Source organism: Streptomyces sp. B21-105 (assembly GCF_036898465.1).
Taxonomy (GTDB): Bacteria; Actinomycetota; Actinomycetes; order Streptomycetales; family Streptomycetaceae; genus Streptomyces.
On sequence record NZ_JARUMJ010000001.1, the window covers coordinates 2,808,660 to 2,924,002 of the forward strand.

The following is a 115,343-nucleotide window of genomic DNA, read 5'->3' on the forward strand; positions in this document are numbered from 1 at the left end:
CCGCGCGAAGGGCCGCTCGGCGCCCGGCTGCTGCGCGTGATGCACCGGTTCTTCGACTTCGTCGACGCGCACGGTCCCGGCTTCTCGGCCCTGATGCGCGGCGGTCCGGCGGTCGGCTCCTCGACCACGAACGCACTCGTCGACTCCGTCCGCCAGATCGCCTACGAACAGATCCTGTCGCATCTGGGCGTGGCCGATCCGCCGCCGCGGCTGGAACTGGTCGTCCGCTCCTGGATCTCGCTCGCCGAGTCGACCGCACTGATCTGGCTGGACGGTCGGCGCATTCCGCGCGAGGAGCTGGAGGTCCAGCTCGTCCACGACTTCGCGGCGCTCACCGCCGTCAGCGCCGCCTTCGACGACGAGCTGCGCACGCTGCTGCGGCCCGTGCTGGGCGGCGAGCCGGCCGACGGCCCGTTCGGCGACCTGACCGCCCGGCTCACCGCCCTCGCCTCCTGAGGCGTCCAGGACACCCGGGCCACCCCGGGCGCTTCGGGGCCCGGACCCGGGCGTCAGCTCTCGTACTTGCGGTACGACGGGTCGAGGTCGCGCACCTCGGCGGAGGCGTGCAGCACGAAGCCGCCGTCCGCCACATGCGCCCGCAGCAGTTCCAGCACGGCCTCGGTCAGCTTCGTCTTCGTTTCGTCGGTGCGGCCGGCGAGCAGCCCCAGCGTGACGTGCACGACGGCGTGCCCCCGCTCCTCGGGGTCGTCGTAGCCGAACGCGGTGAACTCGGCCGGCCGGAACAGGGTCTTGCAGGCCTCCGGCTTGGCCGCCGCGATCTCGACCACCGAGGTGTGCAGGGCCCGGGCGAAGCCGACCCGGTCGAAGGCCGGGGCCATGGTGCTCGAGTAGTCGACGGTGATCTGCGGCATGGGCACTCCTGTTCTGGGTCCAGGGTCTCGGGATCACCCTAGCCTCAGGGGCCCTGCCCGGCCGCGGTGTCTCATCGCGGCCGGGCGGAGCTGCTCACGTCGTCCTGGTGAACACCGCCACGGTCCGGGCCGGGACGGTGAACGTGCCGGACGCCTTGTCGAAGCGGGAGGTCCGTACGGTGGCGTCCGCGCCCGCCGCCTGCACCGGGTGCAGCCGGTATCCCGCGCCGGCGAGCGCGCCGACGGTCTGCCGCTGCACGGTGGGCGTCGCGTTGAAGACGACGACCAGGTCACCGAGCTCCATGGTGATCACTCCGGGCGTCTGCTGGACTCCGGACAGCGGGAAGGACAGGTGTGCCTGCACCTGGGCGGCCGTCCCGAGGGAGAACGCCTTCTCCGTGGTGCGGATCCGCAGCAGGTCCCGGTAGGCGGCAGAGGCCGCCGTGATCTGCGGGCAGCCCACCTCGACCGAGGTCAACAGGGGCTTGGCGTAGGGCCACTTGGACGCGTTGTCGGCGGCCGGTGGCAGTCCGCCGCCGAAGCCGTTGCCGGCCGCGCAGTCCCAGTGGATCGCGTTGAACCAGTCGCCGCTGTCGAAGGAGTTGCGGTCCAGGGACTTCGAGCGCAGCAGGTCGGTGCCGGCCTGGGACAGCGCCGGGCCCTGGGAGAGTGCGGCGGTCGCCATGGCGAGGACCTGCATACGGGAGCGGTCGGCGGCGGAGGTGCCGGCCGGCAGCTTGTAGGCGAGGGCGTCGAACAGCGACTCGTTGTCGTGGGCGTCGGCGTAGGCGAGGGCGTCGCCGGGTGCGTCGGCGTAGCCGGCCGGGGCCCCGCTGTAGTCGACCTCGGCGCCGGTGACCTCCTTGCCGTCGGCGTCGTGGAAGCGGTACGCGGCAAGGTTTCCGGACAGTCCGACCTTGATGAGGTCCTGGTAGTGCAGCAGTCGCGTCCGCTGCTCGGCGGAGGTGCCGTTGGACTGGGAGGAGTTGGGGTCGGTGTAGAGACCGGAGGCGAAGCCCTGCACGCCGGGGTCCTCGTCGAACGGCCCGCCGCCGCGCACGGCGTCCCGGGCACGGTCGGAGAACGTTGCGACACCGGTTCCCGCCATGTTCCGCTGCGTGGCCTGTACGAAGCGGGCGTCGTCGGCGACCTCGCCGAAGTTCCAGCCCTCGCCGTAGAGGATGATCTTCTTGCCGTCGACGCCGTCCTTGGCGGGGGTCAGCGCGTCCAGCGCCTTGCGCACGGCGAGGATGTTGGCCTTCGGGTGGTGTCCCATGAGGTCGAAGCGGAAGCCGTCGACCTTGTACTCCCTGGCCCAGGTGACGACCGAGTCGACGACCAGCTTGCCCATCATGGCGTTCTCGGTCGCCGTGTTGGCGCAGCAGGTGCTGTTCGCGATCGAGCCGTCGGCGAGCAGCCGCTGGTAGTAGCCGGGCACGATCCGGTCGAGGACGCTGGTGCGGGCCTGTCCGCTCGCCGCCGTGTGGTTGTAGACGACGTCCATGACGACCCGCAGGCCGTCCTCGTTGAGCGCCTTCACCATCCTGCGGAACTCGACGGTCCGGGCCGTCCCGTCCGGGTCGGTGGCGTAGGAGCCCTCGGGGACGGTGTAGTGGTACGGGTCGTACCCCCAGTTGTAGGCGTCCTTGGCGGCCACGGCGGAAACGCATTCCTGCTGTTTCTCGGAGGCCGCCGGGTAGGAGGCGAGATCGCAGGCGGGGGCGGCCTGGTCGGCCTTCTTCTCGGCGACGGTGGCGATGTCGAAGACGGGCAGCAGATGGACGTACGACGTGCCCGCCGCCGCCAGCTCCCGCAGGTGCTTCGAGCCGTCGCTGCCACGGTCGGTGAAGGCCAGGTAGCCGCCCCGGTCCCGCGCGGGGACGGTGGTGTCCGCGACGGAGAAGTCCCGGACGTGCAGCTCCTGGATCTGGGCGTCCTTGAGCGGGACGGCCTTCGGCTTGGCGAGCGTCGACCAGCCGCCCGGGGCCAGCGACCGGTCGTCGAGGTCGACGACGAGACTGCGCTCGGAGTCGGTGGTGAGGGCGACCGAGTAGGGGTCGGTGACCTTGTTGACGACGACCTTGCCGGCGCCGGGCGCCCACACGGTCACGGCGTACCGGTAGGGCTTGTTCTTCCACGACGCGGGGCCGGTCACGGACCAGACGCCGGTCGCGTCGTCGCGCTTCATCCGCACGGTGGAGCCGTCGAGCTCCAGGGACACCTGCCGGGCGGTCGGGGCCCAGACGGCCAGCGTGGGACGGCCGTTGCGGAAGGTCGGCCCGAGCCGGGCGGCGGTGGCCCCGGCGTACAGGTCGTCCAGCGCGCCGGCGATCTGTACGCCCGTCGCCGACAGCACCGCCCCGTTCACGGCTCTTTGCGAGGCCACGACCTGGCCGGTCAGCGCCTCGCGCACGCGGCCGCGGTCCCGCGGGTCGACGGACCAGGCGGGGTAGGCGGCGAGGTGCGGGAACTTCGCCTTCTGGGCGTCGGTGAGAGCGGTCTTCGTCAGCCGGAGCCACTTGGCCGCGCCGGTCAGTGTGCCGTCCGCGACGGCGATCGCGCCCTTGTCGCTGTACAGCAGCTGGGTGGAGGCGGCGGCCGGCGAGCCGTTCCAGGCGACCGTGTTCCGGTCGATCCAGACCGCCTTGGAGGTGGTGAGGTCGAGCGCGGCGGCCGATCCCGCGGGCTGCGGGAGCAGGTACGTCTCCTGGCCGTTCAGCAGCCACACCTCGTGGCCGCTGTCCGTCAGGTTCAGCGACTGGTCAAAGGGCAGGTCCTTCTCGTCGCCCTTGTGCAGGATGTAGCTGAGGCCGGTGGCGTTCGCGGCGAGCGGCACCTCGAATACCGCGCCGTAGGCGTCGGTCCGCGCGGGCTTCAGCGGGCTCGACCACTCGGTGGGGTTCGCGGCCCCCGTCCAGGTGTGCAGACCCCAGCCGTCGTAGTTCCCGTCGGCGCGGTGGTAGTGCAGGACGGCCTTGGTGGTGTCCGGTGCCGGATAGGCGGGCCGCTCCGTGCGGACGTCCGCCGAGCCCTGCTCGATCCAGACCTCGCCGGTCGCGGTGACGTCGATCGTGCGGTCTGCGGAGACGTCCTTGTCGCCGTCCTTGTCGATGACGAGGAAGCCGACGCTCGAGGCGCCCGGCTTGAGCTTGACGTAGGCGAAGGCGCCGTAGGCGTCCCGTCCGGTGAAGGGGTGGCTGCCGGGCCAGGTGGTCGCCTCGCCGTCGGCCAGGTCGCCCCAGGCGTACAGGCCCCAGTCGGCGTAGTCGCCGTCGGTGCGCTTGTAGTGGACGACCGCGTAGTCACGGGAAGACCCGGTGGGCGGCTCCTCGGCGGGCGGGGCGCCGGTGACGCTCGTCGCCGTCGCGCTCGCGGTGCGGCCCGCGGAGTCGATCACGACGGCCTTGTAGCGCAGGGCGGTGCCGGCCGGCACGTCCTCGCCGATGGTCTGCGTGACCTTGTAGGGGGCGTGGTCGGCGGAGCCGAGGGTCCGCCAGCCGCCGTTGCCGGTCTGGGCGGCGAAGACGACCCGGTCGAGCCGTCCGCCCGCGACGTCGGCGCTCAGCTCGACGGTGCCGGTGGCGCCCGCGGCGGGGGCGTGCAGGGAGAGCGTCGGCCTGGCCGCGGGGGTGTGCGGCTTGCGGGCGGCCTGGAACACGACGGCCGAACCTGCGGGAACGGTTACGGTGATTTTCCCGTCGGCGCCGGCGGTGACCGTGCTGCCGGTGCCGTAGATCCCGCGGAACGCGGTGTTCGCGGAACCGGTGGCGAACGTTGCTTCCTCGGCGGTGCCGGCGTTGTTGAAGGCGACCACGTACTCGGTCGTGTCCTTGCCGAGGCCGTTGCGGGAGAAGGCGTAGACGCCGGGGCCGTCGGCCGCGTACCGCTCGCTCTGGACGCCGTCCGCGAGGGCCGGGTGGGCCTTGCGGAGCTTCGACAGGGCGGCGATCCGGCGGTACAGCGGCGCGCGGGTGTCGTAGGCGTCGCTCGCGTGGGTGCGGTCGGTGCCGATCTCGTCGTCGTCGAGGTAGTCGGCGGTGCGGGAGGCGAACATCGTCTGGCGGGCGTCCTTGTCGCCGCCGGCGCCGGTGAAGCCCTGTTCGTCGCCGTAGTAGACGACCGGGTTGCCTCGGCTGAGGAACATCAGCTCGTTGGCGAGCCCGTCCTTGGCGAGCAGTTCGGCGTCGGTCGCCTTCGGGTCGTCCTGGTGCAGGAAGTACCCGATGCGGCCCATGTCGTGGTTGCCGAGGAAGGTGACCTGCTCGTACGCGTTGGCCTTGTCGGTCGTGTACTTGTAGTCGTCGCCGAACACGGCCGCGAGCTTCTTCGCGCTGCCGCCCTGGGAGACGTACTGGCGGGCCGCCTCCTGGAAGGGGAAGTCGAGCGTCGCGTCGAGGCGGCCCCGGGTGACGTACGGGGAGGTGACCGACGTGTCGGCGGAGTAGACCTCGCCGAACATGAAGAAGTCGTCACGGCCCTGCTTCTTCGCGTAGGCGTCCAGGGCCGTCGCCCACCGGGTCCAGAACTCCATGTTCACGTGCTTGACGGTGTCGATCCGGAAGCCGTCGATGTCGAAGTCGCGCACCCACCGCTGGTAGATCTTCTCCATCCCGGCGACGACCTCAGGCCGTTCGGTCCACAGGTCGTCCAGTCCGGAGAAGTCGCCGTACGTCGTCGACTCGCCGGCGTAGGTGGAGTCGCCGCGGTTGTGATACATCGCCGGGTCGTTGAGCCAGGACGGGACCTTGGAGTTCTTCTTCGCGGCGGGGACCGTCGGGGTCCGCGGGAAGGAGGCGGCGTCCACCGCCGGGAACATCGCGCCGCCGGCCGCGTGGTCGGCGTCGTCGAACGGTTGGCCGTCCTTCGTCAGGTACGGGAACGCGCCCTTGGAGAGGTAGTCGTAGGACTTCTCCCGGTAGTCGACGACGTCGGCGGTGTGGTTGGTGATGACGTCGAAGAAGACCTTCATGCCCTTGGCGTGGGCCTTGTCGACGAGGGTCCCGAGGTCCTTGTTGCTGCCGAAGTGCGGGTCGACCTGGGTGAAGTCGGTGATCCAGTACCCGTGGTAGCCGGCCGAGGCGTCCTTGCCCGTCCCCTGCACCGGCTGGTTCTTGAAGATCGGGGCCATCCAGATCGCGGTGGTGCCGAGGCCCTTGATGTAGTCGAGGCGCCGGGTCAGGCCCTGGAGGTCGCCGCCCTGGTAGAAGCCCTTGTCGGTGGGGTCGTAGCCGGTGCTCAGGCGTGAACCGGTCAGTCCGCCCCGGTCGTTGGCGGTGCTGCCGTTGGCGAAACGGTCCGGCATGACGAAGTAGAACTGCTCACGGGTGTCGTCGTGCCGGGCGGGCTCGGCGGCGAGCCTGGCGTCGGAGGGCGGCGCGGGCGGGCTGTCGGCTCGCGCGGCGAGCGGCTGGACCAGTGCGGCGGCCAGGGCTGCCACGGCGACGGCGGCCACCCGTCCGGCGTGGGCGGTGCGGCGCGTGCGGGGCGCGGGCCATCTCGGTATCACAGGCGGGAACTCCTTGCGGCTGCGGCTCTGTCGGGTCCGACCCCTGCGCCCGGGACGGCTGCGTCATCCGGGCGTCCGCGCGACCGTATCGCCGACGCAAGCTTTACAGCAAGGGTCATGAAAGACTGGGAAAGAACTTTCACGACCCTTGCTCCCAACGGCTCCCTCAGCAGGTGGATTTGCCCGCGTGGAGCGCCAGCGCCGTGTTGGCGCCCAGCGTCGCGGTGAACTGCCCGGAGGAGTTCACGGTGACGGTCGTGTTGCTCTGGATGTCGCAGTAGGAGCCCGCGGACAGCCCGGTCTGGAAGGTCCGGCTCAGCGAGCCGCTCTCGTGGTTGACGACCACGTACCCCTTCGCGCCGCGGCCGAAGGCGATGGCGTCGCCGCCGTTGTCCCACCAGTTGCCGACCGGCTCGCCGCGCGTGGCGTTGCGGAAGGCCACCATGCGGACGATCTCCGGCCAGGCGTGCTGGCACTTCCAGCCGTCCTGCCAACAGGCGTTGACGGCACCGCCGCCCGGCGGTCCCGCGTCCGCGTTCGACCACTCGTAGCCGGAGTTCACGTCCGGCGCCCCGTACGGGTACGCGAGCATGAAGACGTTGGCGAGGGTGTAGTTCGCGCCGTCCTGGTAGCTGAGGGTCGACCCGTTGCGCTCGGTGTCGTGGTTGTCGACGAAGACGCCGGCGACCGAGCTGTTCAGGTAGCCCCAGCCCTCCCCGTAGTTCTTCAGGTAGGCGAGGTTCTCGTTGCGGAAGACCCGCTTGAGGTCGTAGGCGTAGCGGAACTCCTGGACGTCCCCGTTGCCGGTGTACTCGACGGGCCGGACGGCCTCTGAGCTGCCGTAAATGACCTCCTGCTTCCAGTACACGCCCGGGTTCGTCAGCCGCGACTTGATGTTCGCCAGGTCGGCCGTGTCGATGTGCTTGGCCGCGTCGATGCGGAAGCCGTCGACGCCCAGGGCGAGCAGGTCGTTCAGGTACCCGGCGACGGTCTTGCGGACGTACTCCTCGCCGGTGTCGAGGTCGGCGAGCCCGACGAGTTCGCAGTGCTGGACGTTCCAGCGGTCGGTGTAGTCGCTGACCCGGGAGGTGCAGTCGTCGAAGTCGTACGAGGAGTACAGGCCGGGGTAGTCGTACTTCGTGTACGACGAGCCGCCGGTCCCGGTGCCGCCGCCGGCCGCCATGTGGTTGACGACGGCGTCGACGACGACCTTCACACCGGCCGCGTGACAGGTGTTCACCATGTTCCGGAACGCCGTGCGGTCGCCGAGCCGGCCCGCGATCTTGTAGCTGACGGGCTGGTACGACGTCCACCACTGCGCGCCCTGTATGTGCTCGGCAGGCGGGGAGACCTGCACATAGCCGTAACCGGCCGGACCGAGGGTGTTCGTGCACTCCTTGGCGACGGAGGCGAAGTTCCACTCGAACAGGACGGCGGTGACGTCCTTGACGCCGGGCGGGGCGGCGGACACGGCCGTGGGGGCCATGACGACGGCTGCGGCGGCCAGAGCGAGGGCGCCCGAAAGGGGTCTGCTGCTTGCCATGTGGGGGTTCCTTCTCCATTGAAGGTTCTTGCTGCAATCTTTCAGAAACCTTGCAGTGGCGTGATGTTAATGGTTCGTTGGCTGAAAGAACAGGGAGTCGGAGAAGGCATCGTGAACACGAAAGGTCCGCCGCTCCCCCGAGAGCGGCGGACCTCGTAGTGGGGGGTCCGGCGTCAGGCCGTCGTGAACCAGACCGTGGTGTCCGCCGGCAGCTTCGCCTCGCCGCTGTCCGTCTCGGTCACCTCACCGCTCGCGAGCAGCACCCGCCCGTACGCCGGGGTCGCCACCGACTCCCCCGAGGTGTTCGCCACGCACACGAACTCCCCGCGACGGAAGGCCAGTACGCCCTCCGGAGCCTTCAGCCACTCCACCGAGTCACCGGCGCCCAGGTCGGGCTGGGCGCGGCGGACCGCGAGGGCGGTGCGGTACAGCTCCAGCGTGGAGTCCGGCACGCCGTCCTGCGCCTCGACGCTCAACTCGCCCCAGTGCGGCGGCTGGGGCAGCCAGCTGCCGCCGGTGCCGAAGCCGTACGACGAGCCCTCGCGGGTCCACGGGATCGGGACGCGACAGCCGTCGCGGAAGCCGTCCTGGCCCGCGCCGCGGAAGTACGCAGGGTCCTGGCGCACCTCGTCGGGCAGGTCGACGACGTCCGGCAGGCCGAGCTCCTCGCCCTGGTAGACGTACGCCGAGCCGGGCAGCGCCAGCATCAGCAGCGTCGCCGCGCGGGCGCGGCGCAGGCCGAGCGCGCGGTCGCCGGCCGTGCGGATCTGGGTGCCGAGGCCGGGCGGGTTGGCGAAGCGGGTGGCGTGCCGGGTGACGTCGTGGTTGGACAGCACCCAGGTGGCGGGCGCGCCGACCGGACGCATCGCGTCCAGGGTGCGGTCGACGACCTCGCGCAGCTCCTTCGCGTCCCACGCGGTGCTCAGGTACTGGAAGTTGAACGCCTGGTGGAGTTCGTCGGGGCGGACGTAGTTCGCGGTGCGCTCGACGGTCGGGGTCCAGGCCTCGGCGACGAAGATGCGCCCGCCCGTCTCCCGGCCCCGCCCTTCTGCGGATGGCCCTTCGGGCCCCTTCCCTTCTCCCGAGTACTCGTCGAGGATGCGCCGCCACTGGCGGTAGATGTCGTGGACGCCGTCCTGGTCGAAGAACGGCATGACATCGTTGCCCAGCAGCTTGAGCTGTTCGTGGGAGCCGAGGTCGGGCAGGCCGGGCGCCTTGACCAGGCCGTGGGCGACGTCGATGCGGAAGCCGTCGACGCCCATGTCCAGCCAGAAGCGCAGGATCGAGCGGAACTCGTCGCCGACCGCCGGGTGTTCCCAGTTGAAGTCGGGCTGCTCGGGGGCGAAGAGGTGCAGGTACCACTCGCCGGCTGTGCCGTCCGGCTCGGTCACCCGCGTCCAGGCGGGGCCGCCGAAGATGGACTCCCAGTCGTTGGGCGGGAGTTCGCCGCCCGCGCCCTTGCCGGGGCGGAAGTGGTAGCGGTCGCGCAGCGGCGAGCGGGGGCCGTCCGCCAGTGCGCGCTTGAACCACTCGTGCTGGTCGGAGGAGTGGTTGGGGACCAGGTCGACGATGATCCGCAGGCCCAGTTCCCGGGCGTCGCGGATGAGCGCGTCGGCGTCGAGCAGGTTGCCGAACATCGGGTCGACGGCACGGTAGTCGGCGACGTCGTAGCCGGCGTCGGCCTGCGGCGAGGCGTAGAAGGGGCTGAGCCACACGGCGTCCACACCGAGGTCGCGCAGGTAGGGGAGGCGGGAGCGTACGCCTTCCAGGTCGCCCATGCCGTCGCCGTCGCTGTCGGCGAAGCTGCGCGGGTACACCTGGTAGATCACCGCGTCCCGCCACCAGTCGCGGCGCTGGGCGACGGTGGCGACGGCCGAGGTGGGGGCGGGGGCCGGGGCTGTGGGGGCCGGGGCTGCGGGGGGCTGCTGGCTCATGGCGTCCTTGGTACGTAACGGAGTCATCGGATCAGGGGTCTGTGGAGGGGGGTGACGAGGCGGCCGCGGTCACAGCGGGGTCGGATGGTGACCGCGGCCGCCCCGGGATTTTCGGGGGCCCGCGTCGGCGGGTCGACGTCACCGCGGTTCGACGGCGCCCTGAAGGCGCCCTCACGGCGGGGCGTCACCCCTTCGTGCCGCCCGCGGTGAGGCCGGTCACCAGGTTCTTCTGCACGAGGTAGAAGAACGCGGCGGCCGGTATCGCGATCAGCACCGCGGTGGCGGCCATCAGGTTGCGCTGGGCGTCGTGTTCGCTGACGAAGGACTGCAACCCGACGGCAAGCGTGTACTTGTCGTCGCTCAGCATGAACGTCGAGGCGAACGCGACCTCGCTGAACGCGGTGAGGAAGTTGTAGAAGGCGGCTACCGCGAGACCGGGCTTGGCGAGCGGCAGGATCAGCCGGAAGAAGGTGCCGAACGGGGTGAGCCCGTCCACGCGTCCCGCCTCGTCGATCTCGAAGGGGATGGTGTCGAAGTACCCCTTGAGCAGCCAGGCGCTGTACGGAATGACCGTCGTGCAGTAGACGAGGATCAGGCCGAGGTAGTTGTCGATGAGCTGCAGGTCCGAGAGGATCTGGTACATCGGCACCATCAGTACGGCGACCGGGAACATCTGGGTGACCAGCAGCACCCACATGAACTTCTTGTAGCCGGGGAAGCGCATGCGGGACACGGCGTAGCCGGTGGTGGCGGCGATGAGCACGCCGATGGCGGTCGTGCCGAGCGTGACGATCAGCGAGCTCTTCAACCAGTTGAAGAACTCGGTGTGTTCGACGACGAACGTGTAGTTCGCGAACGTCATCTTGTCCCAGATGCCGCCCGGGTGAAGGTAGTCGTCCTTGTCCGGGCCGAGGGACAGATAGACCAGCCAGGCGATCGGGAAGAGCGCGATCAGGCTCGCGACGATCAGGACGCCGTGCGAGGCGAGGGAGCCGACGAGGCTGTTCTCACCGCGCCGCCGGGCCCGGCGCGGGGCCTTCGCGGGTCGCCGGCCGTCCGCCGCGGCGGAGGTCTCGACTGTGGTGCTGCTCATGGGAACTCCTGCCTCAGATCGCGAGCTGCTGCTCGTTGCGGTTCAGCCAGCGGCGGTAGAACGAGGTGAAGACGATCAGGATGGCCAGCAGCAGGATGCCGTACGCGGCCGACTGGGCGAAGTCACGCGGCTGCTGCCCGAAGCCGAGGTAGTAGGCCCAGGTGACGAGGATCTGCGCGTCGGGGGCGGTCTTGCCGAACAGCAGGAAGATCACGGCGAACTGGTTGAACGTCCAGATGACGCCCAGCAGGACGACGGTGGAGCTGACCGATCTCAGTCCCGGCAGGGTGACGTACCGGAAGCGCTGCCAGGCGCTCGCGCCGTCCATCTCGGCGGCCTCGTAGAGCGAGGCGTCGATCGCCTGCAGGCCGCCGAGCAGCGAGATCATCATGAACGGCACACCGCACCAGGTGTTCACCGTGATCGCGGCGAACCGCTGCCAGAAGGTGTCCTCGAGCCACAGCGGCGTCGGCAGGTGCAGGAAGTCGAGCGCGGAGTTGATGATGCCGCCGTCGGCGAGCATGAACCGCCAGCCGAACACGGTGACGAAGGTGGGCACCGCCCACGGCAGCACCAGGATCAGCCGGTACAGGGTGCGCCCGCGCAGTTTCTGGTTGAGCAGGAGCGCGAGGCCGAGTCCGATGCCGTAGTGCAGGGCGACACAGGCCGCCGTCCACACGATCGTCCAGAGGAAGTGCGACCAGAAGCGGTCGTAGGCCGTCGGGCCCCACAGGATGTCGGCGTAGTTGTCGAGGCCGATGAACTTGTAGGTGGCGTCGATGTGGTTGACGCCGATGGTGCGGGCCGTGTTGAGGCTGTTGGCGTCGGTCAGCGTCAGGTAGAGGCCGTACGCCAGGGGGTACAGCACGAGGACGCCGAGGACGATCGCCACCGGGGCGATCATCGCGTACGCGTACCAGTGCTTCTGGTAGCCGCGCCTGAGGCGGCCGGCCGGCCCGGGCCCCGGCTCACGGTCACCGCGGCGCTTGCCGGTCGCGCGGTCGATGGCGACTGTCATGGTTCGACACCTTCTGGATCTTCACGCTGGATCGTCGACGGGGGGGCTGCGGCCCGGAGCCCGGAGCTCACAGGCCGGTGGCCGCCGGATCTCTCCCCTCCATGATGTGGAAGATCCGGCGGCCGCTCGGGCTCACTTGCTGAAGTCGGGCACCAGCTTGGCGATGGCGAGCTCAGCGTTGCCCAGTCCCTTGTCGAGGGTCTCCTTGCCACCCGCGATCTTGGGCAGTTCGGTGTCCAGAGGACCCCACAGCGAGCTGTACTCCGGCAGCGCCGGGCGCGGCTGGGCGGCGGCCAGCACCGTCTGGTAGCCGGCGATGCCCGGGTCGGCCTTGACGGCGGCGGTGTAGGCGTCGTCGCGGGTGGGCAGCGTGGAGTTCTTCTGCGCGATGGTCGCCTGGGACGCGGCGGACGTCATGAAGTTGACGAACTTCAGCGCCGCGGCCTGGTGGGCCTTGTCGGAGCCGGCGTAGACCGAGAGGTTGTGGCCGCCGGTCGGGGCGCCCGCCTTGCCGGTGGAACCGGCCGGGACGGTGGCGATGCCGAGGTTGGCCTTGTCCTTGAAGGCGCTGCCCTTGTAGAAGTTCGTGATCTCCCAGGGGCCCTGGATGATCGCGGCGACCTTGCCGTTGACGAACGCGTCCTGGATGTGGGCGTAGGCGTCGGCGGTGGTGTCGGCCTTGTGCAGGCCCTTGCCGTCGAAGAGGCCTAGCCAGGTGCCGTACGCCTTCTTCGCGGCCGCCGAGTTCACGGTGATCTTCTTGGCGTCGGCGTCGACGGTGTCGGTGCCCTCGCCGTAGAGGAACGACTGCGCGTAGTAGGCCTGGGTGGAGCCCCAGTAGCCGTCGACGCCGGTCTTGGCCTTGACGGTGGCGGCGGCCGTCTTCAGCTCGTCCCAGCTCTTGGGGGCCGCGGTGATGCCGGCCTTCGCGAAGAGCTCCTTGTTGTAGACCAACGCGAGCGTGTCCGTGACCAGCGGGACGCCGTACGTCTTGCCCTCGTACTTGGCCTGCTCGAGCAGGTTGGACTTGAACTTCGACTGGTCCTTGAGGGCGTCCGTGCCGTCCAGCGGCAGGAAGTAGCCCTTCTTGGCGAAGGCGGGGGTCCAGCCGACCTCGGAGCGCAGGATGTCCGGGGCGCCGGACGCGCCGGCGGCCGTGTCGAACTTGTTCTGCGCCTGGTCGAAGGGCACGTTGACGTACTTGACCTTGACGTCCTTGTTGGCCGCCTCGAACTGCTTGACCAGGGCCTGGTACGTCGGCGCCTCATTGGTGGCGTTGGAGGTGTCCCACCAGGTGATGGTGACCGGCCCGGACGAGTCGTCGCTGCCGCTGTCGTCTCCGCCGCAGGCCGTCGCCGCGAGGGCGAGGGACGCCACCAGCGCGGTGGCCGCTATGCCACGCCGCATGAGTTTCTCCTTGAGGGTGAGAGCCCGTATAGCTGCGGGAAGCGGTCCCGTCCGCTGTTCCCGCCGGCTCCGACGCGCCGTTGCCGCCGTCGAGCGACGTGAACGTAACAGCCCTGCAAGCGACACGAAAGGCCTTGCAGCAAAAAAGTGCAAGAACCCTCCGAAGTTATCCGCGCGTGACCCTGACGTGACCTCCGCTCGACCGCTGTGAGACCGTTGTTGTCGCGGTTGAACGGCCTCACAGCGGGGCACGCGACCACTGTGCAAGACTCTGCAAGCTCTTGCCATCACTTTCATGAGGGAGCACGATGACGCAGCAGGCCGGAGCGGGCCGTCCGACAGGTCGCCCGCGGCGCCCGATCGGTGTGCAAGTCGGCACCCGACCGGTACAGTCCACCCCTGTGACCACACGGCTTGCCGACATCGCTGCGCAGGCGGGGGTGAGCGAAGCGACCGTCAGCCGCGTTCTCAACGGCAAGCCCGGTGTCGCCGCCACCACCCGCCAGTCCGTGCTCGCCGCGCTGGACGTCCTGGGCTACGAGCGCCCGGTCCGGTTGCGCCAGCGCAGCGCGGGGCTCGTCGGCCTGATCACGCCGGAGCTCGAGAACCCCATATTCCCGGCCCTGGCCCAGGTCATCGGACAGGCGCTGACCCGCCAGGGCTACACCCCCGTTCTCGCCACCCAGACCCCTGGCGGCTCCACGGAGGACGAGCTGACCGAGATGCTGGTCGACCGCGGCGTCGCCGGCATCATCTACGTCTCCGGACTGCACGCGGACACCACGGCCGACATGCAGCGCTACGAGCAGCTGCGCGCGCAGGGCGTGCCCTTCGTCCTGGTCGACGGCTTCTCCCCGAAGGTCCAGGCCCCGTTCATCTCGCCCGACGACCGGGCGGCGATGACCCTGGCGGTGACCCATCTCGTCTCCCTCGGGCACACCCGGGTGGGGCTGGCCCTCGGCCCCAAGCGCTTCGTGCCGGTCCAGCGCAAGATCGAGGGGTTCGTGCGCGCCATGCAGGAGCAGCTGGCGCTGAGCCCGGACACCATCGAGACCGAGCTGGTCCAGCACTCCCTGTACACCCTGGAGGGTGGCCAGGCAGCGACCAACGCCCTGATCGACCGGGGTTGCACGGCGATCGTCTGCGCCAGCGACATGATGGCGCTGGGCGCGATACGGGCGGCCAGGCAGCGCGGTCTCGCGGTCCCCCGGGACGTCTCGGTGGTCGGCTTCGACGACTCCCCGCTGATCGCCTTCACCGACCCGCCCCTGACGACCGTGCGCAAGCCGGTCCCGGCGATGGGCCAGGCCGCCGTCCGCACACTCCTGGAAGAGATCGGCGGGACGCCTGCGCCGCACAGCGAGTTCGTGTTCATGCCGGAGCTGGTGGTGCGGGGCTCCACCGCCTCGGCACCCGGGGACCGCGCCCGTCTGTAGCCGGACGCGAGGGGACCGTGCCCGTGCGTAGCCGCACGGCCGGGGACCGCGATCGCCCGTGGCTGTACGCCACCCGCGACTGCCCCCTAGCTGCACGCCGCCCGCGGACCGCGCGCTTGTCCGCAGGGCGGAGACGCCGACCCGCGCTCCCGTAGTCCCACGCCGGGAGGAAGCGAGGAGGGCCTGCCGCCGTAAGGGGTGCAAAACGAACCCGACCGCGGGATGATCGGACAAAGAGGTCTTTTCTGGCACACTTTGGGTCCATGGGTGAATCGACTGTGACGCCGCTGGAAGGCCGCGACCAGGCCCTTCCGCAGGCCGTCACGGCCGGGACCCGGCGCCGCCTCGCACGCCTCCGCAGCCCCCGCCGGCCGCGCCTCTGGTTCGAGATCCTTCTCGTCGCCGTGAGTTACTGGGTGTACTCCCTCGTGCGCAACGCGGTCCCGGAACAGCGTTCCGAAGCGTTGCGCAACACCGACTGGATCTGGCGGGCCGAGCACATGTTCGGCATGGCCGTGGAGGAGTCGGTCAACCACGCGGTGAACTCGGTGACCTGGCTCATCGTGAGCATGAACTACTACTACGCGACGCTGCACTTCATCGTCACGCTGGTCGTCCTGGTGTGGCTCTACCGCAGTCACCCGGGCCGCTACGCGGCGGCCCGCCTCGTTCTGTTCGCGACCACGGCGGTGGCCCTGGTCGGCTACTACCTGTACCCGCTGGCGCCCCCACGCCTGATGCCTCGCGGCGGGTTCATCGACACGGTGATGGTCCACCAGACGTGGGGCTCGATGGCGTCCGGCGACCTCAAACACATGTCGAACCAGTACGCGGCCATGCCGTCCATGCACATCGGCTGGTCCCTGTGGTGCGGCGTGACCGTGTTCGCCCTGGCCCGGCTCCCCTGGGTGCGCGTCCTCGGCCTGCTCTACCCGATGGCGACCCTGGTGGTCATCGTCGCCACCGCCAACCACTTCTGGCTGGACGCCGTCGGCGGCCTCCTCTGCCTCGTCTTCGGCTTCACCGTGTCCCGCCTCTGGTACGGCGCCCTGCCGTACGCCCTGCCGAGAACCGTCCCGGACACACGGCGGGACGACGAAGCCGACGAAGCCGCGCGACGACGCCGCCGCCGGCGCAGCCACAAGGCCCCGGCAGGCTCCAGCCCCCTAGGAACCCCGGACGACTCCGTCGCCGTCCCGACGCCGGGCGGGCCGGACGGTGTACGAAGACCGGGCGGGTCTCCGGACGGGCGGGCAGCGATCCGCACGGACGGCCGCACCGGCGGCTGAGCCGACCCGCGCGCCGTGCCACCCCGGTCACCCCGGTCGCCCTGGTCGCCCACGGAACCACGCAGCCCGCACAGGCGGGGCCGCACCCGTGCCAAACGCTCCCGGACGCGCCCGGGGTCGCTCGCCTGCGGCCCACCGGTCCGGGCGGGGACGGTTCCGTTGGGTGCGGCAGCCGCGGTGTCCGGACAAGCCTGCCGTCGGCCGACGACCGCGCCGGGCGACGCATCACGCCTGGCTCAGGGCGACGCATCACGCCCGGCGCGGGGCGACGGGCGACACCAGCGTGCGCCGGGTGCCAGACACCGTGAGGAGCATCGGCGGGACGACGGGCGGTGCCTCCCGCAAGGGCATGCGAGCGGTGGCGCCGGTGCGGCGTGAGCGAGGGTGGTGCCTGCCCACTCGTCCCGCGGCCGGCCGGCCCCCCACCCGGGTGGCAAAGGAGGCCGGGCCTCCCATCAGCGGCCCCGGACGCGGGCCCGCGCCACGGTGTCGACGCGGGGGGCGCACGCCTCGAGGGCCGCTGGGTCCGGTCCTAGCCCGCGTAGAACAGTTCGTCCACGACGGCCCGGGCCCGGCGGGCGGTGCGCCGGTAGTCGTCGAGCATGTCACCGACACGTCCGGGGCCGTAGCCGAGGTAGCGGCCCACCGCGACCAGTTCGCGCGGGTCGGAGGGGAAGGTGTCGCCGGCCCGGCCCCGCACCAGCATCACCGCGTTGCGCACCCGCGTGGCCAGCACCCACGCCTCGTCCAGCGTCGCCGCTTCGTCCTGCGGGATGAGGCCGGCGTCGCGTGCGGCGGTGAGCGCCGCCCGGGTGCGGGTGGTCCGCAGCCCCGGGTGCGTCGCGCCGTGCCGCATCTGGATCAGCTGCACGGTCCACTCGACGTCGGACAGGCCGCCCGGGCCGAGCTTGGTGTGCAGCTTGGGATCGGCGCCCCGGGGCAGCCGCTCCGACTCCATCCGGGCCTTCAGCCGCCGGATCTCCCGTACGGCCTCCTCGGTGAGCCCGCCCGCCGGATACCGCAGCGGGTCGGCGAGTTCGAGGAACCTGCGCCCCAACTCCTCGTGCCCAGCGACGACTTCGGCGCGCAGCAACGCCTGTGACTCCCACACCAGCGACCACCGCCGATAGTAGGCCGCGTATGACTTCAACGTGCGCACGAGCGGCCCGGACTTGCCCTCCGGGCGCAGGTCAGCGTCGACGAGCAGCGGCGGGTCGGCGCTGGGGATCTGCAGCAGCCGGCGCATCTCGGAGACGACCTTGTTGGCGGCCTGTCCGGCCTCCCGCTCGTCGACGCCGTCCCGGGGCTCGTGGACGAAGAGGACGTCCGCGTCGGAGCCGTAGCCCAGTTCATGGCCGCCGAAGCGCCCCATGCCGATGACGGCGAAGCGGGTGGGGAGCGTGTCGCCCCAGCCCTCGCGGACGACGGCGCGCAGGGTGCCGGACAGGGTGGCGGCGGTGAGGTCGGACACGGCGCCGCCGACCAGGTCCACCAGAGCGCCCTGATCGGCCTCGACGGGCTGCGCCTCGGTGCCGTAGGAGCCGACGATGTCCGCGGCGGCGGTGCGGAACAGCTCGCGCCTGCGGACCCCGCGCGCGGCGGCGACCGCCTGCACGGCCCCGTCGGCCCGCCGCACCGCGGCGAGGATCTCCTGCTCCAGCAGGGCGCGCCCGCGCGGCTCGAGACCGCCTCCGTCGCCGTCGCCGAGCAGCGCCACCGCCTCCGGTGCGCGCATCAGCAGGTCGGGGGCGAGCCGCCCGGCGGACAGCACGCGGGCCAGGTTCTCCGCGGCGGCCCCCTCGTCCCTCAACAGCCGCAGGTACCAAGGGGTCTTGCCCAGGGCGTCGGACACCTTGCGGAAGTTGAGCAGCCCGGCGTCCGGGTCGGCGGAGTCGGCGAACCACCCCAACAGGACGGGCAGCAGGGTGCGTTGGATGGCGGCCTTGCGGGTGACGCCGGAGGCCAGCGCCTCCAGGTGGCGCAGCGCGGCGGCCGGATCGGCGTAACCGAGGGCGACGAGCCGTTCGCGGGCCGCCTCCGCGCTCAACCGGGTCTCGCCCGGGGCGAGTTGGGCCACCGCGTCGAGCAGAGGCCGGTAGAACAGCTTCTCGTGCAGCCGCCGTACGACGGACGCGTGCCGCTTCCACTCCCGGCCGAGTTCGGCGACCGGGTCGGCGCGCAGGCCGAGGGAGCGGCCGAGCCGGCGCAGGTCGGTCTCGTCCTCGGGGACGAGATGGGTGCGCCGCAGCCGGTAGAGCTGGATGCGGTGCTCCATGGAGCGCAGGAAGCGGTAGGCGGCGTCGAGCTGCACCGCGTCGGCGCGTCCGACGTAGCCGCCGGTGGCGAGCGCCTGCAGGGCGTCGAGCGTGGTGCCGCTGCGCAGCGAGCCGTCGGCGCGCCCGTGCACCAGTTGCAGCAGCTGGACGGCGAACTCGACGTCCCGCAGTCCGCCGGGCCCGAGTTTGAGTTCGCGCTCGACCTCGGCGACCGGGATGTTCTCGACGACCCTGCGCCGCATGTTCTGCACGTCGACGACGAAGTTCTCCCGCTCGGCGGCCTTCCACACCATCGGCTCGAGGGCGGCGACGTAGTCGGCGCCGAGCTCCAGGTCCCCGGCGACCGGCCGCGCCTTCAGCAGGGCCTGGAACTCCCAGGTCTTGGCCCACCGCTGGTAGTAGGCGAGATGGCTGCTGAGGCTGCGCACCAGCGGGCCGTTGCGCCCCTCGGGCCGCAGGTTGGCGTCGACGGGCCAGATGGACCCTTCCACGGTGGTCTCGGAGCAGATCCGCATCATGTGCGAGGCGAGTTTCGTGGCGGCCCGCAGCGCCTTGGCCTCGTCGGCGCCGTCGACGGCCTCGCCCACGAAGATGACGTCCACGTCGGACACATAGTTCAGCTCGTGTCCGCCGCACTTGCCCATCGCGATCACGGCGAGCCGGCACAGCGCGGCGTCGTCGGGGGCGGCGGCGCGGGCCAGGCCGAGGGCGGCCCGCAGGGTGGCGGTGGCGAGGTCGGCGAGCTCGGCGGCCGTCTCGGCGACGTCGGTCGTCCCGCACACGTCGCGGGCCGCGATGGACAGCAGGCAGCGCCGGTAGGAGACGCGCAGCGACACCGGGTCGCCGGCGTCGGCGAGTCCGCGCTCGAACTCCTCCACGCCGGGGTGCAGGTCCCGGGGCTCGTAGGTGACCAGCGCCTCCCAGTCCCGCGGGTGCCGGGCCAGGTGGTCGGCGAGGGCGGCGGACGCCCCCAGCACCCCCAGCAGCCGGTCCCGCAGGGGTTTGGCGGCGATCAGGGTGTCGAGCAGTTCGCGTCTGGCGGCGGGCCCGGACTGGGCCTCCACCAGCCCGACGAGACCGTGCAGCGCGAGGTCGGGGTCTGCCGTTGCGGCCAGCGCCTCCAGCAGAAAGGGGTCGTTGCGCACCGGGGACAGCTCGGGCCCGTCCAGCAGCCGCTCGGCGGCGGAGGGGTCGGTGAAGCCGTGCCGCAACAGCCGAGTGAAGGTGCTGCTTCTGCGCCCCGGCGCCATCATCGAAGCCCTCCTCGTGCGATCAAGGTCGTCCGCAGTCGAGCGTATCTCTCGCCCCACGGTGGCGCTCCGGCCCGGTTTCCGGTTCTGTGTGCAAAGGCGTGCCGCAAACCGCCTGCGGGCGCCGCACATCGGGACGACAAGGGAGTCACCCATGGACATGACCCTCGAAGTGATCCTGCTGCCGGTGTCGGACGTGGACCGGGCCAAGGAGTTCTACCGCGACAAGGTGGGCTTCCACGTCGATCTCGACGGCGAGGTGATGGAGGGCGTGCGGATCGTGCAGCTCACCCCGCCCGGCTCCGGCTGTTCGATCGCGCTGGTGGACGGCCTCCAGGTCCCGACGGGCACCCCGCAGCCGGGCACGTACCACGGCATGCAGCTGTGCGTGACAGACGCGAAGGCGGCGTACGAGGAGCTGACCGCCCGGGGCTTGGACGTCACCGAGCCGCAGCAGTTCGCCCCGCAGGACGGCGCCACTTTCATGTACTTCAAGGACCCCGACGGCAACGGCTGGGCGATCCAGGAATACCGCCGCCGTGAGACGGAGCCGCTGCACCAGGTGCTGGCGAAACTGGCCGCGCGGTAGGACCGCCGACCACGCCGACGGCCCCGGGACCTTGCGGGGCCGCCCGGTGGTGCGACAAGGGCCGACGGTCCGCGACCGTCGGCCCCACGTGTCGTCACGGCGGGAAACCCGCCCTGACCTGGGCTTACAGCACCGGCAGGTTCTTGCGCAGCTCGAAGGCGGTGACCTCGGAGCGGTACTCCTCCCACTCCTGGCGCTTGTTGCGCAGGAAGAAGTCGAAGACGTGCTCGCCCAGGGTTTCGGCGACGAGGTCGCTGCGGTCCATCAGGGTCAGGGCCTCGCCGAGGTTCTGCGGGAGCGGCTCGATGCCCATGGCGCGACGCTCGGCGTCCGACAGCGCCCAGACGTCGTCCTCGGCGCCCGGCGGGAGCTCGTAACCCTCCTCGACGCCCTTGAGGCCCGCGGCGAGCAGCATGGCGTAGGCCAGGTACGGGTTGGCGCCGGTGTCGAGGGAGCGGACCTCGATGCGCGCGGAGCCGGTCTTGCCGGGCTTGTACATCGGCACCCGCACCAGGGCGGAGCGGTTGTTGTGCCCCCAGCAGATGTAGGACGGCGCCTCGCCGCCCGCGCCGGCGGTGCGCTCGGAGCCGCCCCAGATGCGCTTGTAGGAGTTGACCCACTGGTTGGTGACGGCGGCGGTCTCGGCGGCGTGCTTCAGCAGGCCCGCGATGAAGGACCGGCCGACCTTGGACAGCTGGTACTCCGCGCCGGACTCGTAGAACGCGTTGCGGTCGCCCTCGAAGAGGGAGAGGTGGGTGTGCATGCCGGAGCCGGGGTGCTCGCTGAACGGCTTGGGCATGAAGGTGGCCTGGACGCCCTGCTCCAGCGCGACCTGCTTCATCACCAGGCGGAACGTCATGATGTTGTCGGCCGTGGAGAGCGCGTCGGCGTAGCGCAGGTCGATCTCCTGCTGGCCGGGGGCGCCCTCGTGGTGGGAGAACTCGACCGAGATGCCCATCGACTCGAGCATGGTGATCGCCTGGCGGCGGAAGTCCATGCCGATGTTGTGCGGGGTGTGGTCGAAGTAGCCGGAGTTGTCGGCCGGGGTGGGCCGGGAGCCGTCGGTCGGCTTGTCCTTCAGCAGGAAGAACTCGATCTCCGGGTGGGTGTAGAAGGTGAAGCCCAGGTCGGAGGCGCGGGCGAGGGCCCGCTTGAGGACGTAGCGCGGGTCGGCGAAGGACGGGGAGCCGTCCGGCATGAGGATGTCGCAGAACATGCGGGCGGTGCCGGGGGCCTCCGCGCGCCAGGGCAGGACCTGGAAGGTGGACGGGTCCGGCTTGGCGATCATGTCGGACTCGTAGACCCGGGCGAAGCCCTCGATCGCGGAGCCGTCGAAGCCGATGCCCTCGTCGAAGGCCTGCTCGAGCTCGGCGGGGGCCACGGCGACGGACTTGAGGAAGCCCAGGACGTCCGTGAACCACAGCCGTACGAACCGGATGTCGCGCTCCTCCAACGTCCGGAGCACGAACTCCTGCTGCTTGTCCATCTTCCGCTTCCCCATCCTTGCTGGTCAGGCCGCCTGCCTCCGGTCCCGTGGAGCGGCGGTCGGGCACCTGAGCATCAGACCACATCCCCGTTTCGGGCGCGTTGCCGACCATGATCGCCTTGGCGACCCGGCCATGAACGCCTCGTGTCCGGCGGATGTCCTGCTCTGCCGCCCATCTTGCCTGCTCGGACCGGCATCCGTAATGCCCGACCCCCTCCGTCCACCTCCCCGCTTAATTTGCATGTCAAATACAACTTTAACCACAATGCCGAACGGCCGTACGGGCGAGCCCTGTGACCCCGTGACCGTGACCCCGTGTATCCCGTGTACCCGTTCCCGTGACCCCGATACCCCCTTTACCCCATGGCCCGCGAGCCGAGGAGCCCTGATGCCGTCCGAACGGTGCGGGCGCAACTGATCGAGAAGGGGGTCGCCCCGACGGACGTGCACTACGAGGTGTTCGGCCCCGACCTGTGGCCGGCGACGGCGAGCTGACGCGTCGGCGCGGTCGGATCAGGCGGGTCCTGCGAGTCAGGAGGGGCACGAGGCTCGGGAGGGGCACGAGGGTCAGGCGGGTCGGGCCCGCCCTGGGATTCCCAGCAGCAGCGGGCCCGTCGGTTCCGTCACGAGGTCCGCGAGGGTGAGCGGGTCCAGCGAGCGGTAGAACGCCTCCTGGGCCCGGCGCAGAGCGCCTCGCAGGCTGCAGGCCGAACTCAGGGGGCAGGGGGTGGCTCCGCCCTCGCAGTCGACGACGTCGCCGTCCCCCTCGAAGGCGCGGACGACGGCGCCCACCGACGCCGCGCGGCCGGGTCCGGTGAGGGCGAGGCCGCCGCCCCGGCCTCGCCGGGCGTCGAGCAGCCCCATGTGCTGGAGCCCGGCGACGACCTTCGCCGCGTGGGTGTAGGGGACCTCCATCGCCGCGGCCACCTCCCGGGTCGTGGGAGTGACCTCCGGGTTCTCGCCCGTGACCGCGAGCCGCATCAGGACGCGCAGTGCCAGGTCGGTGGATCGCAACAGCCGCATGAGACGAAGCGTAGATAATACGCATCTCGGGTTCAAATTATCTCGGGTCCCACGGATCCCTCGGGTCCCGGCTGTGACCGTCTACGACAATCCCGCGCGCCGGATTACGATCAGCGGACCCCGTTCGTCAGTTCCCCCTTTCCCCAGAAGGACAGGCCTCATGGGTTCCGCCAACACCACCGGCAGTGCGGCGCGCAAGGCGCGCATAGAGCAGATGCGGCGGGCCGAACAGGCTCGTGAGCGGCGAGGCCGCGTCCTCGTGATCGGGGGCAGCGTCATCGCCGTCGTCGCACTCGTCGCCGGCGGCGTGTTCGTCGTGAAGTCGCAGTCCGGTGACGACGCCTCCACCGCCGCCGACTCCAAGGCCTCCGGGAACTTCGTCACCGGCGCGGACGGGGTGAAGACGTGGAAGGGGAAGCTGGGGCGCACGCATGTCGCCAAGACGGTGAAGTACCCGACCGAGCCGCCCGTCGGCGGCGACCACAACCAGGTCTGGATGAACTGCGACGGCGACGTCTACACGAAGGCGCTGAACAACATGAACGCCGTGCACTCGCTCGAGCACGGCGCGGTCTGGGTGACGTACAACAGCAAGGCGAGCAAGGCCGACGTCGACGCCCTCGCCGCCAAGGTCAAGAAGACGCCCTACACCCTGATGAGCCCGGACGACGCCCAGGCCGACCCGATCATGCTCACCGCGTGGGGCCACCAGCGCACGGTGACGGGTGCGAGCGACCCGAACGTGGACACGTTCCTCGCCAAGTTCGTGCAGGGCGAGCAGACGCCCGAACCGGGCGCGGCGTGCACGGGCGGTCTGCCGCAGTGAGGTACGCGGGAGTGGCCGTCGCCGTGGCCGGGGTGCTCGTCGCCGCGGGAGCGGTCACCTACTCGGTGGCCGAGGACGGCGGGGCGGCCGCCGACGTCCCGGTCGCCGACTCCGCCGACGCCGGGTTCGCCCGGGACATGGCGGTGCACCACCAGCAGGCCGTCGAGATGTCGTACATCGTGCGCGACCGGACGACCGACGAGGAGGTGCGGCGGCTCGCCTACGACATCGCGCAGACCCAGGCCAACCAGCGCGGCATGCTGATCGGCTGGCTGGATCTGTGGGGGCTGCCGAAGGTGTCGTCCGACCCGCCCATGACCTGGACGGGCATGCGCGGCATGAGCGGCGGCGAGGACGGCGCACTCATGGTCGGCATGGCCACCGACGCCGAGATGAAGCGGCTCGGCACGCTCAACGGCAAGCAGGCCGAGATCTTCTACCTCCAGCTGATGACCGCCCATCACAAGGGCGGCGTCCACATGGCCGAGAGCTGCGTCGCCAAGTGCACGGTCGGCGTGGAGAAGCGGCTGGCGCAGGGCATGGTCGAGGCGCAGCAGTCGGAGATCGATCTCATGGCGGGCATGCTGAAGGCACGCGGGGCCAAGCCGTGACCGGACGGCGGCGGCCGGGCCGCGGCGGAGGCTGTGCGCCGGCCGCCGCCGGGCCGACACCCCGGCCGCCCCGACGGCCCCGCGTATCTTTCGGCCGGGCCGCCTCCGCATAGCCCTCCTGGGCCCGGCCCCCTGCGCCCGCCTCGGCCTGCCCACTGACCCTCCCGGGCTCTCCCGGGCTCTCCCGGCCCAACTCATAGGGTTTTCCCTCGACTTCGAGGACGTATCCGTCAAACCGTGCCAGAAAGCAGTCACTTGGACGCTTCTTGGTCTTCGCATTCCCCTGGCATGACGGGTTCGTCGCCAGAGTGGCCCGCACGTCGAGTGATCCACTCGCGTCGAACCACAACCAGGGGGTCCCATGAGATCCAATCGCGCCACGCTGCGCGCCGGAGCGAGCCTGGCAGCGACCCTGCCCGTGATCGTCGGCACGCTGGCGCTCGGCATACCCGCGGCGCACGCCGCGGACGTCCCGGCCCGTGACACGCTGACCGGGACCAGGCCCGCGTGGGCCACGGCCAAGGCGGACAAGGGCTCGACCTCGGACAGCGCCCCGGTCTCCGCGCGGGTCTACCTCGCGGGACGCGACGCGGCCGGCCTCGGCCAGTACGCGAAGGCGGTCTCCGACCCGAACTCCGCGGCCTACGGCAAGTACCTCTCCGCCGCGCAGGCGAAGGCCCGTTACGGCGCGACCGCGGCCCAGGTGGCCGCCGTCAAGTCGTGGCTGGCGGCGGCCGGTCTGAAGGTGACCGGCACGACCGAGCACTACGTCTCCGTCAGCGGTGACGTGGCCGCCGCCGAGAAGGCGTTCGGCACCCAGCTGCACAACTACGCCAAGGGCTCGAAGACCTACCGGGCACCGGCCAAGGCGGCCACCGTCCCGGACAGCCTCGACGGCGCCGTCCTGACCGTCACCGGCCTGGACAACGCCCCGCACAAGGCGACCCACAGCGACCAGCTGCCGGGTCCCGGCGCCGTGTTCAAGAACGCCGGACCGTTCTCCTCGTACTACGGTTCGAACATCGCGACCACGCTGCCGAAGGCGTACGGCAAGTCGATCCCCTACGCCGTCCAGGGTTACACCGGCAAGCAGCTGCGTGCGGCCTACGGTGCGGGCTCGTACACCGGCAAGGGCGTGCGCGTCGCGATCACCGACGCCTTCGCCTCGCCGACGATCGCCTACGACGCGGCCACGTACGCGAAGAAGCACGGCGACGCCGCCTGGAAGACCGGCCAGCTGAGCCAGGTGCTGCCGAAGGACTACACCCACACCGGCGCCGACGAGTGCGACGCCTCGGGCTGGTACGGCGAGGAGACCCTCGACGTCGAGGCCGTGCACGCGGTCGCGCCTGCCGCGAACGTCACGTACGTGGGGGCCGCGTCCTGCATGGACGACGATCTGCTCGACTCTCTCAGCAAGATCGTCGACAACCACCTGGCCGACATCGTCTCCAACTCCTGGGGCGACATCGAGGCCAACCAGACGCCGGACCTGGCAGCCGCCTACGACCAGGTCTTCCAGTTCGGCGCGGTCGAGGGCATCGGCTTCTACTTCTCCTCCGGCGACAACGGCGACGAGGTCGCCAACACCGGCACCAAGCAGGTCGACACCCCGGCCAACTCGGCGTGGGTGACGGCGGTCGGCGGCACCTCGCTGGCGGTCGGCAAGGGTGACAAGTACCTGTGGGAGACCGGCTGGGGCACCGAGAAGGCCTCGCTGTCCGCGGACGGCAAGAGCTGGACGGGCTTCCCCGGCGCGTACACCTCGGGCGCGGGCGGCGGCACCAGCAAGACGGTCGCCGAGCCGTACTACCAGAAGGGCGTCGTCCCGAACGCGCTCGCCACGGCCAACAACGCCGCCGGCAACCGCGTCGTCCCGGACATCGCGGCGATCGCCGACCCGAACACCGGCTTCAAGGTCGGCCAGACCCAGACCTTCCCGGACGGGTCCGAGCAGTACAGCGAGTACCGCATCGGCGGCACCTCGCTGGCCGCGCCGGTCATCGCGGCCGTGCAGGCACTGGCCCAGGAGGCGCGCGGCGGCAGGGCGATCGGTTTCGCCAACCCGTCGATCTACTCCAAGTACGGCACGAAGGTCTACCACGACGTGACCGACAACCCCACGGGGTCCGGACTCGCCGTGGCGCGCGTCGACTTCGCCAACAGCGTCGACGCCACCGGCGGCCTGCTGACCTCGGTCCGCAGCCTCGGCAAGGACAGCTCGCTGTCCGCGGTGAAGGGCTACGACGACGTCACCGGCGTGGGCACGCCCGCGAACGGTTACGTCGACTCGTACCGCCGACGCTGAGCAGTGTGCAGCTGAGCAGTGCGTGCGGCTGAGCAGTGCGTGACGTCGGGCTGAGCTCTTCGTGACGTGAAGGGGGCGTGGGGTGAACGACACCCCACGCCCCCCATCGCGTCGCTCTGACGATTACACTGTTCCCGTGCCTCAACTTCGTCTCGCCCTGAACCAGATCGACTCGCGTGTCGGCGACCTCGCCGGCAACACCGAAACGATCCTCCGCTGGACCCGGCACTCCGCCGAGCAGGGAGCGCATCTCGTGGCGTTCCCGGAGATGGCGCTGACCGGGTATCCCGTCGAGGACCTCGCCCTGCGCTCCTCCTTCGTCGAGGCCTCCCGCGCCGCGCTGCGGCAGCTCGCCGTGCGCCTCGCCGACGAGGGCTTCGGCGGGCTGCCGGTCGTCGTCGGCTACCTAGACCGGTCGGAGAACGACCAGCCGAGGTTCGGCCGTCCGGCCGGCTCCCCGCGCAACGCCGCGGCGGTGCTGCACGGCGGCGAGGTGGTGCTGTCGTTCGCCAAGCACCACCTGCCCAACTACGGCGTCTTCGACGAGTTCCGCTACTTCGTGCCGGGCGACACCATGCCGGTGCTGCGCGTGCACGGCGTCGACGTGGCGCTCGCGATCTGCGAGGACCTCTGGCAGGACGGCGGCCGGGTCCCCGCGGCGCGCTCCGCCGGGGCCGGTCTGCTGCTCTCCGTCAACGCCTCGCCCTACGAGCGCGACAAGGACGACACCCGCCTGGAGCTGGTGCGCAAGCGGGCGCAGGAGGCCGGCTGCACCACCGCCTACCTCGCGATGATCGGCGGCCAGGACGAGCTCGTCTTCGACGGCGACTCGATCGTCGTCGACAAGGACGGCGAGGTCGTCGCGCGGGCCCCGCAGTTCTCCGAGGGCTGCGTGGTCCTGGACCTCGACCTGCCCGCGGCCTCCCCCGACGCGCCGACGGGCGTCGTGGACGACGGTCTGCGCATCGACCGCGTGGTGCTGTCCGAGGAGCCGCTGCCGCGTTACGAGCCCGAGCTGAGCGGCGGCTACGCGGAGCGACTGGACGACGCCGAGGAGGTCTACTCGGCGCTGGTCGTGGGCCTGCGGGCGTACGTCGCGAAGAACGGCTTCCGCTCGGTGCTCATCGGCCTGTCCGGCGGGATCGACTCGGCGCTCGTCGCGGCGATCGCCTGTGACGCGGTGGGCGCGCAGAACGTGTACGGCGTGTCGATGCCGTCCAAGTACTCCTCCGACCACTCCAAGGGCGACGCGGCCGAGCTGGCCCGGCGCACCGGGCTGAACTTCCGCACGGTGCCGATCGAGCCGATGTTCGACGCCTACATGGGCTCGCTGGGACTGACGGGCCTGGCCGAGGAGAACCTCCAGTCGCGCCTGCGCGGAACCATGCTGATGGCCGTCTCCAACCAGGAGGGCCACATCGTCCTCGCCCCCGGCAACAAGTCGGAGCTGGCGGTCGGCTACTCCACCCTGTACGGCGACTCGGTCGGCGCGTACGGCCCCATCAAGGACGTCTACAAGACGTGGATCTTCCGGCTCGCCGAGTGGCGCAACCGCGCCGCGGCCGAGCGGGGCCAGACCCCGCCGATCCCTGAGAACTCGATCACCAAGCCGCCGAGCGCCGAGCTGCGCCCCGGCCAGGTGGACACGGACTCGCTCCCGGACTACCCCGTCCTGGACGCGATCCTCGAGATGTACGTGGACCGGGACCAGGGCGCGGACGCGATCGTCGCCGCCGGATACGACCCCGCGCTGGTCGCCAAGACCCTGCGCATGGTCGACACGGCCGAGTACAAGCGCCGCCAGTACCCGCCGGGCGCGAAGATCTCAGCGAAGGGCTTCGGCAAGGACCGCCGCCTCCCCATCACGAACAGCTGGCGCGAGTCGCTGTAACCGGCCCTTCGCCCACTCCCCCCACCCCACCTGCGGCGACCTCTCGGCCGGCCGAGAGGTCGCCCTCCCCCGCCCATGGGGTGGGCCCGCCTCCGAGCGGAGGGGGTGGCCCACCGGAGGGAACGAAGCGAAAAGGGGGACGGGCTGTGCTCGGCTCAGAGCTTCACGACGACCACGCGGTCGGCGCACAGCTTGCGCATGTCGTCCTCGTCGGACGTGAACACGGTGACCAGGCCCGGCTGCCGCAGTGCGACGGCAGCGAGGGCCGCGTCGATGGCGTACTTGTGGCCGTGCAGGCCCGCCTCCTCGAGAAGGCCGGTCGCCTCCTGGGCGATCTCCTCGGTCACCGGCTCGACACGGATCAGGGAGAGCGCCCATTGCCAGGCCGGGAGGCGGCGCTTCGGCTCGTATGCCTCGATGAGCGTCATCGACGTGGTCATGACGCGGGTTCCGGACGCTTTGGCCACCTTGAGACGCCTCTTCATGTCGGCCTCTCCTCGGACCATCCGGGAGAGGCCCTCGCTGTCGAGCAGGTAGACCACCTCGCCCGTCACGCTGCCTCCCGGGGCCGCTCAGGCACGTCCTCGGCGGCGGCCCCTCCGGCGCGGGCGAGCTCGGCGTGCTTGCGCTCGATCTCCCGGCGCTCGGCTTCCGCCAGGGCCAGCTCCTCCTCGGTGACGGGGCCGTATTCGGCCTCCAGCCAGTCGACGAGTTCCCCCAAGCGATCCTGCTCCCGCTGGCGCTCTATGGCGTGTGTGACATAGCGGCTGAAGCCGCCGGGGCCATGCGATCGTGCTGCCGCTGCCGGGCCCTGCGAGGGGCGAGGGCGGCATCCGCCGGACCCTCGGTCCGACCGTCGTGCGGGCCGGGGGTTCGCGTGCGTCGTCGACGCCGCGCCTGCGCGCGCCGTCGGCGCCGGCGTCAGTGGTGCGCTGCCGCCTCCGCCCGCTGCGGGACGTGGGTGGCGACGATCCGGTCGCGGGCGGTCGGGGGCGTGGTCGCTCGGCGGCGGTCCACCGCGTAGGCCACCGACGCCACCCCCAGCCCCAGCACCGCCAGGGCCGCCCCCGCGATCGCCGGGGAGGTCACGCCGTAGCCGGCTGCGAGGGTCAGGCCGCCGATCCAGGCGCCGCCCGCGTTGGCCATGTTGAACGCGGCCTGGTTGGCGGAGGAGGCCAGCGACGGGCCCGTGCTCGCCCGCTCCATGACCATCAGGTTGAGCGGGGAGCCCGCCACGAACGCGGCGACGCCCAGCAGGACCACGGCCAGCGCGCCGCCCCAGGCCGTCGTCATCAGGAGCGGGAACAGAGCCAGGACGACGGCCAGCGAGGCGAGTCCGGCGAACAGCGTGGTCCGCATCGCGTGGTCGGCGAGGCGGCCGCCCAGCAGGTTGCCGATGGTGGCGCCGACGCCGAACAGCGCCAGCAGCAGCGTCACGCTGGAGCCGGCGTACCCGGCGGAGTCCGTCAGCATGGGCGTGATGTAGCTGTAGGCGGAGAAGAGGGCGCCGAAGCCGGCCACCGTGGTGCCGAGCGCCAGCCACACCGGCAGTGAGCGCAGCGCGGACAGTTCGCGGCGCAGGCCGACGGCGGGCGCGTGGGCGCGGTCGTGCGGGATCAGCAGGGCCAGGGCGGCGATCGCCGCCAGGCCGATCACGCTGACGCCGAGGAAGGCCGCCCGCCAGCCGAGGTGCTGGCCCACGAGGGTGGCGGCGGGGACGCCCGCGATGTTGGCGACGGTCAGGCCGAGGAACATCAGCGACACCGAGCGGGCCTTTCGCTCCGGCGCGACCAGGGTGGTGGCCACCACCGCGCCGACGCCGAAGAAGGCGCCGTGCGGCAGACCGCTGAGGAAGCGGGCGGCCAGCAGCCAGCCGTTGTCCGGGGCCAGCGCGGAGAGCGCGTTGCCCGCGACGAACAGGACCATCAGGGAGATCAGGACCGTGCGGCGGGACATCCGCGCGGTCGCCGCGGCGAGCAGCGGCGCGCCGATGACGACTCCGAGCGCGTACGCGGAGACGAGGTGGCCGGCCGCCGGAATGGAGATGTGCAGGTCGCCCGCGACGTCGGGCAGCAGGCCCATCATCACGAACTCGGTGGTGCCGATGCCGAAAGCACCTACGGCCAGGGCTAGCAGGGCCAGAGGCATGCAGGACTTGCCTTTCGAAGGAGAACGGTTCCGTTCATCATACGTTTCGTATGTTCAACTACGGAACAAAGCCTCCCCGGCCCGGTATTCCGGCGGGCGACGCCCCGGTTACGGTGTGGTGACCTTCACACGCGCCGCCACCGGCAGATGGTCACTGCCCGTCTGCGGCAGCGTCCACGAGGTGACCGGCTCCACGTCCCTCACCATGATCTGGTCGATCCGCGCCATCGGGAACGACGCCGGCCAGCTGAACCCGAAGCCGCTGCCCGCCGCGCCCTGCGTGGAGCGCATCTGGGAGGTCACGGCGTTCAGCGAACGGTCGTTCATGGTGCCGTTGAGGTCGCCGAGCAGGATCACCCGGGTCAGCCGCTCGTCGGCGATCGCCTCGCCCAGCGCGTCCGCGCTCTTGTCGCGCTGCCGGGCGGTGAACCCGGCCTGCAACTTGACCCGCACCGAGGGCAGATGGGCCACATAGACGGCGACCTCGCCCTCCCGCGTGGCGACGGTGGCCCGCATGGCGCGCGTCCAGCCCAGTTTGATGTCCACGGCCCGCACACCGCTCAGCGGGTACTTGCTCCACAGCCCGACCGTGCCCTGCACCGAGTGGTACGGGTAGGTCGCCGCCAGCGTCTTCTCGTACACCGGGACGGCCGAGGCGGTCAGCTCCTCCAGGGCGATCACGTCCGCACCGGAGGCGACCACGTCCCGGGCGGTGCCGGCCGGGTCGGGGTTGTCGGCGTTGACGTTGTGCGTGGCCACGGTGAGATCCCCGCCGCCGCCGGTCCGGTCGACGAGCAGCCCGCCGAACAGGTTCGTCCACACCACGACCGACAGGAGGACGGCGATCAGCGCGGTCGCCGACCTGCGCACCACCGCGAGCACCAACAGCACCGGCACGAACACGCCGATCCAGGGCAGGAACGTCTCCGTGAGGCTGCCGAGGTTGCCGAACCGGTTGGGGATGTGCGAGTGCACCAGCATCACCAGGGAGAGCGCCAGCGCCAGGCCCGCGACGACCAGACCGCGTCGCCAGATGCGCGGGTCTCCGCGCCATCCCGTGGTCAGCCGGCCGAGCAGACGTCCGATCAGGCGCCGGAGCCGGACTCCCCGAGGCTCGTGTCCCGAGTCTCCGTTGCCGTCCGTCTCCGTCATGTACGCCTGCTGCGCCATACCGTCGCCTCACTGCCTGCCGTGCACCGTCCGTCCCCGGGTACGACCCTAGGGGATGTTCGGCTTGGATCTCGCCGCCATGTGACGGCCGTACGGGAAGGAGGACGAAGGGCGCGGCGGCACGGGTTCCGGCGATGGCGGGCGCGGCCCGGTCTGTGACGGAACGCTCACATCGGGGTTACCCGCCAGGAGAGCTGACGGGGCGTAGGCCGGCCAGCAGCGAGTCGACGATGCGCTCCGCGAGGTCCTCGGGCAGATCGACGTCGGGATGCAGGACGGCACGCACGAGCATGGGGCCGACGAACATGTCGTTGACGAGTTCGAGGTCGAGGTCGGTGCGGAGTTCGCCGTTCTCCTGCCCCCGGCGCAGGACTTCGACGCCCTGCCTGCGCCGGGGTGCTATCACCGTGTTGTGGTACTCCGTCCAGATCTGCGGGCTGCTCTTCATCTGGGCGTGGACGTTGTGCAGGATCGCCGAGGAGCGGCTGGCGAGTCCGCGCCGGCGCAGGGCCTCCAGCAGCACCACCAGGTCGTCGCGCATGGAGGTGCCGGGGAGTTCGGGGTCGTCGGGCTCGGCGGTCCGCAGCACGTCCATGAACAGCGCCTCCTTGCCGCTCCAGCGCCGGTAGATGGTGGCCTTGCCGACGCCGGCGGTGCGCGCGATGCGCTCGATGGACATCTCGGCGAGCGAGACGCCGTCCTCCAGCAGCTTCATCGTGACCTCGATGATGGTCCGTTCCAGGGCCTCGTTCCGGGGCCGCCCCCGGACGGGCTGCTCGACGGCTGTGCTGTCGGCGGGGCTCACGTCCACTTTTCCTTTCGTCGCACTGGGGGAGATTGTCGCCCACGGGGCGGGCGGGGGGCGGCGACCGTCCGCCGCACCCGCCCGCCCGCGGGCCACTACGACGTGGTGCGGGCCGGCTCCTCCTCCTCGGCTTCGGCGGGCGCGCCCTTCGGGCGGCCCGGCAGGAACGCGGCGACGACGGCCGCGCCCACGAGCGCCACTGAGGCCCCGCACAGGGCGGTGACGTGCATGGCGTGCAGGAAGGCGTCGTCGGCGGGGCCGACCAGCTCCCTGCCCCGGTCGCCGAGGCGCGCGGCGACCCCCAGCGTGGCCTCGATCGACTCGCCCGCCGTGTGGCGCAGCCCCTCCGGCACCGCGCCCAGGCTGCCTTCGATCCCGTCGCGGTACGACGCCGACAGCACCGAGCCGAGGACGGCGATGCCGAGCGCGCCGCCGACCTGGCGGAAGGTGTTGCTCAGCGCGGAGGCCGAGCCGGCCTTCTCGCGGGGCAGGGCCTGCATGATGACCACGCTGGTCGGGGTCATGATGTGGGCCATTCCGGCGCCCATGCAGAAGAAGACGACCTCCAGCACCCAGATCGGGGTGTCCGCCTCCAGCAGGGCGAACGCCGCCAGTGTCGCGGTGAGCAGGAGCATGGCCGCCGTGGTCGTGGCCCTGACCCCTATGCGGTCCACGACGAGCCGGGCGCGCGGCGCGAAGATCAGCTGGGCGGCGGCCAGCGGCAGCAGCAGCAGGCCGGTCTGCAGCGGCGTGTAGCCGCGCACGCTCTGGGTGTAGAAGACCGAGAAGAACGTCACGCCCATCAGCGCGAAGAAGACGAGCGCGATGACGGAGATCGCGGCCGAGAACACCTTGTTCCGGAAGTACCCGACGTCGACGGAGGGATGGTCGCTGCGCTTCTCGAACACCACGAACGCGGCGAGGACCGCCAGTCCGGACCCTATGGTCACGAGCACGGTCGGGTCGGTGAAGTCGGCCAGTTCGCCGCCCTTGATGATGCCGTAGACGAGCAGGACGAGGCCGACGACCGACAGGGCGACGCCGACGGGGTCGAGGCGGCCGGGGTTCGGGTCGCGGGACTCGGGCACCAGCCACAGCATCAGCCCGAACGCGAGCAGCACGATGGGCACGTTGATGAGGAACACCGAGCCCCACCAGAAGTGCGCGAGGAGCAGACCGCCGGTGATCGGCCCGATCGCGATGGCGAGCCCGACGCCGCCCGCCCAGATGCCGATCGCCTTGGGCTGCTCGTCGCGCTCGAAGACGTTCATCAGGACGGCGAGGGTGGCGGGCATCACGAAGGCGGCGCCGAGGGCCATCAGCGCGCGGAAGGCGATGAGCTGGGCGGGCGTGCCCGACTCGGCCGCGAGCGCGGAGCCGATGCCGAACACGGCGAGCCCGCCGAGCAGGACCTTCTTGCGGCCGACGCGGTCGCCGAGGAGTCCCGCGGAGAACAGCAGTCCCGCGAAGACGAGCGTGTAGGCGTTGATCGCCCACTCCAGCTCGCTCTGGGTGGCGCCGAGGCCGGTCGGGGCGGGCGTCGAGATCGTCTTGATCGCGACGTTCAGGATCGAGTTGTCGAGCACCACGATCAGCAGGCTCAGCATCAGGACGCCGAGAATCGCCCAACGACGCCGGTGCACCGCTTCCGGTATCCGCGGAGCGGCGGGGACGGCAGGAGTAGTCATGGCGACGAGCATAGGCGTTTCCGATACGGAACCGTCTCGTATCGGAAAGATGGAGCGTGTTTCTTACTGAGGCTTTACCCACAGGGGGCGCTCTGGCTCTCGCCCGGGCGAAGTGCCACCATGGGCAGTGGTCCGGGGACGCCGTGAGGGCGCCTCGAGATGACGTTAGGAGCCGTTGCCATGACGCAGCTCTCGGCTGCCCGGAATGCCCCGCAGAAGCCCACCGACGGCAGCAACGCGCTGTACGGGGGCAAGGGCACCCGCCGTATCACCGTGCGCGACATCGCCCTCGCCAAGGAGCGCGGCGAGAAGTGGCCCATGCTGACCGCGTACGACGCGATGACCGCGTCCGTCTTCGACGAGGCCGGGATCCCGGTGATGCTCGTCGGCGACTCGGCGGGCAACTGCCACCTCGGGTACGAGACGACCGTTCCCGTCACCCTCGACGAGATGACCATGCTGTCCGCGGCGGTCGTGCGGGGCACCTCCCGCGCGCTGATCGTCGGCGACCTGCCCTTCGGCTCCTACCAGGAGGGTCCGGTGCAGGCGCTGCGCTCGGCGACGCGCCTGGTGAAGGAGGCCGGGGTCGGGGCCGTGAAGCTGGAGGGCGGCGAGCGCTCGCACCGCCAGATCGAGCTCCTCGTCGAGTCCGGCATCCCGGTCATGGCGCACATCGGCCTGACCCCGCAGTCCGTGAACGCGATGGGTTACCGCGTGCAGGGGCGCGGCGAGGAGGCGGCCCAGCAGCTGCTGCGGGACGCCAAGGCCGTGCAGGACGCGGGCGCGTTCGCGGTGGTGCTGGAACTGGTCCCTGCGGAGCTGGCGTCCGAGGTCACACGAGTGCTGCACATCCCGACCGTGGGCATCGGCGCCGGCCCGGAGACGGACGCCCAGGTGCTGGTGTGGACCGACATGCTCGGGCTGACCGGGGGCCGGGTGCCGAAGTTCGTCAAGCAGTACGCGAACCTGCGTGAGGTCATGGGCGGCGCGGCGAAGGCGTTCGCCGAGGACGTCGTCGGCGGAACGTTCCCGCAGGACGAGCACAGCGTCCACTGAGCCGGCCGCGTCGGCAGGGCGGGCGGGCTCCGACAGGGCGGGTGCCGGCCTGATCGGGGTGGCAGTCCCACGGACCCGTCCGCGCGGCCGGGTCCGCTGGCCGGGTCCGCAGGTCCGGTCCGCTGGCCGGGTCCGCAGGTCCGGTCCGCTGGCCGGGTCCGCAGGTCCGATCCGCTGGCCGGGTCCGCAGGTCCGGTCCGCTGGCCGGGTCCGCAGGTCCGATCCGCTGGCCGGGTCCGCAGGTCCGATCCGCTGGCCGGGTCCGCAGGTCCGATCCGCTGGCCGGGTCCGCAGGTCCGATCCGCTGGCCGGGTCCGCAGGTCCGATCCGCTGGCCGGGTCGGCAGGGCGAGGCTGGCCGTCGGCGCACGGCGGCCGGGGCAGTGGGCGCGCGCTGTGGGTTGGGCGGTGCCGGCCGTGCGCCGGCCCGGTGTCGGCGGACCGTCGGAGTTCCCGTCTCACTTCCCGTCGGAGGTCTGTCGGACGTCTGTCGGAGTTCCGTCGGTGGTCTGCCGGAGCCGGTGGGACGCTGTCGGCGCCGTGTCGGGGGTCTGTCGGCGACCGTTGACATGGTTCTGGCATGACGCGAATCGACAACAACCCCAGCGACGCGGGCAGCGCCGTGACCGTCCGGGGGCTGGTCAAGCACTACGGCGCGACCAAGGCGCTGGACGGCGTCGACCTGGACGTGCGCGAGGGCACCGTGATGGGGGTCCTCGGGCCGAACGGCGCCGGGAAGACCACCCTCGTCCGTATCCTGTCCACCCTGCTGGCCGCCGACCGCGGCCGGGCGACCGTCGCCGGCTACGACGTCGCGGCCCAGCCCCGGCAGCTGCGCCGGGTGATCGGCCTCACCGGTCAGTACGCCTCCGTCGACGAGAAGCTCCCCGGGTGGGAGAACCTGTACCTCATCGGCCGGCTGCTCGACCTGCCCCGCAAGGACGCCCGGGCCCGCGCCGACGAGCTGCTGGAGCGCTTCTCCCTCACCGAGGCCGCCAGGCGGCCCGTGGCCACCTACTCCGGCGGCATGCGGCGGCGGCTCGACCTCGCCGCGTCGATGATCGGACGGCCGAGCGTGCTGTTCCTCGACGAGCCCACCACGGGGCTGGACCCCCGCACCCGCAACGAGGTGTGGACCGAGGTCAAGTCCATGGTCGGGGACGGCGTGACCGTCCTGCTGACCACCCAGTACATGGAGGAAGCCGAGCAGCTCGCCTCCGAGCTGACCGTCGTCGACCGGGGCAAGGTCATCGCGGGCGGCGGCATCGACGAGCTGAAGGCCCGGGTCGGCGGCCGCACCCTGCGGATCCGGCCCGCCGACCCGCTCCAGCTGCGACCGCTGGCGAGCCGGCTCGACGAGCTCGGCATCACCGGCCTCGCCGCCACCGTCGTGGACGCCGAACGCGGTTCGGTCCTGGTGCCGGTGCTGAGCGACGAACAGCTGACCGCCGTCATCGGCGCGGTCAGCGCCCGCGGCATCACCCTCGCCTCCCTCACCACCGAACTGCCCAGCCTGGACGAGGTGTTCCTCTCCCTCACCGGCCACCGCGCCGGCTCCTCCCTCATCGACGCCACGCCCACCGAGACCCGCGAGGAGGTCGCCGTATGAGCGCGGCCACGATCGACTTCAGCACGGCCGCCGACAAGCGCATCCCGCTGCGCAGCCACCTGCGGCACACCGGCGCGCTCATCCGCCGCAACCTGCTGTGGATCCGGCAGGACCCGGAGTCGATGTTCGACGCCGTCCTCTTCCCGGTGATCTTCACGCTGCTCTTCGTGTACGTCTTCGGCGGCTCCATCGGGCAGTCGCTGGGCGGCGGTCAGGAGGCGTACGTGCAGTACGTCATTCCCGGGCTGCTGGCCATGATGGGGATGAACATGGCGCAGGGCGTGGGCACCGGCTTCAACACGGACTTCAACTCCGGTGTCATGGACCGCTTCCGGTCGCTGCCCATCGGGCGGGGCTCGGTGCTCTTCGCCAAGATCGTCGTGGAGCTGATGCGCATGCTGGTCGCGTGCGCGATCCTCATGGTGGTGGCCGTCCTGGTGGGCTTCGACATCACCCACTGGCCCGGTCTCTTCGCCGCCGTCGGGCTGGCCACGGTGTTCGGCTCGGCCCTGATGTGGGTGTTCCTCACGCTCGGCGTGATCATGAAGAACGCGCAGTCCGTGCAGGCGATGGGCTTCCTGGTGCTGATGCCGCTGCAGTTCGGCTCGTCGATCTTCGCGCCGACCCGGTCGATGCCGGGCTGGCTGCAGAACTTCACCGCCTACAACCCGCTGTCCGCGCTCGCCGACGCGGCGCGCGGGCTCATGGTGGGCGGTCCGGTCGCGCACGGCCTGTGGGTGACGCTCGCCTGGTCGGCGGGGCTCACCGCGGTGATGGCGCCGGTCGCGATCCACAAGTTCCGCACCAAGACCTGAGCCGCGGGCGGCCCGGGGTGGCCCGGACTCGTCACACCAGGGCGGTGGCCTCCTCGTAGGAGAGGCCGCCGCCCTCGGCGTACGCCCGCTCGAAACGTTCGTCGCCGAGCACGGCGCGGGTGCGGCTCAGGGCGAGTTCACGGGCCTCGCGCTCCAGGCGCGGCGGGACGTGGCGCGGCGGCAGCAGGGCGGCGGCGGCCCCGAGGCAGCGGGCGCCGGCGTCCGCGCCTGCGTCCGCGCCGGGTTCCGCGCCGCCGTCCAGGCCGCTGAGGGCGGTCGCGGCGATGCACAGGTAGAAGGAGCGCAGGTGCGGGGCGACGGCCTGGGACACCGGATCGGTCGCCCGGCCGAGGGCGGACCTGATCACGGGCAGCGCCTGCTCGTACTGCCCGTCGACCACCTCCAGCCAGGCCTCCGCGCCCAGGATGAACGCGTCGAAGACCGCGAAGTGCCCGAAGGTGAAGCATTCGCGGAGCCGCCGGAGTTGTTCGCGCCCCTCGGTGATGCGCCCGACCGAGCCGAGCCAGCCGGCCAGGAAGAGGTGGGCCGCGGGAACTGCCTCGTTGCCGCCGTGCGCCGGCCCGTCGATCACCTCGCGCAGCAGGCGCTCACCCTGCTCCTCGTCGCCCGCCTCCAGCAGCACGCTGCCCAGCCTGGCGCCGAGGACCGCCGACTGGGCGCGGGCGCCGAGCTGTTCGGCGTGCGTCCTGGCGCCCACGTAGTCGTCGGCGGCGCGGCGGTAGTCGCCCAGCCGCTCATGGGCCTCCGCGCGCGCGGACAGGGCTTCCGCGGCGCCCCACACGTCGCCGAGACGGCGGAAGATCTCCAGGGCCTCGTCCGCGTCGCGGAAGGCGTTGCCGGCCCAGTCGGCCCGGTTGGCGAGAATGTTGGCGCGCATCTGCAGGCAGGACGCGAGCTCCCACTCGTAACCGGGCGTCCGGCGGCAGGTGTCCACGTTGGCGTCGACGATGGTGCGCATGCGGCCCGTGTCACCGGTCAGCACCACGGCGAAGAACCAGAGCAGGCCGGGCGCGCGGCAGGTCTGCGGGAGACCGGGCTCGTAGGCCTGCGCGATCAGGGCCAGTTTGCGCTGTGCCGCCGGGGTCTGCCAGAGATCCAACTGGTTCTCCATGCAGGCGAGATGGGCCAGATGGACGCCGCGCCGGGCCTCCAGGAGGGTCTCGCCGGTGAGCGGCGGCGGGGAGTCGGTGCAGGGCTTCCACACCGGGGCGGCCCGGCGCAGGGGCTCGGCGAAGGGGTCGGGACCAAGGGCCATGACCTCGGCGCACCAGACTCCGGCCTCGAGGCGCAGGTCCCGCATCTGCCAGTACCAGACGAGGGACAGCGTCAGGCTGAGCGCCTCCTGCTCGTCGCGGGCGTCGACCGCGCGGCGCAGCGCGGTGCGCAGGTTCTCGTACTCCAGCTGGATGCGTTCGGCGGCCTCGCGCTGACCGGGGCCGCGCAGCAACGGCTCGTTGGCGCGGGCGAGTTCGCGGTAGTACGTCAGATGCGCGCGCTCGGCGGCGGCCCGTCCGCCCGACTCGTCCAGCCGCTCGGCCGCGTACTCGGCGACCGTCTCGAGCAGCCGGTAGCGCATGTCCCCGCCCGGCGTCGGGGCGGCGACGACGAGGGACTTGTCGACCAGCGAGGCGAGGGTGTCGAGGGGGTCACGGGGCGTGCGGAGCGCGTGGGGGTCGCGGGGGGCGTGCGGGGCGCGGGACGGCCGGCCCGCGCGGGCGTCCCGCACGTCGCCGCGGCCGCCGTCCTCCTCGGCACCGCCCGCCTCGCCGCCCACGGCTGTGGCTCCGTCGCCACCGGGAGTGGCGCCGCACACGGCCTCCACGGCGGCGAGGTCGCAGCCGCGCGCGAAGACCGACAGCCGGGCCAGGACGTCGCGTTCGTCCTCGTCGAGCAGGTCCCAGGACCAGTCGACGACGGCCCGCAGGGTCTGCTGACGCGGCAGCACCGTGCGGCTGCCGGAGGTGAGGAGGCGGAAGCGGTCGTCGAGCCGGTCGGCGACCTGGCGTGGCGTCAGCATGCGCAACCGGGCGGCGGCCAGCTCGAGGGCGAGGGGCAGACCGTCCAGACGCCGGCAGATCTCGGCGCAGGCCTCGGGGTCGTCCTCGGTGCGAAAGCCCGGCCGGGCGGCCGCGCCCCGGTCGGCGAGCAGCCGCAGGGCGACCGGCTCGGGCAGCGGATCCAGCGGCCGCAGCCTCTCGCCGGGCACGCCGAGCGGCTCACGGCTGGTGGCCAGCACCGTCACCCGCGGGCAGCGCGCCAGCAGTTCCTCGACGAGCCTGGCGGCCGCCTCCACCACGTGCTCGCAGTTGTCGAGCACGATCAGCATGCGGCGCCGGGCGCAGTGCTCGACCAGGCGCTCCACGGGGTCGCCATGGCGTTCGGCGGCGGCCCGCAGTTCCTCGGCGCCGGCGCCGTACAGCACGGTCTCGCGGGCTCCCACGGCGGTGAGGACGGCCTGCGGCACGGCGTCCGGGTCGGCGACGGGCGCGAGTTCGGCCAGCCACACGCCGTCGCTCGCGATGTCCCGTACGGTTTCGGCGGCCTCCTGCGACAACCGTGTCTTGCCGGCACCCCCGGGCCCGAGCAGGGTGACGAGCCGCGCGCCGGCCAGGTCCTCCCGGATGGCCGCGATGTCGTCCTCCCGGCCGACGAAGGAGGTGAGCCGGGCCCGAAGATTGCCGGGCCGCGCGGGCGGGACGACGGACCCGGCGGCGGCCGGACCCGGCGACTGCGGGGTGAGTGACTCTGCGCGCGAGGACCGCGGCTCAGGGGCAGGCGACTTCGCGTGCGGGATCCGCGGGGTGAGTGACTCCGCGTGCGGGGACCGCGGACCGGGGTCGAGCAACTCCGCGTGGAGTGCGCGGAGTTCGGGGCCGGGGTCGGCGCCGAGCCGGTCGGCCAGCAGTCGGCGCACCTCGTCGTAGGCGACCAGCGCCTGGGCGGTGCGGCCCGCGTCGCGCAGGGCGCGCAGGCGCAGGGCCTGGAGGGGCTCGTCCAGGGGGTGCGCGTCGCACAGGACGGTGAGTTCGGGCACCGACTGCCCGGCCTGGCCCTGGGCGAGCGCGGCGGTGTGGCGGGCGCGCAGCGCGTCGAGCCGGCGGGCCTCCCAGCGGGCGGCCTCGGCGGTCCGGTCGGGCAGGTCGGCGAGGGCTGGACCCTGCCAGAGGGCGAGCGCGTCGTCCAGGAGGACGGCCGCCTTGGCCGGGTCGCCGTCGGCGAGGGCGCGGACGCCGTCGGCGGTCAGCCGCTCGAAACGGTGCAGGTCGACGTCGTCAGGGGCGGCGGCCAGCCGGTAGCCGCCCTCGGCGGAGTCGATCGCGTGCGCCCCGAGGGCCCGGCGCAGCCGGCCGACCAGCGCCTGCAGCGCGCCCGGCGCGTCGGCGGGCGGGTCACCCGCCCACACCTCCTCCACCAGCAGCCCCGCGGGAAAGCTGCGGCCGGCCCGCAGGGCCAGCACGGTGAGCAGCGCGCGCAGCCGCGCTCCGCCGACGGCGACGGAACTTCCGTCCGGACGGAGTGCCTGGGTGGTGCCGAGGATGCGATAGCGCACGGGGTTCATTCTCTCCGGTGGGATCGTGGTCGGTCACGGGGTTCCGTCGGGGTGGCGCGAGCGGCCGCCGCGCGGCAGGGCGGCCGCACCGGAACCGAAGGCGTGGACGGGACGTTTCTCCTGTACGCCACGTCCGGGTACGGTCGGGCAGTTCCACCCGCGCGTGCCGGACGCGCGAACCGATCCAGGGGGCTCCATGACCACCGCCACCTCCCGCCGCAGCGAGCGGCGGGTCAGTCCCGTCTTCCTGGGGATCCTGGCCGTCACCGCGGTCACGGGCTGGGCCACCTGGACCGGGTTCGCCGAGCTGCCGGGCCTGGCGGTGTTCCTGTTCGTGACGGCGGCGTGGATCGTGTCGCTGTGTCTGCACGAGTACGCGCACGCCCGTACCGCTCTGCACAGCGGGGACATCTCGGTCGGCGCGAAGGGGTACCTGACGCTCAACCCGCTGAAGTACACGCACGCCCTGCTCAGCATCGTGCTGCCGGTCATCTTCGTGATCATGGGCGGGATCGGTCTGCCGGGCGGCGCCGTCTTCATCGAGCGCGGGCGGATCCGCGGGCGGTGGCGGCACAGCCTGATCTCGGCGGCGGGTCCGCTGACCAACGTGCTGTTCGCGGTGGTGTGCACGGCGCCCTTCTGGCTGGACGCGCTGGACGGGGTGCCGGCCGACTTCCGGTACGCGCTCGGTTTCCTCGCCCTGCTCCAGGTCACGGCGGCGATCCTGAACTTCCTGCCGGTGCCGGGGCTGGACGGCTACGGGGTGATCGAGCCCTGGCTGTCGTACAACGTGAAGCGGCAGGTGGAGCCGTTCGCGCCGTTCGGGCTGCTGTTCGTGTTCGCGCTGCTGTGGGTGCCGGCGGTGAACGGCGTGTTCTTCGACATGATCGACGCGGTGCTGCGCGCCCTCGGGATCAGCGACTTCGACACATACTGCGGTCAGTCGCTGTACCGCTTCTGGCAGGGCACGAACGACTACTGCGCGGTCAGCCCGTGACGTCGGCGCCAGCCGGCCGGCGGACCTTGTCGCGCTTCATGTAATACCAGGTCATGTTGGACGACAGGCCCGCGAGCAGCACCCAGACGATGCCCAGGAAGCTGCCCTGGACGAAGGAGACGACCGCCGCGGCCACCGCGAGCACACAGACGACGAGGCTGTAGAGGGCGAGTCGCCGGGCCGTTCGGGACGGGGGAAGGGGGGACATGGTGCGGTTCTCCTGTCGAAGGGACACGGCTCGGGGGCGCGGCTCGGGGGACACGGCTGGACGGGCTCCGACCAGTGTCCCCCATGCGCTCAGACGTCCGTGACGCGCAGCCCGGCGTGGGCCTTGTAGCGGCGGTTGACCGAGATCAGGTTGGCGACCAGGGACTCCACCTGGTGGGCATTGCGCAGCCGGCCGGCGAAGACGCCGCGCATGCCGGGGATGCGGCCGGCCAGCGCCTGCACGATCTCCACGTCGGCCCGCTCCTCGCCGAGGACCATCACGTCGGTGTCGATCTCGTCGATCTCCGGGTCCTGGAGCAGGACGGCCGACAGGTGGTGGAAGGCGGCGGCGACCCGGGAGTCGGGCAGCAGGGCGGCGGCCTGCTCGGCGGCGCTGCCCTCCTCCGGCTTGAGCGCGTAGGCGCCCTTCTTGTCGAAGCCGAGCGGGTTGACGCAGTCGACGACGAGCTTGCCGGCCAGTTCCTCGCGCAGGGAGTCCAGGGTCTTGCCGTGGCCGTCCCACGGGACGGCGACGATCACGATGTCGCTGCGGCGCGCGGTCTCGGCGTTGTCGGCGCCCTCGACGCCGTGGCCGAGTTCCTCGGCGGCGGCCAGGGCGCGGTCGGCGGCACGCGAGCCGATGATCACCTTCTGGCCGGCCTTGGCGAGCCGGTAGGCGAGGCCCTTGCCCTGCGGCCCGGTGCCGCCGAGCACGCCGACGACCAGTCCGGAGACGTCTGGGAGGTCCCACGGGTCCTTCGCGGGCGCCTTCGCCGGCGCGCCCGCGGAGGCGTTTCGTGCACTGTCGGTAGAGGTCATGGGCCGACTTTACGTGGGGGCGTGCGGCGGTCTTCCCCACGTCGGGTGAATGGGGGGCGATCGCCGGGCGGCGGCGGCCGGACTGCGACAGCATGCGGCGGCATGGACGCCGTACGGGTCGCGTTGCTGCGTGAGGTGCTCGCCGGGACCGAGTGGCTGGGGGCCACCCGGCGGTTCGCGGCGGTGCTGCGGGGGTCGGTGGTGTCGCACGGGGGCGGGCTGCTGTTGGTCGGCTCGGCGCGGTACGAGCCCTGGCATCTGGCGGCGCATCTGGTCGACGAGGCCGCGTGGTCGGGCACTCGGGAACTGGCGCCGACGCTGGTGCGGCATCACCCTCGCCCGACGGACCCGGCGCACCTGGCGGTCGGCCTGGGCCGGATCGAGGCGGCGCGGCGCGGCGAGACGCTGCTGGTGGCGACGCCGGCGGGGGACGCGCCGCTGTTGGAGCGGGTGTCGGACGCCCGGCGGGCCGGCGTCACGATCCTGGCGCTCGGTGTCGGCAAGGGCGTCGGCGTCGGCGAGGCGGAGCTGACGGCCCTGGCGCACGAGACGCTGGCCGTCCCGGACGGCTCCGCGCTGGACCTGGACACAGTGCAGCACCTGGTGAGCGCGGCGGCCGGCGAGACGCTGCCCCCGACCCGGGGACGCCGGCGGTTCCGGGACCGTCTCTCCCACCTCGCCGAACGCCTGACAGCCCCACCCCCACCCGCCTGGTGACCACCCCGACCCGCAGGGGCGGGGACGGGCGGGGGTGACCCAAGGGCCCGGCCCGGCGGCAAGGTCGGCCCGGCGGCAGGGGCGGCCCGGCGGCAGGGGCGGCCGATGGCAGGGGCAACCGGTGGCGTCGTAGGGGAAAGGCAGTTGCCGCTCTCTCCCGAGACGGCCGAGCATGGCCCCTCGTGACCGACGACGACACCCCGGCCGCTCCCGCTCCCCCGCCCTCCGGTCTGCGTGCGCTGCTCCCCGATCTCGCCCCCTGGCGGGCCTCCCGGGATTTCCGGCGGCTGTGGGTCTCGGGGACGATCTCCGGGTTCGGGACCTTCCTCACGTTTGTGGCGCTGCCGGTGCAGGTGAAGGAGCTGACCGGGTCGGCCGCCGCGGTCGGCGCGATCGGGGCCGTGGAGCTGGTGCCGCTCGTGGTGTCCGGGCTGTAGAGCGGACGAACGAGCACGCGGTGCGGCTGCGCGCGCAACGCGCCGCCGCGCCCTCGTCGGCGCTGGACGGCTGATCAGCCGCCGTCCGGCGCTCCGCCCTTGGGGGCGTCGTGCCACTTGGGGTCGTTCTCCCATTCGAGGTTGCGCTCGCGGGCTGTCTCCATCGCGTGCTCGGCCTCCCCGCGGGTTGCGTAGGGGCCGAAGCGGTCCTTGCCCGGGCAGTCGGGGCCCTCTTCGACCTTCTTGTGCTCCAGGCAGTAGTACCACTCGCCCGGCTTGCCTGCGGTCCGCTTCTTGAACAGGGGCATGACGGCTCCTCTCGCCATCGTCATGTTCCCCCATGGCCGCTCGTTAGACTCACTGGCATGTCTGGCCAGTCACTGCTCGTCCCAGGCGAGCTGTCCCCCACCCGTTCCGTGCCCGGAAACATCCGCCGGCCCGAGTACGTCGGCAAGCCCGCGCCGACGCCGTACACCGGGCCGGAGGTGCAGACGCCGGAGACGATCGAGGCGATGCGCCGGGCCGGCCGGATCGCCGCGCGGGCGATGGAGGAGGCGGCGAAGCTGATCTCCCCGGGCGTCACCACCGACGAGCTGGACAGGGTCGCGCACGAGTACATGTGCGATCACGGCGCCTACCCGTCGACGCTCGGCTACCGCGGCTTCCCGAAGTCCCTGTGCACGAGCGTGAACGAGGTGATCTGCCACGGCATCCCGGACTCGACGGTCCTGCGCGACGGCGACATCGTCAACCTGGACGTGACGGCGTACATCGGCGGGGTGCACGGCGACAACAACGCCACGTACCTGGTGGGGGACGTGGACGAGGAGTCGCGGCTGCTGGTGGAGCGGACCCGGGAGTCGCTGGAGCGGGCGATCAAGGCGGTCAGGCCCGGCCGGCAGATCAACATCATCGGGCGGGTCATCGAGTCGTACGCGAAGCGGTTCGGGTACGGGGTGGTCCGCGACTTCACCGGCCACGGCATCAACTCGTCGTTCCACTCCGGGCTGATCGTCCCGCACTACGACAGTCCGCACGCGACGACCGTCATCCAGTCCGGGATGACGTTCACGATCGAGCCGATGCTGACGCTGGGCACCCACGAGTACGACATGTGGGACGACGGCTGGACCGTCGTGACCAAGGACCGCAGGCGGACGGCTCAGTTCGAGCACACGCTCGTCGTGACGGACAGCGGCGCGGAGATCCTGACGCTGCCGTAGTCGGACGCCGGGTGGCGGACGCCGGACGCCGTACACGAACGGGCCCTCTCGCTTCTCTGCGAGGGGGCCCGTTCGTCGCACCAGGTCGGGGCGTTCAGGTCAGGACGTTCAGGTCAGGGCGTTCAGGTCGGTCGGGTCGGAAGCGGTCGCAGTGCTTGCTCAACGCTCGAGGAAGACCCGCCCGCCGATCTCCACCCAGCCGTACGGCTGCGGGGCCGTGAGGATCTGGGAGCCCGCGCCCTGGGTGATGTTCAGGGCCCGGCCGAGGCGTTCGGTGAGCAGCAGCGCCGCGGCGCCCGTCGCCTCGTCCTCCTCGATGCCGTCGTCCCGGCCGGGAAAGCCGCGGGCGCGGATCCGGCCGGCCGGCTCGTCCTCCCAGGCCCACGCGTAGATCCACTCGCCCTTCGGCGGCACGGGCAGGTCGTCGACCTCGGCGGCGGTGGCGTACTGGCGCAGGGTGCGCGGCGGGGCCCACTCGGCGCGGGCCTCGATCCAGGTGAACTCCCCGTCCTGGCGGGCGCCGACGAGTCCAGCGGGGGTGACGAGCTCGGGCACGTCGAGCAGCCAGCCGGCGCCCACGCACGGGTGGCCCGCGAAGGGCAGCCGCAGGGTGGGCGTGTAGATGTCGATGACGCCGCGCTCGGGGTCGTCGACGAACACGGTCTCGCTGAAGCCGAGTTTGGCCGCGAGCTCCTGACGGTCCTCGCGCTCGGGCAGCACCGAGCCTTCGCGCACCACGCCCAGTTCGTTGCCGTAGCCGCCGTTCGGCGCGCAGAAGACGCGGAGCACGTCGTAATCAGTCACCGGTGAATTGAAGCACTGCCGGGGGCGGCGTACGGCGATCCCGGCGGCCGGGAAAACGGAATCCTTGAATCTTCTTTGACCTTTCCTTGACGTCCGTTTTGGCACTCCGTGATCCACTCGTGCTCTTACAGCGTCTATGAGAGCTGAATCACGGCCCGGACGGGTATCACGCAGGTAAGCCTTGGATAAGTTAGGCGAGCCTCACCAATCCGTGTGAGCCCTGTCACGTGATTTTCCAGCCACCGCCGGGAGCCCGAATGCAAGCCGCCCGACTCTCCGTCGTCACCGCCGTCGCCGTGGTGACGGCCCTGACCGCCGTCACGGCCTGCACCTCGAAAAGCGGGGACGACGACGGCGAGCGGGTCATCGCGGTGACCGCCACCGACTCCGAGTGCGAGACCTCCAAGAAGGAGATCTCCGCCGGCCACGTCGAGCTCGCCATCGAGAACAAGGGCTCCAAGGTCACCGAGGTCTACATCCTCTTCCCGGACGACCGGGTGGTCAGCGAGCGCGAGAACATCGGCCCCGGCACCAAGCAGCGGGTCACCGCCGAGGTGAAGGCCGGCACCTACGAGATCGCCTGCAAGCCGGGCATGAAGGGCGACGGCATCCGCCAGGCCCTCAAGGTCTCCGGCGGCGGTTCCACCGCCAAGCGCGACCCCCGCCTGGACAAGGCCGTGGCCGCCTACCGCGCCTACGCGCAGGCCCAGGCCGACGAGACGCTTCCCAAGGTCGCCACCTTCGTCGCGGCGGTCAAGGCCGGGGACCTCGAGGCTGCGAAGAAGGCCTACGCGCCCTCCCGCATCGGCTGGGAGCGCACCGAGCCGGTCGCGGAGTCCTTCGGCGACATCGACCCGAAGGTCGACGTCCGCGCCGACGGCCTCGAGGCCGGCCAGAAGTGGACCGGCTGGCACCGGCTGGAGAAGGCGATCTGGCAGGACAAGAAGATCGGCGCCGAGGAGAAGACCCTCGCCGACCAACTGGTCACCGACCTGACCGACTGGCAGAAGCGGGTCGGCAAGGCCGAGATCACCCCGACCTCCATGGCCAACGGCGCCAAGGAGCTCCTCGACGAGGTCGCCACCGGCAAGGTCACCGGCGAGGAGGAGCGCTACTCGCACACCGACCTCGTCGACTTCAAGGCCAACGTCGAGGGCGCGCAGCAGTCGTACGAGCTGCTGAAGCCGGTCGCCCAGGAGAACGACCCGGCCCTGGTCACCGAGCTGGACAAGCAGTTCGCCGCGCTGAACGCGCTGCTGGACGCCTACCGGCCGAACGCCACGTCCTACGAGTTCACCGCGTACGACAAGGTCGGCGCCGCCGACCGCAAGAAGCTGTCGGACGGGGTCAACGCGCTCGCGGAGCCGCTGTCCAAGCTCGCCGCCGCCGTCGCCGTCGTCAAGTAACCGAACAGCATCCGAGGGGCCAGGAGACATGACGGAGCCGGACATGACGAAGTCGGACGTGACCGAGTCGGACGTGACGGAGTCGGACGTCCAGGGCGCCGGCCCGTCGCGGCGGTCGCTGATCGGCTGGGGCGGGGCCGGGCTCGCGCTCGGCGCCGCCGCGGCGGGCGGCGCGGTCGCGATGACCCGCACCGGCGACGACGTCGCCCCGGTGGCCGCCGATACGGGCGCCGCGGTCGACTTCCACGGCGCGTACCAGGCGGGCATCGCCACGCCCGTGCAGGACCGGCTGCACTTCGCCGCGTTCGACGTGACGACCAAGGACCGCGCCGAGTTCGTCCAGCTGCTGAAGGACTGGACCGAGGCGGCGCGCCGGATGACGGCCGGGAAGGCGGTCGGCGAGGGCGCGTTCGGCGGCCTCCCCGAGGCGCCGCCGGACGACACCGGTGAGGCGCTGGGTCTCAAGCCGTCCCGGCTGACCCTGACGGTCGGCTTCGGCCCCTCCCTGTTCACGAAGTTCGACCTCGCCGCCCGGCGGCCGGACGCCCTCGTCGACCTGCCCGCCTTCGCCGGCGACGCGCTCGACGCGGCGCGCTCCAACGGCGACCTGTGCGTCCAGGCCTGCGCGGACGATCCGCAGGTCGCCGTGCACGCGATCCGCAACCTGGCCCGGATCGGCATGGGCAAGGTCGTCATCCGCTGGTCCCAGCTCGGCTTCGGCAAGACCTCCTCCACCACGCCGGAGGCGCAGACCCCGCGCAACCTGATGGGCTTCAAGGACGGCACCCGCAACATCGCGGGCACCGAGACCGACCGGCTGAAGAAGTTCGTGTGGGTCGGCGAGAAGGACGGTCCCGACTGGATGACGGGCGGCTCCTACCTCGTGGCCCGGCGCATCCGGATGCACATCGAGACCTGGGACCGCACCTCGCTGCAGGAGCAGGAGGACATCTTCGGCCGGGACAAGGGCGAAGGCGCTCCGGTGGGCAAGGCGAAGGAGCACGACGAGCCGTTCCTGAAGGCGATGAAGCCCGACGCGCACGTGCGGCTCGCGCACCCCGACTCCAACCAGGGGGCGACGATCCTGCGCCGCGGCTACTCCTTCACCGACGGCACCGACGGGCTGGGCCGGCTGGAGGCGGGCCTGTTCTTCCTCGCCTACATGCGCGACGTGGGCAACGGCTTCGTGCGCATCCAGCGGCACCTGGCCACCGACGCCCTCAACGAGTACATCCAGCACGTGGGTTCGGCCGTCTTCGCCGTCCCGCCGGGCGTCCGCGACAAGGACGACTGGTGGGGCCGCACGCTGTTCTCCAAGGAGGCGTAGCCCGTGTTCTCCAACTACCTGATCGGACTGCGCGAAGGCCTGGAGGCCAGCCTCGTCGTCTGCATCCTCATCGCCTACCTGGTGAAGACCGAGCGCCGCGACGCGCTGAAGCCGGTGTGGGCGGGCGTCGGCGTCGCCGTGGTCATCGCGCTGGCCTTCGGCTGCGTCCTCGAATTCGGCTCGCAGGAGCTGACGTTCAAGGCGCAGGAGGCGCTCGGCGGTTCCCTGTCGATCGTCGCGGTCGCACTGGTGACGTGGATGGTGTTCTGGATGCGGCGCACCGCCCGGCACCTGAAGGCGGAGCTGCACGGCAAGCTGGACGCGGCGCTCGCCATGGGCACCGGCGCGCTGGTGGCCACCGCGTTCCTCGCGGTCGGCCGGGAGGGCCTGGAGACGGCCCTGTTCGTGTGGACGTCCGTGCACGCGGCCGGCGACGGCACCCCGCGCCCGCTGATCGGCGCGGCGCTGGGCCTCGCGACGGCCGTCCTGCTGGGCTGGCTGTTCTACCGCGGAGCGCTGCGGATCAACCTGGCGAGGTTCTTCACCTGGACGGGCGGCATGCTCGTCGTGGTGGCCGCCGGCGTCCTCGCGTACGGCGTCCACGACCTCCAGGAGGCCGACTGGGTCCCGGGGCTGACGGAGAAAGCCTTCGACGTCAGCGACACGATCCCGCCCGACAGCTGGTACGGGACGCTGCTGAAGGGCGTGTTCAACTTCCAGCCCGATCCGACGGTCGTCCAGGTCACGGTGTGGCTCCTGTACCTGATCCCGACGCTCGCCCTGTTCCTCGCCCCGGTAGGGTTCGCCTCCGGGAAGGGGAAGGTGAAGTCAGCTGATGAGCAGCGAACGCAGCCTGACGAGCGGAGCTCCGAGCAGGCGCAGGCCCCGAAGGCGTGACCGGTACGCGCTGATCGCGGCCTCACTCACCGCCGTCTCGCTCCTGGCGAGCGGCTGCGTGGTGGTCCACGGGGAGCGCGAGGTGCTCCCGGGCGCCACGGCGAAGGAGGCCGCGAAGGCGGTCGAACGGTTCACGGACGCGTACAACAAGGCTGACGCCGCGTACGACGCCTCCCTGGACGCCGAGTACACCACCGGGGCCCTCGGGGCCATCGACGCGGCGCGGTTGAAGGCGGGACGCGTCAACAACCCGGGCGGCAACCCGGATCACAAGCCGCTGGTGCTGTCCGACGTGTCGTACACGATCCCCGAGAAGGCCGGCTGGCCGCGCTGGTTCGTCGCCGACGCGAAGGGCAACAAGGGCGGTGGCGCGCGCTGGCTGCTGGTGTTCACCCGCGACGCGCTGTCGCAGCCGTGGCAGGCGACGTACCTGACGCTGGTGGCGCCGGGCTCGCTGCCGAAGTTCGAGAAGGACGAGGACGGTTGGGCGCAGGCGGTGCCGGCCGACACCACCCGGCTGGCGCTGGCGCCCGAGGACCTGAGCCAGGACTACACCGAGTACCTGCAGACCGGCGGGGGCGCGTTCGCGGACGGCCCGTACACCAGCGCGCTGCGCGCCACCCGCGCCAAGAACACCAGCCGGCCGGGGCTCGCGACGCAGTACATCGACGAGCAGCTCACCGAGGGCGACTACGCGCCGCTGGCGCTGCGCACCGCGGACGGCGGGGCGCTGGTGTTCTTCACCACGCACCACTACGTGAAGCAGACGGCCGCGCAGGGCGCCGCCGTGCCCACCCCGAACAAGAGCGTGCAGGCGCTGACGACGGGGGAGATCAAGCAGTCGCTGACGATGGAGTTCGTCGCAGGCGAGGTCGCGCTGGCCCCTGCGAAGGGCTCCGCCGGAGGGAAGGTGTCGCTGCTCAGCCGGCTCGAGGGGCTGACGACGGCGAAGGGCGAGTGACGCCCCGCGGCGGCGTGGACGGCGGGACCAGGGACGGCCGGGTCGGGGCTCCCCATCGGTGACGGGCCGGGGGCCGGAGGCGGGGGCACGGAGACCGGGGGCGGGGCCCGAGAGCCCGGTCACTCAGCGGTGCAGGGGCCAGGCGGCGGCGCTGTGGTCCGGGGTTTCGCCGACGTGGCGGGCGCACGCGTCGGTGAGGATCTCCAGGAGCGTCAGCGGGTCGGGCAGCGGGTGTTCGGGGCCGCGCAGCCAGTGCACGCTCTGGCCGTCGTCGCCGGGCAGCCGGGCGGGCGGCACGAGGACGTAGGAGCCCCGGCAGTGCCAGCGCAGGCCGGGGTGCTCGTCCATGGTCTCGGGGTGGCAGTCCAGCTCACAGGGCCACCACTCGTCCTCGTCCTCGGGGGTGCCGCGGGTGAGGGTGAAGAAGAGCAGCCGCCCGTCGTCACTGACGGCGACCGGGCCGACGTCGACGCCGGCGTCCAGCAGCCGCTCGAGGGCCGCCCGGCCGGCTTCCAGGGGCACGTCGAGGACGTCGTGCGTCATACCGGTGGCGGTGATGAAGTTGGCCTGCGGCTGATGGCGGGCCCAGCGCTCGATCTGGGCGCGGTCGGTGGTGGACTGCGTCTGCCAGGCGAACGACACCGGGTGCCGGGCGGGGGTCGGACAGCCGACCCGGTCGCAGGAGCAGCCGTAGCCGGGGGCCGGGTACGCGGCGGGTGCAAGCGGGAGACCCGCTCCGGCGGCGGCCAGCAGCAGGACCTCACGGCCGTCTTCGCCCAGGGGCTCCGCCGGGCCGCTCGCGCGCAGCCACTCGGAGAGTTTGCCCCACAGGCCGGACCGGCCGCCGATCTCCGCGCTCATCTGTCCCCTCGCCTCGCTGTGGTGCGGACAGCATGCCTCATGGTCCCACCATCCTGTGCATCGGGGGTCCGGAGCCGTGAATCGGGTCAGGTGGGACGGGTGTGATCAGAGTGGCCCATGTGGTGCTCGGTCGCGGTCACCGTGGAGCGAGTCCGTGCAGGGCGTAGTCGACGAGGGTGTCGGTGTACTCGTAGGAGATCGGGCCGGTGTACTGCAGCCAGCGCTGGGCGAGTGGCGAGACGAAGAACTCGAGGGCGATGCGCAGGTCGAGGTCGGCGCGGACCTGTCCGGCCTCCTGGGCGGCGCGCAGCCGGTCCACGTAGAGCTGGAGGGACGGCTCCAGGAGCTTCGCCGTGAACTCGCGGCCGACCTGCTCGTCGACCACGCCCTCGGCGGCCAGGGCACGGGACGGCGCCTCGAACCTGGGGTCCGTGAGCTGGTCGACGGTGGCCCGCAGCACGGCCTTGAGGTCTGCGGCGAGGTCGCCGGTGTCGGGGATGGCGTACGGCTCGTGCTCCGCCGCCCCCGCTTCCCGCGCCGCCTGCTCCCCGAGGTCGAGGAAGGCCTCCAGCAGGACGTCGGCCTTCGATCCCCACCAGCGGTAGATGGTCTGCTTGCCGACGCCGGCCCGGGCCGCGATGCCCTCGATGGTCGTCTTCGGATAGCCGACCTCCACGACGAGGGCGAGGGCGGCGTCGTAGATCGCGCGCCGTGAGCGTTCGCTGCGGCGGGAGGTGTCGGGGGCCGGCTTTCCGGACTGGGTGACCATGCTCCGACGGTACCAAGCGGGTGAGACGGTCCGTCTCGGGAGCGGGGAGCGGCCGGGCGGGCTCGGGTGCGGCCGGGCGGGCTCGGGTGCGGTCAGGCGTCCTCGCCGGGGTAGCGCACCCCGATCCGCTCCCGGACGGCGTCCAGGGTGCGCATGACGGCGAGGCTGCCGTCGAGCGGGACGAGCGGGGACTCGGTCTCGCCGGCCCGCAGGGCACGCATGACCTCGCGGGCCTCGTGCCGGAACGTGGTGCGGGGCCCGTCTGCCGGGTCCCCGGCGAACTCCTCGGGGTCGTGCCCGGCCCGGTGCAGGACGATCCGGTCGGGGTGGAAGAAGCCGGCCGGGATGTCGATGCGGCCGCGCGAGCCGGTGACCGAGGCGGTGGTGCCGGTGCCGCCGGAGACGGAGCAGTGCAGTGCGGCGAGCGCGCCGGAGTCCCAGGACAGGGCCAGCGCCGTCTGGAGGTCGACGCCCTCGGCGGACAGGACCGCCTGGGCGGCGATGCCCGACGGCTCGCCGAGCAGCAGGTGGGCGAAGGAGACCGGATAGACGCCGAGGTCGAGGAGGGCGCCGCCGCCCTGGGCGGGGTCGCGCAGCCGGTGCGAGGGCGGGAAGGGCCCCTCGAGGCCGAAGTCGGCCTGCACGGTGCGGACGTCGCCTATCGCGCCGTCGTCCACGAGGGCCTTGAGGCGGCGGATGACCGGGTTGCAGTACATCCACATGGCCTCCATGAGGAAGCGGCCGCCCGACCTGGCAAGCCCCACGAGTTCCTCGGCCTCGCGCACGTTCAGCGTGAACGCCTTCTCGCACAGCACGTTCCGCCCGGCCTCCAGGCAGAGTCCGGCGGCGACGCGGTGGGCGGCGTGCGGGGTGGCGACGTAGACGACGTCGATGTCCTCGTCGGCGGCGAGCGCGGCCCAGTCGCCGTAGGCGCGGGGTATGCCGAACCGGTCGGCGAACGCCTTCGCGGAGGCCTCGGTGCGTGAGGCGACGGCCACGACCTCGGCGTCGGGCAGGTCGATCAGGTCCGCGGTGAACGCGGCGGCGATCCCGCCGGTCGCCAGGATTCCCCACCGCACCGTGTCCGTCGTCATACCGTGCCCCGCCCTCGTCCCGTCCCAGCAGTGTGTTCGAGCTGAGAGCATAGGTGGCCGAGACGTCGGAGAGGGAGGGGCGACCGCATGCCGGAGGGTGGGGCCGTGGACCCGGCGGCGCCGGAAGCGGTCGTGACGCAGTCAGTGCTGCCGTCGGTGCGGGAGCGGCGCCGGACCGGACTGCTCGTCACCCTCGTGCTGGGCGGGCTGACGGCCACTCCCCCGCTGTCGATGGACATGTACCTCCCGGCGCTGCCCGAGGTCACCCGCTCGCTGCACGCGCCCGCGGCGACCGTGCAGCTCACGCTGACCGCGTGCCTGGCCGGCATGGCGCTCGGGCAGCTGGTGGTGGGGCCGATGAGCGACCGGTGGGGGCGCCGGCGTCCGCTGCTCGCCGGGCTCGCGGTGTACGTCGTGGCGACCGTGCTGTGCGCGCTGGCGCCGACGGTGGAGGCGCTGGTCGCCTTCCGGCTGGTGCAGGGGCTCGCGGGCGCGGCCGGGATCGTGATCGCGCGGGCCGTGGTGCGTGACCTGTACGACGGCGTGGCGATGGCCCGCTTCTTCTCCACCCTGATGCTGATCTCCGGGGTCGCCCCGGTGGTGGCGCCTCTGATCGGCGCGCAGATCCTGCGCGGCACCGACTGGCGGGGCGTGTTCGTGCTGCTCGCGGCGGTGGGGCTGCTGCTGGCCGCGCTGGTGTGGGCCAGGCTGCCGGAGACGCTGCCCGTCGCCGAGCGGCAGGAGGGCGGGGTCGGCGAGGCGCTGCGCTCGATGCGCCGGCTGCTGTCCGACGCGCCCTTCACGGGATATCTGCTCACCGGCGGCTTCGCCTTCGCCGCGCTGTTCGCGTACATCTCCGCCTCGCCGTTCGTGGTCCAGGAGATCTACGGCGCCTCCCCGCAGACGTTCGGTCTGCTGTTCGGCGTGAACTCGGTCGGGCTGGTGCTGATCGGCCAGGTCAACGGCAAGGTGCTGGTGGGCCGGGTGCGGCTGGACCGGGTGCTGGCCGTCGGGCTGGCGACGGTGACGCTGGCCGCGGCCGCGCTGCTGCTCATGACGACCGGTGTGTTCGGCGAGGTGGGGCTGACGCCGGTGGCCGTCGCGCTGTTCGTGCTGATGTCCGCGATGGGCGTCACCCTGCCCAACGCGCAGACCCTCGCCCTGCTGCGCGTGCGGCACTCCGCCGGTTCCGCCTCGGCGCTGCTGGGCACGTCGTCCTTCCTCATCGGCGCGATCGCGTCCCCGCTCGTCGGTGTCGCCGGCGAGCGCACCGCCGTCCCGATGGCGGTCGTCCAGCTGACGGCCGTACTGGTGGCGTCGGCCTGTTTCGTGGCGCTGTGCCGTCCCTGGCGTACGAGAGCGGGAGACTCGAGGACGGCGGATTCGAGAACGGCGGATTCGAGAGCGGGAGAAGAGAGCTGAGCACGCCGAGACTGCGCGTCGACACACCGGAACGGGCCGGGCTCGACCCCGAGGAGACGCGGCTGCTCGTCCGCGACGTCGTGGACCTCACCGCCGGGGACCACCCGTGGGCGGCGGGCGCGGTGGTGGTCGCCGGGCGCGGCCCGGTGATCGCGGTGCGGGAGGCGGCGGGCTGGGCGGTGCGGTACTCGGCGTACGATCCGGCGGCCGACGCGGGCGTGGAACTGCCCGCCGGGGAGCGGGTGCCGATGGCCGTGGACACGCCCTTCGACCTGGCCTCCCTCACCAAGCTGTTCACGTCGGTGGCGGCAGTGCAGCAGATCGAGCGCGGCACGCTCGGCATCGACGCGCTCGTCGGCGCCTACCTGCCGGACTTCCGCGGGGCCGCCGAGCACGGCGTCACCGTCCGCCAACTCCTCACCCACACCTCCGGGCTGCGCCCCGAGCTGCCCCTGTACGACTGCGCCGACGTCGGGGAGCGGATGGCGCTGCTCCGCGCGGAGGCGCCGTCCGGCGAACCGGGCCGATACCTGTACTCCGACCTGAACATGCTGCTGCTCCAGCAACTCCTGGAGCGGCTGACCGGCCGCACGCTCGACGTCCTCGTGCACGAGGGGATCACCCGTCCGCTGGGAATGACGGCGACCGGTTTCGGCCCCTGCCCCGGCGCGGCGGCCACCGAGGACCAGCGCCGGCCGTGGGCCCGGGCGGACCGGGGCATGCTGCGGGGCGAGGTGCACGACGAGAACACGTGGGCGCTGGGCGGGGTCGCCGGTCACGCGGGCCTGTTCTCCACCGGCGACGACCTTGCGGTGTTCTGCCGGACCCTGCTGGCGGGCGGCTCGTACGGCACCGCCCGCATCATCGGCCCCGACTTCGTGGAGCTGCTGCTGACGCCCCCGGGACTGGGGTTCGCGGTGGACCAGCCGTGGTTCATGGGCGAGCTGGCGGGCGAGGGCGCAGCCGGGCACACCGGGTTCACGGGAACGTCGCTGGTGCTGGACCCGGCGACGGACACCTTCGTGGTCCTGCTGGCCAACACGGTCCACCCGGTACGCCGGACACCGGACAGCACGCCGCGGGCGCTGGCGGGGACGCGGCTGGCGATGGCGGTGCGGTAAAGGGCTGCTGGTGCGATAAGGGGCTGGTGGTCGGGGGCGGTCCGGGGAACCTGAGAAAATCGCCGGGTGAACGTCTCCGTACCCGCCGCCGACACCCTCCGCACCGCGCTCGCGGAGCTTCTCGACGGGCTGCCGCCCCGGCAGGCCGCGCAGGCAGTCGACCGGCTCATCGCCAGCTACCGGGGGGCCACCCCCACCGACGCGCCCATCCTGCGCGACCGCGCGGACGTGGCGGCCTACGCCGCGTACCGGATGCCGGCGACCTTCGAGGCGGTGTCCTCGGCGCTGGAGGCGTTCGCGGACGCGGTCCCGCGGTGGACGCCGGGCAGCCATGTGGACGTCGGCGGCGGCACCGGCGCCGCGACCTGGGCGGTGAGCGCGGTCTGGGAGGGCACGCGCCCGGTGACCGTCCTCGACTGGGCGGAGCCCGCGCTGGCCCTCGGCCGGGAGATCGCCGCCGCGAACCCGGCGCTGGCGGACGCCCGTTGGCAGCGCGCCCGGATCGGCTCGGCGCTCGCGCTGGACCCGGCGGACCTGGTCACCGTCTCCTACGTCCTCAACGAGCTGCCCGCCGCCGACCGGGCCACCCTCGTGGACGCCGCCGCGTCGGCCGCGCAGGCCGTCGTGATCGTCGAACCGGGCACCCCCGACGGCTACGCCCGCGTGATCGAGGCCCGTGACCGGCTGATCGGCGCCGGTTTCCGGGTGGCCGCCCCCTGCCCGCACAGCGCGGCCTGCCCGATCGTCCCCGGCACCGACTGGTGCCACTTCTCGGCCCGGGTCAGCCGCTCCTCCCTGCACCGCCAGGTCAAGGGCGGCTCCCTCCCCTACGAGGACGAGAAGTTCGCCTACGTCGCCGCCGCCCGCTTCCCGGTCACTCCCGCCCCCTCCCGCGTCGTCCGCCGCCCCCAGATCCGCAAGGGCCAGGTCCTCCTCGACCTGTGCGAGCCCGACGAGCAGCTGAGCCGCACCACGGTGACGAAGAAACACGGCGACCTCTACAAGGCGGCCCGCGACGCGGACTGGGGTGACACCTGGCCCCCGGCCCCGCCCGGCGACTGAGTCCGCCCCGAAGTCCTGGTCCCCCGCTCGAGGAAGGACCCCGTTCTCAGCCTCTCGTAGGCGGGTTCGGCTCTCGCCATCCAGGCGTCCACGTCGGCCGCCATCGAGGGGAACTTCTCCTTGAGAGGTTCCGCCAGCTCGCGGATCTCCTCCCACGAATCGGCCAGATACGTCTCGCTCTCCAAGCCGATCGCGACGGCCGCCCGGAACGGATCGTCCGACCGTAGCCACCGTCTCCCCACCTCGATGATCTGCGCCACGTCAGCGGCGTCGATGATCCACGACATGGAGAGCAGCTGCTCGGAGACGAACCCGGGGGTCACGTTCGCAGCCCGGTGCTCGACAAGGAAGTCCATGACGTCCTCGACCTTCACGGTCACCACCTCCGCTAGACGCGCCACTCATAAGGGTTCGGATCGGATCGATGGCCCGGCCGGCTGAACGCACCAGTTGTCGTGGACGTTCAGCGTGCCCCGGTCGCGGTCGGTCTGCGTCGTGCCCGGGGTGGGGGTGAAGCGCCAGTTCTGCGCCTCTGACGCGTTGCAGGCATACAGCTGGATCGCCGTCGCGGTGGCCGGAACACCGCTCCTGAGGTCCAGGCACTTGTCGGCGAGGCCCACGTACGGGGTCTTGCCGCCGGTGCCCTGGCCGGTGATCCGGTCGACCTTACCGTCGTAGGTCCAGGACAGCGACTGCTTGTCGCCGTTCTCGACGGAGGTGACGGTCTTGGTCTCGCCGGTGAGCTCGTACAGACGCTCCGCCTCCGCCTTGACCTGTGCGCCGGCCGGCGTGGTGTAGGTCTTCGACACCTTGGTCAGCGTGTGCGGCTGGGTGCTGTCGGCCTTGCCGTAGGCGTAGGTGGTCGTGGCGTCCTTGACGGCGGCGCCGGTGAGGTCCTTCTCGGTGAGCTTCTTGCGGTTGCCGAGCAGGTCGTACTCGTACTCCTGCCAGTAGCCGGAGTTGTCCTTGCCGGCGGCCACGTTGAGCGTGCCGTCGCTGTTCTTCGGGCCGGTGCAGGCGCTCTGGTCCTTGGAGGTCCAGGCCGACTTCAGCTGACCCAGCGGGTCATAGGTGAAGCACTGCCGCTCCTCGATGCCGAGGGAGCCCTCCTTGACGGAGGTGACGTTGCCCGACGGGTCGTAGGTGTACGACCGGTCGGAGACCAGCCAGGGGTTGTTCGGGTTCTGGCCGACCAGGGAGGTGTCCCCGGGCTTCTCCCGGAAGACCGACTGCTGCTTGAGCTCGCCGCTGGACTCGTCGAACGTGTTCTGCGTCCACACCCGGTAGGGCTGGGCGCCGAGCGTGGAGCGCAGCACCTGGCCGTAGGGGTCGTAGACCGTCTCCGAGCCGTACCAGTCCTTGCCGGGTGCGGAGATCCGCAAGGGCCAGGTCCCTCCTCGACCTGTGCGAGACGGAGGAGCGGCTCAGCCGAACGACGGTGACGAAGCGGCACGGGGACTTCTACAAGGCAGCGCGGGACGCGGACTGGGGAACGCCTGGCCGCCGGAGGGCCTGTGAGTCCGGAGCCGGCCTGCGCCTGAGCTCGCCAAACACCCGAGGGGCCTCACCAGAATCGATTCCGGTGAGGCCCCTCGGTCATTCATGTGACCCGCGAAGGACGGGCTGGCAGGCAGGAACCCCGCCCGACCTTCTCAGCTATTCGGCCCGGGCACGCACGAGGGCTTCGGTGACGGTGCGCAGGGCCGCCTTCAGCCTCTCCCGCTCGTCGCGCACCTGGTCGACCTTCTTCCCGGACGCCTGGTAGGCGGTCTCGAACGCGACCCAAGCCTCGTAGGCCACGAGCAGCCCCTCGGAAGCGGCCCGCCCTCGCTCGAACTGCTGCTGGAACCCCAGGGGAGGGTCATGACTCCCGATCCACAGTTCGAGCCGGGCATGCTCGGCCATGTACTGCGCGGCGAGTTCGACCACGTCGTTTCCGACGATGTTGCTGCCGATCACCCGCACACCGAGGTTGAGGGCCGGCGACGCCGTCGGTGCGCGCAGAGGCTCGGGCACCTTGCTGGACGGCGGCTGCTCTTTCAGCCAGTCCCATTCACCTGCCATTACAACCTCCTCCGCGGAAAGTCCGTTTCCAGGAGCCAGCTTGCGATTTCCATCGAGGTCGAAACGGGCATTTCGTAGCCGCCGGCCCTGAGGACCCTCGCGCAGAAGGTCACACAGTTGTTCGTGTCCCTGTCATGCGGCCCGAGGTTGCTGTCGTCCAGGAAGTAGTTCTGCGCCTGCTGCGCGCGCCTTGCGTTCGGCAGGGGCACTCGAACGACGTCGGTGCCGGGAGCGTGAGCAGCATCCCGCAGACCGACGATGGAGTCCTGTCCGACTTGAGAACCCGCCTCTTTGTGAATCGTCGTGCCGTTGTGCGTCACCGCGATCGAGGCGTGCCCTTGTTCCCTGTCCAGGTAAACATCCGCGTAGCCCGCGTCGTCACCGGTCGGGCAGGAGTCGTTGTGGACGAGGAGCGAGGTGGCAGCCGCCAGCACGTGGTACGTGTGCTACGCGGCACCCCTCTACCTGCGTTTATGCAGGTCAAGCGCGGTATGCTGATCCGGTGAAGTGCGTGGGTGTCCGCGGTTGTGCGGGGTTGTTGCCGTCAGCTACTGCCGTCAGGCAATTCAGCCCAGGTACGGCTTCTCACGGTGCTCCAGGAAGTGCTGGAGCCTGAGCCGTTGGGTGTGGTGCATCGGCAACTGTTTGATCTCTTCGGGCGGCACGAACCGGAGCTCGGTGGACTCGTCGGAGATCTCCAGCCGGCCGCCGGTGATGCGGGCGGTGAAGCAGACGTTGAACTGGCGGCGGACCTCGCCGTCGGTGTAGGCGATGATGTGTTTCGGGTCGGTGTAGGTGCCGACCAGGCCGGTGATCTCAACGTCGAGGCCGGTCTCTTCCTTGACCTCGCGGATGGCCGTGCCGGGTAGAGAGTCTGTGAGGTCCATGCCTCCGCCGGGCAGTGCCCACAGGTCGTTGTCGCGGCGGCGCTGGAGGAGGATGCGCCCGTGGTCGTCGGTGACGACGGCGGATGCGGCGACGACCATGCTGTTCGGCTCAGGCGCGTTGGGGTCGCCGTAGTACTCGGTGCGGGCCACGGTCAGCCTTCCTCTCGTACGGGGGTTGCCGTCGCCCACACGGTGTTGAAGCTCTCGGCGTAGGTGTCGAACATGCCGCTCTCCTCGTGTCGGCGAAGATGCCACACGGGGGCGGCGTAGGCGTTGACGCCCCAGACGTGGGCGTTGACGAGTTGCTGGTCGTCGGCTCGGTAGAGGGAGTTGTACAGCGTGGTGCCGTGGGTACGGACTTCGATGCCCGGGGAGGCGGCGAGGGGTCTGTAGTGCATGAGCGCGAGGCGGCAGCGGGATTCGATGCCGTGGCCGAACCGCTCCTCCTGGCCGCGGGCTTGGACGTTGTCGCTGTCGGCGTCCCCGATCGCGATGCGGACGGTGCAGCCTTCGGCGACGCGTTCGGTGAGGAGTTTGTTCAGCCGCGGGTACGCCTCGTGGAGGAAGACGGCCGCGTAGACAAGGATGTCGATCCGTTCCCGGGCCTGGGCCATCAGGTCGGTGAACGCCGAGACGGGAAGGTCGGCCCGCTGTTCGTAGAGCGCGACCAGTTCGGGGCTGATGGCGCGGGCGGGACGGGCCTGGCGGAGCGCCGGCCAGAGTGCGTGCACGTCTTCTCCCAGGGCCTTGGCCGCCTGGAGGGCGGAGGCACGACGTGGGATACGCCCGAGGTTCACCCAGCGCTCGACCGACTTGGGGTCAACCTCGACCTCGTGGGCGAGGGCAGCGTATGTCCAGCCTCCGGCTGCCATGACGGCTCGTAGTCTCTCGTTCGGCACGAGTCTCCCCCTTGGTCTCGGGCCGGCACCAGGGACGTTCTACATACGGTGGGACGTCCCGGAGTGGGGTTGCTTCGGCGGGAGTGTCGCAGGTCTCGGTGAGGTGGACCTTGTAGCCCATCCAGAACAGGTCTTCGCCCTTGGCCGCCCAGCGGGCATCGGGGTCGTAGGGCGAGGCCAGGCGGAGTTGGCCGGGCGGGACACCCTCGTCGTCGGCGTCCCGCTTCTTGATCACCTCCCGTCCCCGGGTGTCGGTGTGCAGGTAGTAGGTCTGCACGAGAATCTGCCGCAGGAGCCGCACAGACTCGATCTCCTGGATCCACCCCGGGGCGTCCGGGGCCCATGCCGCCCGGCACAACGCCAGGGCATCCTGGCCGAAGACCTGCGCGAGCCGGTCGCGTTTCGTCTGCGAGGACGGCATGCGCCAGCCGTCCACCCTCGGCCCGTAACGGTGGGCGAACTCGGCCACATCGACCTGTCCGGCCAGCCAGGCCGGTGCCGCGACCGCAAGAGCCTCCAGCGCTGCCCGCACGCTCTCCCCGGCAAGCTCCAGACGGTTCAAGTCCCGCACCGCGCTGATCACATGGGTGGAATCCGTGCGCTGCTTGCCCCCGGCGGCCACCAGGCCCTCGTCCTTGCAGTGCTCCAGGAGCCGGTCGAAGACCACCCGTTCCATGCCGTGCCCGGCCAGCCGGGTGCGGAACCGGCTCAGCACGCTCGCGTCGAAACCCGTGTCCGTCAGCTCGGCCCCGAGCGCGTACTTCCAGTCGATCCAAACCCAACCTGAGCGCCTTGACGAAAGACATAGAGGCACCCCCCCGACGCCGCCAGTCTGCTACCGGGCCTCCTGGCAGCTACCCGGACCGGAGGGTGGAGGCGAGGTGGACGAGCTGACCGGAGGCGTTCCGCTTGAGCTCCTGGGCGGCCGAGCCGTTGCACTTCTGCACTTGGACCGCGGACCCGGCCGCATTGGCGGCGGGCTGCACGCACCACTTGTCGTGGACGTTCAGCGTGCCCCGGTCCCGGTCGGTCTGCGTCGCGCCCGGAGTGGGAGTGAAGCACCAGTCAAGGGCTACCCCCTACACGACCCCGGTCAACGAGACACTCACGGCACCGCACCGGCGCCCCGCTCCGAGGATGGAGTAGGGGCGCCGGTGCGTTACGTGACCACCCGCCGAACCTCCCGCCGACCACGCAACAGACAAGGCCGGTTTTCTCGTCCGGCCTGAACACGAGGGCAGGACCATCGACAGACCCCGAGTCAGAGGGCCGCGAACTCGACGAACGCGGTCCACGCCGTGGGTTGTACGGCCAGTGCGGCGCGGGCCGTGTCCTTCGAGTCGCGGACGTGGACCGCGCCGGGGCGGGCGGCGACCTCGACGCATTCGCCCCCTTCCTCGCTGCTGTAGCTGCTCTTGCGCCACGTCGACTGGTCTATGTGCGGCTGATGTGCGTGCGCGTTCATGGCTCTCCCAGCAACTTCTCTACGTACGCCAATGATTCACGAGGAGTCAGGGCCTGCGCCCGGATGATCCCGTACTTGACCTCCAGCGCACGGACGCGGTCCCGCTCAGTCTGCAAGCGGCTCACGTTCTGTACCTCGGCGTACGCGATCCTCCGCCCTTCCTTCGTTTCGATCAAGGTGAAGGGACCGGCCATGCCCGCGTTCTCCTCACGGGCGAGCGGCATCACCTGGATCTCAACGTTCCGCCGCTGGCCCATCAGCAGGATGTGCTCAAGTTGGCCACGCAGGACGCCTCGGCCTCCGATGGGACGCCTCAACACTGCCTCATCCATGACGAAGCTGGCGAGCGGCGCATCACGGCTGGACAAGATCTCCTGTCGGGCCAGGCGTGCACCCACTCGCTGTTCGATAAGTTCGTCATCCATGGGCGGGCGCATCATCATGAAAATGGCCCGCGCGTACTCCTCCGTCTGCAAGAGTCCGGGCACCGCTTGGTTCGCGTACACATGCAGTTCGACGGCCTCGGCCTCCAACCGTGCCGCGTCCCGGAAGAACGCCGGATACTGAGCCCGAGCCACCTCCTCCTTGCTCGCACTCAATACCCCACCCGCCTCCAGAACTTCATCGGCCTGGTCGATGAACTTCGGCGGCGGGATGCGTCTCCCCTGCTCGAACGAAGCGATCGTCGACGCCGAGTAGCCGGTCAGCGAACCGAGACTCGCCCGGTCCATCCCCGCCCGGTCCCGGAACAGCTTCAACTGCCGCCCGAACACGCACAGCATGCCCGTCCCGACCTCGTACTCCGGCTGATGAACCTCGTCGTCCACGCCGCAGCTCCTCTCGTACGACCGCCCAGTCAGCCAACTCGCAGGCTCGGGAAGCGGTCACGCCCAACAGCAGGTACAAGCGCACGGCCCGCGTGTACAGCCCGTACCCGTCAGCGCGTCGCTCCTGGTCAACGCTACGTAGAGAACGCAACCGTTAACCCTATGAAGTCAGCAACTCCCCCGAACGGGCATATGCCACAACTCCGCGTACTCGAACACGAGTTCACCATGCGCTTCACCTCAACCCCACGCGGTGCCCGCCTCGCCCGCCGGCTCGTCTCGCACCGCCTAAACGACTGGGGTCAGCCCTACGCAACCCCGGTCAACGAGACGCTCACCCTCATCACGGCGGAGCTCACCGCCAACGCCGTACGCCACGGCCACCTCCCCGGCCGGGACTTCCACCTCCACCTCACCCTGGCCCAGGACATCCTCCGCCGTCGGCTGGCATGTCGCAGTCGACCGTCTCGCGGATCTGGCGGGCGTTCGGCCTCAAACCGCACATCGTGGAGACCTGGAAGCTGTCGACCGACCCGCAGTTCGTGACCAAGGTCCGCGACGTGGTGGGCATCTACCTGTCGCCGCCGGAGAACGCCCTGGTCCTGGCGGTGGACGAGAAGTCGCAGATCCAGGCCCTGGACCGGACCCAGCCGGTGCTGCCGCCCGCGCCGACCACGCCGGCGAAGATGACGCACGACTACGTCCGGCACGGCACGACCAGCCTGTTCGCCGCCATGGACATCGCCTCCGGCTCGGTCATAGCTCAGCACTACCGCCGCCACCGCCACCAGGAGTTCCTCCGCTTCCTGAAGGTCATCGACGCCGCCGTGCCCAAACACCTCGAACTCCACCTGGTCCTGGACAACTACACCACCCACAAGACCGAGCCGGTCAAGAAGTGGCTGCTCCGACACCCCCGCTTCCATCTGCACTTCACCCCCACCTCGGCGTCCTGGCTCAACCTCGTCGAGCGCTGGTTCGCCGAGCTGACCTGCCGCAAACTCCGCCGCTCGGCCCACCGCAGCGTCGGACGGAAGATCAATTGTGACTCGATCGGCTCGTCCCCGTCGGGATCCAGGGTGAACCCGACTTCTTCCATGTCCGGAAAAATCTCACGCCAAAGAGCGTTGCGCTTGTCCGGTCACGGGGACGTTTGACCTCGATTCTTCACTGGCGGTGTGACGCCGGTCGGCTCGGCGACTTGCCCGTAATATCCCCTGCCGTTCGAGGATGGGCCGTCGCGTGACGCTGCGGGGCGTCGGGTTCCACGGGCCCGAGGGTGCTGCGGGTTCCCTCCTCTCCGGTGTCGTTGGGGCGGGGCCGGTCGTCAGGTGTCGGCCGGGAGGCCGGTTGCGTGTCGCCAGGCGGTGGCGAACGCGGGTGCCCAGGGCCAGGTGCGGTCGAGGTGCAGGGTGCGCCGGCGGGCGTGGGTGGTGAGGCGGGCGGGCAGGTGATAGAGCTTCGTCCGGATTGTCTCCGGTTCGGCGGCGGCGAGTTCGGGTTCGTCGTGCAGGAGGAGGAGTCGGGTCCAGGCGTCGAGGTCGGCGGCGAGGGTGGCGGCCAGCATCCAGGCGGCGTTGAGCTGGAAGGACTTGGAGGGCAGTAGCCCGAGCCCGACTCTCTTGATCGCTTTGATGCGGTCCTCGACCTCGGCGTGATCACGGTAGAGAGCGTCGACGAACCACACCTGTCCGGAGCCTGGGACCCCGGAAAGCCCCTGGTGGGTGGGGATGTTCGTGGCGACGATCTGGTAGCGCCAGCCGGTGCGCTGCTCGAACGCGGTCAGCTTCTTCAGGTCGCGGCGCGAGGGTTTGACCCGGCGCACGATCAGCCGTGTCCCCTCGGGCCAGCCGGTCAGGTCGCGGACCCCGGTCAGCTCGGCGACCTGGTAGGTGACCTTCTCCCCGTCCGGGCCCTTGATCTCGTGGACCTCGCCGTCCTGGCGCAGCGCGTCACTCCACACGTCCGCGGGCAGCAGTGCGATCGCTCTCTCGTCGGCGGTGTTGATGGCCCAGCCGGTGATCCAGCGCACCCGGCGGCGGCTGGTGGTCAGCGCCTGCAGATGCTCAAGGAGGCCATGACTGAAGGCCGCGCCGTCGATCCGGATCAGCAGCTTCGACCACAGCGGCAGCGGGAGCTGGTGCAGGGCTGCCGCGAGGACGCTCTTGTGGTCGGCGATGTCGTTGGCCGCGGCGTTGCCCGGCCGCAGCAGCATCGTCACGCATTCGCGGGTGTTGGCCAGCCAGGCTCCCAGCGGGTGATGCCCGTAGCTGCCCTTGAACGTGCCGGCCGCGCCGTCCTTCTTGCTGGTGCAGGTCACGAGGGTGGCGTCGAGATCGAGGACGTACCAGTTGGTGAGCTTGCGCCCGCATACCGAGATCCAGGGAAACCCGCCGGGGCGCAGGGCGAGCAGCGTCCACACCCCACGCCGTATCACGGCACGGACGCGCTCCACCCGGGCTGCGACCGGGCCGTCGATGGCTTCCAGCGTGCGCCACAGGGTGCTGTCCGAGACCGGACAGGGGAACAACGGCCGCCAGTGATGCTGCAGTTGCTCGGCCTGCAGGATGTTCCTCGCGCCGAGGACGATCGCGCAAGCCAGCTGGACAAGGGCCATCCCGCGATCCCGCCACCCCGGCCCGACGCCCTGCGGCAGCGCGGCGGTCAGGGCCCGGGTCAGCCCGACGCGGTCCGCTATCCGGCGCAGCAGCACCACGCCCGCGTGCCCGACCAGGTTCTTGCCGTCGGCCCGCACGACGAGCCGGTGATTCCATTCGGTAGCCTGCACCTGTCGGGTGCCCCCACTCTGCGACGTTCTTGATCTAGGAAATCCAGATCATCGCAGGTCAGGGGCACCCTTCTGCTGTCAGGTCGTCACATCGCTGGCGGACGGCCCTCGTAGCTGAATACACGAGGTTGACGCTTTGGTCCCCGGTGCGCACGTCCGATCTGCCTCCACCGCCTGGGCATCAACCTCCTCGGACGTCCGCCGATCGACCCCACGGAGGTCGCCGCCGAGATCGATAATGGCGGCGCGCCGCCGCCTTGTGCAGCAGCGGCCCGTCGCCGTCACCTACTGCCGACAGACGCACCAGAGACCCCAGGGCGATTGCAAAGTCGCGGTGATCTCGTGAGTGTGCAGGTCACGGCGGTGTGACGATGCCGGGAGGGTGCGCGACCGGACGCAACGAAGCTCCGTTGCGGAGGTGACCTTGCCAAGTCGCCTGCGCCCAACGGAGCTTCGATGTGCCGTCAGTCTGCCACCGTCTGTCTGGTCAAGTCGCCCACCCGTCAGCACTGTGCGACGGGTCCGCTGGCCGAGCGGCTGGCCACGCTGGCCGATCCGCGGTGCCGGCGCGGGAAGCGTCACCCCTTCGTGGCAGTACTGCTGATCGTCTGCTCCGCTGTGGTGACCGGGGCGAGTAGCTTCGCGGCGATCGATGAGTGGGCCACCGACGCCCCGCAGGACGTTCTGGCCCGGCTCGGCGCCCGCACCGCGACCGCTCTGGCCGTCCGGGTCCCACCCAGTGGCGCGACGATCCGCCGGGTCATCAAGGACACCTGCCCCGGCGGTCTGGCCGACCTCCTCGGCCACGACCCGGCCGGCGCGGACACCCTCGCCGTGGACGGCAAGAGCGCCCGCGGCTCGCGCCTCGGCGCCACCCAGGCCGCCCACCTGCTGGCCGCGATGACCGGCACCGGAATGACCGTCACCCAGCTCCGAGTCCCGGAGAAGACGAACGAGATCACGTGCTTCGCCGCTCTCCTGGACCCCTATGACCTGCAAGGAGTCACCGTGACCGGCGATGCTCTCCACACCCAGCGCGACCACGCCCGCTTCCTCGTCGAGGCGAAGAAAGCGCACTACGTCTTCACGGTGAAGCGGAACCAGAAGAACCTCTACGAGCAGTTGCGAACGCTGCCCTGGGGCGAGGCGACGGCGAAGTTCTACGACCGAACCACCGGCCACGGCCGCAAGGAAACCCGGGTCGTGCAGGCCCTGACCGTCACCGACCTCGGCGTCGACTTCCCCCACGCCGCCCAGGTCGCCAAGGTCGTACGCCACCGCACCGACGCCAAGACCGGTAAGCAGAGCCGCGAGACCGTCTACGTCATCACCGACCTGACCAGCCGCCAGGCATCCCCGGAACGCATCGCGAAGATCCTGAGGGCGCACTGGGTGATCGAGAACAGGCTCCACTTCGTCCGGGACACCGCCTTTCGCGAGGACGCCTCGAAGATCCGCACCGGGCACGGCCCGGAGAACATGGCCACCCTGCGCAGTTTCGCCATCAACCAGCTCCGCAACGCCGGCCACACCAACATCGCCGCCGGACTCCGCACGACAGCCCTCCGCCCCTACGAGCGGCCACTGGCACTCCTCGGACTCAACTGACCTGCGCCAACACACGATCAACGGACTTTGCAATCGCCCTGCCAGAGACCCCACCAGAATCCATTCCGGTGGGGCCTCGGTTTCGATGCAAACGCTCAGATCATCAGTGATCGCTGCAGCCAGGACCTCGATGGAACACTAGCGACGACCGAAAGGAGCTAGTACTCCCACCAAAATTCCACTTCCTCATGCAGCTGGGATCGGAAGCATTGCGAGTGCGCATAGAGAATTTGACGGACTTCTCCAGAAAGTGGGCCCACTTTGACTCGCATCGCCAATGGATCCTCGCTTTCCCGGATGACGAGACAGCAGAAACAGCACGTTGGATCCGAGCCCATCTCATCCATCCTGATCAAACCACCTTCCACTAGCGATACGCCCTCGCAGGGAGGACTCCGTCAGCCCCCTGAAGCTGGTAATCGGTCCCCCTTCGGGGAAGCTACGGATGGCAACGTCATGTGTTCCGTCAGCAGCTTGCCTCAGGTACACCCGAGCGAGATTGTCCCCGCTTCCTTGCCAAAGCACTCGATCCGCATTCGCGAAATGCTCTTGAATGTCAGCTTCAGTCATTCCATCGTCGGCTGCCGCCAATGCCCCGTGGAGACCCCGGTCTGCGCTGGGAGGCTGCGCGGGCGCCGCCCCACATATCGTCGCTCATGGCGTCTGCGCGCGACTTGGGAGTATCTCCCATATCGCAGTAGCAATTGTCCGCGTGCCCGGGATCGTCACAGTTGTGGACGAGAACCGGTGCAGCACCCGCCACGGCATAGTACGCAGGGCTCGGGAGTTCTCGAGCCCTGCCCCGGACGGCCACGCCCGCATGATCGAGGCCCGTGACCGTCTGATCGCCGCCGGCTTCCGCATCGCCGCGCCCTGCCCGCACAGCGCGGCCTGCCCGATCGTCCCCGGCACGGACTGGTGCCACTTCTCGGCCCGGGTCAGCCGCTCCTCCCTGCACCGCCAGGTCAAGGGCGGCTCCCTCCCCTACGAGGACGAGAAGTTCAGCTACATCGCGGCCACCCGCTTCCCCCTCTCCCCCGCCCCCTCCCCCGCCCCCTCCCGCGTCGTCCGCCGCCCCCAGATCCGCAACGGCCAGGTCCTCCTCGACCTGTGCCAACCCGACGAACAACTGACCCGCACCACGGTGACGAAGAAACACGGCGACCTCTACAAGGCAGCCCGCGACGCGGAGTGGGGCTACGCCTGGCCCCCGGCCGACGACCGACCCGGCCGGGAGTCCCGAACCCTCTGCTCGAAGAGGGACCCCGTGCTCAGCCTCGGTCCGGCCTCAGCCCGGAAAGTCCTCGCCGAACCGCCGGTGGAAGTCACGGCACCTCAGCAAGCCCTGCGCGCTCCAGCCAACGGGCGGTCTCACCACCGTGGGTCCCGGACCTGGTCGCCTGGGCGATGTTCGCACCTGCGTCCTCGTACAGCTCTCTGCGGCGCATGCGGTCGGCATCGCTCGGTTCGTCTCCGTCTCCACCGGACGCCATCGACACTCTCAGCACGGCCCTCGACGGCCCGACCGGCGCTGCTCTCGTCCGTTGACGTTGCCGTCAACTACTGCCGTCACCCTGTGCAGAAGCCCCGCCAAGGGTCACCTGGCGGGGCTTCTGCTTGCTCGTGTTACGACATGATCGGCACTTTGCTATCGCGTCCAGACGACGCTTTGCGGCAGCACGCCGTCCTCCCAGAGTTGGTCAAGCCTGGCGAAGAACCTGGGCAGGCTGGTATCGAACTGTTCCCACGCCTCCGGGTCCAACTCCCGCCATGGATCCGAGATGGTCAGACCGGGCGGCAGAGGGCCGGTCGAGCCAGACATCTTGCGGCAATGGGCACACCATGTATAGCTGATCACTGCCGGACGATCCGCACGTTTCGTATTTCTGAGGTAGGTGCGAATCTTAGCTTTTCCACACGAAGGGCAAGGCCACTCCGCCTGATCCCTCAGGAAGTTTCGCTCCCGACTCAGAGTCTCGATCTCTGAGGACGTAAATCGCCCCATCTGAGTCATCGGCCCGTCCTTCGCCTGAACATTCCGAGCATGGACTCCCCGTACCGCTCCGCAGCGGACTCCAGCCCGGGCACGCCCCATGTGGCATTCATGCGGTGATGATAGATCTCGTGGAAGATCGTCAGCACAGCCGTATCCATATCGGCCAGTCCCATGTCCGAGATCTCGATCACCGGGCGGCCTCGCGGGCCCAGATTCGGTTCCCCGTCATAGTTGTGAGGACTGTTTCCATAGGCAGGCAGACCATCTCCTGCAGTGCGGATCTCAGGTACGTGCACGATGTCGTACCGGGAAACACTCATGCCGGCCCTACCCAGTGCCATTTTCACCTGCTTGATGCTGACGGCAGCGCCGTTCTTACCCCCAGGGGCACTCTGAGGGTCCGCATTGCAGTTGTGGACGAGAACCGGTGCAGCACCCGCCAGCACGTAGTACGTGTGGAGGTCGCTGACGGTGAGGTTGTGGACGGCGGCTTTCTGGGCCGTCCAACAGTTGACCGCTGTGATCTGGACGTATGTGCCTGCGCTGGTCTGCAGCCACTCGCCGGCGTGCAGGTCGGTGGCCTTGATCCACTCACCCAGCTCGGGGACCCAGAAGGGGTGGCCGTCGGTCGCGGTGACCTGGGCCGTCTTCGTGCCGGCCTTGCCGTCGACGTCGATCGTGACCTTGACCAGGTGCTTCAGGCCCTGGCCCTTGATCTCGGCCGTGACCGTCTCGACCCGGGTCTCACCGGTCTTCGGGTCGGTCGCGACGACCTTGTCGCCCGCCTTGACCTTCTCGATCGGCTTGGTGGTGCCGTCGGCCATCAGGACCTTGGTGCCGGGGACGAAGCTGTTGCACGTCCCGCCGCTCTCGCCTCCGCCGGAGCCGCCCTCGGCCTTGCCTGAGCCGCCGCTGCCGCTGGTGCCGCCGTTGCTCTTGGAGGAGCCGCCGGACTTGCCGCCGGGCTTGGAGCCTCCGCCGCCGCCCTTGCCGCCGCCCTTTCCGCCGCCGCCGTGGGACGAGACCTTCGGGGCCGCCTTGGACTGGGCCTGCTTCTGGACGCGGTTGCCGGTCTTCCTGGCTGCGGCCGCCGCTCTGTCGGCTGTGCGTTTGGCTGCTTCGGCCGCCTTCTTCTTCGCTCTCTGCGCCGCGAGTTTCTTGGCTCGCTCGATCGCGAGTTTCTTCGCTCTCAGCGCCGCGGCCTCGGCGGCCTTCGCCGCCTTCAGGACCAGCTCGGCCGCCTTCTTCGCCGCTCTGAACGACTCGATCGCCTTGATCGTGCGGTTGACGGCCTTGATGACGGACGGGATCTTGCCGAGCTTCGTCCACGGGATCGCGTCGACGGCGATGCCGACACAGGACCACATGTCGCCGCCGAAGCACGCCATCGCGTCATTGAGCTTCTTCAGCGTTGCCGCTCCAGGGTGAGGACCGCTTTGGCGATTGACGTCATGCGGTTTGGACTGCATCGGGATCTGCGGAAGATCTGCCAGGACTTCAGGCGCGCGACGCCACGCTCGACCGGTGCCCATGCCGCGGACAGCGCCCGGTTGACGGTCTTCTCCGTGAGGGTGAGTTCCTGCAGGGGTCTGCGTTTGATGCCCGTGGTCACCCAGGGGCCGCCGCCCTGGTAAGCGAGATCGGCCAGGATGGGGACGCCCTGGCGCTCGCAGATGCGGATGATCCGGTGGGTGCGGGCAGCGGTCAGGTCGTGAGCTCGGCCCGGCAACGTGGGTGAGAGCCACAGCAGCCGGCCGCCCGGATCGGTCACCGCCTGCACGTTCACCCCATGCCTGCGGTGTTTATGGGAGTAGTCGGCTCGTCCGTCGCCGACCCGGTCCCGCGAGTGGGCCGTCCAGCAGGACGAAGTCCGCATCGGCCTCGCGCAGGACCTTCAGCAGGCCCGGCGCGCGTTCGGCGAGGAGGTGGATGACCGCGCTGGTGTAGGCGTGGGCTGTGGACTCGCTGATCCCGAACCGGCAGCGATCTTGGCGAGGGTGGTGTGCTCGCGCAGGTACACCAGTGCCACCATCGCGCGCTGAGACGGGCGGAGCTTGCAGCGCCGGTCACCCTCACGGGTGACGAGGAGCATCGTCACCCACTCCACGAGCGCATGGGGCAGGTCGAGTGCGGCAGGATAGATGACCAACGAGGCCCCCGAGCAACGTGATTGAGACGTCAGACATCTCGGTCAACAGCCCGGGGGCCTCGCTCGTTGCGCTTCACGGCCCATCACCTGATCGGTGGCCAGCTCGAAGAAGCTCATTGATATCAGAGGAACCATCGCCCTGCCCCGTCAACCGGAGCTTCGTTGTGAACGTGACGGCTTCCGCCGGATCGTCGCACCTCCGCGACTTGCACGTTTCCATGATCCCCAAGACTTTGAATCAGCCCTGGGTCCCTGTCCAGGCTGACGTTCACGAAGGACGGATCCGCCAGCCACTGCCGTCGGATGTCACGGCAGCCTCACCAGAGTTGGATCTGGTGAGGCTGCGCGCAGGAAATTTTCCATTCCTCATGATTGCTGTCCAACTAGAGACGGGACTGTAATCCGTCGAATTCCAACCAGTTGGACGCGTATCAGTTCACTGTGACTAGGCCAGACGGGAGAATGCCTCCACTACGCGCAATTGCCCATCTATGGCTCTCTGAATTACTTTCCTGATTCTTTGGGATCCATTCATCGACAGATCCCTCAGGATGTAAATCTGATCTTCGAGTTCAAGCGCCTGCAGATGTGTCAATTCTGGCTCGGTGCCTGCCGGGAAGAATTGTGCCCCTACCTCACGGCCGGACATATCCAGCAACTCGTCCAATTGCTGATGGATGTCAAGGGCGAGCGTGGAGCACCAGTCGGCCCATTCAACGCAATCCAGAGAATCGACGTCTGTGTACCTGAGTACTGCTTCTGAGGCCATTTCATGCAGCTCTTCCAGAGACTCGTCTGCTGTCTCAGTCGGCTCCACCCTCAGCGCCTGCCGGAGGCGCCGAATGACCTCGTCGATCTGCTGCGGCAGGACACGCAGGTCGGACCACTCCGCCTCGATGAGCTCCCACTGCGGGTGCTCTCTTCCATCCCAAGGGAGGAGTGGAGTGATGCGATAGAGGCAGAGCGCTCCAGCCGCGATCGCAACCTCGGGCTCTGCTTCTTCGAACAGAGCCGCTAGGGTCTCGTGTGAGATATCTACGGCTTCCAAAACAACCTCTTTGGCGAATTGGCCTTACTACTTCTGTAGTCAGGCCCCCCTATCGTTGCGCCATGCTGCTGCAGCAACGGCGTGCATCTACCCCAGCAAACCCCAGTGGATGTACCACCCTCAATAATGTCCCACTTCCCGTCCAGAGCGTCCAGAATGGACTGTTCTGCGTGACCTTCAAGCTGAACAAAGATCTCGCCCGGCCGCAGTGAGTTGTTCTTTCTCCAACCCGTTGGCAAGTAGGTCTTATTGCTGGCGACCCAGGTTTCTACTCGACTGGGATCGGAAAGGTTGCGAACCCGCACAACCGCCGTAGTGCCACTCCAGCCTGCCTGAGACTGAAGATCCTCCGCGCGATCTGCCAGTTGTTGAGCACCGGCTTCGCTGCCGCCGCAATTGTGAACCAGGACCGGCGTGGCCCCCGCCACCACATAGTACGTGTGGACGTCGCTGACGGTGAGGTTGTGAACGGCGGCTTTCTGGGCCGTCCAACGGTCGACCGCCGTGATCTGGACGTACGTGCCTGCGCTGGTCTGCAGCCACTCGCCGGCGTGCAGGTCGGTGGCCTTGATCCACTCACCCAGTTCCGGGACCCAGAACGGGTGGCCGTCGGTCGCGGTGACCTGGGCCGTCTTGGTGCCCTTGCTGCCGTCGACGTCGATCGTGACCTTGACCAGGTGCTTCAGGCCCTGGCCCTTGATCTCGGCCGTGACCGTCTCGACACGGGTCTCACCGGTCTTCGGGTCGGTCGCCACGACCTTGTCGCCGGTCTTGACCTGCTCGATCGGCTTGGTGGTGCCGTCGGCCATCAGGACCTTGGTGCCGGGTACGAAGCTGTTGCACGTCCCACCGTCACCGTCGGCCTTGCCCGAGCCGCCGCTGCCGCTGGAGCCGCCGTTGCTCTTGGAGGAGCCGCCGGACTTGCCGCCGGGCTTGGAGCCGCCCGCCTTGGCGCCGCGGCCCTTTCCGCCGCCGCCCCCGTGGGACGAGACCTTCGGGGCTGCCTTGGACTGGGCCTGCTTCTGGGCTCGGTTGCCGGTCTTCCTGGCTGCGGCCGCCGCTCTGTCGGCTGTTCGTTTGGCTGCTTCGGCGGCTTTCTTCTTGGCTCTCTGCGCCGCGAGTTTCTTGGCTCGCTCGATCGCGAGTTTCTTCGCTCTCAGCGCCGCGGCCTCGGCGGCCTTCGCCGCCTTCAGGACCAGCTCGGCCGCCTTCTTCGCCGCTCTGAACGACTCGATCGCCTTGATCGTGCGGTTGACGGCCTTGATGACGGACGGGATCTTGCCGAGCTTCGTCCACGGGATCGCGTCGACGGCGATGCCGACACAGGACCACATGTCACCGCCGAAGCACGCCATCGCGTCGTTGATGCCGATGAAGTCCTTCAGCGTCTCCCACGCCACGGCAAGGATCACCGAGGTCAGGGACTTGCCCATCATCGACTGGGCCTGCGCGACCTGCGCCGGCGACAGACCCGCGCCCGACAGTGCCGCGGACCGCTCGGAGGCGGACAGCGAGATGGCCAGACCCGTCGGGTCGGACATCGTCACCGGGTTGTTGTGCGCGTAGGCGTAGCCGTTGGACTGCAGAAGGTCGTTGAGGTCCAGGACCGGGTCGGCGGACAGGAAGCGTCCGACCACCGGGTCGTAGAGACGGGCGCCCAGCGGCTGGTAGCCGGAGGCGTCGTCCTCGGTCGCGCCGAGGAACCCGGCGTGGGTCTGCAGGTTGACGCCGGTCGTGCTCGCGGCACGCTGATTGCCGAACGGGTCCTGCTTACGGATCCGCACCGGCATCTCGCCGCTCATGGCGATCTCGGCGTAGGTGCTGCCCTGATGATCGGTCGTCAGCGCGACCAGGTTCTCGGGGCCGTTGCCGTAGGCGTAGCGCATGACCGCTCCGCCGGGGGCGGAGTAGGTGCGCTGGGTGTTGACCAGGACGCCGCCCTTCTGGACGGTGATCTCGGTCTCGCCCAGGTGCAGCGTGGCCTGCTTGCCCTTGATCGTCAGCAGGCGGGAGCCGTCGGGACCGTAGATGTGACGGGTGTCGTTCTGCGGCGCCCACTGCTGCTCGGCCTTCGCGGCGTCGCAGGCGGCCAGCACGAGCGGGGTCGAGTTCGCCGAATTGGCGTCCTTGACCGCCAGGCAGAAGGTGGAGGCGAGGTGGACGAGCTGGCCGGAGGCGTTCCGCTTGAGCTCCTGGCCGGCCGAGCCGTTGCACTTCTGCACCTGGACCGCGGACCCGGCCGTGTTGGCGGCCGGCTGAACGCACCAGTTGTCGTAGACGTTCAGCGTGCCCCGGTCGCGGTCGGTCTGCGTCGTGCCCGGGGTGGGGGTGAAGCGCCAGTTCTGTGCCTCCGACGCGTTGCAGGGGTACAGCTGGATCGCCGTCGCGGCGACCGCGAGGCCGCCCTTGAGGTCGAGGCACTTGTCGGCGAGGCCCACGTACGGGGTCTTGCCGCCGGTGCCCTGGCCGGTGATGCGGTCGACCTGGCCGTCGTAGGTCCAGGACAGCGACTGCTTGTCGCCGTTCTCGACGGAGGTGACGGTCTTGGTCTCGCCGGTGAGCTCGTACAGACGCTCCGCCTCCGCCTTGACCTGTGCGCCGGCCGGCGTGGTGTAGGTCTTCGACACCTTGGTCAGCGTGTGCGGCTGGGTGCTGTCGGCCTTGCCGTAGGCGTAGGTGGTCGTGGCGTCCTTGACGGCGGCGCCGGTGAGGTCCTTCTCGGTGAGCTTCTTGCGGTTGCCGAGCAGGTCGTACTCGTACTCCTGCCAGTAGCCGGAGTTGTCCTTGCCGGCGGCGACGTTGAGCGTGCCGTCGCTGTTCTTCGGCGCGGTGCAGGCGCTCTGGTCCTTGGAGGTCCAGGCCGACTTCAGCTGACCCAGCGGGTCATAGGCGAAGCACTGCCGCTCCTCGATGCCGAGGGAGCCCTCCTTGACGGAGGTGACGTTGCCCGACGGGTCGTAGGTGTACGACCGGTCGGAGACCAGCCAGGGGTTGTTCGGGTTCTGGCCGACCAGGGAGGTGTCCCCGGGCTTCTCGCGGAAGACCGACTGCTGCTTGAGCTCGCCGCTGGACTCGTCGAACGTGTTCTGCGTCCACACCCGGTAGGGCTGGGCGCCGAGCGTGGAGCGCAGCACCTGGCCGTAGGGGTCGTAGACCGTCTCCGAGCCGTACCAGTCCTTGCCGGAGACGGAGAGCGGCTTGCCGTCCTTGTTGTAGCGGACGACGAGTTTCTCCTCGGCGAACCGGCCGGCCTTCGGGAGGGTCGACTCCTCCAGCACGCCGTCGTCGCTGTACTTGTAGGAGTACTTGTAGGAGGTGTCCAGGCCCCAGGTGTCCTTGACGGACTGCGGCAGGGTCATGGTGGTCGAGGTCGGCTGGTAGTCCTTGTTGTAGCCGTCGACCTGCTGGGTGTAGGCCTCGTTGTCGGTGTAGCGGGTGGCGGTGAAGGGCATGCCCTTGCCGCCGGGGGCCAGGTCGTAGGTGAAGCCGGCCAGGAGCGGGCCGTCCGCGGTGTTCAGGTGCTGTTCGGTGGGCCGGGACAGCAGGTCGTAGTTGTTCCAGACGTCGATGCCGCGGGCGTTCTTGGTGTGGAGCACGCGGTCGTACTTGTCGTACCACGTCGACGTGGTGCCCGTGTCGGGGTCGGTGGCGGTCGTCTGACGGCCGCGGTTGTCGTAGGTCCACGTCCACGGGTGCGTGCTGTCGACGGTGTGGTACGCCATCACCATCTGGCCGCGCGTGTCGTAGTCGTACTTCATCGACGTGAAGCCGCCGGGCGCGTCCGGGTTGAACGTGTCCACCCGCTTGGTGCGGCCGAGGGCGTCGGTGTAGACGCGGTAGTCGGAGGTGCCCTGCGGGTTGTCGACCTTGGACCAGTCCAGGCCGTACTCGTAGCGGGTGGCCCGCGCCGGGACCGGCTCCGACTTGGACTCGCCGGTCAGCGGGTCCGCGACCTTGAGGACCGGCATCTCCTCCAGCACACGGCCGGAACCGTCGTAGGAGTAGCGCGTGATGTTCGGGACGACCGTGTCGCTGACCGGGGTGAACAGCTCGCCCGGCTTGGCCTCGTGGGTCAGGTAGGCGTTGTTGGTCTGCCACACCTCGCCGGAGCTGTTGTACAGCGTGTCGGTGATGAGGTTGCCGCCGCCGTCCGCCTCCTCCTGCGTCTGGCGCTCGCGGCCGAGACCGTCGTAGAGGGTGACGGAGGTCTCGATGCGGTCGTTGTACCCGCGCGAGTAGGTGGTGACGTACGAGGGCTTGCGGTCCTCGTCCTTCTTGTATTCCGGAATCGTGTAGACGGCCCTAAAGTCCGGCACGGCCGAGTCGGAGGGCGCTCGGTCCGCCGCCCAGGCCTTCAGGAGCCGGCCCAGCGGGTCGAACTCTGCCTGCGTGACGTGGTTGTTGGCGTCGGTCGTCTTCAGGGTGGTGCCGCGGCCCGGTTCGACGTCACGCGTCTCGGTGTGGCCGACGGCGTTGGACTGGACGACCTGGAAGACCTGTCCGGAGTCCGGCTTGTAGGTGATGGTGCCGGCGGTCTTGTAGTCCATGTCGGTCATCCGGGTGACCCGGCCGACGTCGTCGAACTCCGTGGTGCCGTTGGTCTGCCAGCCGGTTCCGGCGCCGTTGAGCGACCAGGACTCGGTGGCCTCGCCGAGGGTGCCGGAGCTCAGGGCGGCGCCGTAGGCCTGCCCGTCGTAGGCGGTGCGGGTGCCGCCGGTGAGCGTGGACAGGTCGGCGAAGTCGGCGGCCGCGCAGGTGGTCGGGGAGACCAGGACCTGCTTGGACAGGCCGATGAGGTTCTTGGCGGTCTGGTGGACGTACTCCGACCTGGTGCAGGACTCGTCGCCGGTCTTGCCGGTGTCGCCGAGCGACTCCACCAGGGTGGGCAGACCGTACGTCGGCTCGTAGGTGGTGTTCGTCCTGACGACCCGCTCGGTGCGGGTGTCGTCGCTGTTGGTGCCGGAGGACTTGGTGTACGCGATCTCGGTGGGCTCGGTGACGCGCCAGGCGTACAGCGGGTCCAGGCCGTCGTCGCGGTTGCGGTGTGCCAGTTCGGTGGCGACCGGGACGGTGACGCTGCGCGAGACCCAGTCGGTGTCGGCGGCGTTCGCCTCGTCGTAGTCGAGTTCCTCGGCGATGCGGCCGGCGAACGCCTCACGGTCCTTGGCGATCTCGACCCCGGCGATGTCCTTCATCGACACGGTGTCGCCCATGCCGCGGAAGTAGCGGGTGACGGCCTTGGAGCGCTTGGAGTTGATGTCGGGGTTGTCCGCGCCCGTGATCACCGTGGTCTGCTCGACCCCGGCGAACTGCGAGTACGTGCGGGTGGACTTCTTGGTGAACTCGCCGTCGGCGAGCTTCCAGCCCGGGTTCTTGTACTCGTACGCCGTCTTCGTCGCGAACGCGCCGTCGACGTTGGGCAGCTCCTCGATGGAGTCCACCACGTACTTGTGGAACCAGTCGATGTCCTCGACCTCCGGGTCCGGAGACCAGAAGCTCGGGTAGCACAGCCGGGTGTTGGCCTTCAGGCCCGCCTTGTCCGTCTTGCCCGGCAGGCCCGTGCCGGTGGCGCAGTCGCCCGCGGCCGGCTTGTAGGTGACGACCGTCTCGCCGCCGTACTCGTTGATGACACGCCCGATCCGCGGCCGCGAGAACCCCGGACGCGGGTCGTTCGGACGCATCACCCGGTTCGGCATGTCCTCGGCGTTGGACTCGAAGCGCACCGCGTTGAGGGCGGCGCTCTTGCCGTCGCGGTCGTAGCCGGTGCGCCGGACGGACTCCAGCCACAGGGCGGTGTTCGGGCTCGGACCGGCCTTGAAGACCGGGAAGTTCTGCGTGAGGGCGTGCTTGTCCACCAGCTGACGCGCGGTGGTCGACGTCTTGCGCTGCGCCTCGGTGGTGATCTCCGTCAGACGCTTACGGCTCCAGAACGACGGACCCGCGTTCCAGCACTTCGTCTTGTACGTCGTGGTGACCGGCTTGCAGTTCAGGTCGGCCGGAGTGTCGTACCAGATGCGGTACTTGCCCGGGTCCTTGTCCTCGAAGTTCGTGTCCGAGCACGCCAGACCCCCCTCGGGCAGGCAGCGCTCCTCGACCTTGAACCGGACGGAGGCCGGAGCGGTCGCCGAGAACAGGGTGCTGGCGCGCTGACCGTAGTCGATGTGGTCCAGCCAGCCGTCGCGGTCGTAGACCACCGGCTTCTTGAAGTCGAAGTTGCGCGCGTAGTAGTTCTGCGCCTTCTGCCACCACAACGACATCGCGTTGCCGTGGACGTCCTCGACGTAGTCCAGGTTCCAGCGCCAGCCCTGCGTGCAGGCCGACGCCTTCCAGTCGCCCGCCTTGTAGCAGTCCTCGCCGTCGTGGTTGCCGTACACCGGCACCGTCAGCGTCGAGTTCGTCACCGACTGACCCGAGCTCCAGCCCGGCAGCCTGTTCCTGCCGAAGTGGTACTTCGTCCCGTCACGCGTCGTGACGATCCAGTACTCGCCCTTGTACGCGCCGTTGCCCGACGAATCGTCCTGCACCCGCTGGATCCGCGAACCGTCCCCGTTGGCCGTCAGCCACGTGCCCCGGTCCTTGTCCCAGACCAGCTCCGTCGTCATCCCACCGAGCGACAGCGTGGCGTTGTCCGAGCCCCAGCACAGATCCGCGGTGCGGTGCGTCTTGTTGTTGGAGCCCTCCTTCTTGGAGTCCTCACGGCAGTTGGCGTACGTCCGGGTGATCGAACCCGGGTTGTAGTCCCAGCCGTCGCCGATCCAGGAAGCCTGGTTGTTCGTCGCCGACGTGCGCCCGTCGACCGACTGCGACGAGTAGCCCAGCGACACCTTCGGCATCAGACCGCCGGCGGTCTCCGGCACCTGCACGTCATAGGAGTAGGTGAACGCACCCGACGACGAGCCCGCCGCCCACGCCCCGGACGACAGCAGCGGCGAGGCGGTGAAGTCGCCGGAGGCCGAGGCCCCGGTGTCCATCGCACCGACCACCTGCGGACCGGAGGCGTCCACCACCGGCAGCGCGTCGCCGGCGCGGAACGACGCCGTGCGCGCCGAGGCGCCGGACGTCGTCGAGCCGGCGTTCCCGCCCAGCAGACCCGAGACCGGAACCGAGCCGGTGAGGACCTTGCGGGTCGCGGACTTCTTCGCCGCGGTCGTCTTGGTCGGCGCCTCCTTGGCGGGGACGACCTCGACCGAGCTGCGCAGCCGCTGGGGCTGCTTCTCCGTCTTGCCCGACATCGTCGTCACACCGGCGTCCGGAGCGCAGTCACCTGTGTCCGGCGCGTCCATGACGCAGCTCGGCAGCAGCACCAGACCGAAGCGCTCGGCGGCCTGCGGACCGTAGAGGTCGGCGAAGCCGGTCGTGTCGACGTCGATCGCGACCTGCGCGGCCGGATCGGCATCGGCCGGCGGCGTGACCTTCATGATCATGCCGGACACGTTCGCGTCCTGCGACGCGCTCGGCGCCGCCAGGTCGACCTTCCACGTGCCGTCGAGCGCGGCCGGATCGCCGCCCTCGGGCACGCCCAACGCGATCGGCAGATCCTCGACGGGAACCGTCGTGCCGGGCGCGGTGTCCGCCTTCAGCGTCGCGACGCCCGTGTCCCCCGCCCACGGCGTCACCGCAGTCGGCGCATACGGGTCGATGGGGATCTCGGGCGCGGTGGTGAGGTTCTTCTCCGCCTCCTCGTCCGCCGGCAGCGCCGTGCTCTCCGGCAGTTCGGGAAGCTTGACCTCCTCACGCGTCATGCCGGGGCCCGGTATCGCCCACGCCTGCGCGCTCAGACTGCTGACCAGCAAGGCAGAGGACAAAAGAAGGACGGTCGCCACACGGCTTTGCCGGCGGCGCCGTCGTTGTGACTCCGTCCTGACCGGGCGAGACCGCCCCAGCCACGACGGCGGACTTTTAGCACGCATACGCGTCGACCCCACCAAAGCATGCAAAAAAAACGACAGAGGAGTCCCAAACCTTCTGTCATGCCCCCCACATCGTTCAAGATCTGTCACCGGGGGTTCCCGGGGTGTGATGTGATCCGCCTCACGGGATGAGAGTTGACTGATCGTCACCTAAAGGGATAAGTCGGCAAGATCGCGATTACCCGTACCTATGACCGCACTTTCGGTGATCGAAAGCCGCAAATGGGTGCACGGTCAAGTACCGGTCAAACACTCACCATGCCATCATCACAACTTCATAAATTCCTCATACATGGATTTGCTGCGCCGTTCGTGTGACGGTGTGCGCGCCCATGCCCCGCGGCCAGCCGACCGGGGCTGTTCGTGCTGTCCCTATCCGCCTGGTCCACACGGGAGTAGACGCCGCCGTGTCCGCGCCGCCTCGTTTCCTCAGCCCCTTCGTGCGCACGCGCACCAGGCTGGCTCTCACCCTCGGCCTCGTACTGGCCGCCCTCACCGCCACGCTGTTGCCGTGGTGGCACCCCGACGATCCCTCACCGCCTGATGCCCGAAAGGCGTCCGACGCCCGGCAGGCCGGCATCGGCCCGCGCGACGAGAGCGCCGCCCAGGCCGAGGCCCGGCGCACCCGCAAGCCGGTCCTCGTCGACACCGCCACCACCGCCATCTCCCAGACCTGGGCGCAGCCGGACGGCCAGCTGCGCATGAAGATCACCGCCACGGCGACGCGGGCGAAGACCGCGAACGGCACGTGGGCGGCGATCGACAACCGGCTGCGGCGGGTGCAGAACGCCGCCCGCGGCCTGGGCGTCCAGCCGGTCAACCCCGCCCAGCCGGTCCGCTTCTCCAGCGGCACCCCCGGCAAGGGCGCCGACCGCGCCGACCGCTCCTTCGCGCGCTCGCCGCTGGCCGACGGCCCGCAGGCGCAGGCGCAGGCGACGGTGCTGGCCGAGGTGGACGTCGCCGGGCACACCGTCGCCTACACCTGGCCCGGTCAGCTGCCCGAGCCGGTGCTCGACGGCCCCCGCGCCCTGTACTCCGAGGTGCTGCCGGGCGTCGACCTGCTCCTGGTCGCCCGGGAAGAGGGCGGCTTCGCCCAGCTCCTGATCGTCAAGAACAAGGAGGCCGCGCAGAGCAAGGCGCTGGCCACCGTGGCCTACGGGCTGCGCTCGAAGACGGCCGTCTTCCGCCACGACGCGAGCGCCAGCCGCATCGCGGTGCAGGACGGCTCCGGCCAGGAGATCGGCTCCATCGCGACCCCGTTCGCCTGGGACTCCAGCGGCCGCGACCCCGAGCTCGACGCGGGCCAGGGCACGCCGCGCACCTCGGTCGCCACGCCGGCCGACGTGCTGAAGCTGTCCGGCCTGAGCGGCGTCGAGCCCGGCGCGCACAGCGCCCCGATGCCCATGCAGCTCGCCGGCGACGGCACCGGCGCCGCCCGCCTCGACCTGCACGCCGCACAGACCGGCCTGTTCGCCGACCCGGACGTGAAGTACCCGGTGTTCGTCGACCCGCCGCTCAAGACCGGCTGGGCGGGGTGGACCGTGGCCTACAAGCCGTACCCCAACACCAGCTTCTGGAACGGCACCAACTTCTCCTCCGGCACCTCCGACGCCCGCGTGGGCCACGAGAACGACACCGGCGGCACCGCCCGCTCCTTCTGGCGGATGAAGTACGACGCCAGCCTCAAGGGCGCGGCCATCACCAGCGCCACCTTCAAGGTGCTCAACAACCATTCCTGGTCCTGCACCGACCGCGAGTTCCAGCTCTGGACGACCGGCGCGATCTCCTCCGGCACCACCTGGAACAAGCAGCCGAGCTGGTCCAGCGAGATCCAGCGCAAGTCCTTCGCACACGGCTGGTCCTCCAGCTCCTGCCCCGACGAATACGAAGCGTTCAACGTCAAGACCGCCGCCCAGAAGGCCGCCGACGGCGGCGCGTCGAGCCTCACCCTCGGCATGCGCGCCACCAGCGAGAGCGACACCCAGACCTGGCGCAAGTTCCAGGCGACCAGCGCCACGCTCGAAGTCGCCTACAACCGCCCGCCCGCCACCCCCTCCAGCGTCTCCAGCGTCCCCGGCGGCACCTGCAACACCACCACGGCCGGCGCCACCGTCGGCAAGACCAACCTGGTCCTGTCGGCGAAGTCCACCGACCCGGACGGAAACCTCAAGGGCCTGCGCTTCCGGTTCTGGAAGGACGGCGCGGCCACCCCGGCCGGCACCCTCGTCACCAGCCTGAGCAGCGGCAAGGGCAGCCTGACGATCGCCTCCAGCACCCTCGTCGACAAGGGCGTCTACCACTGGGACGTGCGCGCCGAGGACAGCAACTCCCCGACCGCGGTGTCCGCCTACTACCCGACCAGCGGCAACCGCTGCACCGTCACCGTCGACGGCTCCGGCCCGCCGCCGCCCACCGTGGACAGCGACACCTTCCCCGAGGCCACGCCCGACGCGCAGACCTGGGCGTCGGTCAAGTTCGGCACGACCGGGGCCGTCACCTTCACCTCCGAGGGCGCGTCGAAGTTCCGCTGGTCCGTCGAGGGCAACAACCCCGCCGACCTGCCCGCCACGGGCGGCAAGGCGACCCTGCCCGCGTTCGCCCCGGCCCACGCCGGGCCCAACACCCTCCAGGTCTACGCCTACGACTCCACCGGCAACCCCAGCAAGCGCACCGACTACACCTTCTTCATGCCTCCGCGGGACAACGCCGACGGCCCGATGGACACCGGCGGCGACAACGTCCCCGACCTGCTGATCGTCGACGCCGCGGGCAACCTGCGCACCTGCGTCGGTGGTGAGAACGGCGACCTGTACAACTGCCTCGCCGCCTCCTACGGCGCCGACAAGCAGCCGGACCCGCAGGGCCACTGGTTCGACCCGGCCACCGGCAAGGCGGCCCTGATCGCCCACTACCAGGACACCTACCCCGGCGACGGCTCGACCGACCTGTTCGCGGTGTCCCCCGACGGCAAGTTCTGGCTCTACCCCGGCGACGGCTACGGCAGCTTCGACGTCACCCAGCGCATCGACATCCGCCTGCCCGCGAACGCGCCCGCGCCCTCGACCTGGACCCAGATCAAGGCCGTCGGCGACATCACCGGCGACAAGCTGCCCGACCTCGTCCTGCGGTCCGGCGCCCAGTTCTGGACGCTCTCCGGCTACACCGGCGCCACCTTCCACACGGCCACCCTCATGAACTCCGACGCCTGGGCCCGCCGCGACATCGTCAACGTCGCCGACGTCAGCGGCGACAGCACGCCCGACCTGCTGTGGCGCAACCTCGACAACGGCAACATGTACCTCCGCCATGGCAAGCCCGGCACCGTCGCCGGCAGCGTCGACCTGGCGTCCCTCAAGGTGGCCGCCGATTCCGGCACCGGCAAGGACGAGGCGTACGGCACCAGTTGGACGGAGGCCAACGTGCCCACCGCCATCGGCATCCCCGACGTCAGCAAGGACGGCATCCCCGACATCTGGGCGCGCCTCGCCTCCGACGGCTACACCCGCATCTACAACCCCTCCCGCACCAACACCAACGCGGCCGTCAAGGTCGTCCTGACGAGCAACTGGAACACGGTCAAGGCCTTCGGCTGAGCGGTCCTTCGGTTAGGCCGTCCTTCGGCTGAGCCGTCCTTCCGTCGGCCCCCGGCCCCGACTCCCGGCCCCGACTCCCTCCGTACGGGGGAGCCGGGGCCGGGTCGTTTTCCCGTGCTCACCCGCGATGCCGGGCGCAGCCGTCGACGGGGGCGGTCCCCCGGGGGGCTCCCGGGCGTCTCCCGTACGCTGCGGGGCCATGGACGGGAAGAACACGAGGATCGCGGTGGTGACCGGCGCGGGATCCGGGGTCGGGCGGGCAGTGGCCGGCGAACTGCTGCGTGCGGGCTGGTCGGTGGCGCTGGCGGGACGGCGCGCCGAAGCCCTGGCGGAGACGGCCGCGCTGACGCCGCAGGGCACGAGTCTCACGGTGCGGACGGACGTCTCACGCCCGAAGGACGTGACGGCCCTCTTCGCCGCCGTGCGCGAGCGGTTCGGGCGACTGGACCTGCTGTTCAACAACGCGGGCACGTTCGGTCCGGGCGGTGTGCCGTTCGAGGACCTGCCCTACGACGCCTGGCGGCACGTCGTGGACACCAACCTCAACGGCGCGTTCCTGTGCGCGCAGGCGGCGTACCGGCAGATGAAGGAGCAGCGTCCGCAGGGCGGCCGGATCATCAACAACGGCTCGGTCTCGGCGCACACGCCGCGCCCGCTGTCCGCGCCGTACACGGCGACCAAGCACGCCCTCACCGGCCTGACCAAGTCCCTCTCGCTGGACGGCCGGGCGTACGGCATCGCCGTCGGGCAGATCGACATCGGCAACGCGGCGACGGACATGACGGCGCGGATGGGAACGGGCGCGCTGCAGGCCAACGGCGAGATCGTGCCGGAGCCGGTGATGGACGTCGCCGATGTGGCCCGCACGGTGCGGCACATGGCGGAGCTGCCGCTGGAGGCCAACGTGCAGTTCGCCACGGTGCTGGCGACGGCGATGCCCTATGTGGGACGGGGCTGAGCGGCACCGGTCGGAGCTGAGCGGGCGCCGGACGCCGCCTCACGGATCGTCAACTCCTCAACCTGCACAATCGGAATTCCTCGGTCCGCACCATTGCGGCCGGTAGTGGACCTATGCTCAACTCTTCCACACGGAAACTTCACACTTGGTGCATGAGAGTTCCGCACCGAAGGACCGAAGAGCCATCCCGAGGGGGGAGGGCAGCCGTCCCAGGGCTCCGGGTGGGGGTGGACCTCGCCGGGACCGCGAGGTACGCACCGGCGCCATGGGACGGCTGCCGCACCGTCAACACACCGGGACACGGTGCGATACCCGCGCCTGCCCCTATCCCCTACGCCTGACCCGTTTCGAACCGGGAGATGCGGCCGTCGTCCGCGACGACGAAACTCCACCGGGTGCGCATCTCGCCCCAGGTGTCGTTGCGGTAGTCGGCGACGAGGGCGCGGCCGCCGTCCGACTCCCTGGTGACGTCCAGGTGCCCGTGGGAGGAGAAGATCTCCCGGTCGACCCACTCACCGAGGTCGCGGTCGGAGCCGTCGTCCGACATGGTCGCGTCGGGCGTGAGGAGGCGGTGGAAGGCCTCCTCGTCATGGGCGTTGACGGCGGCGACGAAGGCCCTGACCGCCGGGTCGCTGAGTCTGTCGATCTGGATCGCCATACGGGCCAGACTCACACCGCCGTCCGGGCCCCGCCACCCGAACGGCATCCAGGACGGGCCGTACGGGTGTGAGAGGTGCGACGGTGGAAACGCGTGGGGGTGTTCCTGTCGTTGTTTCCGCTTCCCCTCCAGGGAGTCACCGTGACCTGTTACGACCGACGTGATCTCGGCCTGCTGCTGCTCCGGCTGGGCACCGGCGGAGTGCTGGCGGCGCACGGCGCGCAGAAGCTGTTCGGCTGGTTCGGCGGACACGGCCTGGAGGGTACCGGCCAGTTCATGGAGTCCGTCGGCTACGCGCCCGGCAAGGCGAGCGCCACCGCGGCGGGCCTCGCGGAGGCCGGCGGCGGCACGCTGCTGGCGCTGGGCCTCGCCACCCCGGCGGCAGGCGCCGCGGCCGCGGGCGCGATGGCGGGCGCGTCCGCCGTGCACACGCCGAACGGCTTCTTCGCGGCGAGCGGCGGCTACGAGCACGCCGCCTCCCTGGGCCTCGCCGCCGCGGGCCTCGCCGTCGCGGGACCGGGCCGACTCTCCCTCGACCACGCCCTCGGGCACACCGTCGACCGCAACTGGATGGTCCCGGCCGCGCTCGGCGTGACGGCGGCGGTCACGGCGGTGGTCGTGGGCCTGCGCAACCAGCGGCTGCGCAAGCGGGAGGAGGGCGAGCAGCAGGCACTGTTCGAGGAGTGACCGCACGGGGTGGGTGAATCGGCGGCGGCGGCTTTTGAGCCGACGGCGGCAGCTCGTCAGCCGGGCTCTGCCCGTGAATCGACGGCGGCCCGCGATCCGGCCTCGGCCTCGGCCTGAGAGGCTGCGCCCATGAGCACCGAGCCGCTGCCCCGGGGCCTGCCCGGGCCCCCGTCCCCACGAGAGCCCGCCGACCCGCCCCAGCCCATGCCCCAGTCCCGGCCCGAGCCCGAGCCCTTGTCCCCGCCCTCTCAGCCCGGCCCGGCCGACCTCTGGGCCACCGTCGACGCCCTCCAGGCCTGGCTGGACGCCGGGCGCGTGCACGACGGTCTCGAGGGACTGCTGCTGCGTGTGCTGAAGCTGTCGGAGGAGGTCGGCGAAGTCGCCCAGGCGGTCATCGGCGCGACCGGACAGAACCCGCGCAAGGGCGTGACCCACGGGTGGGACGACGTCCAGAGCGAGCTGTGCGATGTGATCATCACGGCGCTGGTCGCGCTGCGCACCCTGACCCCGGACGCGCCGACGGTGTTCGCGGGGCACCTGGCGCGGGTGGCGGAACGGTCCCTGGGATGCGCGGGCGACCACCGGCCGACGTGACCGGAGCGACGGCCGCACGCAAGTCGTCGACAAGCCGACCGAAGGCCGAACCCCGTTGACGGAACCGTCCGGCCGCTTCTCGCGTGCCTCTGTACGATCACCGCACGCGAAGCGGGGGCGCTGAGGCGGAGGGGTTGAGGGGCGGGCATGGACGACAACACGGGTAGACGAAGGTCGACTTGGCTGAGAGCCACGGCGTCGGCGGCCGCGGCGGCCGCGTTGCTCGGCGGCTGCGGCGCCGGGGACGACAAGGCGGCCGAACCGAGCCCCTCGGCGTCCGCCGGGTCCGCGGCGCCGACCGCGGTCGGCTCGCCCTCTCCCCCCGCGTCCACCTCCTCGACAGGCGGTGGCACGGCCGCGCTGACGCCGTTCGAGGCGGACCCCGCCGCAGTGCCCCGGACGGGGCGTCAGGCCGAGGCCCTCGCACAGGCGGTCGCCCTTCAACCGCAGGCCTGGGGTGCGGACTTCCGGGCCCAGCAGCCGGCCGCGAGCACCCCCGGCACAGTCGCCGTGCTCGACGCACAGTGCCGCTGGCAGCGCCAAACGCTGCCGAAATCCGTCCTGGCCTCGCTGTCCCGCTACAGCGAACTGCCGGGCGTCGGCGGTAAGGGCACCATCAAGGTCACCTCGGCGGTCACCGTGCACGCCACGGTCCGCGACGCCGACCAACTGTTGTCCACCACGTTGGAAGAGCCGTTGCGCTGCCCGGTGCAGCAGGTCCGCACCGACGAGCAGATAGCGGGGCTCATGTCGACCGCCAGCCCCTACGGCCAGGGCGGCAACACCTACGCCGACGACGAGGTGATCGAGGCAGGTTCCTACCTCACGGGGACGGTCGCGCAGACGTACCGCTGGCAGGTCGCCCGGCTGGGCACGGTGACCGTGGCGGTGTCGGTGATGGGCGCCAAGGGCTACAAGAACGACGAGTTGCAGCAGTACGTGTCGCCCGCCCTCTACAAAATGCTCGAGCGCGTGGCGTCCGAGCTCGGTGGGACGAGAGGGCAGAACTGATGGAACCGCTGCGTTCTTCCGACCCCGCGCGGATCGCGGACCACCGTCTGCTCGGCCGGCTCGGCGCCGGCGGCATGGGCGTGGTGTACCTGGCGCGCACGCCCGGCGGCGCGCTGGTCGCGCTGAAGGTGCTGCTCGCCGAGTACGCCGAGGAGCCGGGCTTCAAGGATCGGTTCCGCCGTGAGGTCGAGGTCGCCCGGCGGGTCGACAGCCCCTGGGCGGTGCCGCTGGTGGACGCCGACGCGGACGCCGAGGCCCCCTGGCTGGCGACGGCGTTCGTACCGGGTCCTTCGCTGGGCGAGGCGGTGGCCGGATACGGGCCGCTGCCGGAGCACGGGGTGCGGCTGCTCGGCGCCCGGCTGGCCGAGGCGCTGAGCGAGGTGCACCGGGCCGGACTGGTCCACCGGGACCTGAAGCCCGGCAATGTCCTGATCGCCCACGACGGGCCCCGGCTCATCGACTTCGGCATCGCCCGCGCCCCCGAGGACACGGCGCTCACCGCGACCGGCATGGTGGTCGGCACCCCCGGCTATCTCTCGCCCGAGCAGGCCACGGGACCCGGTGGCGATGCCATCGGCCCGGCGAGCGACGTGTTCTCCCTCGGCTGCGTCATGGCGTTCGCGGCGACCGGCCGTGCGCCGTTCGGCAGCGGAGCGGTGGACGCCCTGCTGTACCGGGCGGCGCACGATCCGGCGGACCTGGACGGGATGCCGGCGGCGCTGCGCGAAGTGGTGGAAGCGTCCCTGGAGAAGAACCCGGCCCGGCGTCCGGACGCCGCGGAGCTGGTGCGGCGGTTGACGGCCGAGAGCGAGCCGCAGGCCGGGCCCCAGGGCGAGCCGCGGGACGAATCCGCGGGACGAGTCGGACGGCGACCCGCAGGACCGACCCCAGGGCGACCCTCGGATCGCGCTACAGGGCGCACCGCGGGGAGGAGCGCAGAGTGAGCCGCAGAGTGGCCCGCAGGATGAACAGCGGAGCGAGCCGCAGGACGAACGGGCGTCCGGGTGGCTGCCCGAGCCGGTCACCCGGCTGATCGCCGAGCGGTCGGCGGCCGCGCTCGCCCTGCCGGACATCGAGCACACCCAGCTCACCGGACAGCGGCCCTCCCCGGCACGGTCCGGCGCGGAGCCGGAAGGCCTGCCGGGCGCCGCTGCCGACGTGCAGGACACACCCCCCGACCAGGACACCGGCGAAAAGACGGCCTCGGCGCCCGAGTCGCAGGACGCCCGCCCGGCCGGCCGACGCCGCTTCCTGCTGCTCGCCGGCACTGCCGTGGCGGTCGCGGCGGGCGCGGGCGGCACGGCCTGGTGGGCGTCGACCCGGGACGACGACGCGAAGGGCGCCGCACCCGCCGCCGCACGGCGGCCCGTGCACACCCTCGCGCTGCACGGCGACCTCAGTGGCCCGCAGCAGGCGACGGGCCGGGCGCAGGAGCGCGGACTGCGGCTGGCCGTCGCGGAGTTCAACGCGCGCGGCGACTCCCCGTTCACCGTGAAGGTCAGGGCCGTCGACGACAAGGGCGACCCGGCGACCTCGACCCGGCTCGCCGGGGAACTCGCGGCCGACCCGTCGGTCCTCGCCGTGGTCGGTCCGACCACCGACGCCACGGCGCAGGCGGCGCTCGGCAAGTACGCCGCCGGAGGGCTGCCTGCCGTCGCCGTGTCCCCCGGCAGCATGAGCCTGCTCATCCAGGGTTTCAGCTCGTTCCTGCTCGGTCGGCTGCCCGACTCGGTGCTCGCCATATACATCAGCAACTACCTCCGCGGCACCGGTCGTTCACGCAAGGTCGGCCTCGTCGTCGACCGTCCGGCCGGCAACTACGGGACGGACCTCGCCACCTCCCTCAACACGCAGCTCACCAACGCACGGCAGCCCGCCGTGCCGGAGGTGGTCAGCGCGATGCGCGACGACTTCGGCAACGTGGTGGACTCGGTGCTCTCCGCGGGCGCCGACTCCGTGTTCTTCGCCGGACTGCCCGACCGGGGCGCACTGATCGCCGCGGCCTTGCGGCAACGGTCCTTCCAGGGTGCGCGGGTGTCCGGGCCGGCCCTGCTCGACGCCCGGTTCCTGACCGCTGCCCAGCAGGACACCGAGGGCTGGGCGATGGTGGCCCCGGTCATCGACGCGACCCGCAAGCCCGAGGCGGCGAAGTTCGCGGCCGCCTACCGCGAGCGCTTCAAGGAGGCGCCGCCCCGGTACGCGGCGGAGGCCTACGACGTGACCGGAATGCTGCTGAAGGCCCTGTCCGGGCTGCCGGCGAAGAGCCGCACCCGCGAGAACCTCCATGAAGCCGTGCTGACGGGGAAGTACCAGGGCATCACCAAGCAGTTCGCCTTCGATCTGACCACCCCCCAGTTGGCCAGGTCCGGCCTGATGGCCATCGACGGCACCGGCGGCTTTCTCTGGCGGGTCGAGAAGGGCGGCTTCGTGTACGACGGCCCCGCGCCGCTCACCGTCTGATGGAGCCGCTGCGCACCGGCGACCCGTCCCGGCTCGGCCGCTACCGACTGCTGCGGCGGCTGGGCGCCGGCGGCATGGGCGTCGTCTTCCTGGCCCGCGCGCCCGGCGGGGCGATCGCCGCGGTCAAGACGGTGCGTGCCGCGTACGCGGAGGAACCGGGATTCCGGGCCCGGTTCCGCCGCGAGGCGCAGGCCGCCCGGCAGGTGCACAGCCCCTGGGTGGTGCCGCTGCTGGATGCCGACGCCGACGCGGAGACGCCGTGGCTGGCGACCTCGTACGTGCCGGGCCCGTCGCTCTCCGAGACGGTGGAGGTCTTCGGACCGCTGTCCGTCACCTCCGTGCGGGTGCTGGGGATCCGGCTCGCCGAAGCCCTCGAAGCGGTCCACGCGGCGGGGCTCGTACACCGTGACGTGAAGCCGGGCAACGTGCTGCTGGCCCCGGACGGGCCGCGGCTCATCGACTTCGGCATCGCCCGCGCCCCGGAGGCCACGGCGCTCACCTCCAGCGGCGTCATCGTCGGCTCACCCGGCTTCCTCTCACCCGAGCAGGCACGGGCGCGCGGCGGGGAGATCGGCCCGCCCAGCGACGTGTTCTCGCTGGCGTGCGTGCTCGCTTTCGCCGCGACCGGGGTACGGCCCTTCGGCGACGGCGGGGCTGCGGGCGTGCTGCTGCGCACGGTCTACGAGGAGCCGGACCCGGCCGCGTTCCCGGACGCCCTGGCGCCCCTGCTGACATCCTGCCTGCACAAGGACCCGGCCGCCCGCCCCGACCTCGCCCGCCTGCGAGCGGAACTCGAGGTGGGCGTCGACGCCGGCCCGGGCGGAAAGGCTGGGTGGCTGCCCGAGCCGGTCGCCCGCCTGATCAGCGACCGGTCCGCCGCCGTGCTCGCCCTCGACGCCGTCGAGCCGACCCAGGTGTCCGCGCCGGCGAGCACGGTGTCCCCGGACGCCGCGACGATGACAGCCGTCCGGGCCGCACCGTCCGTCGCACCCGGCATCCGCCGTCGCAGTTTCCTGCGCCTCGGATCGACGGCCGGGGTCCTGGCGGCCGGTGGCGGCGGAGCCTGGTGGTGGAGCACCCGCAGCGGTACGCCGACGCCGGCGACGTCCGGGGCGAGCGCGCGCCCCGAACTGGTCGTCGCGTTCCAGGGCGACCTGACCGGCCCCGCGAAGGACAGCGGGAACGCCCAGCTGGGCGGCGCCCGGCTGGCCGTCGAGCAGGTCAACGCCCAGAGCGTCCGTCCCCTTCGCCTGAAGCTGGTCCCGTACGACGACGGCGGCGACCCGGCCCGGGCCGCGAGCCTGGCCGGGCGGCTGGTGAAGGACGCCGGCGTCCTCGCGGTGCTGGGGCCCACCGGCGACGCGTGCTTCCTGAGCACCGAGGCGGCGTACACCAAGGCGACGATGCCCGTGGTCACCGTCTCGGTGGACGTCGGTCTCACCGGCAGGTCGTTCGGCTACGACCAGTTCCGCTCCCACGCGGCGCTGCACGTCGAGAGGACGCTCCTCGCCGCCCCCTGCGTCCGCTACCTCAGCAACCACGTCGACGCCCGCAAGGTGTTCCTGGTGGACGACCGCGCACAGGGCGACACCGCCTGGGAGCTGTGCGACCTGGCGCGGCGGGCACTACGAAAAGCGGGCCGGGAGGCCATGCTGACGAGCGTCCCCGCCGGGAGACTCGACTACACGGCGCTGGCCGCGTCGGTGCTGTCCGCGGGCGCGGACGCGGTCGTGTGCACGGGCGACGCGGCCCGGACCGCGGGACTGGCGTCCGCCTTGACAGCGGCCGGGTTCACCGGCGCCCGCATGGCGACGGAACAGGCCTTCGGCCCCGGATTCCTCACCGCCGCAGGGGCCGCCGCGACCGGCTGGGTCTTCGCGACCTCGTTCACCGACCCCGCCGTCCGCCCGTCCGCCCGCGCCTTCGCCGCCGCCTACCGCACCCGGTTCGGCGCCGCCCCCGGCTGGTACGCGGCCGAGGCCTACGACGCCGTGATGTTCCTGGCGGCGGTCTGCGCGCAGGACGGCACGGCTCTGAGAGAGCGCGGCGCGATCGCCCACCGGCTGCCCGAGGTCACGCACACCGGGATCACCCGCACCGTCAAGTACAGCCAGGGGAACGGCTACAACAACGACGCGATGTTCCTCTACGAGGTCACCGACGGAGCGTTCCACTACCTCGGCCAGTACAAGGAGGCGGCGGTGTCGTGAACGGGGGGTGCCCTCACCCCCCCACCGGCCCGGACGAAGGGGCGGCCGTCGACGCGTCGCTCACTCCGCGTCGGCGACGACCGAGCCCACCCGTTCGGCAAGGCCCGGATCGCGTCGGACCAGGAGCGTCGCGTAGCAGACGGCCGCGACGAGGGTGCCCAGAGCCGCGTACGGGAACCAGCTGTACGGGGCGGGCTGTCCCGGCTTGGCGAGGTAGTACAGCGGGACCAGTACGGCCAGGGCGCCGGCCGCGGGCAGCACCACGTGCCGCACGATCCGGAACTCCTGCGGACGGTACCTGCGGTAGTACAGCGGCAGCGCGATGTTGGACGCGAGGTAGACCAGCAGGATCAGGATGGCGCCCAGGCTCGACGACTCGGCGAAGAACACCACCGGGTTCATCTGACCGCCGTCCGCTCCGAGCACATGCCCCAGACCCCAGCCGACGATGATCAGCAGCGCGGTCGCGGCGAAGGTGACGATCGCGTTGTTCGGCGTACGGCGCGTGGGGTGCACATAGCCGAAGAAGGACGGGAGCAGCCCCTCGCGTCCGGCGTTGAAGACCAGCCTGGCCTGGGAGTTGATGCCCGCGATCAGCACGCCGAGCGTGGAGGTCAGGCCGCCGACGTAGGCGAGGAGGGCGAGCGCCCCCAGCGTGTGCTGGGCGACGTCGATGAAGGGGATCCGGGAGTCTCCGAGCCGCTGCACGTCGTAGCCGAAGCCGGTGACCGTGGCGTAGGAGAAGAGGATGTAGCTCACCGTCATGATCGCGACGGAGGAGAACACGGCGCGGCCGACGTTGCGCCGCGGGTTCTCCGTCTCCTCGGCCAGCGCCGCCGAGTTCTCCCAGCCGATGAACAGGTACACCGCCAGCGGGAAACCCGCCGCGAGACCCCTGACGCCGTGGGTGAGGTGGGAGGGCAGGAACGGAGCGACGGAGAGGTCGCCCCGGTGCTCGAAGAGTGCCGCGACCGAGACCACGACCAGCACGAGCATCTCGACGCCGAAGAAGTATCCGGCCCACTTGGTGGACACCACGATCCCGCGCAGCATCAGCACCACCGCCAGCCCGGTCAGCAGCACCGTCCAGATGATCCACGGCAGGTCGACGCCGGTGTAGTGGTGCAGGGTGATCTGCATGAACCCGCCGGAGATCGCGATGACGGAGGCCATCGCGATGATGTAGCCGACTCCGGCGAGCAGCGCCGTGGTCACCGCGCTGACCGGCCCGAAGGTCTTGCCGACGAAGGTGGTGAAGCTGCCCGCCGAGGGGTGCGCCCGGGAGAACTCGGCCAGCGTGTTGCCGAACAGTGCGACCGCCGCGCCCGCCGCCATGATGGTCAGCGGGGAGGCCACGCCCGCCGTGGTGGCGAGGAAGGCGAAGCCGAAGAAGAAGCTCATGGCCGGGCCGACGTTGGCCATCGTGGCCGCGGCGATGTCCGCCATGCCGAGGACGCCGCCGCGCAGGCGCTGGGGCGTGCCGTCGGCGCGGCGCGACGCCTTCGGCGATCCGGCGGATCCGGACTCGGTCATGACGGCAACTCCCTTCCGAGAGGTCGGTTCGGTTCGGCTCTGCGGGTTCAGTTCGGTTCGGCGCTGCGGGACGGGTTCGGTTCGGCTCCGAGAGGTCGGTCCGGTTCGGCGTGCCGGTGTGCCTTCACCGCTCGCACCGCCGGGTCCATCGCGCCGCGGCCGAGTTCGTCGAGCAGGTCCAGGTGGCAGCGGTTGCGAGCCCGTACGACCGCGGGGTCCGGCGCGGGCCCCAGCAGGCACTGCTTGCCGAGCAGGTCGGCGGCGAACTCCCTGATCCCGGCGCCGCCGAGGGCCTCCGCGAGGTCGAGGTGGAAGCGGGTCTCCAGTTCGAGCAGCCGGGCCGGGTCGTCGGTCAGGTCCATCTCCTCGACCAGCGCCCGCAGCCCGTCGAGCCGGCCGTCGGGCAGCTCGCCCGCGGTGTGCGCGACGAGCCCGCACTCGAGCAGCAGATGGAAGGAGTCCAGGGCGGCCGCCTCGTCGGCGTCGTACATCACGGCGACGACCGCGTCCCAGTCGGCGGCGACGAAGGTCCCGCCTGCCCGGCCCCGACGGCGGTCGAGCAGGCCGTCCTGGCACATGACCTCCAGCGCGCGTCGCACGGTGATCTCACTGATCCCGAGCTCCTCGGCGAGGACCCCCGCGTCCGGCAGCCGGTCCCCCGGCAAGACGGACCGCAGCCGCACCCGCAGGGCGATCCGGGACCGGACGAGTTCCGCTCCTGTGGGGCCCCGGCCGGCCAGGACGCGTGTGTCCCAGCCGCTGTAGGGGCCGAACTTGCCCGGTGCATTCACCACGGCGCCACCTTAACGGCCTGGCGAGCGGGGTCACGGTGTGGTCCACAGAGGCTCCCGGAAGAGACGGTTCCGCGCTGCACGAAAAATAGAGCAAGGTGAACAGTTAAACAAGTCTTGTTTTTTTCGATCGTACTGAACTAATTTCCAGACGCTCCTGGTCCGTCCTCCCTGTCCGTCCTCCCTCCATGGATGTCGAGATGACCACAACCGTCCCCAAAACCCCTTCCGCCGAGCCCGGCGAGCCCGGTGGCTCCGGTGGCTCCGGTGGCTCCGGCGGCCTCCAGGCCGGACTCAAGAACCGCCACCTGTCGATGATCGCGATCGGCGGTGTCATCGGCGCCGGGCTGTTCGTCGGCTCCGGCTCCGGCATCGCCGCCGCCGGCCCCGGCATCCTCGTCTCGTACGCGCTCGTCGGCGTCCTCGTCGTCCTCGTGATGCGCATGCTCGGCGAGATGGCCGCGGCCAACCCCACCTCGGGTTCGTTCTCCGCCTACGCGGACCGCGCGCTGGGCCGCTGGGCGGGCTTCACCATCGGCTGGCTGTACTGGTTCTTCTGGGTCGTGGTGCTCGCCGTCGAGGCGACGGCGGGGGCGAAGATCCTGGCCGGCTGGGTCCCCGCGGTGCCGCAGTGGGGCTGGGCCCTGATCGTCATGATCGTCCTGACCGCCACCAACCTGGTCTCGGTCGGCTCCTACGGCGAGTTCGAGTTCTGGTTCGCCGGCATCAAGGTCGTCGCCATCGCCGCGTTCATCGTGCTCGGCGGACTGGCGATCTTCGGACTGCTGCCCGGCTCCGACCACCCTGCGAGCGGCTTCTCCAACCTCACCGCGCACGGCGGCTTCCTCCCCAACGGCCCCGGCGCGATCCTCACCGGCGTCCTGATGGTCGTCTTCTCCTTCATGGGCAGCGAGATCGTCACCCTGGCCGCGGGCGAGACCGCCGACCCGCGGGCCGCCGTCACCAAGGCCACCAACAGCGTGATCTGGCGGATCGCGGTGTTCTACCTGGGCTCCATCCTCATCGTGGTGTCGCTGCTGCGCTGGGACGACCCGGCGATCCTGAAGGACGGCTCGTACGTCGCCGCCCTCAGCTCCATCGGCATCCCGCACGCCGCCCAGATCATGAACACCATCGTGCTGACGTCGGTGCTGTCCTGCCTCAACTCGGGCCTGTACACCGCCTCGCGCATGGCCTTCTCGCTCGGTCGCCGAAGCGACGCCCCGGCCGCCTTCGGACAGACCACGGGCCGCGGTGTGCCGCGCGCAGCCATCCTGGCCTCAGTCGTCTTCGGGTTCGTCGCCGTCGCCTTCAACTACCTCTGGCCCGACACGGTCTTCCAGTTCCTGCTCAACGCCTCCGGCGCGATCGCCCTGTTCGTCTGGCTGGTGATCTGCTTCTCCCAGCTGCGGATGCGCAAGATCATCGAGCGGGAGTCACCGGAGAAACTGGTCGTCCGGATGTGGCTCTACCCCTACCTGACCTGGGCGACCATCGCCCTGATCACCTTCGTCCTCGGCTACATGCTCACCGACACGGCCGACGGCGGCGGCCGCGACCAGGTGGTCCTGTCCACGGCGGTGGCGGCGGCCGTGGTGCTCTTCGCGGTGGTGCGCGGCCGCCTGTCGGCAAGGACCAGGGCACGGGAATCCGCCGACACGGTTCCCCTGTCCTGACACACCGGACACCGAACCCGGACACCAGACACCAGACACCAGACACCGGGACTCGTCCCCTCTGGTTCAGGCCCTCGCCGGACTGCCGTCCTGCCGGGGCCTGCTCCGTTGGTGGTCAGCGGTCGCCCTCGAGACGGCATCATGGACTTGCCGCGCGGTACAACTGCGGAGCGTACTGGCAGACCGACGACGCCCAGGCCTACCGGCGCGGGTTCGCGAACGATCTGAACGACGCAAGGAACGCACTGCACCGATGACCACCCCTTCCCCCGCGGACGACGACCGCGGCTGCCTCCGTCTGGTCCTCGCCGTCCCCCTCACCCTGCTCACCCTCATCGCCGCGTACTTCTGCTGGACCGCGCTGACCATCACGCCGTCCGGCCCCTGGGACGACGACGCGTACGCCGGAATCGTCCTGGCCTGCGTCCTCACCATCGCGGCAGGCGGAACCGCGGCGGCCCTGTGGCTGTCGCCGTCGGCGCGCAGAGCCCTGCCGTGGTGGTGGCTACTCCCGGCCTTGCTGCTGAGCACGGTCGCGGGGGCACGGTGGGTCGTGGGCGGTTAGGGTGCGTTCGCCCGGCCATCGGCTGCGCGTTGGTGATCCATGGTCGTGAACGCCGCGGATCTGCCCAGGCAGGTCTTGGACCCGCAGCGTCCATGCGCCTCCGCCACGGGAACCAACAAAAGAAGCCACGTCCAAAGAGCGGCGACGTTCAGGCAGCCGGTGGTGTCAGCGGTGCCACTGCGGGTCCGCTGCCGTGTTCGGGTGACAAGGAATTGCCTACGACCGGTGAGATCACACGGCCGGCCCTCAGAGCTTCGGCCAGGAGATCATTGGAGTCCCAGTACAGCCACATCCCATGAGCGAAAAGCAATATGGGAACAATGACGAGGAGCCCCCACCACGCGCTGTGCGGCAGCAACACGCTCGTGAGCAGCACCATGGGAGGGCCGATGGACACACGGAACTCGGCTTCGGCTCTGATGCGGTCGAACTCTCCGAACAGCTCCTGATCGGTTCCGATGAGCCGTGCGGGGACCAGCGGGAGATCGTCGATCAGCGGTAAGAGCGTCACGCGCGGATCGAGGTCATGGTGGATCAATGTCCTGGTCAGAGTGTCCAACCCCCTGGCGGTGGGGATGCGTTTGGGGCGCGGGGGAAGGAGCACGTGAGAACCGTCGTCCCGATGCGTACCGCGCCGTGTCGCCCAGTAGGCGTGCGACCAAGGCCACACGTAGCGCGCCACTCGTCTGCCTCTTCCGTCCGGCGGGTCGAATGCCACCGCCGGCACAAGCAGCGGTGCCAGCAAGCCGATTGCCAGAGCGACGCCGGCGGTGCTGATTGCACCAAGGAGGTACGCGGCGAAGGCGAGCGCCGCGAACACTGCTGGTTTTCCGGCCCAGTCGGCAGCGTCGTAGAGATCCGCCAAGACGCCGGAAGCGGAGTCGGGCTTCGGCAGTTCTCTGCCGATGGCCAGCCACAGAGCCATCAGCCAAAGGCTTCCCGCCGCCAGCGGGGCTCGAAGGTTGCGCATGCCAGGCAGCAGGCTGGTCAGCATGGCTGCATTAAAGCGGTTCGAAGGCACCCCGCTCCAGACCGGCGACGCCTCTCCATCCATGTCCGCGCAGACGGTCGTTCCTGACGGCGCGGAACGAACCAGGGGGTCGACCAGGTGACAGCAGAGACTGAGCTGTACCGCGATTCGTGCAGTCCCTGATGCCGGGGGTCACCGTGCTGGCGAAGGAGAACCACCCACGCCATGGCAGCGCTTGAGATCGTGACCAACGGCAAGGACAACGCGGCCTACTGAGAGTCGATGATCGCCATGAACGGCGTCACCGGGTCCGCGCGGTACGTGCCCTGAGAGTGAAGGACCTCTGTGACAGTCGAACACACCTTGCGGTCGCCACCCGTGCGCGGCGGCCCTCAAACTTCGTCTTCGCACCGCCCGAGGACACTCCAGCGGCATGGCAAGCGAGCCTGGAGACGTTCAGGGATGCGCTGGAGCGGGCTTTCCCCGATGCCTTCCTGGAGACGAACACCTCCGGCCTGCGCGATGTGCCTGTCCTGGACTTCGAGATCGAGGTGGCGCCGGAGGTCTTCGTCACGGGTACGGCTGCCATGCCGACTCTGGACTACGCCCACGTCAGCATCAGCGAAACCGTCTCGGTTCGGCCCCTGGTTCTTCAGGCTCGTGGGAGGTGTCTTGATGACCGGCTGGCTGTTCCTCGGCTTCATCGGCCTTGCCTTGACGTTCGGAGAGTGAACCATCGCCAAGCCCGCCCACGCCGCGTCCGACACAAGCCAGCCGACCGCCCACAATGCGGACACCTCCCAGCATCCCGGCTGGCGCTGCTGCACCTGCGCACGCAGGCCGCAGGGAAGCCGTGGCTGCATGCGGGTGCAGGTCAGGTGGCTGAAGGCCGGCACAGCAGTTCCTGGTCGACGCGGGGCGCGGGCGGAGCGTGCTGTACCGCCGGCCGGCACACACGGCAGCGCGCCCCGGCCCGGCGGCAATGATTTCGAGGCAAAGCCGCAGGTGGCGGCAGACGAGTCGGGCTGTACGCCTACTTTGGGTCAACCTTGGCGACGACCACACCCCGACCCGCCTGACCAGGTACTTTACGTAAGGCGGAGGGCCCGGTGCGGCCGCTGGGACTTCTCGGGGACATTCGGCCGAGAGGCTCCAGGCGTGAGGGAGGCGTACGTGCGCCCGAAGGACGTGGAGCCCTCGCCCATTGCTGGCCCTACTCGAATTCGCTCCGTCCACAGGTCTCGGCAGGACCAGGATCGCGGCGGCCGGAGCGAGCTCCAACTGTTGGTGGTACACACCCTGGGCTCAGTGTCCGTGACCACTCCGACGCTGCCGGCGGAGCGAGCCGTCAGTCAGTACGGAGTCGGGATGCCGCCTCGCCCAAATCAATCCGAACCAGGCCATTGAGCGGACGTGCGAGGCCGGGGCGAAGACCCTGGACCCGTACCCGGGCGCGGACAGTCCATGGCACTGCTGCCCTCCGGTGCCGCAAGGGGCAGCGCCGCCGCTCCAAGCGTTACACATATTGCACTTGGTTCACTTGTTTCATATGGTTGAGGGTGATAACAGCCACTCGAAGCTGAGGACGCACCTATGCCCGCGACCCACCAGGAACAGAAACCGGCCAAGCAGAAGAAGCACCCCACCGACGACAGTACGACGACCCTCAGCCACCAGATCGAGACCTCCCGCACTCGGAAGAAGGTGCGCAAGCGCCCCACCGAGAACCCGCCCGCACTGCGTGGGACCCAGGCGCAGCGGACGCGTAAGGAGCAGCGCAAACGCAGCGTCGAGGAGGCCGTGCCATGCCTGCGTGACGCCCTCACCAGTAGTGCCGAGACGTTCCACATCACCGTCGCCGAAGCGGGCAAGGCCACCATCGAGGTGCCACGTGAGGCCCTGGCGGTCCTCATGGAGACCATGGCGCTCATTACGTCCGGCCGCGCGGTCGAGGTAATCCCCAAGAGCATGGAGCTGTCCACTATCCAGGCAGCGAAGACCCTCGGCGTCTCCCGGCCGCACCTGGTCAAGCTGCTCGACAAGGGCGTGATCGACTTCCGCATGGTCGGCACCCACCGCCGCGTGGACGTCGCATCCCTAGAGGGCTACCGACGACGCGAACAGAACGAGCAAGCCCAACGTCGCCGAGCGGCGGTCGCCTCCGCCATCGGCTCCACCGAGGCCGAGGGGCTGCGCGTCAGCGCAGACACCGCCGCCGGCCTCGACGCCTACGCCCGCGGAGAACTCGACGCCGCAGCCTTGCGCGCCCGCACCCTCGCCCGCTACACCCGTAAGGCCGCTGAGTGACCGACCCCTACAGCGAGCCCAACGGCGTCCTCCGAAACAGTCTCGGCATCACCGACGCAACCGAGCTCTCCGAGGCCGAAGCGGACATCGCCGCCGTGGAACTCGCCATCCTGGACGCCGAGCCGCTGCCTGGCAGCTACGACCTCGCGCACCTGCAAGCGTTCCACCGGCAGATCTTCGGCAGCGTGTACCCGTGGGCCGGGGAGCTGAGAACCATTGAGATCTCCAAGGGCACATCGTTCTGCCCGTCGATCCACATCGTCTCCTTCGCAAAGGACGTGTTCCGCAAGCTCGCCGACAACAACCACCTGCGAAGCTCGGACCACCGGGAGTTCATCCGAGCCCTGGCCGACCTGTACGGCGATGTGAACGCCATCCACCCCTTCCGGGAAGGCAACGGCCGCACCCAGCGCGCCTTCCTCGCCCAACTCGCCCGCGAAGCCGGATACACCATCTCCTGGCAGGACATGGACCAAGAGGAGAACATCGCGGCATCGGTGGCCAGCTTCAACGCGAACAACGACCTATTGGAGAAGATGCTCGACGCCCTGGTACGTCCCGTCTGACCGGCGTCCGCCGACGGCGCCATCACCGAGATCGGTCTGCCGGTCACGGCCTCTCAGCTCAGTCATCGAAAGCGACGAGCCCATACAAGATCGTCCCAGGTTCCTTCCCGGACGGGTCTGCACGGTGGCCGGCGGCGAACTGGCCACGGCGATCCACGACCGCCTCCTGCACCACTGCGAGGTCGTCCCGATCAACGGCAACAGCTACCGGCTCAAGAACCGCCTCCAGGTCATCGAGCGGGACACCGACGTGGCCTGAACAGTGGCGCACATGACTTCGTACTCGGTGGCGCACTCAGACGAGTACGCGGACACCGTTCCCGGGGGCGGCTCGCCGACCGAGCTGAACGCGATGGTCGACCGCTGGGACGAGGAGGACGACGCCCGCCGGATCCGCTACCGGCCGTTGGTTGCGCGTTCAAATCCGGCCCGAGCCGACCCCGCCTCCGACATGCACGGGCGCCCGGCCCCGACTGCTTCTCGAACGTCTGGCGGGGCCACGTCGGGCCGGAGAGGCGTGGGCGGCTCGGAGTGGGAAAGCCACCGGGCGGGGTCGGATCTCGCCGACACCTCCCGCAGTCCGGGGCAGCCACCGCGGTCCAAACTCGCCGACAGAGTGGCGTCGACCACCATCTGCAGCGCCAGGTGAGTACGTCCTGGTTGGCGCGTGGGCAAGTATTGCTCTCGTGCTTGGCGCGTGCCGCGCCGACGATGTGTACGCCTCGGCCTTCCTGCCGGGGTCCCCGAGCCTGCGGCGCTTGGTGATGAACACCGGCGGTGCCTCCCCCCGCACACCGTCAGTGGCGCACGCAACGGGGTGGGCGGGGGCGGACCGCGGCTGTGCGCAGCCGCGGTCCGCCCCCGCAGTCGCTCAAGGGAGACACGACGTGCGACGACTTATCCGCCTCAGCCTGGCCACAGGCGCGGTCACCGCACTCACGGGCGGCCTGCTCGCGATCGCCGAAACGGGGTCGGCTGTGGTGCCGACATCGAGCCTGACCGCACCCGAACCCGCGCGGGCCCTCGCCGAGACCCCAGCCCCGCCGACCCCGGCCCCAACCCCAGCCCCGCCGACCCCGACACCGGCCGGGGCCGACGCTGCGGCCAAGTACTACAGCCGGAGATCTTGGGGGTCGGTGATCGGTGGGGTCGGCTGGTGGTGTGCCCAGGCTCGTAGACGGTGAGGGAGCGGGTCGCCGCGGCGGCGGTAGTGGCTGACGAGAGCTCGGGTCTGGTGGAGGCGGCGCCAGTACTCGCAGGCCAGGACGGTTTCGACGGGGTGGCGGGGGTTGAGGTGGGTGGCGGCGAGGCAGTGCCGGATGGTGTGAGCAGAGGGCCGCAGGAGTGGTCCGGGAGTCAGCCGGTGGCCTCGCTCCCGGCCGTGACCGGGGCTTTTCCCGGGGCGGACGGCTCCGGAGTGCCATCGCAGGCGGCTTCGGCTTCGGGGAATGCTGCGCGTTGAACGGCGAGGAAGGCGGTGGCCAGCATGCATGCGGTGACGTGCCGGTGCCAGGGGGTCCACTTGCGGACCTGGTACTGGGCGAAACCGACGAGCTGCTTGTTGAGCTCGTTGTCCTCTTCGATCTGCCAGCGGCGGCCAGCCCGGACGATGATCTCCGAGATGGTCGTGGTGGCGGGGGGGGTGAACGAGGAAGTAGGCGATCTCGCGGTGGAGCTGTCCGTCCTTGCCGCGCCGGTTGGGGTGCGGGGATCTGCGCAGGACCATCCAGTGGCTTAAGCCTTCGGCGGGTGTCTCGTCCTTGACCTCGACGGCGAACGCGGTCCAGTCGTAGAGGCGTTCGCCTTTCGCGCCGAACCCGCAGGAACGGCGTTCCCACTGGTCACGAACCTTGACGTAGTGCAGGAGGTCGTCGGCGCGTTTCACGGCCGGCTGGCGGGGCTTGCCCGGCGGGCCGTCCAGAGGGAGGTCGACGGGGACGCCCAGGACGTAGGGCAGGGCGCGTTCGTGGCAGAAGGCCCGCAGCTGTGGATCACGGCCGTAGCCGGCATCGGCCAGCACCCAGGCGAAGGGGACCGCGGCGGCCAACGCGTCGGTCAGCATGGCGATGGCCAACTCGGGCTTGGTGGCGAAGGCGACGTCGTCGGGGACTCCGGCCTCACGGCATCGTTCCCGGTCAGAAGTCCACTCCTCGGGCAGGTAGAGGCGACGGTCGAGGAAAGCGTGCCCGCCGCCGGCCGCGTAGGTGAGCATGACCATGGTCTGGCAGTTGCGCACGTCCCCGGTCAGTCCGCAGTGCTGGAAGGCCACCCCGACCGATTTGGTGCCCTTCTTCTGGGCCTGGGTGTCATCGATCACCAACAACGCGTCCGCGTCGCCGAGATGCTCCACGACGTAGCCGCGCACCGTGTCCCGCAACAGGTCCGCGTCCGACACCGATCCGTTCAACAACCACTGCATCCGGTCCGCCGTCGCATGCCCCGCCCGCTCGGACAACGTCCAGCCGTTCTTCCTCGGCAACTCCGCCAGCAGGCCCTCGACGAACTGCGCGAACACCACCCTCGGCTCCGGCCGGTTGAACAGGTGCCCCAACGAGCCGGTCAGGGCCGACAGTTCATCACGCCACTCGGCTATCAGCTCAGCCGTCACATCCCGCATCATGCCCGGTCAACGACAGCGACCGGGCCCCGTCACAAGATCTCCGGCTGTAGTACGAGAGAGACTCAGCCGTTCTGTGGGAAGCGGCTCGCCGATAAAGCTCCCAGCAGTCACCGACACACATCACCTATGCATCACCGAGGCACCCACCGGACGGCTGACATTCTGCCGGCGCGGTCCTCGCGCAGCCCGTCGACGCGACGACGGAAGCGTGGGACCTCCACCATCTCTGGCCGTCCGCTGGGAGCGTGTAGATGGGGTCGTAGTACTCGTGCAACTGCGTCAGATCGTCTCGTTGGCCTTGGTCCAGGATGGTGCGGTAGTTCTTGGACCAGTACGAGATGCCTCGCAGCCGGTCGTAGTCGGAGACCTGGTCGACCCAGCGCTTCCCCACCATGGGCACGTCGCACACGATGCGCGGGGTCGCGAACCCCGGCAGGTAACCCATGATTGCGTGCTGGAGTTCCTGCGCCTCCGCCACGGATGTCCGCCAGTGCTCACTGTTGGGAATCATGTCGCACATATAGAAGTAGTAGGGAACGATTCCGGCGGAATCGAGTAGGGCGAAGCAAAGGTCGAGCAGGGCGGCCGAGGTGTCGTTCACCGTGCGCAGGAGGACTGCTTGGTTGCGCACTTCGCGAAGCCCGGCCTCCATCAGCAGCCGGGAGGCGCGGGATACGCTCGCGGTGATCTGCTGTGCCGCGTTGGCGTGCGTGTGCAGAGCGATCTGCACCCCTCGTGAGCGTGCCGTCGAGGTCAATCTTTCGATGCCGGCCAGCACTTGGCCGTCCGTCCAGTGCTGCGGCAGCCCGACCAGGCCTTTGCTGGCCAGCCGGATGTCACGGACCGATGCTATGTCCAGCAGCGCTTCTACGAACGACTCGACTCGGGGCCAGGGAAGGTTGGCGAGGTCGCCGCCGGAGACGACCACGTCCCGGACGTTGGGGGTTCGGCGCAAGTAGTCGATCATCGCTTGGAACCGTGCTTGTGGAGTGAGGACGAAACGCGTCTTGGTGACCGACGGCGTTGAGTTCCCGACCAGATCCATCCGAGTGCAATGCCCGCAGTACTGCGGGCAGGTGGCCACAAGCTCGGCTAACACCTTGGCCGGATATCGATGAACGAGTCCCTCCACGGCCCACATGTTGCGCTCATGAAGAGAGTCCCTTTGAGCGTATGGGTGAGAGGGGAAGTCTGTGCGGCGGTCGGAGAAGACGGGCAGCATGTACCGCCGGACGGGATCGGCGTAGAAGGCGTCGGTCAGGCTCCCCGGCCCGCGCGGCGGCGCGTCCGGTGCCACGGTGTTGATCATATGCGGTGTGATGAGCAGCGACATCGTGGCACGTTCCTTTTGGTCGCGCTCGAGGTCGGCGAAGAAGGAGTCGCTGAGGAGGTTGCCGGTCAGGGCACGCAGCTGGCCTATGTTCTTCACACAGTGCGTACGCTGCCACTGGACGCAGTTCCACTCCGCTGCGGTGACGTCACGCCATCCCGGTAGCCGATGAGGATCGGGTTCCCGCGCTTCGCGGTATTGGTAGGAGTAGGGCTGCTGCAAGCTGTCAGACATACGTTGAGAAGCCTCACTGATCCACATCGAGGTTCGTTCGGCGTGCTGCTGCGCGAACGGCCTCGGCGTAGGGGGCGTCGGCAGCGCGTGTGTCTGGATCAAGGTCCTTGTACGGGACCAGGGCACCACGGGCGCTGTTCACTACTGCATCCACGCGGTCCAGGCATTGTGAATGTCTTCGTCGGTAACCTGTTCTCCCTTAGCCTGCAGCAGCACGGCGTAGATGCGGAACAGGTCGTCAGAGTCTGCAGGAGGCTTGGCAGGCGGGGAGAGGCAGGACCGGATCAGGTCGGCGAGGCGATCGAGGTAGGTCACACGGTCAGTGTGCCTACAAACAGGATCAGGTGCGCTACAGCGAACACCAGAGGCACCACGCGTTCGGAGGCACCCAACTCCACGTAGCGCTTGCGCTGGCTGGGGGTCGGTTCGCTCTTCAGGGCCTGCCATTCGTGAGTGTAGATCTTGACCGAGAGGTCTTCCTCCAGCTTGTTTATGACGGTGAATTTAGCGGTGTTGAGGTTTCGGTAACTGCGAAGCTGCATCCACCAGGTGGCAGACAAGGTGCAGCCGGCCAAGGCCACGGCCAGGGACACCCACCAAGGAGACTGCGAGAGCTTCGGGGTCCCGAAGCCGATCAGGGTGACGAGCGCGGACTGCACTGAGAGGAAGAAGGCGTTGGCGCTTCCACGACGCGCCGAGACTCGGTCGGCCATTTCCACGGCGAGTTTGTAGAGGTCGAGTACCTCCGACCGTTCCAGCGGTTCAGGCTGTTTGTTCACCATGCCCCCCGACGAGCTTTTGAGGTTCTCCCAGCCACTTCTGGGGGATTCTGCCGTAGGAAACGCGGCGCCGTCATCCCCCTCGTGTGGCGGCGGGTGACCACCGAACGAACGGCCGACGGTGGCCCCGGATGCCGATGGTCGGCGACCATTGGATCGAGGCTTGGGCGGCCGGGACCCAAGACATAGGATCGCCGCGACGTGGTTCGCCTCGGCGGGGTGGGACAGGCCCAGAGGGAGTTGGCATGCGGATCGCGGTGGATGCCGACACCGGGCAGCCCCTGATCGTCGGCGACGGCAGATCGTGGTCGGTGGCCGAACTTCTGCCGGATGTCCCTTCGATCAGGTCCGCAACCATCGCCGATGTGATCGCCGCCTGGGCTGAGTTGGGCCCCCGCTGCGAGCGCGCGATCTCCGGTGCCGGTCCGTTCGTCCCCGGCCGGGTTCGCAGGTTGGGACCGCCGGCTGGTCCGGCCACTAAGATCATCTGTGCGATCGACAACTACCGCGACCACGCTGCGGAATTCGCCACCGAGATCTTTCCGAAGCCGATATTCTTCCTCAAGCCGGCGACCACGCTCATCGGGGAGGGCGCCACTGTTCTGCTGCCGCAAAACGCTCGTCGCGTCGACTACGAGTTAGAGCTGGCCACCGTCATCGGCACCCGATGCCGTGACGTTCGCCCGCAGGACGCTGCGGAGGTCATCTTCGGCTACACCGTGTTTCTGGACATGTCCGCCCGCGACTTCCGCTCGATCCCCTACACCTGGTTCGGGATGAAGGCGTGGGACACGTTTGGGCCGATCGGGCCTTACGTGGTCGAAAAGCAGGATATCGGGGAGGCACAGGCGCTCAGGATGACGCTGACCGTCAATGGCGAGACCAGGATGACCGGCCACACCGGCGACATGATCTTCTCCGTCGCCGATCTGGTCTCTGCGGCCTCCGAGGTCGTCACACTCATGCCCGGCGATGTCATAGCCACGGGCACCATGGCGGGCGTCTGCCAGGCCGAGCACGGCGACGAGGTCGAGGCGACGATCGAGGAGACCGGGACCCTGCGAGTCAAGGTCGCGCGATCGGACGCGGCGACCCACTGGCACGATCGCTCGTTCCCGGAACAGTACGCGTCTTTCCGGGATCAGCCGCGCAGCGACAGTGGGCCCGACCCGATCGCCCCAGCTGATGGCGAGTGAGGAGATCGGGTGGACGTAGCCGAATATCTGTCCCACCGCGTGGCGTCCACGGCCGAGCCACCGGACGAGGTCAGCCTGCCGGACGGCGTCATCGACGCGTCGTTCGGCGAGCCCGATCCCGCTCTCTTCCCGCTCGACCTGATCAGGGACGCCGCGTCGGCCGTCCTGGCCGCGCCGTCCGCTGCACTGCAGTACTCGCCCCTGCGCGGGCATACGAACCTCATCGAGGCCGTCGCGACGTGGACGCGCCCCCAGGCGGAACCGGCCGAGATGGTGCTCACCAGCGGCTCGATCCCCGCTTTGCTGCTGCTCACCCACGCAATGGTGGATCCGGGGGACACCGTACTGTTCGAAGATCCCGGCTATTTCCGCGCGAGCGCGATCCTGAGGGCGCACGGAGCGAACCTGTTGCCGCTACGGCACACGCGAGACGGTCTCGACCTGGACGCGATGCGGCATGCGTTACCCACCGGGCGGACGCTGAGGAGCTTTGCGTACGTTCACCCGTCGTTCCAGAACCCGAGCGGCTACACGTGGTCGTTGGAGGAACGCCGGGAGTTCCTCGCGTTCTGTGCACAGCGTGGGATCGTCGTCGTGGAGGACACCGCCTACGACGAACTCTGGTGCGCCGAGCCGCCGCCGCCCTCGCTGCGTTCCCTCGCTGATGGTCACCCGGTCATCCAGATCGGCACGTTGTCGAAGATCATTGCACCCGGCATGGGCGTCGGCTGGATCATCGCGCCGGCCGCGCTCGCGTCTGTTCTGGTTGACAACCGGGTCGAGTTCGGTGGCGTCGGTGGTCTGACGAGCGCCATGGCGGCGGCCGTCCTGCGTGACGCGCGGTTCGGCACGCATGTGCGCGACATGCGCCGCGAGTACGCGGAACGCTGCCGGCGGTTCGCCGACGGGGTCCGATACATCCCCGAACTCGCCGACTGGTCTCCGCCGGGCGGCGGTTACTATGCCTGGCTGCCGTTGCCCGAGACGGTCAGCGACGACTGCTTCGCCCGTGTGGCGCTCTCGGCAGGCCTGCGAGTGCTTGAAGGCCGCCATTTCTTCCAACCGAGCGACCGCGAGCGGGACTTCGTCCGCCTGACGTTCGGTCGCCTTGCTCCGCAGGCCGTCGACAGAGCCGTGTCGCGGCTTGCGACGACGTATCGCCGGATCGGCGGCCGATGACCATGGCCCCGTTCTTGCACGTCCTGCTGCTGGACGAGCGTGGCGTCGTCCGGTCCATGGCCGCGAACCTCTCCGAGCGGGAGGTTGCCGACTTCGTCCGGCAGGTGGGCCGCTGCAAGCCGTTCCAGTTCAAGGCCGCTGTCATCAACCCGCTGGAGGCCCGGACCATCCAGGTGCGCCAGACGGACCGGCCGACGTCGGACATGCTGGAGGCGGCCCGCGCCGCGCGCCGGCTCGTACCGGCTGACGATGTCAACGCCGACGCGAGCGACGAGATCCGGGCCGCGCTGATGGGGCGGGAGGTGACCGATCGCCACATCAGCCAGGAGGCGCAGAGCCGCAGCCCCGCGAAACCCGATCCTTCGATCGGCGTCTTCATCGTCCACGGCCACGAGGAACTGGCCCTCAAGACCGTAGAGCGCATCCTGACGCAGGACTTCGGGGTCGCCGTCCGGATCCTGAAGGAGCAGGCGGGCGGGGGCATGACACTCATCGAGAAATTCGAGCATGCCGCGACGGAGGTGGACTATGCCATCGTCCTGCTGACTGCCGACGACTTCGTCCGCAACGGTGATGAGGAGTACTGGCAGCCGCGTCCCAACGTGCTTTTCGAACTCGGCTGGTTCTGTGGCCGACTGGGGCGCGATCGGGTGTGCCTGCTTGCGCAGCGTGGCCTGCGCATCCTCAGCGACATGCGAGGCGTGATCTGTCATGAGTTCACCAACGACGTGGCCGAGTGCACGCTGCCGCTGTTGCGCGAGCTCAAGGCCGCCAAGTATGTGGATTGACCGGGCGTCCGGAGGATAACGAGTGGGAGAGAGAGCCTTGCGAGTAACCGCGCGACAGCTTGGCGTCGTCCTGGGGCAGTTGCCCACCGGACCGCGGAACACAATCACCGATGTTCCCGGCGTCCTCGTCGGACACGAGACGATCATCGAAGGCCAGGGCGCGCACCGGCCCGGCATCGGCCCGGTGCGCACTGGCGTCACCGTGATCCAGCCCCACCCGGGCGACACCTATCTGGACCGCGTCTCCGCGGCGGTGGAGTGGTTCAACGGCTTCGGTGAATGTCTCGGGGCCGGTCTGGTGCACGAGTTCGGGCTCATCATCGGCCCGATCACACTGACCAACTCCTTCAACGTCTACAGGGTGGCTGACGCGTTGCAGGACTGGAGCATTCGGCAGCATCCGGAAGTGGGCATCGACACACACGGTTTGCTCTGTCTCGTCGCCGAGTGCAGCGACGACTATCTGAACGACATTCAGGGCAGGCACGTGCATGCGGAACATGTGGAGCGAGCCCTGGGCGCTGTCACGGCCGACGCCCTCCAGGGAGCGGTCGGCGCCGGCACCGGCATGGAGGTGTACGGCTTCAAGGGCGGCATCGGCACCTCCTCGCGGGTGGTGGATGCCGAAGACCGGGCCTACACGGTGGGAGTCCTGGCGTTGGCCAACCACGGCATCAAGGAACAGCTGACCATCCTGGGTGTCCCGGTCGGCCGTGAGCTGGAGCGGCATCCGGCTGGACGCCCCGACCGCCGTGAGGACGGTTCGTGCGTCCTCGTCGTGGCCACCGACGCACCTCTGCTCCCACATCAGCTCCGGCGCCTTGCCCGGCGGTCCTTTCTCGGCATGGCCCGCACCGGCGCAACTGCCCGCAACGGCAGCGGAGATCTCGCCATCGCGTTCTCCACCACAAACCGGATCATGCGTGACCCAGGACCCGTCGCGACGTTCCCGTTCGTACCAGACTTCCACGAAGACGTGATCAACCCGCTGTTCAGCGCCGTGTGCGAGGCCTCCGAGGAGGCCATCGTCAATGCACTGTTCACGGCCGAGTCGATGACCGGGAGGGACGGCCACCATCTGGAAGCCCTCCCCATCGAGCCGACCCTGGCAATGCTGCGCAAGCACGGACAACTCGCCGCGCATGCCTGACCGGTCGCCTCCCGGCCCGGGATTCGCAGGGCGACTTCGGGCGGTGGAGATCCCCGGCGCGCACCTCGCTGCGGATCTCCACTTCAACGATGCCGCGCCGGTCCGGCTTCGCATGGTCGCGCGCGAGCCCCTGAACCCGCCCGGGGCGGCCGTCCGCGGGCTCTTCGCCGCCCTCTGCGCAACGTTCGCCGGACAGCTGTCGCTGGCGCGGACCATCGAGATCGACGGGCCGGAGCTCCCGCTCAGTGCGATGGGCTGGCTGGAGGAACTCCGGCGCTACCTCTACGCCGTCCGCTCGTACCGGGACGGGCGTGCCGTCGCGGCGTACGGGTGCTTCGCCGATCGTTCCGCGGGCCCGGACCCCTCCCACCTGGACCGCGACGACTCTCGAACCGCGCTGCTGTTTCTGTCCGGCGGTATCGACTCGGCGCTGAGCGCGCTGCTGCTCGATGCAAACGGCTATCAGGTAGTGCCCGTCCATGTGACCGGCGTCAACGGCGATGTCGCGGTGAGCGAGACGGAGGAACGGGCGGCCACCCGGGTGGCGGGCGAACTCGGCCTGCCACTGACGGTCTTCGACATCGTCTCGGAGCCGCCCCTGGCAGAGCTGGCAGCAGGCTGGACCACCGTTCCCCCCTCATTCCCGAGCGTGAACACGGTGCCGCACGGCCGCGAACTGCTCCTGCTGTCTGCCGCTGCCTGGTGGTGCGAGAGCGCCGGGACCGCGGCCTCAGTCGCCTTCGGTGTGGAGAACAGCGGGTGGTCCGACACGTTCCGGTTGAACGGCCACTCGTATCCCCGTTCGGACACCCAGAGCGAGCGTGGCCTGACGGCACTTCAGCGACTCTCGTCCTATTGCCAGCCGGGCATGCTGACGCTCGTCTCCCCGGTCGCGGGCTTGACCGAGTACCGCAAGTTCGTCGACTTCTCGCGGTGGCGTCCCGACCTGCTGAACGTCTGCTCGTTCTGTTTCTGGGGCGTTTGTTGTGGTCTCTGCCAGAAGTGTTCGCTGTACTACGTCATCGGCCGTAGCCTCGGCTCGCTCGGCCCGCAGTACCGTAACAGCCCCATGAAGCTGCCGAGCGAGTACCTCGTCGATGCGTTGCGGCGCCCGCTCGACCCCCGCTACCGTGAGCGACAAGTCGCACTGATCGACATCGACAGCGCCGGGCTGTGGCGCGACGGTGAGTCGTCGCTCAGGTCTCTGGTTCGGAAGGTACGCCCCACCCTGCTCCACCATCGTGACGCGTGGCGCCGCGATCTGCTGAGGGCTCGATACAACGTATCGTTGCCGGCCAAGTTCGCCCTGAAACGATGGGGGTAGCACGATGAGTACGATGTCGACCCGCCAATCCATGCCCAGACTCGGCATGGGAACCTGGGCGTTCTCGGGGGACGTCTGGGGGGAACAGCCGGAGGCCGACTCCACGGCCGCCGTACTGGAAGCCCTCGATCGCGGTTGCACTCTGATCGACACGGCCCAGTCCTATGGTTCCGGCCGCAGCGAGCGCATCGTCGGCGCGGCTGTGAAGGGCCGGAGGGGCGATGTCGAGATCGTCACCAAGGTCCCTCCGCGCAACGAAGTCTGGGGGCCGCCGCCGGAGCAGCCGATTGGGGGCGGCTACGACGCTGCCTGGATCCGCGACTGCTGCGAGCAGAGCCTGCGCAACCTCGGCACCGACCACGTCGACACGCTGCTGCTGCACACCTGGAGCCGAGGATGGCCGGTGGACGGCGAGTGGCGCGATGCGCTGGAGGAGCTGAAGCAGGCAGGCAAGATCCGTGGCTACGGCATCTCAGTCGACGACCTCGGCACGTCGGACGCCGATGCGGCGATCGACGCCGGGCTGGACGCCGTCCAGCTGGTCTACAACGTCTTCTATCAGGAGGCGGCCGAGGGAACCCTGGAGCAGGCGGCCGCAGCGGGCACTGCGGTCATCGCACGCTCGCCGCTGCAGGCGGGCATCCTCACCGGCAAGTACCAGGACCGTGCTTTTCCCGCGGGCGACTGGCGCGCCGACTGGACGCCCGACGACTGGCTGGAGCAGAACCGGAGCATGGTCCGGGAAGTGACATCGATCGCCGATGAGTTCGATATGACCATCAGGGAACTGGCATTGCGCTTCGCACTCAGCCAACCAAAAATTGACACGGTCATCGTCGGCTGCCGCACCCGTGAGCAGGCTGCTGAGAATTTCTCGGCAGCCGCCCGGGAAGCACTCGCCCCGGGCCTTCTCGGCCGACTCACCAGTCTCTGGTCGGACGGGACAGTGCGGGGCACGTACCTCGGCTCGTCCTGAACCAGACCGGCGAGCTGGACCATGAACGCACAGGCATCGAACCATGAGGGCGGTGGGCAGGCCACCGAGGCGATCCGTACCCGGCTGACCAATGAGGAGTTTCTGCGCCGTCGTCAGCTCCAGCAGTTCACCAACCGTGATGCCGAGAGGCGTGCGTTGGCGGCGGCCGTCAAACCCGACAGTCAGACGAGGCTGCTGCACCTGACCGGCATCGCGGGCATAGGAAAGAGCACGGTCCTCACCGCGGGGGAGGACTACTGCCGCCGCCATGGCATCGTCTACGCCCGGGTGAACCTCGGCGGCCAGCGGACGCCGGAGACGATCCTCGCCGAGCTCTTCGAGCAGCTCGCCGCGACTGACTCGGCGCTGCCCGGCGGCCAGACGTTCGCCAACGGCAGCTTCGCTCGGGAGCTGGCCCGGCTGCGGTCCGTTCGCAGCCTCGTGCAGAGCACGGAATCGGCCTCGCAGGACACCCGGGTGATGGCGGCGGGAAGCTACGCCCCGGTGCGTCAGGGCGAGTCGGCGGTGGTGGCCGAGCGGGTGCTCGCCGAGGTCGCGGAGATCGTCGGCCGGGGCGACGCGGAGTTCCTGTTCAACCCGGGCGAAGCCCTCACCCACGCCCTCATCGAGGACGTCGAGGCCTGGCACCGGGGCGACTCGCGCGTCTGTCTCTTCTTCGACCAGTACGAACAGGCCGGGACCTCCGTCGACGAGTGGATCCGCAACAGCCTTTTCCCGGGGCTCAGTTCGGCGCTGCTGGTCTTCGGCGGACGCGGGCAGCTCGCGCCCGGGTGGACTCGATGGCGGTCGATGACTCAGGAGATCGCGATCGAGCCGTTGAGTAACGGCGACATGAGCCTGCTCATGGAAAAGGCGGCGGTCCGGGATTCGGCGATCGTCCGACGGATCATGGAGCTTGCCGCCGGCCTGCCGCTCGCCGCCGGCATTGCAGTCGACCTGCTCAACGAGACGGGAGGCAAGCTGGAACTCGGCCGAGTGCAGGGCCGGGAAGTGGTCAAGCAACTGGTCGACCTCTTCCTCGCGGACGTACCACAGGATCTGGTGACCTGGGTGCAACGTGCCGCCATCGTACGGTCGTTCAACGAGGACACTCTCCTGCAGATGGCCACCGATCCGGGCTTCGACCCGACACCCGTCTTCGAGCATCTGGCGAGACTCTCGATCACTCAGCTGCACGCCCGAGGACTGGCCATCCACGACGCCGTGCGGGCTTTCCTCAACCAGGACCTGCAGGTGCGAGCCCCCACCAGGTACGCCAACCTCCACCATCGCGCCTACCAGTACTACTCGCTGCTGCTCGGGAAGGGGCCGTCCGCGGAGGACCAGCGGGAGCTGCAGATCGAGCAGCTGTACCACCAGATCCGCTACGACCCCGACGCGGGCCTCGTCGCGATCCGCGAGCTAATCGAAAGCACCACCCTGCTGTCGCAGTTGGAGCTTTCCGAGGCGGTGCTCTCGCTGGCCACCGAGGCCACCTGGAGCGAGGCACAGTCCCTCTGGGTGCGTTACATGGACGCGCTGGTCCGCCAGCAGCGCAATACCGACAACCGCGGCTCGGCCCAGATCCTCGACGAGATCCTCACCGACCCCCGTTGCACCGATCCCGATCTGCGGGTACGGGCGGCCGCGTACCTGGCGATGAACACCTGGTACCTCGGTGACTTCCAGAAGGCCCTGCACTGGGCCGCTGTGGCCATCGACAACGCGCAGCGAGTGGAGCGGGCCACGGGGTTCGAGCACATCGCCGTCGAGGCCAAGGCTCTGACCCAAGACCGGATGGGCCAGTTCGCCGAGGCGGTCGACACCCAGCAACGCTTGCTGGAGAGCGCACGCGCCACAGGCGACAAGGTCGCGGAGGCCTGGGGCCTGAACAACCTGGGCTACTTGAAGTGGCACACCGGTGACTGGCAGGAGGCCGTCGGTCACCTGAGTGAGTCGCGAAACACCTTCGAGGAGTTGCGGCACCCCTATGGCGCCACATACCCGCAGTGTCATCTCGCGCTGGTGCACATCGCGTGTGGCCAGCCGGACGAAGCCCGGGACCTGTTGCAGACGACCCTTGAGCTGTGCCGGGAACGCGGCAACCGGGAGATAGAGGCCAAGTGCCTGCAGAACCTCTCCGACTACTGGCTGGCGGTCGGCGACCCGAGGCAGGCTGAGGCGGCCGCGCTGGAGGCCCTTGG

At 70.1% G+C, this 115,343-nt stretch carries 86 protein-coding genes and 9 pseudogenes (2 of these 95 cut by a window edge); 45 read left to right on the plus strand and 50 right to left on the minus strand.

Going from position 1 to position 115,343, the window contains the following annotated elements; genetic code table 11:
- Positions 1–456, plus strand: partial view of a TetR/AcrR family transcriptional regulator gene (locus tag QA802_RS12700; protein WP_319171001.1) — the 3' portion only. The gene continues 234 nt to the left of window position 1, outside the view; only the last 456 of its 690 coding nucleotides appear in the window; its start codon lies off the left edge, out of view; its stop codon occupies positions 454–456.
- A 53-nt stretch (positions 457–509) separates the two neighbouring features.
- Here the strand turns inward: QA802_RS12700 and QA802_RS12705 are convergent, their stop codons facing one another.
- The 7 genes from QA802_RS12705 to QA802_RS12735 all read right to left on the minus strand — a co-directional run bounded on the left by QA802_RS12705 (position 510) and on the right by QA802_RS12735 (position 13,373).
- Positions 510–872 carry a 5-carboxymethyl-2-hydroxymuconate Delta-isomerase gene (locus QA802_RS12705; protein WP_334521387.1) on the minus strand — a complete coding sequence of 121 codons (363 nt, stop codon included), beginning with the start codon at positions 870–872 and terminating at the stop codon, positions 510–512.
- A 94-nt stretch (positions 873–966) separates the two neighbouring features.
- Positions 967–6,378 carry a pullulanase-type alpha-1,6-glucosidase gene (pulA, locus tag QA802_RS12710; protein ID WP_334521390.1) on the minus strand — a complete coding sequence of 1,804 codons (5,412 nt, stop codon included), beginning with the start codon at positions 6,376–6,378 and terminating at the stop codon, positions 967–969.
- A gap of 166 nt (positions 6,379–6,544) precedes the next feature.
- Positions 6,545–7,921, minus strand: a complete 1,377-nt coding sequence (locus tag QA802_RS12715) for an alpha-amylase (RefSeq protein ID WP_334521393.1) — start codon at positions 7,919–7,921, stop codon at positions 6,545–6,547.
- A gap of 173 nt (positions 7,922–8,094) precedes the next feature.
- Positions 8,095–9,855, minus strand: coding sequence for a glycoside hydrolase family 13 protein (locus QA802_RS12720; RefSeq protein ID WP_334521396.1), 1,761 nt, complete (start codon positions 9,853–9,855; stop codon positions 8,095–8,097).
- Between the two features lie 184 nt (positions 9,856–10,039).
- Positions 10,040–10,948 carry a sugar ABC transporter permease gene (locus tag QA802_RS12725; protein WP_334521399.1) on the minus strand — a complete coding sequence of 303 codons (909 nt, stop codon included), beginning with the start codon at positions 10,946–10,948 and terminating at the stop codon, positions 10,040–10,042.
- A 13-nt stretch (positions 10,949–10,961) separates the two neighbouring features.
- Complete coding sequence (locus QA802_RS12730; RefSeq protein ID WP_334521402.1) at positions 10,962–11,966, minus strand: carbohydrate ABC transporter permease; 1,005 nt, start codon at positions 11,964–11,966, stop codon at positions 10,962–10,964.
- A gap of 132 nt (positions 11,967–12,098) precedes the next feature.
- Positions 12,099–13,373, minus strand: a complete 1,275-nt coding sequence (locus tag QA802_RS12735; protein ID WP_334521405.1) for an extracellular solute-binding protein — start codon at positions 13,371–13,373, stop codon at positions 12,099–12,101.
- A 401-nt stretch (positions 13,374–13,774) separates the two neighbouring features.
- Here QA802_RS12735 and QA802_RS12740 point away from each other — a divergent pair, with 401 nt between their 5' ends.
- Together QA802_RS12740 and QA802_RS12745 are read left to right on the plus strand one after the other, a co-directional pair.
- Positions 13,775–14,809 carry a LacI family DNA-binding transcriptional regulator gene (locus QA802_RS12740; RefSeq protein ID WP_334521408.1) on the plus strand — a complete coding sequence of 345 codons (1,035 nt, stop codon included), beginning with the start codon at positions 13,775–13,777 and terminating at the stop codon, positions 14,807–14,809.
- A gap of 263 nt (positions 14,810–15,072) precedes the next feature.
- Entirely contained in the window at positions 15,073–16,098 is a 1,026-nt protein-coding gene (locus QA802_RS12745) for a phosphatase PAP2 family protein (protein WP_334521411.1), read from the plus strand.
- A gap of 532 nt (positions 16,099–16,630) precedes the next feature.
- Here the strand turns inward: QA802_RS12745 and QA802_RS12750 are convergent.
- Positions 16,631–19,627 carry a bifunctional [glutamine synthetase] adenylyltransferase/[glutamine synthetase]-adenylyl-L-tyrosine phosphorylase gene (locus QA802_RS12750; protein ID WP_334521414.1) on the minus strand — a complete coding sequence of 999 codons (2,997 nt, stop codon included), beginning with the start codon at positions 19,625–19,627 and terminating at the stop codon, positions 16,631–16,633.
- 151 nt (positions 19,628–19,778) lie between these two features.
- On the opposite strand from QA802_RS12750, the gene QA802_RS12755 reads away from it, so the two are divergent.
- A complete protein-coding gene (locus tag QA802_RS12755) occupies positions 19,779–20,213 on the plus strand; it encodes a VOC family protein (RefSeq protein WP_319170990.1) in 435 nt (144 codons plus the stop codon).
- 124 nt (positions 20,214–20,337) lie between these two features.
- On the opposite strand, the gene glnA2 is transcribed toward QA802_RS12755, so the two are convergent.
- Positions 20,338–21,699: a gamma-glutamylpolyamine synthetase GlnA2 gene (gene glnA2, locus QA802_RS12760; RefSeq protein ID WP_319170989.1), complete on the minus strand. Its 1,362-nt coding sequence runs from the start codon at positions 21,697–21,699 to the stop codon at positions 20,338–20,340.
- A 567-nt stretch (positions 21,700–22,266) separates the two neighbouring features.
- Entirely contained in the window at positions 22,267–22,722 is a 456-nt protein-coding gene (locus QA802_RS12765; protein WP_334521418.1) for an RrF2 family transcriptional regulator, read from the minus strand.
- A 160-nt stretch (positions 22,723–22,882) separates the two neighbouring features.
- On the opposite strand from QA802_RS12765, the gene QA802_RS12770 reads away from it, so the two are divergent.
- The 4 genes from QA802_RS12770 to QA802_RS12785 all read left to right on the plus strand — a co-directional run bounded on the left by QA802_RS12770 (position 22,883) and on the right by QA802_RS12785 (position 28,358).
- Positions 22,883–23,548 (plus strand): thioredoxin-like domain-containing protein, encoded by a 666-nt coding sequence (locus QA802_RS12770; RefSeq protein WP_334521421.1) that lies wholly within the window; start codon positions 22,883–22,885, stop codon positions 23,546–23,548.
- Between the two features lie 11 nt (positions 23,549–23,559).
- Positions 23,560–24,159 (plus strand): DUF305 domain-containing protein, encoded by a 600-nt coding sequence (locus QA802_RS12775; protein ID WP_334521424.1) that lies wholly within the window; start codon positions 23,560–23,562, stop codon positions 24,157–24,159.
- A gap of 361 nt (positions 24,160–24,520) precedes the next feature.
- Complete coding sequence (locus tag QA802_RS12780; RefSeq protein ID WP_334521427.1) at positions 24,521–26,467, plus strand: S53 family peptidase; 1,947 nt, start codon at positions 24,521–24,523, stop codon at positions 26,465–26,467.
- Between the two features lie 136 nt (positions 26,468–26,603).
- Positions 26,604–28,358, plus strand: a complete 1,755-nt coding sequence (locus QA802_RS12785) for an NAD+ synthase (protein ID WP_334521430.1) — start codon at positions 26,604–26,606, stop codon at positions 28,356–28,358.
- Between the two features lie 155 nt (positions 28,359–28,513).
- Here the strand turns inward: QA802_RS12785 and QA802_RS12790 are convergent, their stop codons facing one another.
- The 6 genes and pseudogenes from QA802_RS12790 to QA802_RS12815 all read right to left on the minus strand — a co-directional run bounded on the left by QA802_RS12790 (position 28,514) and on the right by QA802_RS12815 (position 34,169).
- On the minus strand, positions 28,514–28,912 hold the full coding sequence (locus QA802_RS12790) for a PIN domain-containing protein (RefSeq protein ID WP_334521433.1): 399 nt from the start codon (positions 28,910–28,912) through the stop codon (positions 28,514–28,516).
- Positions 28,909–29,142 (minus strand): annotated as a pseudogene (locus tag QA802_RS12795) (hypothetical protein); the annotation flags it as partial. The gene QA802_RS12790 and the pseudogene QA802_RS12795, both read right to left, overlap by 4 nt.
- A gap of 137 nt (positions 29,143–29,279) precedes the next feature.
- A complete protein-coding gene (locus QA802_RS12800; RefSeq protein WP_334521436.1) occupies positions 29,280–30,506 on the minus strand; it encodes an MFS transporter in 1,227 nt (408 codons plus the stop codon).
- A 108-nt stretch (positions 30,507–30,614) separates the two neighbouring features.
- Entirely contained in the window at positions 30,615–31,676 is a 1,062-nt protein-coding gene (locus tag QA802_RS12805) for an endonuclease/exonuclease/phosphatase family protein (RefSeq protein ID WP_334521439.1), read from the minus strand.
- 178 nt (positions 31,677–31,854) lie between these two features.
- Complete coding sequence (locus QA802_RS12810; RefSeq protein ID WP_334521442.1) at positions 31,855–32,481, minus strand: TetR/AcrR family transcriptional regulator; 627 nt, start codon at positions 32,479–32,481, stop codon at positions 31,855–31,857.
- A gap of 95 nt (positions 32,482–32,576) precedes the next feature.
- Positions 32,577–34,169: an MFS transporter gene (locus QA802_RS12815; protein WP_334521445.1), complete on the minus strand. Its 1,593-nt coding sequence runs from the start codon at positions 34,167–34,169 to the stop codon at positions 32,577–32,579.
- A 180-nt stretch (positions 34,170–34,349) separates the two neighbouring features.
- Between QA802_RS12815 and panB the strand changes: the two genes are divergently transcribed.
- From panB to QA802_RS12830, 3 genes are all read left to right on the plus strand, one after another.
- Entirely contained in the window at positions 34,350–35,225 is an 876-nt protein-coding gene (gene panB / locus QA802_RS12820) for a 3-methyl-2-oxobutanoate hydroxymethyltransferase (protein ID WP_334521447.1), read from the plus strand.
- A 579-nt stretch (positions 35,226–35,804) separates the two neighbouring features.
- A complete protein-coding gene (locus tag QA802_RS12825; protein ID WP_334521450.1) occupies positions 35,805–36,833 on the plus strand; it encodes an ATP-binding cassette domain-containing protein in 1,029 nt (342 codons plus the stop codon).
- On the plus strand, positions 36,830–37,648 hold the full coding sequence (locus tag QA802_RS12830) for an ABC transporter permease (protein ID WP_334521453.1): 819 nt from the start codon (positions 36,830–36,832) through the stop codon (positions 37,646–37,648). Before QA802_RS12825 ends, QA802_RS12830 begins: the two co-directional genes overlap by 4 nt.
- Positions 37,649–37,679: 31 nt before the next feature.
- Here the strand turns inward: QA802_RS12830 and QA802_RS12835 are convergent, their stop codons facing one another.
- Positions 37,680–41,228, minus strand: a complete 3,549-nt coding sequence (locus QA802_RS12835) for an AfsR/SARP family transcriptional regulator (protein ID WP_334521456.1) — start codon at positions 41,226–41,228, stop codon at positions 37,680–37,682.
- A 187-nt stretch (positions 41,229–41,415) separates the two neighbouring features.
- On the opposite strand from QA802_RS12835, the gene QA802_RS12840 reads away from it, so the two are divergent.
- The gene (locus tag QA802_RS12840) at positions 41,416–42,216 is read left to right on the plus strand and encodes a site-2 protease family protein (RefSeq protein WP_334521459.1); all 801 of its coding nucleotides are present in this window, start codon (positions 41,416–41,418) and stop codon (positions 42,214–42,216) included.
- Here QA802_RS12840 and QA802_RS12845 read toward each other — a convergent pair.
- Both QA802_RS12845 and npdG read right to left on the minus strand, forming a co-directional pair.
- Positions 42,206–42,424, minus strand: coding sequence for a hypothetical protein (locus QA802_RS12845; protein ID WP_319170972.1), 219 nt, complete (start codon positions 42,422–42,424; stop codon positions 42,206–42,208). The genes QA802_RS12840 and QA802_RS12845 overlap by 11 nt on opposite strands.
- A gap of 89 nt (positions 42,425–42,513) precedes the next feature.
- Positions 42,514–43,242 carry an NADPH-dependent F420 reductase gene (gene npdG / locus QA802_RS12850; RefSeq protein WP_334521464.1) on the minus strand — a complete coding sequence of 243 codons (729 nt, stop codon included), beginning with the start codon at positions 43,240–43,242 and terminating at the stop codon, positions 42,514–42,516.
- 102 nt (positions 43,243–43,344) lie between these two features.
- On the opposite strand from npdG, the gene QA802_RS12855 reads away from it, so the two are divergent.
- The gene (locus tag QA802_RS12855) at positions 43,345–43,959 is read left to right on the plus strand and encodes a hypothetical protein (protein WP_334521467.1); all 615 of its coding nucleotides are present in this window, start codon (positions 43,345–43,347) and stop codon (positions 43,957–43,959) included.
- A 182-nt stretch (positions 43,960–44,141) separates the two neighbouring features.
- Positions 44,142–44,393 (plus strand): annotated as a pseudogene (locus tag QA802_RS12860) (MFS transporter); the annotation flags it as partial.
- A 77-nt stretch (positions 44,394–44,470) separates the two neighbouring features.
- On the opposite strand, the gene QA802_RS12865 reads toward QA802_RS12860, so the two are convergent.
- The gene (locus QA802_RS12865) at positions 44,471–44,704 is read right to left on the minus strand and encodes a hypothetical protein (RefSeq protein ID WP_306952897.1); all 234 of its coding nucleotides are present in this window, start codon (positions 44,702–44,704) and stop codon (positions 44,471–44,473) included.
- Between the two features lie 57 nt (positions 44,705–44,761).
- Between QA802_RS12865 and map the strand changes: the two genes are divergently transcribed.
- Entirely contained in the window at positions 44,762–45,619 is an 858-nt protein-coding gene (map, locus tag QA802_RS12870) for a type I methionyl aminopeptidase (RefSeq protein ID WP_334521473.1), read from the plus strand.
- A gap of 159 nt (positions 45,620–45,778) precedes the next feature.
- Here map and QA802_RS12875 read toward each other — a convergent pair whose 3' ends face one another.
- Positions 45,779–46,423, minus strand: coding sequence for a PhzF family phenazine biosynthesis protein (locus QA802_RS12875; protein ID WP_334521476.1), 645 nt, complete (start codon positions 46,421–46,423; stop codon positions 45,779–45,781).
- 257 nt (positions 46,424–46,680) lie between these two features.
- Between QA802_RS12875 and efeO the strand changes: the two genes are divergently transcribed.
- From efeO to QA802_RS12895, 4 genes are read left to right on the plus strand one after another with little or no spacing between them, the layout of a single operon-like run.
- The gene (efeO, locus tag QA802_RS12880) at positions 46,681–47,829 is read left to right on the plus strand and encodes an iron uptake system protein EfeO (RefSeq protein ID WP_334521478.1); all 1,149 of its coding nucleotides are present in this window, start codon (positions 46,681–46,683) and stop codon (positions 47,827–47,829) included.
- Positions 47,830–47,872: 43 nt separating this feature from the next.
- Complete coding sequence (gene efeB / locus QA802_RS12885; RefSeq protein WP_443042272.1) at positions 47,873–49,156, plus strand: iron uptake transporter deferrochelatase/peroxidase subunit; 1,284 nt, start codon at positions 47,873–47,875, stop codon at positions 49,154–49,156.
- Between the two features lie 3 nt (positions 49,157–49,159).
- Positions 49,160–50,053, plus strand: coding sequence for an iron uptake transporter permease EfeU (gene efeU, locus QA802_RS12890; RefSeq protein ID WP_334521483.1), 894 nt, complete (start codon positions 49,160–49,162; stop codon positions 50,051–50,053).
- Positions 49,992–51,014, plus strand: a complete 1,023-nt coding sequence (locus QA802_RS12895; RefSeq protein WP_334521486.1) for an SCO2278 family lipoprotein — start codon at positions 49,992–49,994, stop codon at positions 51,012–51,014. The genes efeU and QA802_RS12895 overlap by 62 nt, the downstream gene beginning before the upstream one ends.
- Before the next feature lie 123 nt (positions 51,015–51,137).
- Here the strand turns inward: QA802_RS12895 and QA802_RS12900 are convergent, their stop codons facing one another.
- The 3 genes from QA802_RS12900 to QA802_RS12910 all read right to left on the minus strand — a co-directional run bounded on the left by QA802_RS12900 (position 51,138) and on the right by QA802_RS12910 (position 53,738).
- Entirely contained in the window at positions 51,138–51,875 is a 738-nt protein-coding gene (locus QA802_RS12900; protein ID WP_334521488.1) for a bifunctional DNA primase/polymerase, read from the minus strand.
- Positions 51,876–52,011: 136 nt separating this feature from the next.
- Positions 52,012–52,644 carry a TetR/AcrR family transcriptional regulator gene (locus QA802_RS12905; RefSeq protein ID WP_334521490.1) on the minus strand — a complete coding sequence of 211 codons (633 nt, stop codon included), beginning with the start codon at positions 52,642–52,644 and terminating at the stop codon, positions 52,012–52,014.
- A 92-nt stretch (positions 52,645–52,736) separates the two neighbouring features.
- Positions 52,737–53,738, minus strand: coding sequence for a Gfo/Idh/MocA family protein (locus QA802_RS12910; protein WP_334521491.1), 1,002 nt, complete (start codon positions 53,736–53,738; stop codon positions 52,737–52,739).
- Positions 53,739–53,825: 87 nt separating this feature from the next.
- Between QA802_RS12910 and QA802_RS12915 the strand changes: the two genes are divergently transcribed.
- The 3 genes from QA802_RS12915 (at position 53,826) to QA802_RS12925 (ending at position 57,343) form a co-directional block, all read left to right on the plus strand.
- Positions 53,826–55,160: a multidrug effflux MFS transporter gene (locus QA802_RS12915; RefSeq protein ID WP_334521493.1), complete on the plus strand. Its 1,335-nt coding sequence runs from the start codon at positions 53,826–53,828 to the stop codon at positions 55,158–55,160.
- Entirely contained in the window at positions 55,085–56,281 is a 1,197-nt protein-coding gene (locus tag QA802_RS12920) for a serine hydrolase domain-containing protein (RefSeq protein WP_443042273.1), read from the plus strand. Before QA802_RS12915 ends, QA802_RS12920 begins: the two co-directional genes overlap by 76 nt.
- A gap of 66 nt (positions 56,282–56,347) precedes the next feature.
- Complete coding sequence (locus QA802_RS12925; RefSeq protein ID WP_334521495.1) at positions 56,348–57,343, plus strand: small ribosomal subunit Rsm22 family protein; 996 nt, start codon at positions 56,348–56,350, stop codon at positions 57,341–57,343.
- Here the strand turns inward: QA802_RS12925 and QA802_RS12930 are convergent.
- A complete protein-coding gene (locus tag QA802_RS12930) occupies positions 57,280–57,717 on the minus strand; it encodes a hypothetical protein (RefSeq protein WP_319170949.1) in 438 nt (145 codons plus the stop codon). The genes QA802_RS12925 and QA802_RS12930 overlap by 64 nt on opposite strands.
- A gap of 54 nt (positions 57,718–57,771) precedes the next feature.
- Positions 57,772–58,719, minus strand: a pseudogene (locus tag QA802_RS12935) (ricin-type beta-trefoil lectin domain protein); the annotation flags it as partial.
- On the opposite strand from QA802_RS12935, the gene QA802_RS12940 reads away from it, so the two are divergent.
- The gene (locus tag QA802_RS12940) at positions 58,710–59,108 is read left to right on the plus strand and encodes a small ribosomal subunit Rsm22 family protein (protein WP_334521499.1); all 399 of its coding nucleotides are present in this window, start codon (positions 58,710–58,712) and stop codon (positions 59,106–59,108) included. The pseudogene QA802_RS12935 and the gene QA802_RS12940 sit on opposite strands and share 10 nt — an antisense overlap.
- Here the strand turns inward: QA802_RS12940 and QA802_RS12945 are convergent.
- The 7 genes from QA802_RS12945 to QA802_RS12975 form a co-directional block, all read right to left on the minus strand.
- Positions 59,000–59,407: a hypothetical protein gene (locus tag QA802_RS12945; RefSeq protein ID WP_334521501.1), complete on the minus strand. Its 408-nt coding sequence runs from the start codon at positions 59,405–59,407 to the stop codon at positions 59,000–59,002. The genes QA802_RS12940 and QA802_RS12945 overlap by 109 nt on opposite strands.
- Positions 59,407–59,841, minus strand: a complete 435-nt coding sequence (locus QA802_RS12950; protein ID WP_334521503.1) for a hypothetical protein — start codon at positions 59,839–59,841, stop codon at positions 59,407–59,409. Before QA802_RS12950 ends, QA802_RS12945 begins: the two co-directional genes overlap by 1 nt.
- Positions 59,842–59,973: 132 nt before the next feature.
- The gene (locus tag QA802_RS12955) at positions 59,974–60,444 is read right to left on the minus strand and encodes an NUDIX domain-containing protein (RefSeq protein ID WP_319172460.1); all 471 of its coding nucleotides are present in this window, start codon (positions 60,442–60,444) and stop codon (positions 59,974–59,976) included.
- 2 nt (positions 60,445–60,446) lie between these two features.
- Positions 60,447–61,166, minus strand: a complete 720-nt coding sequence (locus tag QA802_RS12960) for an XRE family transcriptional regulator (RefSeq protein WP_319172461.1) — start codon at positions 61,164–61,166, stop codon at positions 60,447–60,449.
- On the minus strand, positions 61,114–61,908 hold the full coding sequence (locus QA802_RS12965) for a hypothetical protein (RefSeq protein ID WP_503461611.1): 795 nt from the start codon (positions 61,906–61,908) through the stop codon (positions 61,114–61,116). The genes QA802_RS12960 and QA802_RS12965 overlap by 53 nt, the downstream gene beginning before the upstream one ends.
- A gap of 546 nt (positions 61,909–62,454) precedes the next feature.
- Complete coding sequence (locus QA802_RS12970; protein WP_334521508.1) at positions 62,455–62,658, minus strand: DUF397 domain-containing protein; 204 nt, start codon at positions 62,656–62,658, stop codon at positions 62,455–62,457.
- Positions 62,655–63,485: a helix-turn-helix domain-containing protein gene (locus QA802_RS12975; protein WP_334521510.1), complete on the minus strand. Its 831-nt coding sequence runs from the start codon at positions 63,483–63,485 to the stop codon at positions 62,655–62,657. The genes QA802_RS12970 and QA802_RS12975 overlap by 4 nt, the downstream gene beginning before the upstream one ends.
- 446 nt (positions 63,486–63,931) lie before the next feature.
- Between QA802_RS12975 and QA802_RS12985 the strand changes: the two are divergent.
- Positions 63,932–64,513: pseudogene (locus tag QA802_RS12985) on the plus strand (IS630 family transposase); the annotation flags it as partial.
- Between the two features lie 299 nt (positions 64,514–64,812).
- Here QA802_RS12985 and QA802_RS12990 read toward each other — a convergent pair.
- On the minus strand, positions 64,813–66,273 hold the full coding sequence (locus QA802_RS12990) for an IS1380 family transposase (RefSeq protein ID WP_334518312.1): 1,461 nt from the start codon (positions 66,271–66,273) through the stop codon (positions 64,813–64,815).
- A 456-nt stretch (positions 66,274–66,729) separates the two neighbouring features.
- On the opposite strand from QA802_RS12990, the gene QA802_RS12995 reads away from it, so the two are divergent.
- Both QA802_RS12995 and QA802_RS13000 read left to right on the plus strand, forming a co-directional pair.
- Positions 66,730–67,881 (plus strand): ISAs1 family transposase, encoded by a 1,152-nt coding sequence (locus QA802_RS12995; protein ID WP_334518345.1) that lies wholly within the window; start codon positions 66,730–66,732, stop codon positions 67,879–67,881.
- Between the two features lie 802 nt (positions 67,882–68,683).
- Positions 68,684–69,100, plus strand: a pseudogene (locus QA802_RS13000) (small ribosomal subunit Rsm22 family protein); the annotation flags it as partial.
- A 1,175-nt stretch (positions 69,101–70,275) separates the two neighbouring features.
- On the opposite strand, the pseudogene QA802_RS13005 reads toward QA802_RS13000, so the two are convergent.
- The 6 genes and pseudogenes from QA802_RS13005 to QA802_RS13020 all read right to left on the minus strand — a co-directional run.
- Positions 70,276–71,277: pseudogene (locus QA802_RS13005) on the minus strand (polymorphic toxin-type HINT domain-containing protein); the annotation flags it as partial.
- A gap of 5 nt (positions 71,278–71,282) precedes the next feature.
- The gene (locus QA802_RS41520; protein ID WP_443042097.1) at positions 71,283–71,753 is read right to left on the minus strand and encodes a transposase family protein; all 471 of its coding nucleotides are present in this window, start codon (positions 71,751–71,753) and stop codon (positions 71,283–71,285) included.
- Positions 71,680–71,847: a hypothetical protein gene (locus QA802_RS41525; RefSeq protein ID WP_443042274.1), complete on the minus strand. Its 168-nt coding sequence runs from the start codon at positions 71,845–71,847 to the stop codon at positions 71,680–71,682. The genes QA802_RS41520 and QA802_RS41525 overlap by 74 nt, the downstream gene beginning before the upstream one ends.
- On the minus strand, positions 71,772–72,026 hold the full coding sequence (locus QA802_RS41530; RefSeq protein WP_443042098.1) for a hypothetical protein: 255 nt from the start codon (positions 72,024–72,026) through the stop codon (positions 71,772–71,774). The genes QA802_RS41525 and QA802_RS41530 overlap by 76 nt, the downstream gene beginning before the upstream one ends.
- A 445-nt stretch (positions 72,027–72,471) precedes the next feature.
- Complete coding sequence (locus tag QA802_RS13015) at positions 72,472–73,074, minus strand: hypothetical protein (RefSeq protein ID WP_334521512.1); 603 nt, start codon at positions 73,072–73,074, stop codon at positions 72,472–72,474.
- Entirely contained in the window at positions 73,062–80,897 is a 7,836-nt protein-coding gene (locus tag QA802_RS13020; RefSeq protein WP_443042099.1) for a ricin-type beta-trefoil lectin domain protein, read from the minus strand. The genes QA802_RS13015 and QA802_RS13020 overlap by 13 nt, the downstream gene beginning before the upstream one ends.
- A 494-nt stretch (positions 80,898–81,391) precedes the next feature.
- On the opposite strand from QA802_RS13020, the gene QA802_RS13025 reads away from it, so the two are divergent.
- Both QA802_RS13025 and QA802_RS13030 read left to right on the plus strand, forming a co-directional pair.
- Complete coding sequence (locus tag QA802_RS13025; RefSeq protein ID WP_334521515.1) at positions 81,392–84,577, plus strand: DNRLRE domain-containing protein; 3,186 nt, start codon at positions 81,392–81,394, stop codon at positions 84,575–84,577.
- A 199-nt stretch (positions 84,578–84,776) separates the two neighbouring features.
- The gene (locus tag QA802_RS13030) at positions 84,777–85,535 is read left to right on the plus strand and encodes an SDR family oxidoreductase (protein WP_334521518.1); all 759 of its coding nucleotides are present in this window, start codon (positions 84,777–84,779) and stop codon (positions 85,533–85,535) included.
- A 331-nt stretch (positions 85,536–85,866) separates the two neighbouring features.
- On the opposite strand, the gene QA802_RS13035 is transcribed toward QA802_RS13030, so the two are convergent.
- A complete protein-coding gene (locus QA802_RS13035) occupies positions 85,867–86,193 on the minus strand; it encodes a nuclear transport factor 2 family protein (protein ID WP_319169652.1) in 327 nt (108 codons plus the stop codon).
- Positions 86,194–86,334: 141 nt separating this feature from the next.
- Here QA802_RS13035 and QA802_RS13040 point away from each other — a divergent pair, with 141 nt between their 5' ends.
- The 5 genes and pseudogenes from QA802_RS13040 to QA802_RS13060 all read left to right on the plus strand — a co-directional run bounded on the left by QA802_RS13040 (position 86,335) and on the right by QA802_RS13060 (position 93,155).
- Positions 86,335–86,880: a DoxX family membrane protein gene (locus tag QA802_RS13040; protein WP_334521521.1), complete on the plus strand. Its 546-nt coding sequence runs from the start codon at positions 86,335–86,337 to the stop codon at positions 86,878–86,880.
- A 204-nt stretch (positions 86,881–87,084) separates the two neighbouring features.
- Positions 87,085–87,474 carry a MazG-like family protein gene (locus tag QA802_RS13045; RefSeq protein WP_334534577.1) on the plus strand — a complete coding sequence of 130 codons (390 nt, stop codon included), beginning with the start codon at positions 87,085–87,087 and terminating at the stop codon, positions 87,472–87,474.
- Between the two features lie 147 nt (positions 87,475–87,621).
- Entirely contained in the window at positions 87,622–88,485 is an 864-nt protein-coding gene (locus QA802_RS13050) for a hypothetical protein (RefSeq protein WP_334521524.1), read from the plus strand.
- Between the two features lie 47 nt (positions 88,486–88,532).
- Positions 88,533–90,942 (plus strand): annotated as a pseudogene (locus tag QA802_RS13055) (serine/threonine-protein kinase); the annotation flags it as partial.
- 2 nt (positions 90,943–90,944) lie between these two features.
- Positions 90,945–93,155 carry a bifunctional serine/threonine-protein kinase/ABC transporter substrate-binding protein gene (locus tag QA802_RS13060; protein WP_334534578.1) on the plus strand — a complete coding sequence of 737 codons (2,211 nt, stop codon included), beginning with the start codon at positions 90,945–90,947 and terminating at the stop codon, positions 93,153–93,155.
- A gap of 60 nt (positions 93,156–93,215) precedes the next feature.
- On the opposite strand, the gene QA802_RS13065 is transcribed toward QA802_RS13060, so the two are convergent.
- Both QA802_RS13065 and QA802_RS13070 read right to left on the minus strand, forming a co-directional pair.
- Positions 93,216–94,688 carry an APC family permease gene (locus QA802_RS13065; RefSeq protein ID WP_334521527.1) on the minus strand — a complete coding sequence of 491 codons (1,473 nt, stop codon included), beginning with the start codon at positions 94,686–94,688 and terminating at the stop codon, positions 93,216–93,218.
- Positions 94,689–94,735: 47 nt separating this feature from the next.
- The gene (locus QA802_RS13070; RefSeq protein ID WP_443042100.1) at positions 94,736–95,482 is read right to left on the minus strand and encodes a FadR/GntR family transcriptional regulator; all 747 of its coding nucleotides are present in this window, start codon (positions 95,480–95,482) and stop codon (positions 94,736–94,738) included.
- Positions 95,483–95,679: 197 nt separating this feature from the next.
- Between QA802_RS13070 and QA802_RS13075 the strand changes: the two genes are divergently transcribed.
- Complete coding sequence (locus tag QA802_RS13075; protein ID WP_334521530.1) at positions 95,680–97,155, plus strand: amino acid permease; 1,476 nt, start codon at positions 95,680–95,682, stop codon at positions 97,153–97,155.
- Positions 97,156–97,408: 253 nt separating this feature from the next.
- Entirely contained in the window at positions 97,409–97,720 is a 312-nt protein-coding gene (locus QA802_RS13080) for a hypothetical protein (protein WP_334521533.1), read from the plus strand.
- Positions 97,721–97,868: 148 nt separating this feature from the next.
- Here QA802_RS13080 and QA802_RS13085 read toward each other — a convergent pair whose 3' ends face one another.
- Both QA802_RS13085 and QA802_RS13090 read right to left on the minus strand, forming a co-directional pair.
- Complete coding sequence (locus tag QA802_RS13085; protein ID WP_334521536.1) at positions 97,869–98,714, minus strand: hypothetical protein; 846 nt, start codon at positions 98,712–98,714, stop codon at positions 97,869–97,871.
- A gap of 368 nt (positions 98,715–99,082) precedes the next feature.
- Positions 99,083–99,586 carry a hypothetical protein gene (locus QA802_RS13090; RefSeq protein WP_334521539.1) on the minus strand — a complete coding sequence of 168 codons (504 nt, stop codon included), beginning with the start codon at positions 99,584–99,586 and terminating at the stop codon, positions 99,083–99,085.
- A 697-nt stretch (positions 99,587–100,283) separates the two neighbouring features.
- On the opposite strand from QA802_RS13090, the gene QA802_RS13095 reads away from it, so the two are divergent.
- From QA802_RS13095 to QA802_RS13105, 3 genes and pseudogenes are all read left to right on the plus strand, one after another.
- Positions 100,284–100,997 carry an antitoxin VbhA family protein gene (locus QA802_RS13095; RefSeq protein WP_050398445.1) on the plus strand — a complete coding sequence of 238 codons (714 nt, stop codon included), beginning with the start codon at positions 100,284–100,286 and terminating at the stop codon, positions 100,995–100,997.
- The gene (locus QA802_RS13100; protein WP_046913985.1) at positions 100,994–101,563 is read left to right on the plus strand and encodes a Fic/DOC family protein; all 570 of its coding nucleotides are present in this window, start codon (positions 100,994–100,996) and stop codon (positions 101,561–101,563) included. The genes QA802_RS13095 and QA802_RS13100 overlap by 4 nt, the downstream gene beginning before the upstream one ends.
- Positions 101,564–101,702: 139 nt before the next feature.
- A pseudogene (locus QA802_RS13105) lies at positions 101,703–101,822 on the plus strand (ATP-binding protein); the annotation flags it as partial.
- A gap of 1,097 nt (positions 101,823–102,919) precedes the next feature.
- Here the strand turns inward: QA802_RS13105 and QA802_RS13110 are convergent.
- From QA802_RS13110 to QA802_RS13125, 5 genes and pseudogenes are all read right to left on the minus strand, one after another.
- Positions 102,920–104,171 (minus strand): annotated as a pseudogene (locus QA802_RS13110) (IS701 family transposase).
- Between the two features lie 136 nt (positions 104,172–104,307).
- Positions 104,308–105,774 carry a KamA family radical SAM protein gene (locus tag QA802_RS13115; RefSeq protein ID WP_443042101.1) on the minus strand — a complete coding sequence of 489 codons (1,467 nt, stop codon included), beginning with the start codon at positions 105,772–105,774 and terminating at the stop codon, positions 104,308–104,310.
- The gene (locus tag QA802_RS41535) at positions 105,761–105,901 is read right to left on the minus strand and encodes a DUF7701 domain-containing protein (protein ID WP_443042102.1); all 141 of its coding nucleotides are present in this window, start codon (positions 105,899–105,901) and stop codon (positions 105,761–105,763) included. Before QA802_RS41535 ends, QA802_RS13115 begins: the two co-directional genes overlap by 14 nt.
- Entirely contained in the window at positions 105,889–106,062 is a 174-nt protein-coding gene (locus tag QA802_RS13120) for a DUF7701 domain-containing protein (protein WP_225966688.1), read from the minus strand. Before QA802_RS13120 ends, QA802_RS41535 begins: the two co-directional genes overlap by 13 nt.
- Positions 106,059–106,529, minus strand: coding sequence for a RipA family octameric membrane protein (locus QA802_RS13125; RefSeq protein ID WP_046913982.1), 471 nt, complete (start codon positions 106,527–106,529; stop codon positions 106,059–106,061). The genes QA802_RS13120 and QA802_RS13125 overlap by 4 nt, the downstream gene beginning before the upstream one ends.
- A gap of 242 nt (positions 106,530–106,771) precedes the next feature.
- Here QA802_RS13125 and QA802_RS13130 point away from each other — a divergent pair, with 242 nt between their 5' ends.
- The 7 genes in view from QA802_RS13130 to QA802_RS13160 are tightly spaced (at most 43 nt apart) and all read left to right on the plus strand, a layout consistent with a single transcriptional unit that may run on beyond the window.
- Complete coding sequence (locus QA802_RS13130) at positions 106,772–107,722, plus strand: fumarylacetoacetate hydrolase family protein (protein WP_050398444.1); 951 nt, start codon at positions 106,772–106,774, stop codon at positions 107,720–107,722.
- Between the two features lie 9 nt (positions 107,723–107,731).
- Positions 107,732–108,901, plus strand: coding sequence for an aminotransferase-like domain-containing protein (locus QA802_RS13135; protein WP_046913981.1), 1,170 nt, complete (start codon positions 107,732–107,734; stop codon positions 108,899–108,901).
- Positions 108,898–109,689: a TIR domain-containing protein gene (locus QA802_RS13140; RefSeq protein ID WP_050398443.1), complete on the plus strand. Its 792-nt coding sequence runs from the start codon at positions 108,898–108,900 to the stop codon at positions 109,687–109,689. The genes QA802_RS13135 and QA802_RS13140 overlap by 4 nt, the downstream gene beginning before the upstream one ends.
- Before the next feature lie 22 nt (positions 109,690–109,711).
- Complete coding sequence (locus QA802_RS13145) at positions 109,712–110,839, plus strand: DmpA family aminopeptidase (protein WP_334521558.1); 1,128 nt, start codon at positions 109,712–109,714, stop codon at positions 110,837–110,839.
- Positions 110,840–110,882: 43 nt separating this feature from the next.
- On the plus strand, positions 110,883–112,163 hold the full coding sequence (locus QA802_RS13150; RefSeq protein ID WP_334521561.1) for a 7-cyano-7-deazaguanine synthase: 1,281 nt from the start codon (positions 110,883–110,885) through the stop codon (positions 112,161–112,163).
- Positions 112,164–112,176: 13 nt separating this feature from the next.
- On the plus strand, positions 112,177–113,139 hold the full coding sequence (locus QA802_RS13155; RefSeq protein ID WP_334521564.1) for an aldo/keto reductase: 963 nt from the start codon (positions 112,177–112,179) through the stop codon (positions 113,137–113,139).
- Between the two features lie 21 nt (positions 113,140–113,160).
- Positions 113,161–115,343, plus strand: the 5' portion of a protein-coding gene (locus QA802_RS13160) for a tetratricopeptide repeat protein (RefSeq protein ID WP_046913978.1). 592 nt of this gene lie beyond the right edge of the window; the window shows 2,183 of its 2,775 coding nt (coding positions 1–2,183); it begins with the start codon at positions 113,161–113,163; its stop codon lies beyond the right edge, outside the window.

Coding starts and splice junctions, on each gene's coding strand:
- QA802_RS12705 (WP_334521387.1), bottom strand. CDS start 872: ATGCCGCAGATCACCGTCGACTACTCGAGCACCATGGCCCCGGCCTTC.
- QA802_RS12715 (WP_334521393.1), bottom strand. CDS start 7,921: ATGGCAAGCAGCAGACCCCTTTCGGGCGCCCTCGCTCTGGCCGCCGCA.
- QA802_RS12720 (WP_334521396.1), bottom strand. CDS start 9,855: ATGAGCCAGCAGCCCCCCGCAGCCCCGGCCCCCACAGCCCCGGCCCCC.
- QA802_RS12725 (WP_334521399.1), bottom strand. CDS start 10,948: ATGAGCAGCACCACAGTCGAGACCTCCGCCGCGGCGGACGGCCGGCGA.
- QA802_RS12730 (WP_334521402.1), bottom strand. CDS start 11,966: ATGACAGTCGCCATCGACCGCGCGACCGGCAAGCGCCGCGGTGACCGT.
- QA802_RS12735 (WP_334521405.1), bottom strand. CDS start 13,373: ATGCGGCGTGGCATAGCGGCCACCGCGCTGGTGGCGTCCCTCGCCCTC.
- QA802_RS12745 (WP_334521411.1), top strand. CDS start 15,073: ATGGGTGAATCGACTGTGACGCCGCTGGAAGGCCGCGACCAGGCCCTT.
- QA802_RS12750 (WP_334521414.1), bottom strand. CDS start 19,627: ATGATGGCGCCGGGGCGCAGAAGCAGCACCTTCACTCGGCTGTTGCGG.
- QA802_RS12755 (WP_319170990.1), top strand. CDS start 19,779: ATGGACATGACCCTCGAAGTGATCCTGCTGCCGGTGTCGGACGTGGAC.
- glnA2 (WP_319170989.1), bottom strand. CDS start 21,699: ATGGACAAGCAGCAGGAGTTCGTGCTCCGGACGTTGGAGGAGCGCGAC.
- QA802_RS12765 (WP_334521418.1), bottom strand. CDS start 22,722: ATGCGGCTGTTGCGATCCACCGACCTGGCACTGCGCGTCCTGATGCGG.
- QA802_RS12770 (WP_334521421.1), top strand. CDS start 22,883: ATGGGTTCCGCCAACACCACCGGCAGTGCGGCGCGCAAGGCGCGCATA.
- QA802_RS12780 (WP_334521427.1), top strand. CDS start 24,521: ATGAGATCCAATCGCGCCACGCTGCGCGCCGGAGCGAGCCTGGCAGCG.
- QA802_RS12800 (WP_334521436.1), bottom strand. CDS start 30,506: ATGCCTCTGGCCCTGCTAGCCCTGGCCGTAGGTGCTTTCGGCATCGGC.
- QA802_RS12805 (WP_334521439.1), bottom strand. CDS start 31,676: ATGGCGCAGCAGGCGTACATGACGGAGACGGACGGCAACGGAGACTCG.
- QA802_RS12815 (WP_334521445.1), bottom strand. CDS start 34,169: ATGACTACTCCTGCCGTCCCCGCCGCTCCGCGGATACCGGAAGCGGTG.
- panB (WP_334521447.1), top strand. CDS start 34,350: ATGACGCAGCTCTCGGCTGCCCGGAATGCCCCGCAGAAGCCCACCGAC.
- QA802_RS12825 (WP_334521450.1), top strand. CDS start 35,805: ATGACGCGAATCGACAACAACCCCAGCGACGCGGGCAGCGCCGTGACC.
- QA802_RS12830 (WP_334521453.1), top strand. CDS start 36,830: ATGAGCGCGGCCACGATCGACTTCAGCACGGCCGCCGACAAGCGCATC.
- QA802_RS12835 (WP_334521456.1), bottom strand. CDS start 41,228: ATGAACCCCGTGCGCTATCGCATCCTCGGCACCACCCAGGCACTCCGT.
- QA802_RS12840 (WP_334521459.1), top strand. CDS start 41,416: ATGACCACCGCCACCTCCCGCCGCAGCGAGCGGCGGGTCAGTCCCGTC.
- QA802_RS12845 (WP_319170972.1), bottom strand. CDS start 42,424: ATGTCCCCCCTTCCCCCGTCCCGAACGGCCCGGCGACTCGCCCTCTAC.
- npdG (WP_334521464.1), bottom strand. CDS start 43,242: ATGACCTCTACCGACAGTGCACGAAACGCCTCCGCGGGCGCGCCGGCG.
- QA802_RS12855 (WP_334521467.1), top strand. CDS start 43,345: ATGGACGCCGTACGGGTCGCGTTGCTGCGTGAGGTGCTCGCCGGGACC.
- QA802_RS12865 (WP_306952897.1), bottom strand. CDS start 44,704: ATGCCCCTGTTCAAGAAGCGGACCGCAGGCAAGCCGGGCGAGTGGTAC.
- map (WP_334521473.1), top strand. CDS start 44,762: ATGTCTGGCCAGTCACTGCTCGTCCCAGGCGAGCTGTCCCCCACCCGT.
- efeO (WP_334521478.1), top strand. CDS start 46,681: ATGCAAGCCGCCCGACTCTCCGTCGTCACCGCCGTCGCCGTGGTGACG.
- efeB (WP_443042272.1), top strand. CDS start 47,873: ATGACGAAGTCGGACGTGACCGAGTCGGACGTGACGGAGTCGGACGTC.
- QA802_RS12895 (WP_334521486.1), top strand. CDS start 49,992: ATGAGCAGCGAACGCAGCCTGACGAGCGGAGCTCCGAGCAGGCGCAGG.
- QA802_RS12900 (WP_334521488.1), bottom strand. CDS start 51,875: ATGAGCGCGGAGATCGGCGGCCGGTCCGGCCTGTGGGGCAAACTCTCC.
- QA802_RS12905 (WP_334521490.1), bottom strand. CDS start 52,644: ATGGTCACCCAGTCCGGAAAGCCGGCCCCCGACACCTCCCGCCGCAGC.
- QA802_RS12910 (WP_334521491.1), bottom strand. CDS start 53,738: ATGACGACGGACACGGTGCGGTGGGGAATCCTGGCGACCGGCGGGATC.
- QA802_RS12915 (WP_334521493.1), top strand. CDS start 53,826: ATGCCGGAGGGTGGGGCCGTGGACCCGGCGGCGCCGGAAGCGGTCGTG.
- QA802_RS12945 (WP_334521501.1), bottom strand. CDS start 59,407: ATGGCAGGTGAATGGGACTGGCTGAAAGAGCAGCCGCCGTCCAGCAAG.
- QA802_RS12960 (WP_319172461.1), bottom strand. CDS start 61,166: ATGGCAGCCGGAGGCTGGACATACGCTGCCCTCGCCCACGAGGTCGAG.
- QA802_RS12970 (WP_334521508.1), bottom strand. CDS start 62,658: ATGAACGCGCACGCACATCAGCCGCACATAGACCAGTCGACGTGGCGC.
- QA802_RS12995 (WP_334518345.1), top strand. CDS start 66,730: ATGTGCCGTCAGTCTGCCACCGTCTGTCTGGTCAAGTCGCCCACCCGT.
- QA802_RS41520 (WP_443042097.1), bottom strand. CDS start 71,753: ATGCGGACTTCGTCCTGCTGGACGGCCCACTCGCGGGACCGGGTCGGC.
- QA802_RS13030 (WP_334521518.1), top strand. CDS start 84,777: ATGGACGGGAAGAACACGAGGATCGCGGTGGTGACCGGCGCGGGATCC.
- QA802_RS13035 (WP_319169652.1), bottom strand. CDS start 86,193: ATGGCGATCCAGATCGACAGACTCAGCGACCCGGCGGTCAGGGCCTTC.
- QA802_RS13045 (WP_334534577.1), top strand. CDS start 87,085: ATGCCCCAGTCCCGGCCCGAGCCCGAGCCCTTGTCCCCGCCCTCTCAG.
- QA802_RS13050 (WP_334521524.1), top strand. CDS start 87,622: ATGGACGACAACACGGGTAGACGAAGGTCGACTTGGCTGAGAGCCACG.
- QA802_RS13060 (WP_334534578.1), top strand. CDS start 90,945: ATGGAGCCGCTGCGCACCGGCGACCCGTCCCGGCTCGGCCGCTACCGA.
- QA802_RS13065 (WP_334521527.1), bottom strand. CDS start 94,688: ATGACCGAGTCCGGATCCGCCGGATCGCCGAAGGCGTCGCGCCGCGCC.
- QA802_RS13075 (WP_334521530.1), top strand. CDS start 95,680: ATGACCACAACCGTCCCCAAAACCCCTTCCGCCGAGCCCGGCGAGCCC.
- QA802_RS13080 (WP_334521533.1), top strand. CDS start 97,409: ATGACCACCCCTTCCCCCGCGGACGACGACCGCGGCTGCCTCCGTCTG.
- QA802_RS13085 (WP_334521536.1), bottom strand. CDS start 98,714: ATGCTGACCAGCCTGCTGCCTGGCATGCGCAACCTTCGAGCCCCGCTG.
- QA802_RS13095 (WP_050398445.1), top strand. CDS start 100,284: ATGCCCGCGACCCACCAGGAACAGAAACCGGCCAAGCAGAAGAAGCAC.
- QA802_RS13115 (WP_443042101.1), bottom strand. CDS start 105,774: ATGTGGATCAGTGAGGCTTCTCAACGTATGTCTGACAGCTTGCAGCAG.
- QA802_RS13125 (WP_046913982.1), bottom strand. CDS start 106,529: ATGGTGAACAAACAGCCTGAACCGCTGGAACGGTCGGAGGTACTCGAC.
- QA802_RS13130 (WP_050398444.1), top strand. CDS start 106,772: ATGCGGATCGCGGTGGATGCCGACACCGGGCAGCCCCTGATCGTCGGC.
- QA802_RS13140 (WP_050398443.1), top strand. CDS start 108,898: ATGACCATGGCCCCGTTCTTGCACGTCCTGCTGCTGGACGAGCGTGGC.
- QA802_RS13155 (WP_334521564.1), top strand. CDS start 112,177: ATGTCGACCCGCCAATCCATGCCCAGACTCGGCATGGGAACCTGGGCG.